This is a genomic window from Streptomyces sp. SUK 48 (assembly GCF_009650765.1).
In the GTDB taxonomy this organism is placed as follows: Bacteria; Actinomycetota; Actinomycetes; order Streptomycetales; family Streptomycetaceae; genus Streptomyces.
Genome location: NZ_CP045740.1, coordinates 342,175 through 454,794, shown reverse-complemented (window position 1 = coordinate 454,794; position 112,620 = coordinate 342,175). Strand labels below are relative to the sequence as shown.

Sequence of the window (112,620 nt, the reverse complement as noted above, 5' to 3'; positions counted from 1 at the left end):
CCCTTCGCGGCGAGCACTGAGCACACGGCACCCCCGCGGCTGTGGAGAGCGCACCGGCCCGGCCCCTCGCGCAGGCGAGGAACCGGGCCGCCGCGCTGTCCGGACCCGGCCGGGCGCCGCCTGCTCCGGGGCTCAGCCGTGCGTCTTGGCCAGCAGCTCCAGGACTTCCGCCGCGGTGCCGGTCTCGCCCAGCCGCGGGAAGATCTTCTCGACGCTGTGCGCGTGCGTCGCGGCGTCCCGGTCGGCCATCGCGTCGGTGGCCAGGGTGACGTGGTAGCCCATGGCGTAGGCGTCCCGCGCGGTGGACTCGACGCCGATGCTGGTGGCGATGCCGGTCAGCACGATCTGGGTGACCCCGCGGCGGCGCAGCTGCACGTCCAGGTCGGTGCCGAACAGGGCGCTCCAGTTGTGCTTGGTGACCTGGATGTCGCCCGGGTGGCCGGTCAGTTCGTCGACGATGACGTCCCAGCCCTCCGAGAACGCCGCGCCGCCGCCCTGCTGCTCGGTGCGGCCGGGCATCACGTCGGCGAAGTCGGCGGCGAAGGAGACCCGGACCAGGACGACGGGCAGGTTCCGGGCGCGGAACGCCTCGGCCAGCTCCACCGAGCGGGACAGCACGTCGGCGCCCGGGTGCGGCTGGCAGGGGGAGCCCACGATGCCGCGCTGGAGGTCGATCACGACGAGGGCGGTACGGGGGTCGAGCGTGGTGAGCGACATGAGTCGGTCGGCCTTTCGAGGGGGTTGTTTCAGGGGTCGTTCAGGGTTTTTCAGGGGGCGTGCGCAGGCGTGCGTGCGTCCGGTGGCTGCGCGTCCTTCCGGTGGCTACGGCCGCGACAGCCGCTGCATCAGCTCCAGCGCCGTCAGGATCGTCTGCCGCTCCGCGTCGCTGTACCGGTCCTGGAAGGCGCGCGCCAGCCACTCCTCGCGCACCTGCCGGTTGCCCTCGACGCGGGCCCGGCCGGCGTCGGTCAGGGTGACCAGCTGGCGGCGGCCGTCGTCCGGGTCGGGGGCGCGGCGGATCAGGGCGTGCTGCTCCAGCCCGGCCAGCGTGGTGGCCATGGACTGCGGGCGCACCCCCTCGGCGGCCGCCAGCGCGCTCGCGGTGGCCGCGCCGTGCTTGCCGACCAGGGTCAGCGCCGACTCCTGCGACGGAGTCAGGTCCGCGTCCTGGGCGACCTCGCGGATACGGCGCCGCAGCCGGCTGAACGCCACCCGCAGATCGCGCGCCGCCCGGACCGCCGCGTCGGAGATGTCTTCCATGCCGTCACCCTAGGTCCGTCAGGCAAGACTGTCCAGCTGGAACTGTTCAGCTTTACCTGAACAATTGGCCGGCTTTGCCCGAAGGACTCCCGGGCACGCGCCGGACGGCGCCCGCCTAAGCTGAAGCCGTGCGACTCCTGCTCATGTCCGACACGCATCTGCCCCGGCGCGCCAAGCGGCTCCCCGAGCTGCTGCTGGACGAACTCCCGCGCGCGGACGTCGTGTTCCACGCCGGGGACTGGGTGGACACCGCCACGCTCGATCTGCTGGAGAGCCGCAGCCGCCGGCTGATCGGGGTCTACGGCAACAACGACGGACCCGGGCTGCGCGCCCGGCTGCCCGAGGTGGCGTACGCCGAACTCGGCGGCCTGCGCTTCGGGGCGGTGCACGAGACCGGGGCCGCGCCCGGCCGCGAGGCCCGTTGCGCCGCGCGCTTCCCCGACCTCGACGTGCTGGTGTTCGGGCACAGCCACATCCCCTGGGACAGCACCGCCCCCGGCGGGCTCCGGCTGCTCAACCCCGGGTCGCCGACCGACCGCCGCCGCCAGCCGTACTGCACCTATATGACGGCCGAGATCAAGGACGGGGCGCTTGCCGAGATCACCCTGTGCAGGCTGCCCCCGCGGTAGTACGGCGTGCGATCATCGCCGGATGATCTCCGGCGCAGGCATACCCGACGTCGTACCCGCGGGCCGCATGGCCGACGGCGGGCAGCCCGTGCTCGGCCTCGCGCAGGGCGTGGAGCTGCGGCCCTGGAGCCCGGACGACGCCGACGCGCTGCTGACCGCCGCGCGGGATCCGGCGATCTCGCGGTGGAACCTGTTCACCGTGGCCGACCACGCCGACGCCCGGCGCCGGATCGAGCGGATGCGGGAGCGGTGGCGGGACGAGACCGGCGCCGTCTGGGCCATCGCCAGGTCGGGCGGCCCCGCGATCGGACTGATCGGGCTCAACGACATCGACCTCGCGGGCGGTGCCGCGGAACTCGTCTACTGGCTGCTGCCCGGGGCCCGCGGCGCCGGCCTCGCCGTCGGCGCGACCCGGCGCCTCGCCCGCTGGTCCCTCGACGACCTGGGCCTGCACCGCCTGCGGCTGTGCCACTCCACCGCCAACCCCGCCTCCTGCCGGGTCGCCGAGAAGGCCGGGTTCGCCTTCGAGGGCACGATGCGCGACGCCCTGCTGCACGCCGACGGCTGGCACGACCAGCATCTGCACGCCCGGGTGGCGGGCGACCCGGAGTAGGACCGGACGACCGCTCCGCGCCCGGCCCGGCTCCCTCACCGGCACCCCGGCATCAGGGGACCGGGAACCCACGCCCGCCCCCGGCCCGCGCACCGCACCGCCCTCCGCACCCCGACCGGTCCCCGCCCCGCGCACCACCGCCGCGAGCCGTTCCAGCGCCGCCAGGCTGTGCCCCTCCACGAACGCGTCCACGCTCGGCAGCGCCGCCGCCATCCCCGCGGCCGTGGGCGCGTAACCCGGCCGCGCCTTACGGGGGTTGGCCCAGACCACCCGGTGCGCCAGCATGTGCAGCCGGCGCATCTGGGCGCCGAGCAGCGCGGGATCGTCGCGCTCCCAGCCGTCGGAGAGCAGCACGACGACCGCGCCGCGCGCCATGCCCCGCTGCCCCCAGCGGTTCAGGAACGCGCGCAGCAGCTCGCCCAGCCGGGTGCCGCCCCGCCAGTCGGGCACCGCCGCCGCGACCGCCGCCATCGCCAGGTCCGGGTCGCGAGGGGACAGTTCACGCGTCACCCGGGTCAGGCGCGTGCCGATCGTGAAGACCTCCGTACGGCCGTCCCGCGCGGCCGCGTGGGCGAAGCGCAGCAGCGCGTCCGCGTACGGCGCCATCGAGCCGCTCACGTCCACCAGCAGCACCACCCGGCGCGGCCGCTCGACGCGCGCGTGCCGGCGCAGCCGGGCCGGTTCGCCGCCGCGCCGCAGCAGTTCGCGCACGGTACGGCGCGGGTCCACCGCCCCACGCCGCGCGGGCCGCCGCCGCGCGGCACGCCGGGTCTCGCCGCGCAACGCGAACGCGGCCAGCAACCGGTGGAGTCGGGCGCGCTCGGCGGCGTCGAGCGCGGCGATGTCCCGATGCCGCAGCACCTCCGTGGCGCTGGCGAGCGCCGCCGTGGGCGGCCCCAGCGGATCGCGTTCGCCGGGGCCCCGGCTGCCGCCCGCCGCGTCCCGCGCGCGCAGCCGGGGCCGGGGCGGGGGAGGGGTGCGAACGGTCGGCAGGGCGGCAGGGCCGTCGGTGGTGCCGAAGTAGGCGGCGAACACCCGCTCGTAGCGCTCCAGATCGTCCGGTCCGCCGCACAGCGTCGCCCGCCCCGCCGCGTACACATCCGCCCGCATCCCGGGCCGCAGCACGGACACCGCCCGCAGGAAGGCGTACATCCGCTCGGCGCTCGCGTCGACCCCCGCCGCGCGCAACGCCCGTACGAATCCCAGCAGTACGGCATCCGCCCCGGCGGGCCCCCGAGCCGGCGCCCCGGCCGACCGCGACTCCTTCCGCCCGCCGACGGCCATGGCGCTCACCCTCCCCGCGCCGCCAGCACCGCGGCCAGGTCGAGCCCCCGGGCCCGGTCCGTGTCCTCCCGGTACTTCAGGACCGAACCCAGCGTGGCGACGGCGAGTTCCGCGTCCACCTCCGTGGCGCCCAGCGCGTCCAGCGCCTCGGCCCAGTCGATGGTCTCCGCGACCCCCGGGGCTTCACCAGGTCCGCCCCGCGCAACGCCTGCACGAGCGCCGTGACCTGCTCGGCCAGCCGCGCCGACACCTCGGGCAACCGGCGGCGCACGATGGCCAGTTCACGGGCGAAGCCGGGATGGTCGAACCAGTGGTAGAGGCACCGCCGCTTGAGCGCGTCGTGCACCTCCCGGGTCCGGTTGGAGGTGAGGACGACCACCGGCGGCACCTCGGCCCGCAGCGTGCCCAGTTCCGGGATCGTCACCGCGTACTCGGACAGCAGCTCCAGCAGGAACGCCTCGAACTCGTCGTCGGCCCGGTCGATCTCGTCCACCAGCAGCACCGACGGCTGTGTCCGGAGGGCCTGGAGCAGCGGCCGGGCGACCAGGAACCGCCGGTCGTACAGCTCGCTCTCCAGCTGGTCCGCGTCCTTGACCCCGGCCGCCTCCGCCGCTCGCAACCGCAGCAGCTGACGCGGGAAGTCCCAGTCGTACAGGGCCTGCGAGGCGTCGATGCCCTCATGGCACTGCAACCGGATCAGCGGCGCGTGCAGCGCCTCGGCGAGGGCGGCGGCGAGTGCGGTCTTGCCGACGCCCGCGTCGCCCTCGCAGAACAGCGGCCGGTGCAGCCGCAGCGCCAGGTAGCAGGTGACGGCCAGTCCCTCGTCCACGAGGTACCCGGTCTCCGCCAGGCGGGCCCGCACCTGTTCCGGGTCGTCCATCCGGCTGATCGGCGCTCACCCCATCCCGGCGGCGGTCAGCACCGCCCGCTTGGTCAGCACCTCGGCCAGATGCGCCCGGTAGTCGGGCGAGGCCGACGCGTCCTGCCCCGGCCGCGTCCCCTCGGCCGCCGACCGCGCGGCACGCGCCACCGCGTCCGGCCCGTCGGCACCGGCCAGCGCCGTCTCCGCGGCGGCGGCGCGCAGCGGGGTCGCGCCCATGTTGGTCAGGCCGACCCGGGCCTCGGCGATGTGCCCGTTCTCCCGTCGTACGAGCGCGGCGACCCCGACGATCGCCCAGGACTGCGCCACCCGCTGGAACTTCTCGTAGTGGAAGCCCCAGCCGTCCGCCTTCGGCAGCCGCACCTCCACCAGCAACTCGTCCGGGCAGAGGGCGGATTGGAGGTAGTCGACGAAGAACTCCCGGGCCGGGACGGCGCGTCGGCCGCCGGGGCCCACGGCGACGAGTTCGCCGTCCAGCGCCAGGAGGGTCGCGGGCAGGTCGCCCGCCGGGTCGGCGTGCGCCAGCGAGCCGCCGAGCGTGCCCCGGTGCCGTACCGCGGGATCGGCGACGGTCGCCGTCGCCTGCGCCAGCAGTCCGGCGTGGCGGCGCACCAGCGGGTCGCGGATCACGTCGTGGTGGGTGGTGAGGGCGCCGATGACCAGCGTGTCCCCGTCCTCGCGCACCCCGCGCAGACCGGGGATCCGGCCCACGTCCACGACGAGTTCGGGAAAGGCGAGCCGCAACCGCAGCAGCGGCAGCAGGCTCTGCCCGCCGGCCAGCACCTTCGCCTCGTCACCCGCCTCGCCGAGCAGCCGTACGGCCTCCTCGAGGGTCCCGGGGCGGGCGTACTCGAACGCCGGGGGAATCATGCCGTCGCCTCCCTCACCGCGCGCCACACCCGTTCCGGGGTGCAGGGCATCCGTACGTCGGTCACGCCCAGCGGCCGCAGCGCGTCCACGACGGCGTTGACCACGGCGGGTGTCGAGGCGATCGTCCCGGCCTCGCCGACCCCCTTCACGCCGAGCGCGTTGGACGACGCGGGGGTCTCGGTCCGGTCGGTCACGAACTCCGGCAGGTCGGGGGCGGAGGGCACGAGGTAGTCGGCCATGCTGCCGGAGACCAGGTTGCCCTCGTCGTCGTACACGGCCTCCTCGTACAGCGCCTGCGCGATGCCCTGCGCGAGCCCGCCGTGCACCTGCCCCTCGACGATCATCGGGTTCACCACATGGCCGACGTCGTCCACGCAGACATACGACCTGATCCGGGTCCGCCCGGTCTCGGTGTCGACCTCGACCGCGCACAGGTGGGTGCCGTGCGGGAAGGAGAAGTTCTCCGGGTCGACCACGTGCTCGGCGTTGATGGAGGGTTCCACCCCGTCGGGCAGATCGTGGCTGGTGAACGCCTCGAAGGCGATCTCCTGGATGGACTTGCGGGCCTCCGGGGAGCCCTTCACGGAGAAGACGCCGTCCCGGAACTCCAGATCCTGCTCGCTCGCCTCCAGCAGATGCGCGGCCACCTTGCGGGCCTTGTCGACCACCGTGGCCGCCGCCCGGTGCACGGCCTCGCCGCCGACGGCCAGCGAGCGCGAACCGTAGGTGTCCATGCCCTGCGGGGACGACCTGGTGTCGCCGTGCAGCACCTCGACGTCCTCGAACGGCACCCCGAGGACGTCCGCCGCGATCTGGCTCCAGCAGGTCACGTGGCCCTGCCCGTGCGGGCTGGTCCCGGTGACCACCTCGACCTTGCCGGTGGGCAGCATCCGGACGCTCGCCGCCTCCCAGCCGCCCGCGCCGTACCTGAGGTCGCGCAGCACCCGGCTCGGCGCCAGGCCGCACATCTCCGTGAACGTGGACACGCCGATGCCGAGGCGCACCGGGTCGCCGCGCTCGGCGCGCTCCCGCTGCTCGGCGCGCAGCGCGTCGTAGCCGAACAGGGCGAGGGCCTTCGCGGTGGCCGCCTCGTAGTCGCCGCTGTCGTAGGTCAGCCCGGCGATCGTGGTGTACGGGAACTCCTCGTGCCGGATCCAGTTGCGGCGCCGCAACTCCACCGGGTCCAGGCCCAGTTCGGCCGCCAGTTCGTCCATGATCCGCTCGATGGCGAACGTGGCCTCCGGGCGGCCGGCGCCCCGGTAGGCGTCGGTGGGAGTGCGGGTGGTGAAGACGCCGGTGCACCGGAACTCGTAGGAGTCCATCTTGTAGATCGCCGGGTACATGAACGCGCCCAGGATCGGGATGCCCGGTGTGACCAGCATCAGATAGGCGCCCATGTCCGCGAGCAGATCCACCTTCAGGCCGAGCAGCCGGCCCTCCCGGGTGGCCGCGACCTCGATGTCCTGGATCATGCCGCGCCCGTGGTGGGTGGCGAGATAGCCCTCGGAGCGGGACTCGGTCCACTTCACCGGCCGCCCCAGCTGGCGGGCGACCGCGAGGGCCAGCACCTCCTCGCCGTACACCTGGAGCTTGGAGCCGAAGCCGCCGCCCACGTCCGGGGCGATCACCCGCAGCTTGTGCTCCGGGACGCCGGTGACCGTGGCGAGCATGATCCGCAGGATGTGCGGGATCTGGGTGGCCGAGTACACCGTGTACTCGCCGGAGGCGGCGAGCGGGGTGACCACGACCGCGCGCGGCTCCATGGCGTTGGGGATGAGCCGCTGCTGGTGGAAGCGCCGCCGGACCGTGACCTCGGCGCGCTCGCGGACCGCCGCGAAGCTCTCGCCGGTGGCCAGCGGCCAGGTGTAGCAGCGGTTGGTGCCCTGGTCGGAGTGGACCAGCGGGGCGCCCTCGGCGAGCGCGTCCTCCAGGTCGAGGACCGGGGGCAGCGGGTCGTAGTCGACCTCGACCGCCTCCAGCGCGTCGGCCGCCGCGTACCGGTCGCGGGCCACGACGACGGCCACCGGGTCGCCCGCGTAGCGGACCTCGTCCACCGCGATCGGCGGATGGCCGGGCAGCACGATGTCCTCGGTCACCGGCCACGCGCAGGGCAGCGAGCCGAGCCCCTCCGCGAGGTCCGCGCCGCTGAACGCGGCGAGGACACCGGGGCGTTCGAGCGCGGGGGCGACATTGACGCGGGTGACGCGGGCGTGCGCCATCGGGCTGCGCAGGATGGCCAGGTGCAGCAGCCCGGCGACCTGGATGTTGTCGGTCCAGGTGGTCTGGCCCGTGATCAGCCGGGCGTCCTCCTTGCGCAGCCGGGACCGGCCGACCTCCCGCCCGGCCTCGCCCGCCACGGCCTGCCCGGTCATGCCCGCACCTCCTCGGTGGCCTGCGCCCCGGGCGCGTCCCCCGCGCGGGAGCCGGGCTCGGGGCCGTCCTGCCCACCGGCGGCGGCGAGCACCGCGCGGACGATGTTCTGGTAGCCGGTGCAGCGGCAGAGGTTCCCCTCCAGGGCGTCGCGCACCTCCTCGGCGGTGGGGCGCGGGTTCTCCCGCAGCAGATCGCGCGCCGCCATGATCATGCCGGGGGTGCAGTAGCCGCACTGGAGCGCGTGCTGCTCGTGGAACGCGCGCTGGAGCGGCGTCCACCCGCCGTCCGCCGCCAGGCCCTGCACGGTCGTCACCGCGCAGCCGTCCGCCTGGACGGCCAGCACCGAGCAGCTCTTGGCGGTCGCGCCGTCCAGGTCGACCGTGCACGCGCCGCAGCTGGAGGTGTCGCAGCCGATCGGGGTGCCGGTCAGACCGAGGCGGTCCCGCAGATAGTGGGCGAGGAGCAGCCGCGGCTCCACGTCGTCCTCGTAGACCGTGCCGTCCACCGTCACCTTGATGTGCGTCATGTGCCCTCCAGACCGTGCGGGCAGGAGTCGATATCAGCCGGTCCGGCATGATGTAGGTCACTCTATGGCCGGGCCGTGGACCCGGCGAGCGCTGCGCCGTCCGATCCGTTGAGCGTTCATCCATTGCCATTGCCATTGCCATTGCCATTGCCGGTGCCGGTGCCGGTGCCGGTGCCGGGGTCCGGTCCGCCGCCGGCTCGATGTCCGGCGGGAGCCGTTCGGCGCGCGCGATCGCGCCGGAACTGGTCTGCTGGTCGAGGGGCGGGCCGTCGTACCGCCCCGCCGGGCCGAGCGGCGGCCGTCACCCATCGACCGGCCGCCCCGCCCACGCTCGTACCCCCTTCTCGGGAGAGATCCATGAGCAGTTATCGAGTCGCCCAGGTGACCGCCGCGAACGGCACGTTCGAGGTGGTCGAGCGCGAGGTGCCGCGGCCGGGGCCCGGCCAGGTGCGGATCGCCGTCGAGGCGTGCGGCGTCTGCCACAGCGACGCGCTGTTCGTGAGCGCGGCGGTGCCCGGCATCACCTTCCCCGAGGTGCCCGGGCACGAGATCGCCGGGCGGATCGCGGAACTGGGCGAGGGGGCGGGCGAGCGCGGGTGGCAGGTCGGCGACCGGGTGGCCGTGGGCTGGTTCGGCGGCAGCTGCGGCCACTGCCGGGCCTGCCGCGAGGGCGACTTCATCGTGTGCGAGACCCTCAAGGTGCCGGGCTGGGCCTACGACGGCGGCTTCGGCGAGCAGGTGATCGCGCCCGTCGACGCCCTGGCCCGGATCCCGGACGCGCTCGCCGCGAGCGACGCGGGGCCGCTGGCCTGCGCCGGGGTGACCACGTTCAACGGGCTGCGGCGCAGCGCGGGACGTCCCGGCGACCTGGTCGCGGTGCTGGGCCTCGGCGGCCTCGGGCACCTCGGCGTGCAGTACGCGGTCGCGATGGGCTTCGAGACGGTGGCGATCGCCCGCGGCCCCCAGAAGGCGGAATTCGCCAAGCAGCTCGGCGCCCACCACTACGTCGACAGCACCGCCGCCACCCCGGTCGCCGAGGCGCTCCAGTCCCTCGGCGGCGCCAAGGTCGTCCTCGCCACCGCCGGCAACTCCGACGCCATCTCCGCCACGGTGGACGGCCTGACCCACCGCGGCGAACTGGTCGTCATCGGCGCGGACACCGCCCCCTCGGCATCAACCCCAACCAGCTCCTCATGGCCGCCCGCGTGGTCCGGGGCCACCCCTCCGGGACCTCGCGGGACATCGAGGACACCATGGCCTTCAGCGTCCTGAACGGCATCCGCCCGATGACGGAGAAGGTCCCGCTGACGGAGGCGGACGCGGCGTACCGGAAGATGATGTCGGGCGGCGCGAGGTTCAGGATGGTACTGACGGACGGGTGAGCCGGGGCGGTAACACCGGCCCCTCGCCCCCTTCCGCCGTCAGGCCGCCCCGGCCCCTCCGGCCGCGGCCTCCGCCGCCGTCACCGTCTGCTCCAGCAGCGTGGCGATCGTCATCGGGCCGACACCGCCCGGCACCGGGGTGATCAGGGAGGCCCGTTCGACGGCCGAGTCGAAGTCGACGTCGCCCACGTTCCCGGCGTTGTAACCGGCGTCGATCACGACCGCGCCGGGCTTGATGTCCTGGCCCCGCAGCAGCCGCGGCCGGCCGACCGCGGCGACGACGATGTCCGCCTCGCGGACCGCCGCCGACAGATCCCGGGTGCGCGAATGGCAGTACGTCACCGTCGCGTCCCTGGCCAGCAGCAGCATGCCCACCGGCTTGCCGAGGATCGCGCTGCGGCCCACCACCACGGCCCGCTTCCCGGCCGGGTCGACGCCGTACTCGTCCAGCAGCCGCAGGATGCCGCCCGGCGTGCAGGACACGAAGCCCGGCAGACCGAAGCTCATCGCGGCGAACGAGGCGAAGGTGACCCCGTCGACGTCCTTGCCGGGCGCGATCGCCTCGAACGCGGCCCGCTCGTCCACGTGGTCGCCCACCGGGTGCTGGAGCAGAATTCCGTGCACGGCCGGATCGGCGGACAACTCCCGCAGCGTGCCCACCAGTTCGGCGGTGGACGTGCTCGCGGGCAGCGCCACGTGCCGGGAGGTGATGCCGGCCTTGCGGCAGCGGTTCTGCTTCATCCGGACGTACGTCACGGACGCCGGGTCCTCGCCCACCAGCACGGTCGCGAGACAGGGCACCACGCCGGTGCGCGCGGTGAGTTCCGCCGCCCTGCGCGCGGTGTCCTCGACGATGCGACGGGCGAGGGCGGTTCCGTCCATGAGACGGGCCTGGGTCATGCGGCACACTCCTGAGCTGGATCGATGTCATTCGCCCAGGCGCGCGGCAACCCTACGGACCGCTCCCCGGTGGTACTCCACCCAAGCGCCAGTCACGGCCCGGGTACAGCGTAGCCGAGGCGGGTACGAGGCCGAGGAGCGGGCGTGACGACGCCTGGGAGGCTCACCGCGTCCGGCCGCGCCGGAGCCGCGCCACCCGTGCCGTACGCGGCACCACGGCCGGCGGGCGTCCGCGCACCGCTCTCAGGACCGACCGCAGCACCGCCCTCGTCACCGGCACACCCGCCGCGCAGACCGGTGCCTGCCGCCGGGGCCGCGCCCGGCCCGCCACCGCGCGGGCCGAGAAAGTCCAGGTCAGCCGGGAGCTGACCTGGACCCGCGCGAACCTCCCGCCTACTCGTCCCATGCCTGGATCAGAATCTGCTCGGCGATCTTCCCGTCCCGCAGGGTGATCATCGACTCGGCGAGGACACGGGTGCCGTCCCCGTACTGGCAGGACTCGGTGAACGCGACGTGGTCGCCCTGCACCACGCACCGGTCCAGCTTGTGGATCATGTCGCGGCGGTAGACGTCGTCGAGCATCTCGGCGATCTCGCCGCGGCCGTGCAGGATCCTGGGGTGGCTGGGCTGGGTGTCGCGGTCGACGATACGGATCTCCGCGTCGTCCGCGTACAGGGACAGCAGGGTGTTCCCGGTGTTCCCCTCGATGCCCCGGCGCAGTGTCTCGGTGTCGAAGGCGGAGCCTGTCGCGGTGCCCATGGTGACCTCCTTCAGGCGCTCGCGGCCCGGCGGCGGACCGTACGGGCCCCGTCTTCGAGCGTCCCCCGGCCCGGCGGCCTCGGCAAGCGCACGGGGCGTGCTCCGCCTCACGAGTGAGCGCGGGCCGCCGCCCGTGTCCGGCCGGGGGTCCCGGCCGTTGCTGAGGGCATGATCTCAACACGCCGTATCGTCGCCGTCCTCGGTCTCGCCGCCGGGGTCACGGGCCTGGCCGCGCCCCTCGCAACCGCGGCCGACGCGAGCGCCTCGCACACCGGGCAGATCAACCCGATGACCGTGCTCGACTCGCTCACCACCGGCAACATCCCCGCGGAGCAGCGGGCCCAGATGCCCACGGCCTCCCAGCAGCTCAAGTCCCTGAACCAGGTCAGCCGGCTGGACCAGCTCAGCGAACTCCACCAGGTCACCGACATCGTGGCGCCGGTGACCGGCCTGCTGCCGTTGTAGGGGTCCGAGCCGCGACGGGTGCCTGACGCGCCGTCTCATGCCGGGGCGCCGCGCGGCCTCGTACCGCCGCCGTTCAGCACCGCCCAGTCCCGGGCCACGGCGTACGCCGCGCCGGGGGCCGGCGCGGTGCCCGGCGGCAGGTCCTCGGTCAGCGCCCGGGTCAGGGTGTCCGCCGGTCCCAGCTCCAGCCAGGTCCGCACCCCGTCCCGGTGCAGCAGGCCGGCCACGTCGGCGAACCGCCGGGTCCCCGGACCCGGCAGCCAGAACCCCGGATCGGCGGTCTCGGCGCCGACCGGGCGGTCGGTGACGTCGGAGACGAGGGGGAGCCGGGGCGGGCGGGGATGGAGGGTGGCCAGCGTACGGCCGTAGGCGGTGAGCAGCGCCTTCGGGGCCGCCTCGCCCGGGGCGGCGTCCAGCAGCCGGGCCAGCGTGCCGACCGCGTGGCAGCCGGCCGACGGGGAGAAGACCCCGGCGGCGCACGCGGCGGCCATCCGCCCGGCTCCATGTCCGAACAGCACATCAGGGCGGGCGCCCCAGCTCCGCAGCAGCCGGTACTGCGCCACCTGGAGCGCGAAGAGCGCCGGCCCCGCGTACGACGCCCGGCCCAGCAGCGCCGCCGTCCGGCTGCCGGGCTCCGCGAACATCACGCTTTTCAAAGGCAGTTCGAGATAGGGGTCCAGACGCGCGCACAGCTCGTCCAGCGTCTTCGCGAACAGCGGGAAAGCCGCCGCGAGTTCACGTTCCGTCCCGGGGCGCGGCGAGGCACCGGCCGAGAACAGGAAGGCGGTACGTCCCTTACGGCCATCAGCGAGCATGCCGCCAGGAAGACATGTCCGGGTAAGCGCCCGGACCAGCCGAGTTCCCGCACCTCGCAAAGGAATCGCCATCAGCGGACGTCGTCCTTCCCTCCGGTTCTTGCGCGATTCATAAGCGCGGTTCATCAGCGCTTCCCCGCTCCGGTCGGCCCGGCCAAGCCACCCCCCGGGGGAAAGATCCACGGTCACCGCCGTGGCCCGTCCCGGTGCCCATCGCACGCGCGTAGGGTCTGCACCGTAAGCACTCGATGGAAGGAACCAGACCATGGCGCAGGAAGTACGCGGCGTGATCGCACCGGGCAAGAACGAGCCCGTACGAGTCGAGACGATCGTGGTGCCCGATCCCGGGCCCGGCGAGGCCGTCGTACGCGTCCAAGCCTGCGGTGTCTGCCACACCGATCTGCACTACAAGCAGGGCGGCATCTCCGACGACTTCCCCTTCCTCCTCGGCCATGAGGCCGCCGGTGTGGTGGAGTCGGTCGGCGACGGTGTCACCGAGGTGGCCCCCGGTGACTTCGTCATCCTCAACTGGCGCGCGGTGTGCGGCCATTGCCGGGCCTGTCTGCGCGGCCGCCCCTGGTACTGCTTCAACACCCACAACGCGAAGCAGAAGATGACCCTCGCCGCCACCGGCCAGGAACTCTCCCCGGCTCTCGGCATCGGCGCGTTCGCCGAGAAGACCCTCGTCGCCGCAGGCCAGTGCACCAAGGTCGACCCGGCCGTCTCCCCGGCCGTCGCGGGCCTCCTCGGCTGCGGTGTGATGGCCGGCATCGGCGCCGCCATCAACACGGGCAACGTCGGCCGGGGCGACTCGGTCGCCGTCATCGGCTGCGGCGGCGTCGGCGACGCGGCCGTCGCCGGTGCGAGCCTCGCCGGCGCGGCGAAGATCATCGCCGTGGACATCGACGACCGCAAGCTGGAGAAGGCCCGCGCCCTCGGCGCCACGCACACCGTCAACTCCCGGCAGAACGACCCGGTCGAGGCCGTCCGCGAGCTGACCGGCGGCTTCGGCGCCGACGTCGTCATCGAGGCGGTCGGCCGCCCGGAGACGTACCAGCAGGCGTTCTACGCCCGCGACCTCGCCGGCACCGTCGTCCTCGTCGGCGTCCCCACCCCGGAGATGAAGCTCGAACTGCCCCTGCTGGACGTCTTCGGCCGCGGCGGCGCCCTCAAGTCCAGCTGGTACGGCGACTGCCTGCCCTCCCGCGACTTCCCGATGCTCATCGACCTGCACCTGCAAGGCAGGCTCCCGCTCGACGCGTTCGTCACCGAGACCATCCAACTGGACGAGGTGGAGAAGGCGTTCGACCGGATGCACCAGGGCGACGTGCTGCGCTCGGTGGTGGTGCTCTGATGGCCGCGCGCATCGAACGGCTCGTCACCTCGGGGCAGTTCAGCCTCGACGGCGGCACCTGGGACGTCGACAACAACGTCTGGATCGTGGGCGACGACCACGAGGCGATCGTCATCGACGCCGCCCATGACGCCGACGCCATCGCCCGCGCCGTCGGCGACCGCAGGCTCACCGCCATCGTGTGCACCCACGCCCACAACGATCACATCGACGCGGCGCCCGCGCTGGCCGACCGCACCGGCGCGGTCATCTGGCTGCACCCCGACGACCTGCCGCTGTGGCGGATGACCCACCCCGACCGCGACCCCGACCGGCTCCTCGTGGACGACCAGGTCATCGAGGCGGCCGGCGCCGACCTCACCGTGCTGCACACCCCCGGGCACGCGCCCGGCGCGGTCTGCCTGCACGATCCCGGGCTGGGCGTCGTCTTCACCGGCGACACCCTCTTCCAGGGCGGCCCCGGCGCCACCGGCCGCTCCTTCTCCCACTTCCCGACGATCGTCGACTCCATCCGCGACAAGCTGCTCACCCTCCCGCCCGAGACCAGGGTCCTCACCGGGCACGGCGACTCCACCACCATCGGCGCCGAGGCCCCCCACCTGGAGGAATGGATTAAACGCGGGCACTGAACCGCACCGTGCGCATAGGGTCACGATCATGACCACGAACACGCTCGTGACCCTGCACGACAGCCGCGTCCTGCGCTGCGCCCCCGACGGCCCGCCCCTGGACGGCGAGCGCGCGGCACTGGACCTCATAGGCGACGCCTTCGGGCAGGACGCCCAGCTGGTCGAGGTGCCCGTGGCCCGGATCGCACCGGAGTTCTTCCAGCTGCGGTCCGGCGTCGCGGGCGCCGTCGTCCAGAAGTTCGTGAACTACCGGGTGCGGCTCGCCGTCGTCGGCGACATCTCGGCCCAGGTCGGGGCGAGCGACGCCCTGCGCGACTTCGTGTACGAGTCCAACGAGGGCGACCAGCTGTGGTTCGTGCCGGACACCGACGCCGTCGCCGAGCGGCTCGCGCGGTAGCACGGAGCCGGGCGGGAACCCCGGTACAAGACGGTGAAGGACCGGGGGTACGGCCGTACCGTCGCCCCATGAGCGATCACACCCGTTTCGCGGGACACGGAGTCCTCGTCACCGGAGCGGCCCGCGGCATCGGCGCCGCCGTCGCCCGGCGGCTCGCCGAGGAGGGCGGCCGGGTCCTGGTGACCGACCGGGACCCGGCCGAGGCCGAGCGGACCGCCGCCGAGCTGCGCCGAGGGGGCCTGAGCGCCGAGGCGTTCGCCTGCGACGTGGCCGAGCGCACCGCCGTGGAAGCGGCCGTGGCCCGCGCCGTCGACGCCTTCGGCTCCCTGGACGTCCTGGTCAACTGCGCCGCCCACTGCACCCCGGACACCCCCCGTTTCGAGGACGGCACGGACGGGACATGGGCCCGCGACCTCGACATCACCCTGACCGGCGTCCACCGCTGCTGCCGCGCCGCCCTGCCCCACCTGGCCGCCTCCGGTCGCGGGGCGATCGTGAGCATCGGCTCGGTCAACGGCCTCCAGGACTTCGGCAACCACGCCTACAGCGCCGCCAAGGCCGGCCTCGGCTCCCTGACCCGCACCCTCGCCGGGCACGCCGCCGCCCGGGGCGTCCGGGTCAACCTCGTGGCGCCGGGCACGGTGCGCACCTCGGCGTGGGAGGGCCGCGACGACGAACTCGACGCCGTCCGCGCCCTGTACCCGCTGGGCAGGATCGGCGAACCCGAGGACATCGCCGCCGCCGTCGCCTTCCTCGCCTCCCGCGACGCCGCCTGGATCACCGGCACCACCCTCGTCGTCGACGGCGGCCTCACCTCGGTCCACACCGGCTTCCACGCCGCCCTGCACGACCGGCACGACTGATCCTCGTACCACCCCACCGGTGCCGCGATTCAGCCAATGTTCTCCAGGAGTTGTCGCCCGCGCCCCCGCGTGGCGGCGTCCGGGGACCTGCTGCTCGTCGCCTCTGGCCGGACGCGTACCGGCGGCCTGCTGCGGGGTGAGGAAGCTCACCGTTTCGTCATGACGTGACCAGAAAGGCAACCCTGACTTGCCCGATCAGGTCTACTTGTCCGAGATCGTGGGAAACGCGCACGAAGACACCCCGGGGGAGGCCCTGGGAAACAACGGTGACAAGAAGGAGAAAAGCCCTCATGGGGGACATACGTAGACGAGGTGTGGTGGCACTCGGCCTCACGGGCCTGGTGGCGCCGCTCACACTCGCCCTCACCGCGGCACCGGCCCAGGCCGCGAGCGACTGCACCACCTCGACGGGCCCGTACCAGAAGCAGGCGGAGAAGTTCCTCGGCCGGCCGGTCGACGGCCGCCAGTCCGCCGCCGACTGCAAGGCGATCCGCTCCTTCCAGGCGAAGAACGCCATCACCCCCGCCATCGGCTACGCGGGGCCCGTCACCTGGGGTGTGATGGACCTCATCAACCAGCAGAAGGCCGTGGGGAAGAACCCGAACAAGAGTGGCAAGTGCCCGGTGAACAAGGGCCGGATCGCCTGTGTGGACCTCACGCGCCAGCTCAGCTGGATCCAGGACGGCAAGAAGCTCGTCTACGGCCCGGTGCCCGTGCGCACCGGCCGCAAGGGCTTCGTCACCCGCACCGGCCTGACGAAGGTCTACTGGCGTGACCTGCACCACGTCTCGACGCTGTACGACGTGTCGATGCCGTACAGCCAGTTCTTCAACGGCGGCGAGGCGTTCCACTCGGTCGGCCTGAGCATGTGGAACCCGCCCGGCTCGCACGGCTGCGTCAACATGACCCCGAAGGACGCCAAGAAGTACTGGTCGCTGCTGCGGACGGGCGACGACGTCTTCGTGTACGGCCACAAGCCCGGCACCTGAGCGACCGGACGCTGTGCCTTAGCTCACCCTCGTCCGGCGGTCCCGGTGCGGCCGCCGGGTGAGGGTCGGGTGTGAACTCCCGTACGACGCTTGACACATCGACGTGATGAGCAACACGGTCCGAAATGTCCGTATCGAGGGTACTTACTCACAGCGCCTTCACCCCGGTCGGCATATGCTTCACAGCATGTCCACCACTCTTGAAGCCGCCTCCGAGCGATCGGCCGCGGAGGTCAACGAGGAGATCCGGGCCCTGTGGCGCCGATCGGGCGGGACGCTGACCACCGAGCAGCGCAAGCAGTACCAGCGCCTCGTGATGGAGTGGGCCGCCGCGGCACCAGGGGCGTACCGGGCCCTGTGACCTCACGGCCGTAGCGGGTCCTGCGACCTCACGGCCTACCGGTTCTCCGACCTCACGACACGAACCCGCGACCCCGACCGGGAGTCGCGGGTTCCTCATATCCCCCTCAGCCCTTGCGGGCCACCCCGCCGAACATGGCGACCTCCTCCGGCTCGGCCCCGTTGTCGTGCTCCGGGCGCCAGCGCGAGCAGGAGACCACTCCCGGCTCCAGCAGCTGAAGACCCTCGAAGAACCGCGCCACGTCGTCGGGCGTGCGCTGGGTCAGCTTCGGCGTGCCGTGCTCGTTCCAGAACTTCACCGCCTCGTCCACGTCCGGCATCGAGGGGTGCGTGACCGTGTGCGACAGCACCAGATGGCTGCCCGCGGGCAGCCGGTCCATCAGCGCCCGCACCAGCCCGTACGCCTCGTCGTCCGCGCCGATGAAGATGACCACGCCGAGCAGGATCAGCGCGACCGGCTCGCTGAAGTCCAGCGTCTTCGAAGCGTGTTCGAGGATCGCGTCCACATTGCGCAGATCCTCGTCCAGATAGTCGGTACGACCCTCCGGCGTGCTCGTCAGCAGGGCCCGCGCGTGCGCCAGCACCAGCGGGTCGTTGTCCACGTACACGATCCGCGACTCCGGCGCGATGCGCTGGGCGACCTCGTGCGTGTTGTCGGCGGTGGGCAGCCCGGTGCCGACGTCCAGGAACTGGCGGATGCCCGCCTCCTCGACCAGATGCCGCACGGCCCGGCCCAGGAACAGCCGGTCCGCGCGCGCGTACTCCCCGATGCCCGGGTGCAGCCGGCGGATCTGGTCGCCGGCCGCCCGGTCGACCTCGTAGTTGTCCTTGCCGCCGAGCCAGTAGTTCCAGATCCGCGCCGTGTGCGGCTGGCTGGTGTTGATACGGGCGCGCAGCGACACCGCCACGTCGTTGGTGGCTGCGGGGTTGTCGGTCACGTGCGTCAGCTCCTGGGGGCCTGGAGGAGTGGTTCAAGAGTCATTCAACCTTCAAGGCGCAATCTAATCCCCCGAGTTGCCCCGCGCCGCCGGTCCCTCCGATTCCGGTACCGGTCCCGTCGGCGCCCGGTCGCCGAGGCACGGGCGCAGGGCACGCACTCCGCCGCCGCGTCCTCCGGCAGCGCCACGCCCGCCTCGTCCGCCCCGTTACAGCCCGCCGCGCGGCCGCCTATCTTGTGCCTCATGACCAGCTTCCCGCACGACACCGCCGGCGAACCGGATCCGCTGCGCGCCCTCGGCCTGGAGCGGCTGCGCCGTCGTACGAGCATGAAGTGGCGCACCTACCCCGAGGACGTCCTCCCGCTGTGGGTGGCCGAGATGGACGTGCCCCTCGCCCCGCCCGTCGTCCGCGCCGTCACCGACGCCCTCGCCCTGGGCGACACCGGATACCCGGCCGGCACCGCCTACGCCGAGGCCCTGGCCGCCTTCGCGGCCGCCCGCTGGCACTGGGACGGGATCGCGGCGGAGCGCACGGCGATCGTTCCGGACGTCATGCTCGGAGCGGTCGAAATGATCAGGCTGGTGACCGGGGCGGGCGATCCGGTGATCGTCAACCCGCCGGTGTACCCGCCGTTCTTCCTGTTCATCACCCACATGGACCGCCGCGTGGTGGAAGCCCCCCTCGGCGCGGATCTGCGCCTCGATCCGGCGGCCCTGGAGGACGCCTTCCGGCGCGCCACGGCGGGCGGCGGGCGCGCCGCCTACCTGCTGTGCAGCCCGCACAACCCCACCGGTACGGTGCACACCGCCGCCGAGCTGACGGCCGTCGCCGAACTGGCCGAGCGCCATGGCGTGCGGGTCGTCGCGGACGAGATCCATGCCCCGCTCACCGCCCCCGGCACCCCCTTCGTGCCATACCTCAGCCTGCCCGCCGCCGCCCGCGGTCTCTCGCTCATGTCGGCGTCCAAGGGCTGGAACCTCGCGGGCCTCAAAGCGGCCCTCGCCCTGGCCGGCCCCGAGGCCGCCGCCGATCTCGCCCGGATGCCCGAGGAGGTCGGGCACGGCGCCAGCCACGTCGCGATCCTCGCCCACACGGCCGCGCTGCGGGAGGCCACCGGCTGGCTCGACGCCCTGCGCACCGGCATCCGGGACAACCGGCTCCTGCTGGCCGACCTGCTCGCCGAGCACCTGCCCGCGGTCCGCGTCCACCCCGGGGAGGCCACCTACCTCGCCTGGCTCGACTGCCGCGCCCTCGGCCTCGGCGACGACCCCGCCCAGGTCTTCCTGGACCGCGGCCGCGTCGCCCTGTCCGCCGGTCTCCCGTTCGGCACCGGCGGCGCGGGCCACGCCCGCCTTAACCTCGCGACCTCACCGGAGATCCTCACCGAGGCCGTCCACCGCATGGCCGCCGCTCTGGGCTGAGCGAGCGCCTAGACTTCCCGTCATGGACCACGATTCGCGCCTGGCCCGGCTCGCCGCCGGGAAGTACCTGCTGGTCACCAGTTTCCGCAGGAACGGCACGCCGGTGGCCACCCCGGTGTGGGTGGTCCGGGACGGCGCGAGCCTCGGTGTCTGGACGGCCGCCGACAGCTTCAAGGTCAAACGCGTCCGCCAGCGCGCCGACATCCTGGCCGGCCCCTGCGACGTGCGCGGCAACCCCACCGGCGACCAGCTGCCCGCCACCGCCGAGATCACCGACGCGGCCACCACCGCCCGCTACCGCGCCTTGATCGCCCGTAAGTACGGCATCCTCGGCCGCCTCACTCTGCTGGGCAGCCGGCTGCGGCGCGGCACGGACGGCACGGTCGGCATCCGGGTGACCCTCGGCGACTGACGGCCGAGAGCCACCCGGAACGAACCACCGCTGGATCAGGACGCGTTCAGCACCGATCCCTCCAACAGCATCCCGTCCTTACGGGGTCGGCCCGTCCTGTCGTCGAGCTGCTGGAACCGGACCGACTCCTCCGGCTCGGCCACCTTGTCCTTGACCGTGGGCAGCGTGATGTCCGCGCTGGTCCGGTGCGCGGGGATGTCGACCCAGACGGTGAGACCGTTCACCTTGGACAACGGGCGCTCCGGGTCCGGGGATTCATCGGAGACGTCACGCAGCCACGCGGCGGTGACGTCCTTGGTGGACAGCTCCTTGCCGCCGGCCGGCGGGGTGACGCCGAACATCGCGCTCATGTCCACGTCGACCGGCCCCGACAGCGTGACGCGCCACTTGAGGGACTGGCCCTCGGTGACCCGGTTCGCGATCGGGGTGACGGTCATGGTGGGCGCGGGATCGTCGTCGTGCACGGTGACACCGCCCGCGTAGGACCCGACGACGGCGCCGTGCACCGCCTTGACCAGCACCTCGTGCGTCACGTCCGTGCCGTAGCGGGTGTTGCCCTTGACCTCGATCGGCACGTCGATGTCGGCGCCGCCGGGGTGCACCGTGACCAGCCGGCCGGTGGCGTGACCGGTGACCGGGTCGAGGACGTAGACACGGACCTGGCCGCTGCCATGGCCCGACACCCGGGCCGGGACACGGTAGGTACGCGTGCCCGAGTCGCCCTCGGCCACCGTCAGCCGGCCGAGGTCCACCCGCGCCAGCGCCGCGGCGCGCACCGCGGGCGTCCCGGGACGCCAGCCCCACGCGTCCACGACCCAGGCCCGCCCGGATGCCGAACGCGCCGTCAGCTCCATGGACTTGACCGAGCGCAGATCGACGCGGGCACGGCCGGCGGCCGTCAGCGGGACCCGGAACTCGCGGGCCCAGTAGGAGGCGGTCCGCTCACTGCCGGGCAGCCCGTCGGCATGGATCCGGCCCAGCGTCGCACGGTGGCCGCCGGTGTCGGTGAGGGTCACATCGAACTGCGTGCCACGGGAGTTGGGCGGCACGAACAGCCGGAGCGCCAGGTCCTTGGCGCCGGACAGGGACAGCGGCCGCTGCGCGGTCACCCGGGTCCGGGCACCGGTGTGGGTCCAGCGCAGCGCGATCGCGTGCCGGCCGGCCTCCTGATCGGCCCCCCACTGCGCGAAGTGCGGCGAAGAACCCTTCCCGTCGTCGCCGAGGCAGCGCTTCGCGGGGCTGGGGTCCACGACGGCGCACAGCCTGCCGCCGCTCACCGAGACCCCGCCGTCCGGCAGGAACCCGCCGTCGCGGCGCGCCCCCACCGCATGGCTGAGGACCCGCGCCGGGTCCGCCGACGGGGCACGCTTCCCTGAGCCGTCGAGCAGCGGGCGCACCCGGTCGTCGCCGGCCACGAACAGGCGTGCGGCCGCCGCGATGTACACCGAACCGGCGCGGTGCTGCCGGTCGGCGGAGAGCCGGGTCGCGGCGTGCTTGCCGCACACCGGGTCCGGCCGGTCCGGGTCGTCGTAGAAGTCGTCCTCGGCGGGTGCCGCCGACGTACCGGGCGTCCACTCGGAGTTGAAGAAGTTGTGGTCGGCGCCGACGACGTACACGGCGCTGTGCAGCGCGCTGCCGGTGCTGACCGCGCGGGTCCCGTCGACGTACACCTCGCCTTCCAGGTCGGAGACGTCACCGTCGCAGCCCGGCAGGACCGACACCGACGGCACGTCGGGCACGGGGTTCTGGCCGAAGACGGTGGGGCCGATCAGCACCATGCCGCGCACGGTCCAGCGCACCGCGCCGTGATAGCCGTCCTGGTCGGCGGGCGGCGGGTAGAGGCTGTCCAGGGCCGCCCGGTTGACGCCCTCGCCGCCCCGGGAGTGCCCGACGAGCAGCACCCGGGACAGATCGGCGGAGGGTGCGGAACGGACGATCGCGGGCGCGGACGCGGGGTTTCGCGCCCAGTCGGCCCAGTGGCCGAGGTGGAGCCGGATCAGGGAGGAGCGGGCCTGGGCGCCGCCGTCCTCGGCGTCGCCGTCCTGCCCGTTGATGCCGTTCGCCGCGATCGACACCGTCATGTACCCCTGCGAGGCAAGGAGTTGCTGGTCACGCAGATAGCCGCGGTAGCTCGGCACCGACCGGAAGCCGGTCTTGCAGGGCCAGTCGATGCTGATCTCGTCGCCGCGGTAGCAGGTGTAGTGGCGGCCGTGCAGGAACAGCGCGAGCGGCCGCTTGCCGGGGGCGCCGACGGGGGCGACGACCACCGCGCGCATCTCCACCGGCTTCGCGAAGCCCGGCAGCCGTACCGACTCCAGGCTGTACTCGCCGGTCTTGGTGCGGTAGGCGCCCGGCTTGCCCGGGTCGACACCGTTCGCCGGGAGCTGCGGCGGGAGAGCCGGCTTGCCGGGTGAGACGGGTGCCACGGGCGAGGCGGGTGCCTCGCCGCTCGTACGGCCGTCCAGCCGGCGGCCACCGGACCAGACCTGGAGCCCGTCGGGGCGGCCGAGTCCGGTGAGCCCGCTCGGCCCGCCCGCCTGCTTCCCGTCGAGCGGGAGACGGAACGTCCGTCCGTCCGCGTCCGGCTTCGGCACCCCCAACAGGCGCCCGCCGGAACGGAATTCGACGCGTGCGTCACCCATGGGCACCGGTCGGCCGGAGCGCCACTCCAGCCGGGGCGCCGACGTCCCGCCGGTCAGCCGCCAGCCGGGCGGCAGCGCGCCCTGGCCGTCCGATGAGGCGAACCGCGCCGCCGCTGACGGTGGTTGACCCTGGGCGACCGCCACCCCTGGAGACACTCCCGCCACCGCGCATAACGCGGCGGCGGTGACCCATATGTGCCGGGCACGGACCACTGTTCCTCCTCGACCCCCGACCCCGGGCGCCCCGGCCGTCCCGGAGCCCCTCGCTCCCGGAGGACGGGACACGGAGTCTGTGGGTTGCCTGTGGAGGCGAAGTGATGGTTCACAAGTACGGGGATCAGGCGTACGAAAGTGAGGCGTGCGGGGGCCGGGTGTGCGGGGACCCGGTGTGCGGGAAGGTCAGGTCCAGGCCCGGTACGGCTCGTCCATCAGCTGGAAGACCGGCTCGCCGCGTACCGGGTCCATGGTGGTCGACAGCCGCACCCGGTCACCGCTGTGCACGCCGACCGGCGGACCCATCACCCGGCCGCGGACGACGAAGCCCTCGGCCATCTCGATCAGCGAGACATTGCGCGCCGCCGGGGTGTTGCGGTGCACCACCGTGGAGTGGCGGACCGTGCCGATCCCCTCGCTGCGCTCGGTGCACAGCTCACTGCCCTGGCACACCGGACACAGCAGCCGGTGGTACATCGCCGTACCGCACCAGGCGCAGCGCTGGAAGTGGATGGCGTCCTTGGACTCCGCGGGCGCGGGATCGAGCAGACCCGTCGCGGCGCCGGCCGCCACCTGCGGGGCGCTCGCTGAGTGGTGGTACATCCTGGTCAACTCCCTGCACTCGGCCGGAATCCGCGTGCCGTCCCGTGCACGCGTGCGCCGGCGGCCTGGCCGCCGCGCATGACCGACAGGCTATGGCACTCAGTGTCACTCGTAAAGGTACTCGGTACCCCTAAATTCACGTCAGGAGCCACCCGCGCACCCGCCTCGCCGGACGCTCAGTCGCGGTGCAGCGCGGTCTCCAGCTCCCGCACCACCCGCCACAGCGGGGCGTCCCGGCGCGTGACGAGGACCAGGACGTCGTCCGGGCGCGGCGAGTCCCCGTGGTCCGGTGCCGGCCCGAGCCGGACGGGGGAGCGGCCGCCCGCCGCGGCCGCCGTCTCCTGCGGGCGCCCGAACTCCCGCTGCACATACCCCAGCGCGTGGTCCAGCGCCGCGACCGCGTCGCCCTGTCCGTCCGAACGCAGCCAGGAGCGCAGCGCGTTGTTGTGCGCGGCGACCACCGCGGCCGCGATCACATCGGCCCGCAGCGTCCCGTCGGACCGCCCGGCGAACCGGCCGCGCAGATATCCGGCCATCGCCCGCTCGTACCGCCACACCACCGACAGCTCGGACGCCCGCAGGCCCGGCACCTTGCGGGTGAGGCGGTAGCGCTGCACGGAGAACGCCGGGTTCTCCGCGTACATGTGCAGCACCATCCGGGCCGCGTCGCACACCCGCCGCACCGGGTCGCACCCCTCGCCGCCCGCCGCGAGGAAGGCCGTCATGTCGGTGAGGCAGCGCTCGTGGTCGGGGAAGACCACGTCCTCCTTGGCGGGGAAGTAGCGGAAGAAGGACCGCCGGCCGACCCCGGCCAGCGCCACGATGTCGTCCACCGTGGTCTGCTCGTAGCCGTGTTCCGAGAAGAGCCGGAAGGCCGCCGCGACCAGGGCGTCCCGCATCGGCGGCTTGGCGGCCGGCGCCGCGCTGCTGGAGCTCATGGACGGGAACGTAGCACCCGGACCGGCAACTCTGACACTCAGTGCAGCAACCGGGGCGTGGCGAGGGAACTGAGTGCTGCGCGAGTTGCCCGCGGCGCCCGCGGCGGCCGCCTCGTCATCGGCGGCGCCGGCTCCGTCGACACCGTGGAGTCCGTCGAGGCGGCACACCTCCTCGCGGGCGGCGCGCGGGTCGCCCCGCTCGCCGGCGTCCCCCGCATCGCCGTCGCCCCGCCCGAGCGCCCGGTCGGCCAGCTCGCCGTCGGCATCTTCCTGAGCCGCATCGCCGAACGCGTCGGCCGGCTCGCCCAGAGCCCCGCCGACCCCTCGACCCGCTCCCGGAGTCGCCCCTCCGCGCCTCCTGCGGCGCCAGGACTCCGGCCGCCGCCGCACGCCGGCCCGGCGGGCGCGCCGACCGCCCGGACGGCCCGGTCAGGAGTCCAGCCAGTCCGCGATCTCGCCGGTGTGCTCGCCGAGACGGGGCGGGCGGCGGTCGTAGCGGGGCGGGGTGCGGGACAGGGAGATCGGGTTGGCGACGAGGTCCAGGGCCGGCCCGTCCGCCCCGTCCAGCGTGGCCCGGGGCGCGAGACCCAGCCGGTCGGCGAGAGCGAATGCCTGGCCGATGTCGTTGACCGGACCGCACGGGACACCGAGCGGTGTGAGGTGCTCGAACCACTCGGCGGCGGTACGGGCCGCCAGCAACCCACCCAGTTCCCGCGCCAGTTCGTCGACCTGGGCCACCCGGTCGGCGTTGGTGAGGAAGCGCGCGTCGACGGCCAGATCCGGGGCGCCGACGCCCGCGCAGAGCGCCGCGAACTGGCGGTCGTTGCCGACGGCGATCACCAGCGGCTGGTCCTTGGCCCGGTACACCTCGTACGGCGCGATCGACGGATGCCGGTTGCCCATGATGCCCGGCACCCGCCCGGCCAGGGTGTAGCCGGCGGACTGGTTGACCAGGCTCGACAGCAGGGTCGTCAGCAGATCGACCTCGATGAGCTGCCCCTCGCCGGTCGCGTCCCGGTGCCGCAGCGCGGCCAGCACCCCGACCGCGGCGTGCAGCCCGGTGAGCACGTCCACCAGCGCCACCCCGGCCTTCACCGGCTCCCCGGGCGCGGACCCGGTGACACTCATCAGCCCGCCCACGGCCTGGATCAGCAGATCGTACCCGGGCAGCGCGGCCCCGGGTCCGGACCCGAAACCGGTGATGGAGCAGTACACGACGCCCGGGTTCCCGGCGCACACCTCCTCGTAGCCGAGCCCGTACTTGCGCAGCGTCCCCGGCCGGAAGTTCTCGAACAACACATCGGCGCGGCGCGCCAGTTCGACGGCACGGCGCCGGTCGGCCGCGTCCCGCAGATCGAGCGCGACGGAACGTTTGTTGCGGTTGACGGAGAGGAAGTAGGTGGCCTCGCCGTGCGCGTGCGGCGGGCCCCACGCGCGGGTGTCGTCACCGCCCGCCGGATGCTCGACCTTGATCACATCGGCGCCCAGGTCGGCGAGGAGCATCGTCGCGTACGGCGCCGCGAGCACCCGCCCGAAGTCGGCGACGAGAAGACCGCTCAGCGGCAGCGGCGCGCCGGACCCGCTCATGAGGCCGTACCCCCGAAGCCGTGCGGACACCCGGTGCCCCGGGGCCGCCGGACCGCTGCGGGACGCCCCTCCCCGCCGCCTGCGTTGGACCGCAAATCGCCACTCCTTTCGGCATGCCGCCGCCCACCGGGGAGCCCCGAGGCACGGCGGCCTGGCTGAGGCGGTCATTGTGGGGGAGGCGGGCGCGTCGACGCACTGGACGAAATGGCCTGCTCCCGGGGGCCGGGGTACGCCGATCCGTCGAGGGCGCCACGCTCCCGGTGCGGCTCCCGCCCCCCCCGTGCAGCCCCCCGCCCCCCTCGTGCTGCCTGCGGTCCCCGTGCGGCCCGCGCGCCCTCCACCCCGTCACCCCTGCGACGCCGACGACCCCGCACCGGCCGCCAGGTCGGCCGGTGCGCTCGCGTCGAGAGGGAACCCCGGGTGATCGAAAACGCGTGAACAGTCAGGCGTAACCTTTCTGCGCCCGGCCCACCCCGGCCCACCCCGGCCCACTCCGCCCCGCCCATCTCCGCCCCGCCCATCGACCCCAGCGCCGCCCAAGGAGAACCGCATGCCCGCCGCTCGCCCCCGCGTCCTCTACGTCACCGACCTGGCGTACCAGGCCCGCGGGCGCCGCTACTGCGACGAGGACATCTTCCTCACCTCCCGGCTGCGCGCCCGTTTCGACCTCGCCCTGTGCCATCCGCTGGACGCGGCGGCCCTGATGGACGGCCACGACGCCGTCGTCGTCCGCAACAGCGGTCCCGTCCTCGGCCACCAGCAGGCGTACGACGCCTTCCGCGCCCGCGCGCTGGAACGCGGCAGCCGCGTCTACAACCCGCTCACCGGCAAGGCGGACATGGCCGGCAAGCAGTACCTCCTCGACCTGACGGCCGCCGGGTACCCGGTGATACCGACCGTCGACAGCCTGGCCGACCTGCACCTGCTGCCGGCCGCGCACCGCTATGTGGTCAAGCCCCGGCTCGGCGCGGACTCCCTCGGCCTGCGCATCGTCCCCGCCACCCGCCTCGACGCGCGTGCCGGGGACGACGTCCTGATCCAGCCGCACATCGACTTCGCCTACGAGGTCTCCTTCTACTTCGTGGACGACGACTTCCAGTACGCCCTCTACGCCCCCGACCCGCGCCGCCGCTGGGAGCTGAAGCCGTACGCGGCGACCGCCGCGGACCTGGAGTTCGCCCGGCGCTTCATCGACTGGAACGACCTCGGGCACGGCATCCAGCGCGTGGACGCCTGCCGCGCCCCCGACGACGGACTCCTGCTGGTCGAGCTGGAGGACCTCAACCCCTATCTGTCGCTGGACGCCCTGCCGGAGGACGACAGGGACGCCTTCGTGGGCGCGTTCACGGCGTCCCTCGGCCGGTTCGTCCAGGGGGTGGGGGCGATCAGCGCAGGCTGACCGTGACCAGCTGGGTGACTCCGGCCGTGCCGGTGAGATCGCCGAAGGCCAGGGTGAGCGTTCTGCCCGTCCGGGCCGAAGCGAGCGTGGCCGGGGCCGAGACGACCGAGGCGACCGGGCGCCGCCAGGTCAGGGTCAGACCCGTGCGCATCAGCATCGGATCGCTCACGGCGATCACCGCGGTACCGTCCTCCTTCTCGCTGATCATCACGGAACACGGATCGCTCGCCGTGAGCGATCCGACCGTTCCGCCGAACCAGAAGTTCACCCCGGTGAAGCCGAGCGAACGGACCGAGACGCCCTGCTGATCGTTCGTGTTGGCCGATACGGTCAGCCAGTGCCGGTCCGCCGATCGCGCGCGCGTCCGCGCGGCGCTCGCGCCCGGCATGAGCAGATAGGCGTACGAGGCGTTCACCGGATCGGTGCCGTGATCGACGTACATCGTCAGGTACGTGCGGCTCAGCACGGCCGTCGATCCGCCCGTGTTGATCGAACTCCAGCTGCCCTCCCGCGCCTCGCGCAGCGCCCGCACCGTCGCGCCCCCGGGAAAGACGTAGCCGCCGTGCCCGCCGATGTGCGCCCAGCCGGTGCCGGGAAGCGTCTGCGACCACGGGTGACCGGCCGGTTCCGTCCTGCCGTCCACCGTGAACGCCGCGCCGCCGGCCGCGCCGAGGTTGCGGTTCTCGACCGTCGTCTGAACGGCCGTGCCGTCGGCGCAGGAGATGCCGGCGCCGAGACAGACCACCGTGTCGTCCAGGAAGAACCACGACTTCTTCGCGACCAGGGTCGACTGGAGGCCCTTGAGGTACTGCCCGACCGCGGCCCGGTGGCCGTCCGTGGCGCCGCCGACCCAGTTCACGTCCGGTCGGGCCGCGCCCCAGTCGCCGCCCGCGCCGTCGGCCAGCGCCTTCCGCGAGACGGTCGTACCGGGGAGCCGGTAGGGGTCGACGGTGGGCCAGAAGGCGTCGCTGTACTGGTCGTTGGCGAAGGTGTCGCCCCACCAGTACAGCATTCCGGAACCGGTGTGCCAGCCGCGCGGGTTCTCGCCGTTGCCGGACTCGTAGTACGCGATCCGCTGGTCCGCCATGCTCAGCGAGGCCGCCCAGCCGGGCCGGCGGTGCGTGGCCCGCGCCATGGCGGGGAACAGCCGGTGCCCGGCCGGCTCCGGGAGCGCCCGCACCGACGGGTCGTCCTCGACTCCCTTCAGCCGGGCCAGGTTCGGCAGGCTGAGCACCGGGTCCGCGAGCGGCGGACGGTACCGGTCGCGCCGCATCCAGCCCTTCACCAGGGCGCGCCAGCGCGCGTTCTCCGCCGGGCCCGCGCCCTGCCCGAGCAGCACGATGGAGGCCAGAATGGGGTGACCCCGCAGATGGTCGTCCTGCTGGACGCCCGACGGGTCGCCGGCGGACAGGCCCCGGCTGACCGCGCGGCCCGCGACACCGTCCATGACCAGGCCGTTGTACAGGAACGGCGCCCACGCCCTCTCGACCGCGTCGAACACGATGGTCCGGTGCTCGTCCGTCACCTCCCAGCTCGACCCCGCCAGCAGCGCGAACAGCATGCCGAGACCCCCGAGGAACACCGCACCGTACGAGCCCGTGTACGGCACCCAGGTGTGCTGGACGAACGAACCGTCGGCGTGCAGACCGTCACCGGAGGAGACGTAGGGGAAGACGGGGGACAGGGCGTCCCGGGCCAGCGCCACCTTCGCCGCGTCCGCCCCGACCACCCCGCGCAGCGTCAGCACCCGGCACAGGTCGACCCGGTTGGCGCCGGTGCTCGTACCGCTGTAGTCCGACACCGCCGAGTCGGGCACGAACCGGTCCACCGCGGCGAGATACCCGGCGAGTCGCTCGGCCGGCAGCACGTCGTACATCAGCACGCACGCGTCCAGCAGCGCCTGCGGGGCGCCGATCTGCCAGCTCCACCAGTTGCCGTACCGCGCCTGGCCGGCGTTGTACACGTCGTCGTGGAGATGGGCGAGACCGGTGAGGACGGCGTCGCGCAGGCTCGGATCACCGGTGAGGCCGGTGCCCGGCTGGGCGTACGCCTGCGCGAGGGTGCTCAGCCGGGTGTAACTGGTGCTCATGTTGCCCGAGTAGACGTACGACTCCGGGTCCGTGTCCGGATCGGGGTCGGCGTACGGGAGGTCCGGCCACAGCGCCCCGGTCACCGGGGACATCGCGGCGAGGTACTGCCGTGCGGTGGCGCCCAGGCCGGCCAGGCGGGAGGCGAAGGGTTCGGCCGAGGGCTCGAAGCCCTCGCCGAGGATCAGGGTGCGCCACGTGGCGCGCAGGGCGGCGAACTCGTCCGGTGCGGCGGAGGCGGGGGAGGAGGTGCCCAGTCCCAGGGCGGCGGCGGTGCCCGAACAGACGGCCAGGAATCCACGACGTGACCAAGGAGTCGTCATGACGGCGCTTTCTAGCACGCGCTTGCTCATACCCTCAATGGCCGCGTCGCAGGTGGCCGGTTGAGCGTTTGAACGACTGCTCGACGCGGCACTCGCACGCGACGGTCACGGCGGTGGACGGAGCGGTATGGCGCGGGCGGAGGACGGTTTCCTGGGGCGGCTCGACCCCGACATGTGCGTGGTCACGGCCGCGGCCGGGGGCGAGCGGGCGGGCTGCCTGGTCGGCTTCGCCTCCCAGTGCTCCATCCGGCCGCCCCGGTTCACGGTGTGGCTGTCCACGGCCAACCACACCTGTCGTGTCGCCCGCGCCGCGCACTGCCTCGCCGTCCACCTGCTCACCCGCGACCAACACGCCCTCGCGGAACGCTTCGGCGGCGAGACCGGGGACGACACCGACAAGTTCGCCGGCCTCGACAAGACCCCGGGACCCGGCGGCGCGGTCGTCCTCGCGGACGCGGCGGCCTGGTTCGTCGGCACCATCCTGCACCGCGTCGACGGCGGCGACCACGTCGGCTTCGTCCTCGACCCCCTGGAGTGGGGCGGAGGGCGGGCGGGCCCCCTGCTGCGACTGTCCGACGCGATGGACATCGAGGCCGGCCACCCCGTGGACCGGCCGGGCGGGCCGAGCTGACCGCCGTCAGCCGCGGCGGTGGCCGGGACACTCATGTACCCGTGGCGGCCGGCGTCCTGGACCTCCCGGTCGGGGCTCGGGGAGGGCGGGCAGCGGCGAACGCCCGTCAGCCGCCCCCGTGCTCCCCGGTCCCCGCCGCGTCGGTCTCCACGCCGACCGGCGCCGCCCCCCGCCCCGGCATCCGGATGTCCACCACGCAGACGTCGTCCCGCCATTCGTCCACCAGCATGGCCGCGAGCAGGGCCTCCAGGGAGCCGGGCTCTCCCTCACCGTGGGCGCGTACCGCCCGGGCGAGGCGGTCGAGGCCCGCGTCCAGGCCCTCGCCGGGGCGTTCGACGAGGCCGTCGGTGTAGAGCAGGAGCCGGTCGCCGGGTTCCAGCCGCAACTCAGCCGATTCGTAGGAGGGGTCGGCGCTCGCGCCGAGCAACAGGCCGCCGGGGCGGTCGAGATAGCGCACCTCGTCGCCGCGCACCAGCAGCGGGGGCGGATGCCCGGCCTGGGCCCAGGCGAGGAGGCGGTGGCCGGGGTCGTAGCGGGCCATGATCATGGTGGCCGTCATCCGGCTGTCCCGGGAGTGCAGCAGCAGGTGGTTCAGCCGTGCCAGGGCGACGGTGAGCGAGGTGCCGGTGCTGACCATTCCCTTCGCGGTGAAGCGGAGCTGGGCCATGGTGGCCACCGCGTCGATGCCGTGTCCGGCCACGTCGCCGACGACGAACAGCGCGTCGTAGTCGGCCAGTTCGACGGCGCTGAACCAGTCGCCGCCGACATGGATACCGGCCTGCGCCGGCAGATAGGCGACCTCGACGCGCAGCCCGGCCAGCTGTACCGGCTTGCTGGGCAGGGGCAGCAGGGCCTGCTGGAGACGGGCGGCGAGGGCGCGTTCGGCCTGGAGGACACCCCGTTGCAGCGTCATGGTGCGCTCGCTCTTGACCAGGGCGAGTTCCGCGGTGCGCTGCGCGGTGAGGTCCTGCACGAAGCCGTGCACCTCGGCCGGGGTGCCGTCCGGCTCGCTGACGGCCTCGGCGACCATCCGCAGATGCCGTACGCCCTCGGGGGTCTCGACCCGGAACGGCACGTCGAACGGCCGCCCCCGGTGGATCAGCCCGGCGATCGCGGCGGTCAGCGGATCCGCGTCCTGCGCCAGGGCCAGCCGCGGCAGCTTCTCCAGCTCCAGCGGCCCCTGCCCGGGGTCGCGGCCCAGGACCGCGTACGCCTGCGCGGACCAGGAGATCTCCTGGGTCAGCAGATTCCAGTTCGCCCAGCCGAGGTTGCCGAGCCGCTGCACGTCGGCCAGCCGCTGCTCCTGCCGGTCCAGCGGGTCGTGCCGCAGCCAGGACACCAGCAGGCCGCCGCCCAGCACAGCGGCCCGCACCGAGAAGGTGCCGGTCAGGGCCACCCCGCCGACCGTCTCCTGATAGGCGAACGGCTCGCTCTCGAACGGCACCCCGGACTCCAGGGTCTCCAGATACCCCCGCCACAGCGGCTCGCCCGCCACGGACGGGTAGCTCTCCAGGACGAGCCGGCCGACCATGTCCCGGCCCGTCCGGCCGGACACGTCGACCGCCTGCGGGGTGGCCGCGTCGATCCGGTAGTCCGTCACCTCACCGGCGGCCGTACGCAACGGCGTGAGCAGGACCGCGGCCCCCGGCAGCGCGTCGAACACCGCCTGCGCGATCTCCGCGACCCCCGGATCCCCCGGCGCCTCCCGCGCGGTGTCGAAGACGCGCAGCCGCCCCGCGCACAGCCGGGCCGCGGCGACGAGCAGCCGGCGCTCGCGTGGCTCGAACGGGCCCTCGCAGCGCCGCAGCACCCCCAGGGCGAACCGGGCGGTTCCCCCGGCGGGTACCGGCAGCCACACCCGGCTCGGCCACCGCTCCGGCGCGCCCCCGACCAGGGCGTGGCGGACCCGGTCGGCGGCCAGGTCCTCCAGCCACAGCGGCTCACCCGCCGCCAGGGCCTCGAACGCGGGCACCCCGGCCAGCGGGGGCACATACCGCCACCCGGCGGCGAACCGCGCGTCGATCCCGGCGTGCCCGGCCAGTTCCAGACCCCCCTCGGCCCGCCGCTCGTAGAGCAGCACGGCATCGGCCCGCACCTGCGGCGCCAGGTGGTCCAGCAGGCGCCCGGCCAGCTCCTTTGCGGAACGGACCCGGACCAGCTCCCGCCCCATCTCGCCGAGCACCTCCGCCATGGCGGCCGTCTCGGCCATCGCCGCCGTTCCCGCCATCTGCGAGGCACCGGCGGGGGAGGGCGCGGGCGCCGTACGGGGAACGGCGGCCTTACGGGGGACGGGGGCCGTACCGGGCGGCGCGGGGGCCGGCGGTTCCTGGGGCGGCGGGAGGGTGTCCAGCGTGAGCCGGCACTGTTCGAGAAGGGTGCGCCCGTGGTCCCCGGCGCGCCTGCGCAGTTTCTGGTCGGCGGCGTCCGGGGCGCAGCCGGTGACCGCCATCAGGGCGCCCTTGGCCCGTTCGAGGACCGCCGCCGTCGCGGCGAGGTCGCGCAGCCGCTCCAGCTCGGCACGCTGCCGGGCCACGACCTCGGCCAGCGCGGCGCTGTCGGCGCCGGTTCCGGGGTCGTCCATCGGGGCACGGACTCGCTCGTCACGCGACGAGCATCGCACATTCGGCCACGTTCGATCACTCGTCCGCTGGGGGTGAGGTGCTACGGCCTTCCACCCGCCCCTCGCGGCCGTCCGGGCGGTCCGACATGGGCCGGGGCGATTTTGGCCGGGGCGCGGGGTGGGGTGCGGGCCGGGGCGGGGCTCAGCGGCGGCCCAGGGCCGTGCTGACCGCGCGCACGCTGCGGGCGATGTGCTGGAGTTGCAGCACCTCCGCGGCGTACATCTTGATCGTGTGCTCGATGACCGCCTCGGGCAGCCCGAGCATCGGCAGCTCGGCCCGCGCCGTCTGGAGCGCGGTGCGGGCCACCCGGATCTCCTGCTCGACCTGGATCTGCGCGTGCCGGGCGAGCAGCACGGGGTGCCGGATCAGGGCCGGATAGCTGGCATAGCGCGCCGGGATCAGCTCGCGCAGCCACTTGGCGGCCGAACGCTCCCAGTCGTACGAACCGGGGGTCTTGACCTGGCAGGGCCAGTCGGGGCTGATGCGCGTGCTGGTCAGGGGCATGGTCACGGGCATGGTCACTTCCGGTCTGCGGCGTCGTGAGGGTGGTCCGACGAGATGCGGGCGGCCCCGGCCTAGGGGATGACCGGGGCCGCCCCCGGTGCGGCACAGGGGCGCCGCACCACCGGACATCCCGGGTGCCGTCTGGGTAGGTGACGGCGGTCCGGGATGCCCGAGCGGGCGATCCGCCAGCAGAGTATTTATATATACCGAGCAGTTTGCAAGACGTATGAAAACATTCATGCGCGATATGAGGTGAAAGATCCCCCTAAGGGTGATCGGCGACCGCGAGATCTTCACGGGTGTGAGGGCCGCACCGCAGGACCGACGGCGCGCGGGCACACGGATTCCCTACGGGACGTACGGGGACGTACGGAGGCGTACGGGGAGAATCAGTCCCGCACGAAGAACTGGTGCTGGTCGGAGACCTGCTCGTACTTCTCCAGCCGCGCCTGTGTCCGCTCCGGGTCGGCGTCGGTCATCGCCTGGAGCAGCGCCGCGGCCATCATGTTGGGCGCGGCGTAGGAGTCGAAGACCAGCCGGGAGCCGGTGCCGGTGGCGAAGGTGACGTCGGCCTCGTCGGCCAGCGGACCGAGCGCGAGGTCGGTGATCAGGGCGACCTTGAGACCGGCGCGGTGCGCGACCCGGACCGCCTGGAGGGTCTCGTGCGAGTGCCGGGGCATGGCGAACGCCAGCACCCAGCTGCCGCCGGCCTCGCGGGACTGGAGCAGCGCGTCGTAGGCCACGCTGCCGCCCCGGGTGACCAGCCGTACATCGGGGTGGATACGGCGTGCCGCGTATCCGAAGTACTCCGCGAGCGACTCCGAGATGCGCAGGCCCAGCACGGTCAGCGGGGTGGAGCGGGACAGCTCCCGGCCGATGTGGATCACCCGGTCCGGGTCGGCGAAGTCGCGGCGCAGGTTCTCCAGGTTCGCGATCTCGGCGTCCACGGCCGCCTGGAGCTCATTGGCGCGGTCCGGCTCCGCGGGCCCGCCGGCCAGGGCCTTCAGCGCGATCGACTGGAGCCGTTCCCGCAGGGCGGGGTAGCCGCTGAAGCCGACGGCACCGGCGAAGCGGGTCACGGACGGCTGGCTGACCCCGACCCGGTCCGCCAGCTCGGTGATCGACAGGAACGCGGCCTCGGTGATGTGTTCGATGAGGTACTGGGCGATCCGCCGCTGCCCCGGTGACAGACGGGGGCCGTCGAACAGCTCCCTGAGCTGGGAGGTCGGGGCGGCCTCGACCTCGGGCGCGGTCTTGCCCGAGGTGATCGCTGATGCCTGTGCGCGGGCCTGCTGCGGCGAGGGCACCGGTCCGTCTCCTTTGTCTCCCACGAGCATTCAACATAGCTCACCCAGGGCCGTGACCAGCGGGTTGACCAGCAATCGAAGGAAGCGGCCCAGCACCCGGCGCGGCCAGGGGAATCGGCCCCGCCGACCGGAGCCGCCCGGGGAGCAGCTGGAGCCGGCCGGCCCGGCTGACCAGCAGTCAACCGGCGCGGCGGCAGGCCCGGTCTCGCACGGGTGGCGGCAGCGCACCCGCCGGGACCACCAGATCCGCCCGCTCCCGCGTCGCCGCCACCAGCTCGGCGTTGCGCTGGTCCGTGCCCAGCACCCACGCGCGCGCCGCCGCCGATTCCTTGCCGAACTCCACATGCCGGGCCACCAGTCGGCGGATCCGCTCCTCCTCGGGGATCTCGCAGTACCAGACCTCGTCCAGGCACGGCCGCACCCGTGCCCACGAACCCTCCGCCAGGAGAAGGTAGTTGCCCTCGGTCACCACGAGCCGGACGTCCGGCGGCACCGGGATCGCACCGGCCAGCGGCTGCTCCAGGACCCGCTCGAACCCGGGCGCGTACACGACCTCCTCCGTCTCCTCCCGCAGCCGCCGCAGCAGCGCCGCGTACCCGGCCGCGTCGAAGGTGTCCGGCGCGCCCTTGCGGTCCCGGCGCCCCAGCCGGTCGAGTTCGGCGTCGGCCAGATGGAAGCCGTCCATGGGGACGTGGGCGGCCCAGCGGGGTCCGTCGGCGTTCAGGGCGCGCACCAGACACGCGGCCAGCGTGGACTTGCCCGCGCCGGGGCCGCCCGCGACGCCGAGCAGGGCGCGCCGGCCGCCTCGGGGGAGTGCGCGGGCGCGCGCGAGGAGGTCGTCGAAGGTCGGGGGCACACGGTCGGAGGTCAACGGCACACCCACGAGTGTGTCACCCCCTGAACCGGCGAAATTGTGGCGCGGGACACTCGCTGGAGCGCCACTCATGGGGAACAGTCCTCGGTATGAACCAGCTCGGTCTGCCCGACGACATCCAGGCGTGCCTCTTCGACCTCGACGGGGTCGTCACCAAGACGGCCGTGGTGCACGCGGCCGCCTGGAAGGAGACGTTCGACGCCTTCCTGCGCTCCCACGAGGGCCCGGAGGCACGGCCGTTCGACGCGGTCGCCGACTACGACGAGTACGTCGACGGCCGCCCCCGCGCCGACGGGGTGCGCGCCTTCCTGGAGTCGCGCGGCATCCAGCTGCCGGAGGGCACGGCGGACGACCCACCGGACGCCCTGACCGTGAACGGCCTCGGCAACCGGAAGAACGAACTGCTCCTGGAGCGGATCCGCACCGGCGGCGTCGAGGCGTACGAGGGCACCCTGCGCTACCTGGAGGCGGTCCGCGCCGAGGGGCTGCGCACCGCGATCGTCTCCTCCAGCGCCAACTGCCGTGACGTGCTGCGGGCCGTGGACGCCGAGCACTTCTTCGACGTCCGCGTCGACGGCGTGGTGGCCGCCGAGCGCAAGCTGCCGGGCAAGCCGCACCCCGACACCTTCCTCGCCGCCGCCCACGACCTCGGCGTCGAGCCGTCCCGGGCGGCCGTCTTCGAGGACGCGCAGGCGGGCATGGACGCGGGCCGCGCGGGCGGCTTCGGCTACGTCGTCGGCCTCGACCGGGTCGGCCAGCGCGACGCGCTGTACGCGCACGGTGCGAGCATCGTCGTGGAGGACCTCGCCGAGCTGGGAGGCAAGCGGTGATCACCCAGGGTTCGTACGCCGTCGAGCCGTGGGCGGTCCGCGAGACCACCCTCGACCTCGACGTGCTCGCCCAGAGCGAGTCCGTGTTCGCGCTGTCCAACGGCCATGTCGGCTGGCGCGGCAACCTCGACGAGGGGGAACCGCACGGACTGCCCGGCAGCTACCTCAACGGCGTGCACGAGGTGCACCCGCTGCCGTACGCGGAGGCCGGGTACGGCTATCCGGAGTCGGGCCAGACCGTCATCAACGTCACCAACGGCAAGGTCCTGCGGCTGCTCGTGGACGACGAGCCGTTCGATCTGCGCTACGGCCGCCTCACCTCCCACGAGCGGGTCCTGGACCTGCGCCGCGGGGTGCTGGAGCGGACCTGCGAGTGGACCTCCCCGGCCGGTTCCACCGTCCGGGTGCGCTCGACCCGGCTGGTCTCGCTCACCCAGCGCGCGGTGGCCGCCGTGGCGTACGAGGTGGAGGCCGTCGACTCCCGCAGCCGGGTGGTGATCCAGTCCGAGCTGGTCGCCAACGAGAGCCTGCCCGGCTCCGACGGCGACCCGCGCGCCGCGGTCGCGCTGAAGTCTCCCCTGGAGCAGGAGGACGATTTCGCCACCGGCGACCGGCTGCGCCTGGTGCACCGGACCCGGCACAGCGGCCTGCGGGTCGCGGTCGCCGCCGACCATGTCGTCAGCGGGCCCGAGCGCACCACCACCCGCAGCGAGAGCGGCACCGACCTGGCCCGGCTGACCGTCACCTCGGTCCTGGAGCCCGGCCAGAGCCTGCGGGTGGAGAAGCTGGTCGCCCACGGCTGGTCCGCGACCCGCTCGCTGCCCGCGATGGCCGACCAGGTCGACGCCGCGCTCGCGGCCGCCGCCCACGACGGCTGGCCCGGACTGCTCGCCGACCAGCGGGCCGCCCTGGACGACTTCTGGGCCCGCGCCGACGTCGAGGTCGGCGGCGACGAGGAGATCCAGCAGGCCGTACGGTTCGCGCTGTTCCACGTCTTCCAGGCCGGGGCCCGCGCGGAGCGGCGCGCGATACCCGCGAAGGGCCTCACCGGCTCCGGTTACGACGGGCACGCGTTCTGGGACACCGAGATGTTCGTGCTGCCGCTGCTCACCCACACCGCGCCCGCCTCCGTCGCGGAGGCGCTGCGCTGGCGGTACAGCACCCTGGACGAGGCCCGCGAGCGCGCGGCCCAACTGGGGCTCGCCGGGGCCGCGTTCCCCTGGCGGACCATCGCGGGTCCGGAGGGGTCGGCGTACTGGCCGGCCGGCACCGCCGCCTTCCATGTGAACGCCGGCATCGCCGACGCCGTCGTCCGCTACGTCGACGCGACCGGCGACACCGCCTTCGAACGCGAGGCCGGGGTCGAACTCCTGGTGGAGACCGCCCGGTTGTGGCGCTCGCTCGGCCACCACGACGCGCACGGCGTCTACCATCTCGACGGCGTCACCGGACCCGACGAGTACAGCGCGGTCGCCGACGACAACGCGTACACCAACCTGATGGCGCGTCAGAACATGCTGGCCGCCGCCGATGCCGTCGAACGCCATCCGCGCGAGGCCGCCCGGCTCGGGGTGGACGAGGAGGAGAGCGCGGCCTGGCGCGACGCGGCCGGGGCGATGCACGTGCCGTACAACGCCGAACTCGGCGTCCACGAACAGCACTCCGGCTTCACCCGCTACCAGCGCTGGGACTTCGACGGCACCCGCTCCGACCAGTACCCGCTGCTGCTGCACTTCCCGTACTTCGACCTCTACCGCAAACAGGTCGTGAAGCAGGCGGACCTGGTACTGGCCCTGTACACCTGCGACAGCTGGTTCGCCGAGCGGTACGACGAGGAGCAGATCGCCCGGAACTTCGCCTACTACGAGCCGCTGACCGTCCGCGACTCCTCCCTGTCCGCCTGCTGCCAGGCCGTCGTCGCCGCCCGGACCGGCCATCTCGACCTCGCCTACGACTACACGGCCGAGGCGGCCCTGATGGACCTGCACGACCTGGAGCACAACACCCGCGACGGACTGCACATCGCCTCGCTCGCCGGCACCTGGATGGCGCTGGTCGCGGGCTTCGGCGGGATGCGCCGCGACGGTGAACGGCTGCGCTTCGCCCCCCGGTTGCCCGAACGCCTCTCCCGGCTCGCCTTCCATGTGCAGTTCCGGGGCCGCAGGCTGCGGGTGGAGATCGACGCGGACAAGACGACGTACGAGCTGCTCGACGGGCCGCCGCTGGACCTGCGGCACCACGGTGACGCCGTCACGGTGACCACGAGCGAGCCGGCCGTCCGCGCCGTACCGCCGATCGCCCGCAGGGCGGTGCCGGAGCAGCCGAGGCACCGGGTACCGAACCAGACCGCCTGAGGCCCGGATCTCCCGGGGTCCGGATCTCCCGGGGTCCGGACCTCCCGGTCTCGTGAGGCCCGGCAGGCGGGGGAGAGGCCCGGTCCGGTCAGAGCGGCGCGCCCGTCAGCAGCCGGAAGAGATCACCCGTGGCGTCCGCCGCCAGCAGCGGGGGCAGGGTGCTCAGGGCGAGCACCGCCAGCGCGGCGGACCCCAGGCTGGGCTGCGGGGCGCTCTGGAGGGCGGCGATCCGGCGCGTGACGGCGCGGTCGGCGAAGTGCAGCGCGCACACCGCGCCGCCCCGCTGCGCCGTGAGCGCGGCCCGCGCCAGCGCGTGGGCGGTGGTGCGGCGGTCGCCGACCGCGGCCGCCGCCCGCTCGTCGGCCCACCGCTCCACCAGGTAGCCGACGGTCGAACGCACCGGAGACAGCAGCGGGTCGGCCGCCGCCGCGAGCGCGGCCGCCGTCACCAGGACGTCGTGCCGGTGGGCGAGATGGGCCCGTTCGTGCGCGAGGAGCGCCCGCCGCTCCTCGGGCCCGAGCGCGCCCAGCATCGCCGAGGTGACCAGGATCCGCCCCGGCCGCCCCGGAACCGCGCACGCCCGCGGCACCGCCGAGGCGGCCACGATCAGCTCGGTGTCCGCAGGCTGCCCCGCGCACAGCCGGCGCAGCGCCCGGCGGGTGCGCCGCTCGGCCCGTACGGCCCGGAACAGCCGCACGCCGACGGCCGCCAGGGCCGGCCACGCGGCCACCCCGATCACCACCGGTACCGGATCGGCCGCAGCCTGCCCGCCCGCCCCGGCCGCGCGCGTCACCGCCGGCACGTCCCCGAGCAGCGCCACGCCGAGCAGCACCAGCGACCAGGTGGTGGCGCAGGCGGTCACCACGGCGGCCCCGGCCAGCACCCGCGCGGCCACCGCGGGCGCGACGTACCGGCCGGTCAGCGGGGCCGCCAGGGCGAGCAGCAGCGACAGCACCAGCGGGCTGTACACATCGAATCTCATGCGCGAGACCTCATGTCGTGGACGTCGTGCGCGGAACCGCGTGTGCCGGACCTTGTGCGGAGCCGCCGTACCCGGGCGTCGTACGGCGGGATCGGTACGGGGCCGGTGCGCCGGATCGGTGCGGGGACCCGGTGCGGGAACCCGTCCGCTCAGGCGTCGCCCTCGGCGAGCAGTTCGCGCAGCGCCCGCTCCTCCTCGCGGCTCAGACCGGTCACGAACTGCTGGAGCGCGGCGATCGGGTCCGGGCCCCGGTCCAGCGCCTGGTGCATGGCCTCGGCGGTCAGCTCGGCCGCGTTCTTCGCCGGACGGTACGCGCCGCGCCGCCCGTCCGCGTCCCGCAGCACCAGCCCCTTGTCATACAGGCGTTTGAGGATGGTGTGCACCGTGTTGTACGCGAGGCCGCCGCCGATCTCCGTCTGGATCTCCGCCGGGGTGAGCGGCCGGTCGGTGGCCCAGAGGGCGGCCAGCACCTCGCTCTCCAGCTCCCCGGCGCTGCGCCGTTCCGCCCTGCCCCGGGACCCTGTGCCAGCCATGGTCCCACCTTACAGCGCGTAGTGGCGGCGCCCGAGGGCCGTACCGCCGTGCCGGACACCGGGGGCGAGCGGCGGGTCCGCCCGGGATCCGGGGCCGGTCCGTGATGGGGTGGTCCTTTCCGGTTCCGCCCCGCCCGGGGCGCAGGGGAGGATGATGACCGGCACCGCCGACGCCGTACCCACCGGGACGCGGTCCGCCCGCGCCCGGCCCCCGTCCGACGCCGCCCGCAACCCCCGGGCCGCCCTCCCGCTCGCGGCCGTCGCCGCCGCCTTCACCCTCGCCCAACTGCTCCTGGTCCGGCCCGGGATGGGACTCGGCTGGGACGAGGCGGTGTACGTCAGCCAGGTCGGCGCCCACGCCCCCGCCGCCTTCTTCAGCGCGCCCCGGGCCCGCGGCATCTCCCTGCTCGTCGCGCCGGTCGCCGCGTGGTCGTCCTCGACTGTCCTGCTGCGCTGCTACCTCGCCGTCCTCTCCGGCCTCGCCCTGTACCTGGCGCTGCGGACCTGGCGCGGCCTCTTCCCACCCCGCGTCCTCGCCCTCGCCGCCGCCCTCCTCGCCTCCCTGTGGGTGACCCTCTTCTACGGCCTCCAGGCCATGCCCAACTACTGGGTCGCCACCGGGGCGCTGATCACGGTCGGCTCCTACCTGCGCGCGGGCGCGCCCCCGTCCCGCCGGGCCGCGCTCGGGGGCCTCGCCGCAGGCGCCGCGCTGATGGGCGGGATGCGCCCCATGGACGCGGTGTGGGTCGTGCTGCCGCTGCTCGCCCTCGGCCTGTGGCACCGGCACTGGCGGCGGCTGACCGCGCTGCTCGCCGGGCTCGCGGCCGGGGCCGCCGAGTGGGTGACCGAGGCGTATCTGCGCTACGGCGGCCTGCTCCACCGGCTGGCCGAGGGCTCGGCGATCCAGGGCGGCCTCGGCTGGCACCTCGCCGTCACCGATCAGTTGCGCAGCCTCGGCGGACGCACCCTGTGCCGCCCCTGCGCCGGCGCGCTGCCCGGCCCGCTCGTCACCTTCTGGTGGTGCGCGCTGCCCCTCCTCGCCGCGCTCGCCCTGTTCTTCGCGGTCCGCGCCGGACGTACGGCGGCCACGGCGCTGCCGCTCGCCTGCGCGGCGTCGGCCGCTTTCCCCTACCTGTTCCTGATCGGCTACGCGGCCCCCCGCTTCCTGCTGCCCGCCTACGCGCTGCTCGCCCCGCCCCTCGCCGCCGCGCTGCTCCGCCTGGCGAGCGCCCCGCCCCGGCCCTGGCGCCCGGTGGCCGCGGGCGCGCTCTGCCTGGTGTTCACCGTGCACCTCGGCGCCCAACTGACCGTCCTGGTACGCACCGCGGACGTCGCCACCGCCGGCCACCGCTCCTGGTCGCGCACCGCCGTCACCCTGCACCGCCTCGGCGTGCGCGCCCCCTGCCTGGTCACCGGCGCGGACGCGCTGCCCGTCGCCTTCTACGCCGGCTGCGCCTCGGCGGCGACCGCCGGCCCCAACGCCGACACGACGGCGGCCGCGATCGCGCGCACGGCCGAGCAGGTCCCGACGGCCACTCTCGTACCGGCCGGGGCGAAACCGCCCCCGTACGCCCGCGGTTGGCCGTGGGTCGCGGCCGAAAGCCGACGGGTGTACTACACGCCGGGGCGCGGGGAGGGGTTTCCCATTCGGCCGCGTCAGGTAGGAGACGGGTGATACCGCGTGTCTATGGAGGGGAAGCAGATGACGGGGAACGACACCGCCGGGCTCATGGACGAGGCGTTCTTCACGCCGGGAAGCTCGTCCTTCGCCGAGTTCCTGGCCGCCCACCGGCCCCGGCTGCTGCCCACTGCGTCCCCGCTGCCACCCGGCACGAGCGCGGCCCCGGACAGCTTCCCGCACGGCACCACGGTGCTCGCGCTCACCTACGGCGACGGCGTGCTGCTCGCCGGGGACCGCCGGGCCACCATGGGCAACCTGATCGCCCAGCGCGACCTGGAGAAGGTCCACCCCGCCGACGACCACACGGCCGTCGCCTTCGCCGGCACCGTCGGACTCGCCCTCGACATGGTGCGGCTCTACCAGGTCGAACTCGCCCACTTCGAGAAGATCGAGGGCATTCCGATGACGCTGGGCGCGAAGGCGACCCGCCTCGCGGCCATGATCCGGCAGAACCTCGCCCAGGCCATGCAGGGCCTCGTCGTCGTCCCCCTGCTCGCCGGGTACGACCTCGGCGCGCCCACCGGCGAGGGCGGCCGCATCTTCGCCTACGACGCGGCGGGCGGACTGTACGAGAAGCGGGAGTTCCACGCCGAGGGCTCCGGTTCGCCGTACGCCCGCGGCGCGCTCAAGAAGCTCTACCGGCCCGGCCTGACCCGCCGCGAGGCCGCCCTCGCCGCGCTGCACGCGCTGTACGACGCCGCCGACGACGACTCGGCCACCGGCGGGCCCGACCTCAACCGCCGTATCTTCCCGATCCTCTCGTTCATCACCGAGGACGGCTACGAACGGCTGCCGGAGGCCGAGACCGAGGAGCTGAGCCGGGAGATGGTGCGCCAGCGCGACGGCCGCCCGGACGGCCCGCACGTGGCGCCCTGAACCCCGACGGGACGTCATTCGCACGGCAGCGGACCACGCCCCTGGCGGGCCGGGAAGGTCAGCGCTCGTAGACGCCGGTCAGACGGCCGCGGGCGAGGACCGGGGCGGTGACGGCGGGCAGGAGGGCGCGGGGGCGGGCCCGGTCCGGCCGCGGCAGGCCCACGGGGGTGGCCAGGGCGAACAGCTGGAAGGTGTAGCGGTGGGGACCGTGCCCCTTGATCGGGGCCGGACCGTGGTAGCCGCGGCCGATCGTGGAGCGCAACAGCCGTACGCCGGGGGCTGGTCGCCGTGATCCGAGGGCGCCCGGGGCGAGGTGCTCGGCCGCCGGGTCGATCAGGGCGAGGCAGTGCACGGCGGGCTTCGCCATCGGGACGTCGATGTCCTCGACCACCAGCAGGAGCTGGGCGGTCCCGGCCGGCGGGGCCGTCCAGGCCAGGTGGGGCGAGAGGTCGGCGCCGCCGACGGCCTTCGCGCACTGCTGGAGCGGCATGACCTCACCGTCGCCGAAGTCCCGGCTGGTGAGGGTCAGTTGCCCGGGACCCTGGAGGTTGTGCAGGTGCCACGCGGCATGGGTCTCGCCCGCCCTGCGGTTCCGCAGAAGCCGGCCCAGGAGGCTCATCGCGTCGCCCCCAGCATGGTGACGACCTCGGCGGTGGTGGCGGTCTCGCCGAGCTTGGGGAAGACGCGCCGGACGCTGTGCCGGTGGGCCTCGGCGTCCGGGTCGGCCATGGCGTCGGTGGCCAGGACCACGTGGTAGCCGTGGTCGCAGGCCGAGCGGGCCGTCGACTCCACGCCCGAACTGGTCGAGATGCCGGTGAGCACGACCTGGGTGACGCCCAGGTCCCGCAGCAGGGTGTCGAGCCCGGTGTCGTGGAACGCGCTGCGCCGCCGCTTGGTGATCAGATGATCGCCCGGCCGGACGTCCAGTTCGTCCACGAGCTCGGCCCAGTCCGACGGCCGCTCGGCCCCGCCCCCGGACCGGCCGGCGTCCCGGGACCTTACGGCGTCCGTACGGCCCGGCGCGCGTCCGGTGACGTTGACGAGGACCACCGGCAGGCCGTGCCGCCGGAACTCGCCGGCCAGTTGGGCCGAACGCTCTACGGCCGCGGTCACCGAGGCGTCGGCGTGGGCGGAGACGATGCCTTTCTGGAGATCGATGACGACGACGGCGCACGCCGGGTCGATCGTGGTCAGTGCCATGGTGGTTCCTTGTCCTGTGGATGTCCGTGGTGCGGGTCCTGGCCCGGTGCGAAGGGGCCCGGGCCGGGCGGTGTCCCAGGCGCTGGTGCGCCGGTCCGGCCGCGCGGCCGTGTCACCGGCCTCGCGCGGTCCCGGGGTCCGCGCGGGGGTGCCGGCGCCGCGCAGCAGCGAGGCGGTCGCGGCGAGGAAGGCGAGGGCGGCGCCGAAGGCGAACACGATCACCGGACCGGAGTGGAAGGGCCCGGAGATCAGCTTCGGGAAGAACTCCCGCCCGGTCAGGGCATGTTGCCGCGCCGGGGTCAGCCGGGTCAGGGCGCCGCCGGGCGCCGGCAGATGCCGGACCGGATTGACGCCGAGCTGGGCGGCGAACAGCGAGGAGACCGGGGGCAGACCGCCGACCCGGGCGGCGACGGCGGCGGGCATGCCCTGCCGGTGCAGGCCCGCGGCGAGGGTGTGCGGCAGGCGCCGGGCCGAGCCGGCGATCATCAGGGAGAAGAACACGCCGATCGAGACGGCCGTGGCCCCGTAGCCGAAGTCGATCGGCAGGGCGATCAGGACGACTGAGCCCGTCCAGCGCGGACATGAAGACCGCGGCGGTCGTGTTCGTCAGCGCCGTCCGCTTGTACCGGTCACCGGGTGAGCGGTCGTACCGGTCACCCGGTGAGGAGCTCGGGGCATGCGTGAGGGGAGGGTCCGTCATCGGCCTGCTTCCTCGAAGGTCCGTCGGCGCGAGGGGGGCGTCGGCGTCAGATGCTCTGGGCCAGCCGCCGCAGCAGCGGCGCGGCCGCCGCGAGCCGCTCCAGCTCCGCCGGAGTGAACGCGCCGCCGGTCAGGGCGCCCGCGATGAGTTCGGCCCGCGCGTTGCGCTTGTCCCGCAGCGCCTGCCGTCCGGCGTCGGTCACCGTCAGCACCACGCGCCTGCCGTCGTCCGGATCGCGGCGCCGTTCGACCAGCCCCCGGGCCTGGAGCGCGCCGAGCGTCGCCCCCATGGACTGCGCGGTGATCTGCGCGTCCCGGGCCAGCGCCGAGGAGGTGGTGGGGCCCGAGCGGTCCAGCTGCGCCAGCGCGCCGCGCTCGGGGAGCGTCAGCCCGCCCTCGACCGGCACCTGACGTACGCGGCGCACCAGCACGCCGATGCTCCCGAGCAGGTCCGAGGCGACCGCCTCGGGGTCCAGATCATCACTCATATGATAAGGCTAGCTTATAAAGTTGCCTTAGTATCTTCGGTGTCGGTCCTGAGGTCGACGGGCAGCCACCGGGCCGCCGCCGTGAGCGCCGCCGCGAGCCAGCCCGCCGCGAACAGCCAGCCGCCCAGCACATCCGTGCACCAGTGCACCCCGAGGAAGATCCGGGTCAGCCCGACCCCCGCGCCCCAGCAGGCGGCCAGGAACATCAGCGCGCCCCGGCCGCGCGGGGCCCGCAGCCACAGCGCGGTGATCAGCAGCCCGGCCGTCAGCGCCGAGGTGGTGGTGTGCCCGGAGGGGTACGACCAGCCGGAGGCGAGCACCTCCCAGCCCCCGTAGGGGGGCCGGACCCGGCCGACCAGGCCCATCACGCCGTACCGCACCGCCTGACCCAGGGCGAGGCAGAGCAGGCCCAGGAGGACGGCGGTGTACCGCTGCCGGGACGTCCGGCCCGCGATCAGTCCGGCCGCGATCACCAGGGCGTACGGCACCGCCCCCGTGCCCGTGCCGGTGAGCCCGCGCGCCGCGGCGACCGCCACCGGTGACCGGTGCCCCAGGGACCAGGCGAGCAGGGCGCGGTCCGGGGGGAGCGGGGCGCCGTGCCGCGAGACCACGATCAGGGTCAGCGCCGCGAACGCGGACCAGGCGCAGACGCCGAGAGCGACGAGGGCCGCGGTCCCGCGGCGGCTCACGAGGCCGACGGCGGCCAGGCCCGGCACGCCCCCGCCGTCCGCGGTATCGGCCCGCACGCCGCCGGGCCCGTCACGGCGTCTCCTTCGCCGCCCTGCGCGAACGCAGCACCTCCGCGGCGAGCGGGATCAGCGAGACCAGGACGATCAGCGCGATCACCGGCAGCAGGTACTTGTCGACGTTCGGGATCGAGGACCCCAGCGCGTACCCGCCCAGCGTGAGACCGAGGCTCCAGACCAGGCCGCCGATCACCTGCCAGAGGGTGAAGGTGCGGGCCGGTACGCCCAGCGCGCCCGCCATCGGGTTCAGCACCGTACGCACCACGGGCACGAAGCGGGCCAGCACGATCGCCTTCGCGTGGCCGTACCGGTCCAGCAGCTCCTCCGCGCGCTCGGCGCCCTCGCGCAGTTTCACCGAACGGGTGCGGGCCAGCAGCGCGCCGCCCGCCTTGCGGCCGATCAGGAACCCGCACTGGGAGCCCGTCAGCGCGCCGAGCGCCGCCGCGACCAGCAGCGGGCCGAGCGAGAGATGCAGCCCGCGGTCGGCCGAGCCCGTGCACAGCAGGCCCGCCGTGAACAGCAGCGAGTCCCCGGGCAGGAAGAACCCGATCAGCAGGCCCGTCTCCGCGAAGAGCACCACGCCGACGCCGGCCACGCCGAAGGCGGCCAGCAGCGAGTGGGCGTCGAGCACATTGACCGCGAGCTGCGACGCCAGTTGTGGGGGAGTGGCCACGGCCGCACACCCTTTCCTTCGACTTGCTTCGACAACATGTGACTACACATTTGTAGACGTTCGCCGGGCGACCGGCGGACATGGACAGGGGAACGTTCCCGGACTTTGCCCGTGTATTACCGGATCGTGACCGGTTGCCTACGTAGGTGTGGTCATCATGGTCCGCGAAGGTGAGGCATGCCTTCGCTTAGTTTTCCGGGAGGGCCGCAGGGCATGTGGGACGACGCGTTTCCGAGTTTCCTGATCGGGTTGAGAGAGGGACTGGAAGCCGGACTCATCGTCTCCATCCTGGTCGCCACCCTGGTGCGTGCCGAAGCCCGCTCGCGGCTGCCGCAGGTGTGGACCGGTGTGCTGGCCGCGATCGCCGTCGCGATGAGCTTCGGCGCGGTCCTCACCTTCACCGCCGCGTCCATGCCGCAGACCGCCCAGGAGGCATTCGGCGGCGTCCTCAGCGTGATCGCCGTCGCGTTCGTCACCGCCATGGTGTTCTGGATGCGCCGCTCGGCCCGCAATCTCTCCAGCGAGCTGAAGCAGAAGGTCACCGGCGCCCTCGCCATGGGCTCCGGCATGCTGATCCTCACCTCCTTCCTGGCGGTCGGCCGCGAGGGCCTGGAGACCGCCCTGTTCCTGTGGACCACCGCCCAGGCGGCCGGTGAGTCCGCGGGCCCGCTGACCGGCGCGGCCATCGGCCTGGTGCTCGCGGCGGGGCTGTGCTGGGGCCTGTACCGCAGGGTCCTGAAGATCAACCTGACGAAGTTCTTCACCGCCACCGGCGTCGTCCTGATCGTCATCGCCGCGGGCGTCCTCGGCTACGGCCTGCGCGACCTCCAGGAGGGCGGCGTGCTGCCCGGCAAAACGGCCTACGCCGTCGACCTCGCCGGCAGCATCGACGCCGGCTCCTGGTACAGCACTCTGGTCCAGGGCGTCTTCAACCTGACGCCCACCATGACCTGGCTCCAGGTGACCGCCTACGCCGTCTACCTCGCCGTGGTGATGACCCTGTTCGTGCGCGGCATGCGCGGCACCACGCCCAGGGCCAGGCCGGAGCCCGCTCCCGTGCCGGCCGCCCAGGGGTCCGCCGACGGGTCCGGTGAAGACGGGTCCGGTGGAGACGAGTCCGGTGTCGACGGGCCCGGTGAAGGAGCCGCCGCGCCGAAGGCCGCCGCCCGGCGCCGCCCGGCCTGGGTGATCCCGGCCGCCGTGGTCGCCGTACCCGCCCTCGTCGCCGGACTCTTCGTCGCCCTCGGCCGCCCCAAGCCCGCCGGTGACCAGACCGTCGCGGTCTCCGAGACCGACTGCGGCAAGGGCTTCACCGCGCCCGAGCCCGGCCGGCAGACCTTCCAGATGCACAACACCGGCCGCCAGGCGTCCGAGGTCTACCTGGTCGACCCGTCCACCGACGCGGTCTACGGCGAGATCGAGGGCCTCGCCCCCGGCACCACCCGCGACCTCGTCGCCACCGTCGCCGGCGGCACCTACGCCTGGCGCTGCGTCCCCGCGAGCGGCAAGGCCGTCACCTCCAAGGCGGTCACCGTCACCGGCGGCGGCACCGCCAAGCCGGTCGCCCCCGTCTCCGAGCAGGACCTCGCCGCGCCCCTGAAGGCGTACAAGGCGTACGTCGGCAAGGGTCTGGACACCCTCGTCGGGCAGACGGGCACCCTCCAGCACGACATCGAGGGCGGCCACCTCGGCAAGGCCCGCACCGACTGGCTCACGGCCCACCGCACCTACGCCTCCCTCGGCGCCGCCTACGGCACCTTCGAGGACTTCGACAAGAAGATCGACGGCCGCGCCGACGGCCTGCCCGGCGGCACGCGGGACAAGGGCTTCAGCGGCTTCCTGCGCCTGGAGTACGGGCTGTGGCACGGCCGGTCGGCCGAGCAGCTGACCGGGCCCGCCCGGCAGCTCAGCACGGACGCGGCCGGGCTGCGGCGGGCGTTCCCGGACCAGGACTTCGACCCCGGCGACCTGCCGCTGCGCGCGCACGAGATCCTGGAGAACACCCTCCAGTTCGAGCTGACCGGCGACACCGACGAGGGCAGCGGCACCAACCTCGCCACCGCCGACGCCAACCTCGCCGGCACCCGCGAGCTGCTCACCGTGCTCAAGCCGCTGCTCACCGGCCGCGCCCCCGAGGTGCTGCCGACCGCCGACACCGGCATCGACCGGGTGCAGAAGCTGCTGGACGCGGCGCACGACGGCGGCCACTGGACCCCCGTCGAGAAGCTCCCGGCCGCCGACCGCCGGCGGCTGAACGGCGCCACGGGCCAGCTCCTGGAGGATCTCGCCCCGATCCCGGACCTGCTGGAGATCCGGAAGTCCGCCTGATGACCACCGCGCACCCGCACCCCGGAGGGAACCCGCCCATGTCCACCGCCGACACGCCGTCCTGCCCCGTCGGCCCCGCCCGCCGCTCCTTCGTGCGCGGCGCGCTGGGCGCCGGTGCCGCCGGCGCGGTCCTGGCCGGCGGCGGTTTCGCGCTCGCCGAGAGCGGTGGCACGGCCCAGGCCGGGCCGAGCGGTCCGGACGGCCGGGCGAAGGTGTCCTTCCAGGGTGCCCATCAGGCCGGGATCATCACCCCGCAGCCGGCCGCCGCCGCGTTCGTCTCCTTCGACGTCATAGCCGACGACCGCCGCGGCCTCGCCGACCTGCTGAAGACGATCACCGAGCGGGCCCGCATCCTCACCTCCGGCGGCACCCCCGACGACCTCGGCGTCGGCGCGCCGCCCGCCGACAACGGCATCCTCGGCCCTGAGGTCCCCTCGGACGGCCTCACCCTCACCCTCGGCGTCGGCACCTCCCTCTTCGACGACCGCTACGGCCTCGCCAAGGCCAGGCCCGCCCGGCTCGTCCCCATGCGGACCTTCCCGAACGACCATCTGAACCCGGCCGAGTGCCACGGCGACCTCTCCCTCCAGATCTGCGCGCAGAGCAGGGACACCGTGCTGCACGCCCTGCGCGACATCGCCCGGCACACCCGCGGCGCGATGCAGGTCAAGTGGCGCATCGACGGCTTCCAGAACGCGCCCCGGCCCACCGGAGCCCAGCGCAACCTGCTCGGCTTCAAGGACGGCATCGCCAACCCGGACGTGAACTCCGCCCGGGAGACGAACAAGCTGATCTGGGTCGGCGACGGGCAGGGCGAGCCCGCCTGGGCCACCGGCGGCAGCTACCAGGTCATCCGGATCATCCGGATGCTGGTCGAGTTCTGGGACCGGGTCTCGCTCACCGAGCAGGAGAAGATGTTCGGCCGCCGCAAGGACACCGGCGCCCCGCTGGACGGCGCGAACGAGACCGACATCCCCCAGTACGCCAAGGACCCGCACGGCAACGCGATCCCGACGGACGCCCACATCCGGCTCGCCAACCCGCGCACCGCGCAGTCGGACGGCTCCCGGATCCTGCGCCGCGGCTACAACTACGACCGGGGCGCGGACAGCGTCGGCAACCTCGACATGGGTCTCGTCTTCTGCTGCTACCAGCAGGACGTCAAGCGCCAGTTCGAGGCCGTGCAGACCCGGCTGATCGACGAACCCCTCGTGGACTACATCTCCCCGACCGGCGGCGGCTACTTCTTCGCCCTGCCCGGCGTCCGGGACTCCGGGGACTGGCTGGGCCGGGGCATGTTCTCCGCCTGACCGGACACCTGCGGGGCCCGACCGGACATGTCCCGGGCCCGCTCGGGCACCCACCGGGCCCGAAAGGGCAGCGGCCATGCCCGGACGGGCACCCGCTTCCCCTCGACGCACACCCGCCCCTTTACCGCTCCCCTCGCCCTGGTGAGCGGCCTTTTCCTGCTCATGGTCTTTTCCTGACCATGGGAAAGCCCTGCCGTCGCCTTTACTGCACATGATTTGCAGGTACGGGACGATGGCACAAGGCTGTGCTGTGCAGCCGTACCCGTACGACGTTAGGAATGACCCTCCCGATGACGGCCGCCCCTGGTTCCGCTCCGTCCCTCCCCGCACAGGCCGGCGTCAAGCCGTCGGCCTGGCAACGCGTCCGCCGCTCCATGACGCGCGAGGAGTGGATCAGGGTCGGCTCGATGGCCGCCTTCGTGCTGGCCCTGCACATCATCGGCTGGGGCACCCTGGTCGGCATCATCGCGCCGCAGCACTTCAGCGTCGGCACTGGTTCTGCCGGCGAACCGGCGGCCTTCGGCATCGGCATCGGCGTGACCGCCTACACCCTGGGCATGCGGCACGCCTTCGACGCCGACCACATCGCGGCCATCGACAACACCACCCGCAAGCTGATGGGCTCGGGCCAGCGCCCGCTGTCCGTCGGCTTCTGGTTCTCCCTCGGCCACTCCACCATCGTCTTCGGCCTCGCCCTGCTGCTCTCCCTCGGCATGAAGACCCTGGCCGGACCGGTCGAGAACGACAACTCGCACCTGCACGAGGTCACCGGCCTCATCGGTACGACCGTCTCCGGTGCCTTCCTCTACCTGATCGCCGTGATCAACCTCGTCATCCTGGCCGGCATCTGGAAGGTCTTCCGCAAGATGCGCACCGGCCACTTCGACGAGGCCGCCCTGGAGGCCCAGCTCAACAACCGGGGCTTCATGAACCGCCTGCTCGGCCGGGTCACCAACTCGATCACCAAGCCCTGGCAGATGTACCCGCTGGGCCTGCTGTTCGGCCTCGGCTTCGACACCGCCACCGAGATCGCCCTGCTGGTCCTCGCCGGCTCCGGCGCCGCCTCCGGACTGCCCTGGTACGCGATCCTCACCCTGCCGGTGCTGTTCGCGGCCGGAATGTCGCTGCTGGACACCATCGACGGCTCGTTCATGAACTTCGCCTACGGCTGGGCGTTCTCCAAGCCGGTCCGCAAGGTCTACTACAACCTCACCATCACCGGCCTGTCCGTCGCCGTCGCCCTGATCATCGGCTCCGTCGAACTCCTCGGCCTCCTCGCCGACCAGATGGACCTGCACGGCTTCTTCTGGGACTGGGTCGCCGGGCTCGACCTCAACACGGTCGGCTTCGTCATCGTCGGCCTGTTCTTCGTCACCTGGGCGCTCGCGCTGCTGGTGTGGAAGGCCGGCCGCATCGAGGAGAAGTGGACCTCGGGCCTGGCGGAGCAGTCCGCCGACTGACCCGGCCGCCCCCGCCGGATCGGCATTCGCGGGTGTGACGTCCCGGTTGCGGGTTACGCGGACCGGGACCGCCGCGCGAGCACCGAAGGAGGCGACGATGAGCGACGCGCAGACTCCCCTGGGGGACGATGCCTACCAGCCCACCGGGAGCAACGAGGAACAGGCGGACGCCGCCCCCGTGGATCCCGAGGACGCGGTCGGCGAACGTTCGTACGACGACATGCTCGACGAGGGCTACTCGCCGCCCGAACGCCCCCTCGGCGTGACCAAGTACGGCACCACCGCCGCCGAGCAGCGCGCCGGGGAGTCCCTGGACCAGCGGCTCCGGCAGGAGGTCCCCGACCCGGACGAGCCGGCCGGCGACGGCATCGGCGACCTGCCCGGCGGCGAGGGCGAACCCCTCGACCCCGAGGCGGGCGCCTCGCGCGCGGGCCGCCTGTCGGCCCGGGAGCCGGGCGTGGACACCTTCGCCGAGGACGTGGGCATCGACGGGGGCGCGGCGGGCGCGGAGGAGGCCGCGGTGCATGTCGTACCGGACTACCGGGACGAGCTGGATCAGCCGGAATGACGGGCGCGCTCCGGCCGCCGTCCCGCACATGACACACCTGACCGCGTACCGGTCGCGCACCTGACCGCGCACCGCCGCGCGCACGGACCGGGCCAGGGCGGGCGACGCCCATCCGCGCCGCCCGCCCTGGCCCCCCGTCTGCCCCCGTTCACTCCCGTCAGGGAAGAAGCTTCTCGATCGCCGACGGACCCTCCGTCTCCAGCTTGCGGCGCGCCCAGTCGAGCGTCTTCGGGGTGACGTCCCGCCCGGCCGCCATCACCAGGTCCTCCGGGGTGACGTCCTGCTGGGGAGCCGAGTGGAGCAGGGAGTCCGGGGTGCAGTGGTCGTCGGGCGACCGGGACCCTCCAGTTGCGGATGTCGACATGTGTTGCCTCCTCCTCGGTCCGGATGACCGCATCCGTGCCGGTGCCGCCGAACGGGGCACACTCTCACCATTGCCCGCCGCGGCGCACCCTGCATCCGGAAGGACACGCCGGTGACGGGTGACAGGCGCCTGCCCACTCCATCGCGCCCCACTCGCTCCTAAGCTGGAGACATCGCGGGACGAGTTCGCGCACCCGCACCGGGAGGCCGCCGATGAGCCAGACGCCGTTCGCCGCGGACACCTCCGCGAGCCCCCGCTACCTGCCCATCGCCGAGCACGGCCTGATCGGTGACCTGCGCAGCGTCGCCCTGGTCGGCAGCAACGGCACCATCGACTGGTACTGCTCGCCGTCCTTCGACTCGCCCAGCGTCTTCGCGGCCGTCCTGGACGCCGAGCGCGGCGGCTGCTTCGAGCTGGCCGCCGCCGTCCCGGCCCGCACCAAGCAGTTCTACTTTCCCGACACCAATGTGCTGATCACCCGCTTCTTCACCGAGGACGGCGTCGGCGAGGTGCAGGACTTCATGCCGGTCACCGCCGAAGCCGGGCAGCCCGGCGAGACGGTGCGGCACCGGCTGATCCGGCGGGTGGTGTGTGTGCGCGGCCAGGTGCCCTTCCGCGCCCTGATCGCCCCCCGCTTCGACTACGGCGCAGCTCCGCACACCGTCCGCGACATGGACGGCACCCTGCTGTTCGAGTCGCCGGACCTGGCGCTCGCGCTCACCGCGACCGTGGGCATGGAGTGCGACGGCCGCGACGCGTGCGCCGAGTTCAAGCTCGGCGAGGGCGAGACGGCGGTGTTCGCCCTCGACCAGGCCGATACCGCCATCGCCCCGCGCGGCTGCGCCCACGCCGAGGCCGAGCACGAGTTCAACGCGACCGTCGCCTACTGGCGGCACTGGCTCCAGCAGTCCCGCTACCGGGGCCGCTGGCGCGAGATGGTGCACCGCTCCGCCCTCACCCTCAAGCTGCTCACCTACGCCCCCACCGGCGCCATCGTGGCCGCCCCCACCACCAGCCTGCCCGAGCAGCTCGGCGGCGAGCGCAACTGGGACTACCGGTACGTCTGGGTGCGCGACGCGGCCTTCGCCGTGTACGCGCTGCTGCGGCTCGGCTTCAGCGGCGAGGCCGAGGCGTTCATGCGCTTCCTCACCACCCACATCAGCCCCGGCGACGGCGCCGCCTCCGGCCCGCTCCAGATCATGTACGGCATCGACGGCCGCACCGACCTGCCCGAACGCGAGCTGCCTCATCTGGAGGGACACCAGGGCTCGGCCCCGGTCCGGGTCGGCAACGCCGCCGCCGACCAGCTCCAGCTCGACATCTACGGCGCCCTGATCGACTCCGTCTACCTCTTCGACAAATGGGCCCAGCCCATCTCCAGCGCGCAGTGGGACGACGTGACCCAGTTGGTCGAATGGGTCTGCGAGCACTGGGACCAGCCCGACGAGGGCGTGTGGGAGACCCGGGGCGGGCGCAAGAACTTCCTGTACTCCCGGCTGATGTGCTGGGTCGCGGTGGAACGCGCCATCCGGCTCGCCAACCGGCGCGGGCTGCCCGCCGAACTGCTGCGCTGGCGGCAGACCCGGGACGCCATCTACCGGCGGATCATGGACCGGGGCTGGTCGGAGCGGCGGCGCGCCTTCGTGCAGCACGAGGACGGCGAGGTGCTGGACGCCTCCGTGCTGATGATGCCGCTCGCCAAGTTCATCGCCCCCACCGACCCCAAGTGGCTGTCCACCCTGGACGCCCTCACCGAGGAACTGGTCTCCGACTCGCTGGTCTACCGCTACGACCCGCTGGTCAGCCCCGACGGGCTGCGCGGCGACGAGGGCACCTTCTCCATCTGCTCGTTCTGGTTCGTCGAGGCGCTGGTGCGGGCCGGCCGGGTCGACGAGGCCCGCCTCGCCTTCGAGAAGATGCTCACCTACGCCAACCATCTCGGCCTGTATGCCGAGGAGATCGGCCGTACCGGCGAGCAACAGGGCAATTTCCCGCAGGCGTTCACCCATCTCTCCTTGATCAGCGCCGCCTTCAACCTCGACCGCGCCCTCGGCTGACCCGTCTCAGGAGGGGGCCGTATAGCCGCGGCTGCGGACCAGTTCATGGGTGAGGCGGGTGAAGGCGAGGGTCGCCGCGCTGCGATAGGCGTCGGCGCGGCCGAGGAGGGTGACCGTGCGGGTCGGCAGGGCGGGATCGAGCGGCACGGGGACCAGACGGGGGTGGTCGTGGGTGATCGCGTCCGGCAGGACGGTGGCCAGCCGGGTGCGCTGCACGACCTCGGTCAGGGCCTGGATGGAGTTGGCCTCCACCGCGATCCGCGGGCTGACGCCGTGCCCCTCCAGATACGCGTCGATATGACCGCGGGTGGCGAAGTCGCCGCTGAGCAGCGCGAGTTGGCGGTCGGCGAGCTCCCGTACCGGCAGCGCGCCCGAACGGCCCCCGATGGCACCGGAGTCGCCGGTGACCAGGGTGAGCGTCTCGGTGAACAGGGCGGTCGCGGTGATGCCCGGCAGATGGACGCCCCGGAATCCGATGCCGAGGTCGAACTCGTCGGCCAGCAGCCCCGTTTCGATCCGGTCCTGGGCGGTCTCCCGCACGGTCAGGGTGATGCCGGGATGCCGGCCGTGCAGCTCGGCGGTGAGCGGGCCGACGAGATAGGCCGTGAACGTGGGGGTGACCGCCAGCCGCAGCCGCCCGCGTGTCAGGTCCCGCACATCGTGGACGGCGCGCTCGGCGGCGGCCAGCTGGTGCAGCGCGCCCCGGGCGTGATGGGCGTACGCCTCGCCCGCGTCGGTGAGGCGCACGGTGCGCCCGGTGCGGTCGAGCAGCTGGGTGCCGAGGGTCCGTTCGAGCTGCTTGATCTGCTGGGACAGCGTGGGCTGGGAGATATGCAGATCCTCGGCGGCGCGGGTGAAGTTGCCGTGCTCGGCCACGGCGAGCAGATAGCGCAGATGACGCAGTTCCAGGGCCATGACCGCCACTATAGATGGCAGCAATAGCTTTGATGTCCAGCACGTCTTGGACGCTATAGCTCGAGGTCATGCATGGTGGATCTCGCCGGGCCCGACGGGCCGGGCCGCCACGAAAGGGAGTGACCCCATGCACGATCTCGCCCAGGGTGTCGCGCGCTTCCAGCAGGACGTCTTCCCCGCCAAGCGGGAGCTGTTCAGTCACCTGGCCGCGCACCACACGCCGCACACGCTGTTCATCGGCTGCTCCGACGCCCGCGTCGTGCCCGAGCTGATCACCGGCTGCGAGCCCGGCGAACTGTTCGTCATCCGCACCGCCGGCAACCTCGTCCCCGCCCGCACCCCGGGCGCCGACGGGGTCGCGGCGAGCATCGAGTACGCCGTCGGCACGCTCGGCGTGCGGGACATCGTCGTCTGCGGGCACTCCGCGTGCGGCGCGATGACCGCCCTGGCCCACGGCCACGACCTCAGCGGCGCCCCCGCGGTCGCCGACTGGCTGCGGCTCGCCGACGCCTCGGTGGCCCGCACCTCCGCCGCCGCGGACGTGCCCGCGCTGGTACGGCAGAACGTGCTGGCCCAGCTGGCGAACCTGGCCACCCACCCCTCCGTCGCCCGCGCCCTGGCGCGGGGGCGGGTCACGGTGCGCGGCTGGGTCTTCGACATCGCCACCGGCCGTGTCGAGGACCTCACGGCCGGCGCCCCGCTCGCCGCCTGACCACCCGACCCCCGGACCGGCCCCGCCGGGGCGGTCCGGTTCCCGACCCGATCACACAGTGAGGAAACGATCCCCATGATCCACGCCCAGTTCGACCCCACCGCCCGCCAGCTCCTGGCCGCCGCCGCCGTCGAGGCCAAGACGCGCAAGGACCTCTCCTGGCAGCAGATCGCCGACGCCTCCGGCCTGTCGGTCGCCTTCACCACCGCCGCCGTCCTCGGCCAGCACGCCCTGCCCGCGGACGCCGCCGAGGCCGTCGCCGCGCTGCTCGGCCTCGACGCGGACGCCGCGCTGCTGCTGACCACCGTCCCCACCCGCGGCTCGATCCCGAACACGGTCCCCACCGACCCGACGATCTACCGCTTCTACGAGATGCTCCAGGTCTACGGCACCACCCTCAAGGCCCTGGTCCACGAGGAGTTCGGCGACGGCATCATCTCCGCGATCAACTTCAAGCTCGACGTCAAGAAGGTCGCCGACCCCGAGGGCGGCGAGCGCGCCGTCATCACCCTGGACGGCAAGTACCTGCCGACCAAGCCCTTCTGACCCGTCCCATCACCGACCTCCGAGGAGGACCGCATGGACTTCGTCCAGCGCACCATCGACCTCGCCCGCGGCAATGTCGCCGAGGGCGGCCGCCCGTTCGCGACCGTCATCGTCAAGGACGGCGAGATCCTCGCCGAGAGCCCCAACCGGGTCGCCCAGACCAACGACCCCACCGCGCACGCGGAGATCCTCGCCATCCGCGAGGCATGCGTGAAGCTGGGCACCGAGCACCTGACCGGGACGACCATCTACGTCCTCGCCCACCCCTGCCCGATGTGCCTGGGCTCGCTGTACTACTGCTCGCCGGACGAGGTCGTCTTCCTCACCACCCGCGACGCCTACGAGCCGCACTACGTCGACGACCGCAAGTACTTCGAACTGGACACCTTCTACGAGGAGTTCGGCAAGAACTGGGACGAGCGCCGGCTGCCGATGCGGCACGAGCCGCGCGAGGACGCGGTGGAGGTCTACCGGATGTGGCAGCGCCACAACGGCGGTGAGCGCCGCGTCGCCGACGCCCCCACCACCGGCTGACCGCGCCGCGACCGCCGGCCGACCGGCGCGCCGAACGGCGGGATCCGGGCGGAGCGGCCCCTACGGCAGTGGCTGCTCCGCCCAGATGATCTTGCCGTTCGGCGTGTAACGGGTGCCCCAGCGGTCGGCGACCTGGGCCACCAGGAACAGGCCCCGGCCGCCCTCGTCGGTGCTCGCCGCGTAGCGCAGATGCGGGGAGGTCGTGCTGCGGTCGGAGACCTCGCAGATCAGGGTGCGGTCGCGCAGCAGCCGTACCCCGATCGGCGGCCGCCCGTAGCGGATGGCGTTGGTGACCAGCTCGCTGAGGATCAGCTCGGTCGTGAAGGCCAGCTCGTCCAGGCCCCACGCGTCCAGCGCCCGGGTGACCGCGGAGCGCACCTCGGAGACGGCCGCCGGATCGGACGGCACCTCCCACTCGGCCACCTGGTCCGGACCCAGCACCCGGGTCCGGGCCACGATCAGCGCCACGTCGTCGCTCGGCCGGCCCGGCATCCGCTCCAGCACCGTACGGCAGGTCGTCTCCGGGGAGCTGTCCGGCGCCCGGCGCAGGGCGTCGCCCAGCAGGTCGAGGCCGACGTCGATGTCCCGCTCCCGGTCCTCCACCAGACCGTCCGTGTACAGCACCAGCCTGCTGCCCTCGGCCAGCTCCAGATCGACCGTCTCGAACGGCAGCCCGCCCAGGCCCAGCGGCGGCCCGGCCGGCATCTCCGGGAACTCCACCCGCCCGTCGGGACGCACCAGCGCGGGCGGCGGATGGCCCGCACGGGCCATGGTGCAGCGCCGCGACACCGGGTCGTACACCGCGTACAGACAGGTCGCCCCGGTCACCGCGGCGCCCTCGTCCGGGTTCTCGTCCTGGTCGATCCGGCCCACCAGTTCGTCCAGCAGACCGAGCAGTTCGTCCGGGGGCAGGTCCAGCGCGGAGAAGTTGTGCACCGCCGTACGCAGCCGCCCCATGGTCGCCGCCGCGTGCAGCCCGTGCCCCACCACGTCGCCCACCACGAGCGCCACCCGGGCCCCGGACAGCGGCAGCACGTCGAACCAGTCGCCGCCCACCCCGGACTGCGCCGGCAGATACCGGTACGCGATCTCCAGCGCGCCCTGCTCGGGCAGCGTCCGCGGCAGCAGGCTGCGCTGGAGGGTGACCGCCATGCTGTGCTCGCGGGTGTACCGGCGGGCGTTGTCGATGGACACCGCCGCCCGCGCCACCAGTTCCTCGGCGAGCGCCAGTTCCTCGCTGTCGAAGGGCTGCGGCTTCTCCGAACGCCAGAAGTTCGCCACGCCCAGCACCAGGCTGCCCGCCCGCAGCGGCACGGTGATCAGCGAGTGGATGCCGTACTCCACCACCTTGTCCGTGCGCTCCGGCTCCTGCGCCCGCCAGCCCGGCGCGTCCCGCAGCCGGGGCTCCACCACCGACTGCCCGGTCGTCAGGCTGTGCGCCTGCGGCGAGGTCGCGACGAACCGGATCCGGTGGTCCACCGGATACAGCGGGGAGTCCTCGCGGATGCCCACACAGGCCACCCGGCGCAGATTGCTCCCGGGCCTGGGCTCCTCACCGTTCAGCACCGGTTCGAACAGATCTACGGTCGCGAAGTCCGCGAACCGGGGCACCGCCAGCTCCGCCAGTTCCCCGGCGGTACGGGTCACGTCGAGGCTGGTGCCGATGCCCACCCCGGCGTCGTACAGCATGTTCAGCCGCTCCCGGGCCACCTCGGCCCGCCCGGAGACCGCGCGCAGCTCGGTGGAGTCGCGCAGCGTGGTGACGCTGCCGGCCGGGCCGCCGTGCAGCTCGGTGGGCCGCTGGTTGATCGCCAGGAGGCGGTCCTTGACCAGGTGCACCTCGTCCGTGGCCACCCGCCCCGACGCCAGCAGCCGCGCCGTGTCGTCGTCCAGGCCCAGCTCCAGGACGTGCCGGCGCTCGGCGTTCCTCGGCAGGTCGAGCAGGCGCTGCGCCTCGTCGTTGGCGAGCAGCAGCCGGCCGTCGCGGCCGACGATCAGCACCCCCTCGCGGACCGCGTGCAGCACCGCGTCGTGGTGCTCGTACATCCGGGTCATCTCGTACGGCCCGAGGCCATGGGTCTGGCGCAGCAGCCGTCTGCTGACCAGCGCGGTGCCCGCGGTGGCCAGCGCGAGGGCCGCGGCGGCCGCGGCGAGCAGCAGGGGAAGCTGCTGGTCGGCGGCCCCGCCCACGTGCGCGGTGGTGATGCCGGCCGACACCAGCCCCACCACGTTCCCTCGCGCGTCCTTGACCGGGACCACGCTCTGCACCAGCGGGCCGAGGGTGCCGTTGACCTTCTCCACGACCGTGCCGCCGGCCACGGCCGGGCCGATGGTGCCGACGAACTTCTTGCCTATGCGGTCCGGATTGGGGTGCGTGTAGCGGATGCCCTGGGTGTTCATCACGACGATGAAGTCCACCCCGGTCGCCTTGCGGGCGGCCTCGGCCTTCGGCTGGAGGATCGCCGTCGGGTCCGGTGAGCGCAGCGCGGCGGCCGTGCCGGGCGCGTTGGCGAAGGTCTGCGCCACCGCGAGGGAGCGGTTGCGGGCCTCGGTGTCGCTGTCGTGGCGCACCTGGAGGACCTGGGCCACCACGGCCGAGACCACCAGCAGCAGCACGATCACGACCTGGAGCACGAACACCTGGCCGGCGACGCTGCGACCGGTCACCGCCGCCCACAGCATCCCCGGCCGGTCGGCGTTCGCACCGGGGCCGTCCGGCGGCGGGGCCAGTGGTGCGCGCGGGTGCCCGAAAGGTCGGGGCGGCCGGGACACGGGCCGGCCGGGCAGTCGCACCATGTGCCCATGTCTACACTGCCCGACGCCATCAGGCGAGAGCGTCACCCGGGGGAGTGAGTGCCGAGGGAGACGGATGAGGCGTGTCGCGCGGACCGGCCGGTTACCCATGGCGGAGCCTGCGGGCGAGGAGCAGGGCCACGTCGTCGGGGCGGGCGTCGGCGTGCCGGGCGGCGGCGGTGAGGCGGTCGGCGACCCCGGACAGGGTGAGCCCGTCGCGCCGGGCGGCGGCCGCGCCCGCCCGGTCCAGGCCCCGGCGCAGCTCGGCGATCCCGTCGTCGATGTCGGCGCCCGCCCGCTCCACCAGCCCGTCCGTGTACAGCGCGAGGATCGCGTCCGGTTCGAGGACCAGCTCGGTCACCGGATAGCGCGCCCCCGGATCCACCCCGAGGACCACCCCGCCGGGGATGTCGAGGCGCCGGGCCCGGTCGCCGGGGGAGAGCAGCAGCGGCGGCGGATGGCCCGCGCGGGCGATCCGGGTGCGCCCGGTGGCGGGGTCCAGGCGCAGACAGCAGCAGCTCGCGAACTGGCCCGGGTCGAGGCCGATCAGCAGATGGTTGGTGCCGCTGAGCACCTCGTCGGGCGGCCGGTCGCCCAGCGCGAACGCCCGTACCGCGCTGCGCAGCTGGCCCATGGTCGCCGCCGCCTGCACCCCGTGCCCCTGCACGTCCCCGATGACCAGCGCGAGTCCGTCCCCGGACTCCACCACGTCGTACCAGTCGCCGCCCACGTCCAGGCCCTCGGTGCCCGGCAGATAGCGGCCCGCCGTCTCCACCCGGGGATGCGCCGACAGCCGGCTCGGCAGCAGGGCCTGCTGGAGGCCCCGGGCGAGGGCCGCCTCGCTGTCGTAGCGCCGGGCCCGCTCCATCGCGTGCGCGATCAGCCCGGCGAGCGCGGTGAGGACCGTACGTTCCTCCGCGCTGAAGCCGCGCGGGCGGTCGAAGCCGAGGACGCAGGAGCCGACCGGCCGGCCGGACGCGATCAGCGGCAGGAACGCCCGGGACCCCTCCTCGGCGTCCAGCGGCAGCCCCGGGTACGTCCGCGCGATCTGCCGCATGGACTCGAAGAACAGCGGGCGGCCCGTCGCCAGGGTCTCCACGGCCGGGATCCGCGCGTCGAGCGCCACCCCGTCGAACGGCTCCAGGAAGCCCGGCGGGAAACCGGACTCCCACGCCAGGTGGAGGTGCCGTTCCTGGAGCAGGTAGATGGCCAGCCTGCGGCCCCCGAACGCGGGCAGCAGCTCCCGCATCACCACGGCCGACACCTGCTCGGCCGTCACCGCGTCGGTCAGCGCGATGGCGAGCGCGATCGGCCGGTAGGCCGCCGCCGTCGCGGGACCGGCCGCCACCCCGGGTCCCGGCGGCGGGGGCCCGCCCGGCGCCTCCATCCGACTGGCCGGGACGAGCGTGCAGGTCAGCAGGTCGTCGCCGGGATGCACCGACACCGCGAAGCCGTCGTATCCGCCAGATGCCCCGCCGGCGCCGCCCGGCCGCCGCACATGGAAGTGCACCGGCTCCGGGGACAGCAGGGCGCCGCGCAGATGATCGTCGTACGGCGGTCCGGTCAGCCACGGCAGCGCGTCCCACAGCGTCCGCCCGAGCAGCGCTTCCCGCGCCCGCCCGGTGAAGCACGCCGCGGCCGCGTTGGCGTACACGATCACCCCCAGCCGGTCCAGGCAGAGCACGCCCTGCGGCAACTGGTCGGCGGCGCCGTCGGCGAGGGCGGCCCGGCCGGGGTCGAACACCACCCCGCCGACCCGCGCCACCGCGCCGCCGTGCGCCTCGCACGGCAGCGCCCCGTCGTCCGCGGCGGCCCACAGGTCCAGCAGCCGGGGCGCGCCGTCGGCCGCCCGCAGGCTCAGCGGCGCGCCCGGCGGTCTCCCGGCGGCGGTGTCGCGCAGCGCGGCCAGCACCCGGTACGCCTCCGCCGGGGCCAGCGCCTGCGCGAGCGCGGTGCCGGTCCCCGCGAAGTCGCCCGTCGCGAGGCCGAGCAGCGTGTGCAGCCGGTCGTCCGCGCGGACCGCGTGGGTGCCGGGGTCCCAGGTGAAGCGTCCGACCGCGGCCTGCGGGGGCCGGACCGCGGGCGGCCGTACGCACTGCGGTTCGCCGTCCCAGACGAGCGCGTCCGGGTCCCCGCCGGCGAGCGCGCGCAGCTCGGTGCCCAGGCCCTCGGCGAGCCTGGCCAGCAGCTCCCGGTCGAGAGGCTCGTCGCCGTCGTCGCCGCTGACGGGGCGCAGCACCGCGAGCACCCCGAGCGGTTCGCCGCCGCCCGGCACCGGCATGTGCACCGAGGCGAAGGGGAACGGCAGGGCCGCCGCGAACTGCGGGTAACGGCGCACGGCCTCCGTCGCGTTCGCCAGTACGACGGGCTGCCCGAGCCGGTAGGCGTCGCAGACGGGTAAGGGGCGGTCCACGTGCACTCGCCACCAGGGGCGGAAGAGGGGCCCGGGGAGGCCGGAGAGCACGGCCAGGCGGAGGAAGCCGGGCGTGTCGGCGCGCAGATACACGCCCGCCACCCGGCCGTCCGCCGCGCGGAGCGCCGCGACGGAGGCGTTGGCCAGCAGCGCGGCCAGTCGGGCCCGTGTACGGACCGCCCGCTCCCCGCTGCCCGCCATCGGCCCTACCTCGTCCTGTCCGCCTCCGGATGGATCACACAGCAAGAATGCGCCAGGAGGAGCAGGGGGCGCACCCCGGCGGGGGCTGGGGCGGCGGGGGCTCACACCAGTGCCTCACCCGGGTGGCGGCGCGGGGGAGCGGCTCCTAGTAATGGACTGCGTACAGCGCGTGCCGCGGTCGGGGGAGTCAGATGCGGCCGCACTCCTGCACTGGAGCCGAGATGACCACCCGCTCTTCATCCACTCGTTCCGACGACTCCCTCATACGGCCGGCGCCGGTCACGACCGGTGTCCGCGCGCGGCCCGTCCGGGTCCTGACGCGGTCCGCGCCGCCGTCCGGGGCGCGGGCGGAGGGGCCGCCCGGGACCGCGTCCGGGACTTCGCGCGAGGCGATGCCCGCGTCCGCGTCCGATGTCGTACCCGATTCCGCGCCCGGGTCGGCGCCCGGGTCGGTGTACGGGTCCGTGCACGCGGCGGACGGCCGGTACGACGATCCGCTGCTCGGACTGGTCCGTACGGCCGTCACCACCCGCCCGCTGGAGGACGTCGTCCGCCTCATCGCCCTGCTGGAGAGCTCCCCCGGGCACACGCTGACCCTGGCCGAGGCGGTGCGCGCGGCGGGACTCGACCGCTCGGTCGCGGACGTCACCCGGCTGGCGGCCCTGCTCACCCGGCCCCCGCGGACCCCCGCCGGCGCCGACGCCGTCCTCCGCGTCGCCGCCGGGCAGCGGCCCCTGGACGAGGTCGGCCCGCTGCTGCGGCTGCTGCACCGCACCCCGCTGGAGCCGCACTGCCGGCAGACCGCCGTCGAGGCCGCGGCCACCGGGCGGACGGTCGGGGAACTGACCGAACTGATCGGCCGGCTGGCCACGGACGCGGCTGCGGACGTGGACGCGGACGTGGAGGCGGACGGCCGGGTACGGGAACTCCCGCACGCGGCACCGGAGACGGAAGCCTCCTTCGCCGAGGCCCCGCCGCGCCGGGCGCCACGGCTCAAGCTCCTCCGGCTCGACCCCGTCGCCCACGCTCCCCTCGCGCCCCTGCCGAAGACGGCCGTCCGGCACGCCCCGGCCGAACTCGTCGTCCGCGTCGCCGCCCTGCTGGTGTTCCTCTGCGGAGCCGCCCACGCGCCCCGCTACTGGGCCGGGCTGTCCCACGGGCTGCTGGGCGCCACGCTCGTCGCCTCCGCGCTGTGCATGCTCCTGGGCCTGGCCCTGCCCACGCGGGCGGCGCACGCCCGGCTCGGCGCGGCGGCCGCCGCCCTCGTGGTCACGGCGGGGCTCGGGGCCGGACAGGTCCTCGGCGGCCGCCTCGGACTGCCGGACCCGGCACGGCTGTGGGCGGCGACACTGGCCCCGCCCTGGCTCGCCGGCGCGGCCGCCGCGGTGGCCGCGCTCGCGGCGCTGGCAGTGGTACTGGCGGTGCTGCTCGGGGTCAACGCTCGCGGGCATCGAGAGAGTTGAGCCGGAGAGGGGCTGTTCGACCGCGCGCAGCTCCAGGCGGCCGTCCACCCGGACGGCCGCCATGGCGAACGGCACGCTGTCCGCCGCCAGGCACAGCTCCACGTCCTCGGGATGCACGCCCGTCCATCCCCGCCGTACCGCCTCCGCGAGTTCGGCCGCCGCGGCGGAGCGGCGGGCCCGCTCCAGATAGGGCCCGGGATCGGTGCCGGGGGCGCGCACCCGGGCGGCGATGTACTCGGCGCAGGCCAGATCCTCCTCGGCCCGCCCGTCGTCCCCGGTGACGACGAAGGTCACCGTGCGCGCCCCGGACCGGCGCAGCGTCTCGGCGGTCGCCCCGGCCACCAGGAAGCTCGCGCACAGCATGAGCCCGGCGTCCGCCACGGCCAGCGCCCCCGTCGTACCGGCGGTGGTCTTCTGCACGATCGTGCGCCCGCGCACATCGAGCGAGCGCAGCCGCGCGGGCGAGTTGGCGAGATCGAAGCCCGGCACCGGCGCCCCGTCCTGGAAGGCGAGCCAGTCCGGGTTGCGGGCCTTGAGCGCCAGCGCCTCCCGCCGCGTCCCGGCGAACACGATGCGCTCGGCACCACGCCGCAGCGCCGAGGCGGCCACGGTGAAGGCGCGCATCACATCGACGACGACGGCGGCCTCCGGGGCGGCCGGGGCGTCGGAGATCCCGGTGAACACGGTACGCATCGCACCATGATCCCGTACCCGCTGCCGGTTCGGGGCAGTCGGTTCAGGCAGCTCTGCTCAGGGCAGCCGGGGCCTCTCCGGGGTCTCCGGCTGGGCGGCGCGCAGGCTGCGCAGGGCGAGGAGCAGGACCCCGATGTCGTCCAGGTAGATGGGATCGGGCAGCAGATCGGTGGGGAGCAGCAGATAGGCCACCGCGCCCCAGAACACCCAGCGCGGCCCCGTGGGCAGCCCGGCCCGCAGCAGCGTACGCCGGGTGCGCACCAGGCGTACGAGCAGCGCGACGGCGCCGACGGCCAGGCCCGCGGCGACGACGGCGGCGATGACCAGCAGCAGGGTGGTGTTGTCCATCGGGGCTCCTTGTCCGGTACGAGGGGCTTACGACGGGAGGTCGGGGGACGGCAGGTCCGCGCCGTCGGCGGTGTCCTCGGGGGTTGCCTTCGCCCGGCCGGGAAGACCGGGAAGACCGGAGAGCCGCAGCCGCTCGAACGTCCGGGTGAGCTGCTGGAGCGGTGCGGGCGCCTTGGCCGCGGGCCGCTGCTGCGGCAGGGCGGGGGCCGGTACGTCACGGTAGGCGGCCAGCGCCTCCAGGGCCTGCTCGGCGGCCTGCTTGTACAGGTCCCGGGACTTCGTCATGGCCTCCAGGGCCTCGGCGTACATGGCGACCAGACTCCGTTCCCGGTCCAGCTCCTCCTGGTGGGTCATCAGGGTCCAGTTGTCCCTGAGGTCCGCCAGCGCCTCGGTCGCGTCCTGCGGCGCGGGGCGGGACAGGGCGACGAAGTGGCGCAGCGCGGCGAGGAGTTCCGGGGGCTCGGAGCCGTCCAGGAAGACGCTGCGCACCCGGTGCGGGTCGCCGTCGTAGTCCTCGGGGGCCGGGTCCGGCGGCAGGATCACGGCGCCGCCGCGCGGCACCTCGACGCCGAGGTCCTTCAGCGCCCAGTTGACGCCGCGCAGCTGGTGCGGGGCGGCGCGGTGCTCCACGACGCGGTGCCGCAGGGCGGGCGGCAGCAGCCGGGCGAGCGGCAGTTTGCCCTGCTCGTCGGGGGTCATGGCCTCGTGCACCACCAGGTTGACGCACCAAGCCTCACGCGCCGCGTCCCGCAGCCGGCGGCGCATCTCCTTGTCGTCCGCGGGCAGCGCGTTGACCTGACGGAAGCGCACGCCCGCGACCGTGGGGTGGTGGTCCCAGGAACCGTCGTCACCGGTGCCGCCCTCGGGCCAGAACAGCGTCGCGGGCGAGGGCCAGCCCTCGTCCCACGGCTGCTCGGCCTCCGCGACCAGCCGCCACTCGTGCCCCTGGAGCTTGTTCTGCCGGGGTACGAGGGTGAGCCGGGCCCGCACGGTCACCGTGCCGCCGGCCCGCCAGCGTGCCTCGAAGACCGTGGGGGTGTGTCGCTCTCGGGGGTGTCCTCGAGCACGGGGGGCTCGGCGAAGTCGTCGATGTCCCCGCTCTCCTTGTGCCGGCGCAGGGTGCGGCGGACGACGTCCTCGGGGCGGGGCCGGTGTGTCGGCCGCGGGCCGCCCAGACGGACTGCGGGACGGGGGCGCGGTCGGTGGCGGAGTTCGACATAAGCCAATCTGCTGATGGGGGCGGGTGCGCCTCCCAGTATCACGGTTCGCCCCGGGGAAACGTAGACCGCCCCGTGCCCGCGCGCGGCGCGTGTTCCTCGCCGGGGGTTGCGCGGGAGCGTCTTCGGACGGGGCGCGCAGGTCGCTTCCGCCGGGGCGCGCCGGTCGTTCACCCCGGGTTTCGCGCGCCGGTGTGCGCCCGCGCCCCGCACACGCGGGGTGTGGGGAGCGCGAGCGCCGGGCCTGCGGGGCGGCGTCTCCGCGAATGCTGTCGGGAGACGTCGGGCGATGCCGGAAGGCGTCGGCTTCCCGGCCGACGGCGGGGCGGTCCCCCACGGGCGCGGGGAATCGCGCGACCAGCCACGACGAGCCCGCACCCGCGCCCTGCTCGACGGCCACCCGCCCGCGGGCGGGGTTCAGCCGTGGCGCAGGGCCGGGTCCGGTCGCGGCGGACGGGGCCGAGCCCCCGGCCGAGGCTCAGCCCCGGCCGAGGTGGCGCCCGGCAAGGCTCACGCGCCGCTCTCGCGCAGCATGTCCTCGCGCTCGACGATCTTCACGCGCTCGCGGCCCTGCGGCTCGCCCAGGGCGCGCTCGGCGGCGTCCAGCCGGTGCCAGCCCTCCCACGTGGTGTAGCGGACGTTCCGCTCGGCGAGGAAGGCGTCCACGGCCTCCGGCGCGGGCGAGGCGGGGGTGTGCAGCCGGCCGTCCGCGTGGTCGGCGAGCAGGTGGGACACCGTCTCGTTGGCGTCGCCCTTGGTGTGGCCGATGAGGCCGACGGGGCCACGCCGGATCCAGCCGGTGACATAGGTGGACTGCAGGTGGGTGCCGCCCTCCTCGATGACCCGGCCGCCCTCGTCCGGGACGGTGCCCGAGCCGAGGTCCCAGGGCAACTTGGGCAGCTTCTCGGAGAGGTAGCCGACCGCGCGGTAGACGGCGGTGACGTCCCAGTCCTTGAACTCGCCGGTGCCCTTGACGTTGCCGGTGCCGTCGAGGGCGGTGCGCTCGGTGCGCAGGCCGACGACCCTGCCGTCCTCGCCGAGGATCTCCGCGGGGGACTCGAAGAAGTGCAGGAACAGTTTGTGCGGGCGATCGCCGACGTCCCGGATCGCCCAGTTCTCCAGGGTCTTGGCGACCATGTCGGCCTGCTTGTTGCCCCGCCGGGTCTCGATCGAGCCGGCGTCGTAGTCGATGTCCTCGGGGTCGACGATGACCTCGATGTTGGGGGAGTGGTCCAGCTCGCGCAGCTCCATCGGGCTGAACTTCGCCTGGGCGGGGCCCCGGCGGCCGAAGACGTGGATCTCCAGGGCCTTGTTGGCCTTCAGACCGTCGTAGACGTTCTGCGGGATCTCGGTCGGCAGCAGCTCGTCCGCGGTCTTGGCGAGGACGCGGGCCACGTCCAGGGCCACGTTGCCGACGCCGAGCACCGCGACCTTCTCGGCCTCCAGCGGCCAGGTGCGCGGCACGTCCGGGTGGCCGTCGTACCAGGAGACGAAGTCGGCGGCGCCGTAGGAGCCGTCCAGGTCGACGCCGGGTATGGACAGCGCGCGGTCGGCCATGGCGCCGGTGGAGAAGATCACCGCGTCGTAGAAGTCGCGCAGGTCGTCCAGGCTGATGTCCGTCGGGTAGTCGACGTTGCCGAACAGCCGGATCTGCGGCTTGTCCAGCACCTGGCGCAGGGCGGTGACGATGCCCTTGATACGCGGGTGGTCCGGCGCGACGCCGTAGCGGATCAGACCGAAGGGGGCGGGCATGCGCTCGAAGAGGTCGATGGACACGCCGGGGTCGGCGGCCACCTCGGACTTGAGCAGGGCGTCGGCGGCGTAGATCCCGGCGGGGCCGGCTCCGACGATGGCTACCCGCAGGGGGCGCGGCATGATCAGATTCCCTTCGAGTGAAAAAGTCGACTCGATCGGGAAGCCTAAGCTAAGGCAGACCTAAGTTGGTACGCGGGTCCCACCTATGACCTCATAAGTACATCTTATGGCATCCCTAGGGTCGCCTTATGGCCTTTGATCCCGGGCTGCCGGGCCACGTCTTCCCGCCCGCCCGCGAGCCCCCACGGGCGCCGTCCCCGGCATCCGCGCGTTCTATCTGCGGAGCGATCTCGGCTACCGCCCCCGGCCGCCGGAGCGGCCACGGTCCCCATGTTCGCGCTGTCCTCGCTGTGTGCGCGGGTGGCGGGCAGGCGGTCCGGCACCACCAGCCCCCGGACGATCGCGGCCCTGGGCTTCGCCCTGCTGACCGTGGGCACCGGCTCCCTCGCGTGGCTGCCCGCCCCGGGGGCCGGCCTCGGGGCGCCGATGCCGCCATGCTTCTGGTCGGCCTCGCGTGCTGCGCCGTCACCCGACCCGCCGAGTCCACGACCCGGCCCACCTGAGAAACCCTGAGGGGCCCTGAGGTGCCGGTTTCCGCTCTGCCGGCCGCTGGTCCACGGCTGCGGCCGGCAGACCGCGGGTGATCGTAGGCATGACCGCTCGCGGAGCTGGAAACCCGGCCCACTGACCACACCCGTCACAGCGAAGAAAGGGCCGCTCATGTCCCAGGTCGAAGAATCCATCGAGGTCCACGTCCCCGTCACCGCCGCCTACAACCAGTGGACGCAGTTCGAGGACTTCCCGCAGTTCATGGACGGTGTCGAGCGCATCGAGCAGCGCACCGACACCCTCACCCACTGGAAGACGAAGATCGGCGGGGTGGAGCGGGAGTTCGACGCGGAGATCACCGAGCAGATCCCGGACGAGCGGGTCGCTTGGACCTCCATCGGCGGCGAGGCCCACCAGGCCGGCGTCGTCACCTTCCACTACATCGACGACCACACCACCAAGGTCATGCTTCAGCTCGACTACGAGCCCGAAGGTCTGGCGGAGACCGTCGGGGACAAGCTCGGATTCGTCAAGCGGCAGGCCACGGGTGACCTGAAGCGCTTCAAGGGGTACATCGAGTCCCGTGGCGGTACCGAGACCGGCGCCTGGCGCGGCGAGGTCTGAACGAGGCACTCGCGTCCGTGTCCCCGGAGAGGCATCGACCGGCCGGGGACACCGTCGGCGCGTGCACGCCGACGATCATCGGACTCGGCCAGGGCTTCCCGCCCCCTCGGCGGCGACGCACACCCGCCCGGATCACTCCGGTTGGGTCAGCGCCTCCTTCTGGAGCTGCACCGCCGCCAGCAGGCTCAGCCCCGGCTCCGCCTGGCGCAGGGCCTTGACCGCCGCGACCGAGGACAGGTCGCCCGTGAAGCCGACGGCGGCCAGCCGGGCGCGGGTCCAGTCGGCGCGCAGCTTGCCCTCGGTGGCGCCCGCGGCCGACTCGACCAGCGCGACGGCACGTTCCAGGCCCGGGCGCTCCTCGGGCGACGCCTGCGCCAGCGCCTCGCGGAGCGCCGAGGCCACCACCTCCGCGTCCCGGATGACCAGCAGGTGGTCGTGCTTCCTGTTCAGACCCGCGATTCCCATCATGTTGATCATCCTCGCCGCCAAGAGCTCCGTGCGCCAAGCGGCTTGAGCAAGACCAGAGGCTCTTGAGGAAGACCAGGGGCTCCCAGTTAGGGCCCGGGGCCCTCGGGGAGGGCCGGAGGCTACCGCGCGGGCTTCCCGGGTCGCCGGCAGTGCAGGAACAGATGCGGCTCCGGTACGGCCTCGGGATGCGCCGGCGCGAACTCCGTACGCTCCTCGCCCAGTACGGCGAGCCCGGCCCGCCCCGCCACCTCCCTGAACGCGTCCGCGCCGAAGCTCGTCACCCGCACCGGCTGCCCCATGAAGAGACCCTCGGCGCCCTCGATGTCGACGGGCACGGTCGCCAGCACCACGAACCCGCCGGGCCGTACCGCCCGCGCGAGCCGGCCCACCACGGCCTCCTGCTCGGACCGGTCCATCTGGAGCAGCGAGAAGTAGGCGCAGGCCGCGTCGAACGAACCGTCCTCCAGAGGGAGTTCGCGGATGTCGGCGTGCCGGAACTCGGCCTCCGGCACCTGCCGTGCCGCCAGCTCCACCATCACCGGGGACACGTCGACCCCGAGCACCCGGTGCCCCGCGTCCGCCAGGGTCCGCGCGGTCGGCCGCCCCGTCCCGCAGCCCACGTCCAGCACCCGGCTGCCCGGCGCCAGCCGCTCCAGCAGCCACCCCAGGGACGCCCGGTGCGCGGCGGAGGAGGCGAACGCCTTCTCGTAGTCGAGGCCCAGCGCGTCGAACACCACGGCCGCCGGCACCCGGCGCTCGTCCTCGGCCACCACGGCTCCTCCCGTCGCGCGGCGCCGACCCCTACGGCACCGACCCGTACGGCACCCGTACGGCGCCGACGCCGGGCATCCTCGCACCCCGCCCGCGCGCCCACAACGGCACGGACCGGCGGCGCGTTTGCGTACCGCGCGCCGGACCCGGCAGGGTGCGGGGGTGCCCACCTTGCTGATCGTCCACCACACCCCGTCGCCCAACTGCCAGGCCCTGTTCGAGGCCGTCGTCTCCGGCGCCACCGCACCCGAGATCGAGGGCGTCCGGGTGGTGCGCCGCGCCGCCCTCGCGGCCACCGCCACCGACGTCCTCGAAGCCGACGGCTACCTCCTCGGCACCCCCGCGAACCTCGGCTACCTCTCCGGCGCCCTCAAACACTTCTTCGACCAGATCTACTACCCCTGCCTGGACGAGACCCGCGGCCGCCCCTTCGGCTCCTACGTCCACGGGGGCAACGACGTCACCGGCGCGGCGCGCGCCCTGGACACCATCACCACCGGCCTCGGCTGGCGCCGCGCGGCCGAGCCGGTCACCGTCACGGGTGAACCCGGCCGGGCCGACACGGAGGCATGCTGGGAACTCGGCGCCACCCTCGCCGCGAGCCTCTCCGCCTGAGCCGCCCACCCGCCCGCGCTGGGCCGCGCCGGCCTCACCGAGGCCGCCGCCGGCAGCGGGCACATGGTGCTCACCGCCCGTTCGGCCGAGCGGACCACGGCCACCGCCCCGGCGCACACGGCCGATTCGAGCCGCCCTGCCCCGTCGCCCGGTCCCGTCTCCCCGGTCGCCGCCGTCCCGGACGCCCCGCGCACGGCGCACGGCACCACCGCCACCACCGCGGCCCGGATGGGCGCGGCGGCTGGGCGTAGCACCCCGGTACCGCCCCTTCTGCTCCGTTCAGCCCCCAGTACCACGGGTTTGCTGGCTTTCGCGGCCTAGCGTTGCGGATGAGACGTCAGACGTGACGGACGCCGCCGCCCCGAGGGCGCGACGGACGCCGCGATCCGCGACAGAGGGAGCCCGCATGATCGAGGCACGAGGACTGACCAAGAGGTACGGCGAGAAGACGGCGGTCGACGGACTGGACTTCGTCGTCAAGCCCGGCACCGTCACCGGATTCCTGGGCCCGAACGGCGCCGGGAAGTCCACCACCATGCGCATGATCGTCGGTCTCGACGCCCCGACGAGCGGCTCCGTCACCGTCAACGGCCGCCGCTACGCCGGTCACCGCGCCCCGCTCCAGGAGGTCGGCGCCCTGCTGGAGGCCAAGTCCGTGCACCCCGGCCGCTCGGCCTACCAGCATCTGCGGGCGCTCGCGCTGACCCACGGCATCCCGCGCCGCCGCGTGGACGAGGTCGTCCGGCTCGCCGGGCTCGGCGACGTCGCCGGCCAGCGGGCCGGTTCCTTCTCGCTCGGCATGGGCCAGCGGCTCGGCATCGCCGCGGCCCTGCTCGGCGACCCCCGCACGGTGATGCTGGACGAGCCGGTCAACGGCCTCGACCCCGAGGGCGTCTTGTGGATCCGCAACCTGCTCACCTCGCTCGCCGCGGAGGGCCGCACGGTCTTCGTGTCCTCCCACCTGATGAGCGAGGTCGCGCAGGTCGCGGACCATCTGATCGTCGTGGGCCGGGGGCGGCTGCTCGCCGACACGACCGTACGGGACCTGGTGCGCGAGGCGGGCGGTGACACCGTCCGGGTCGCCACCGAGGACCCGGGACGGCTGCGGGAGGTGCTCGCCGGGCCGGGCGTGGAGATCACCGGCCGGGGCGGCGCGGAGGAACTCCAGGTCAGCGGGGTGAGCGCCCGGGAGATCGGGCTGAAGGCCGCCGAGCACGGCATCCCCCTGTTCGAACTGAGCACCAAGGCGGTGTCCCTGGAATCGGCCTTCATGGACCTGACCAGGGACTCCGTCGAGTACCACGGAGGCACGCACGGCGGCGACACCGCCGGCACCCGCACCGACCGCACCGGGAGCGCCGCATGAGCACCCTGACCGAGACCACCTCAGCCGCGGGGAACACCGAGGCCGCGCCCGGCCGCCCCGCCTACCGGGTCACCGGGCGCCGCGTGCTGGCCTCCGAATGGGCCAAACTCTGGTCCCTGCGCTCCACTTGGATCACCCTCGGCCTGGGACTGCTGTTCCTCGTCGTCTTCGGCGTCATCGCCTCCTACCGCTACCAGTCCATGATCGGCTCACCCCGCATGGACAAGGACTTCGCCCGCTCCACGGCCCTCAGCCTCTCCCTCTTCGGCGCCAACTTCGCCCAACTCGCCCTCGGCGTCCTCGGCGTCCTGGTCATGGCGGGGGAGTACTCCACCGGCATGATCCGCTCCACCATGGCGGCCGTACCGCGCCGGCTGCCCGTGCTCTGGTCCAAGGCGGCCGTGTACGGCCTGGTCGCCCTCGCCGTCGGCACGGCCGGCGCGTTCGTCGCCTTCCTCGTCGGCAGCCGCGTCGTCTCCGACACGTCCGCCGCCCTGACGCTCGGCCACGCGGGCGTCGTCCGGGGCCTGCTGGGCGCCGGACTCTACCTCGGCCTCGTCGGCGTCATCGGTACGGCCCTCGGCGCCCTGCTGCGCTCGGTGGCCGGCGGCATCTCGGTCCTGGTCGCCGGCTTCATGCTCGTCCCCGGCCTCGCCTCCCTGCTGCCCAGCTCCTGGCAGGACGACATCGCCCCCTACCTGCCGAGCAACGCGGGCCAGGCGATGTACGCCCTCACACACGACGCCACCTCGCTGTCCCCCGGCGCCGGGCTGCTGGTCTTCCTCGGCTGGACCGCGCTCGCGCTGGCGGGGGCGGCCTACCGGCTGCGGCGGGAGGACGTCTGACCGGGAACCGCGCCATGACCACCCTGCCTCCCGCCTCCGCGGCGGTCGCGGAGGAACTCGGCGCCATGGGGCCGCTGGTCGCCCGGCTCGGCCGGGCCGGCCGGCGGCTGCGGGGTGCCGACCTGGCCCGGCCCTGGGTGCTGGACACCGCCGTGGTGGCGGTCGTCTTCCTGCTGTTCTGCCTGCCGGACCTGCTGCACGGCGGCGTCGTCGACGCCGACGGGCCGCGCCGCTTCCGGCTCGCGTTCACCCGGCTGCCGGTCGCCGCCATGTTCGCCGCGCAGGCGGGCCTGGTGCTGCCGCTGCTGTGGCGCAGACGGCGCCCCGCGACGGCCTTCGCGGCCGTCGCCGCCGTGTTCGTCCTCCAGTGGGCCCTCGGCGCCGCCCTGCACGCGGACGTCGCCCTCTTCATCGCCCTGTACAGCCTCGCCCTGCACGGCAGACCGCGCCAACTGCCCTGGGCGTGCGCGGTGATGGGGGCCGCCCTCGTGCTGGTCGCGGTGCGGGTCTCGGTCGTCGTGTCCGTCACGGACACGCTGTTCTTCCTGCTGAGCACGGCGACCGCGGCCCTCGCGCTGGGCCTGGTGATCCGGATCCGCCGCGCCCAGCTCGCCGCGCTGCGGGACCGGGCGGCCCGCCTGGAGACGGAGCGCGACCAGCGCAGCAGGCTGGCCGCCGCCTCCGAACGGGCCCGGGTGGCACGGGAGATGCACGACATCGTCGGCCACCACCTGTCCGTGGTGATCACCCTGGCGGACGCGGGCGTGTGCGCCGCGGCCGGTGCGACCGCCGCCGGGTCCGGGCGCGGTACCGAGGCCCTCGGGCTCATCGGCGACACCGGCCGCCAGGCCCTCGCCGAACTCCGGCGCGTGCTCGGTGTGCTGCGGGACACCGACGCCCCGTCCGCCGGACCCGAACTCAGCCCGCAGCCCGGGCTCGCCGACCTCGACGCCCTCTGCCACGGGGTGCGAGCCGCCGGGCTCGACGTCGTCTACCGGAGCACCGGGAAGGCCGAAGCCCTGGACGGGGGCGTCCAGTTGACCGTCTACCGGATCGTGCAGGAGGCCATGACGAACACCCTGAAGCACGCGGGCGCCGGCACCCGGGTCGACCTCGCGATCGATGTCGGGGAGGACCGGCTCGGCATCCAGGTCCGTGACACCGGCACGACCGTCCGGGCAGGCCGACACGCCGACGGCCAGGGGCTGTCGGGCATGCGCGAGCGCGTCGCGCTGTACGGCGGCCACCTCAGCGCGGGCCCCGCCCCGGGCGGCGGCTGGACCGTGGCGGCCACCCTCGACCTCGGCTCGCGGGAGGGAGCGGCGTGACCACCGTGCTCATCGTGGACGACCAGCCGCTGCAACGGTACGGCTTCCGGATGCTGCTGGACTCCGTGCCCGGGACGGAGGTGCTGGGCGAGGCCGCCCATGGCGCGGAGGCCGTGCGCCGGACCGCCCAACTGCGCCCGGACGTCGTGCTGATGGACATCCGGATGCCCGGCATGGACGGCATCGAGGCGACCCGGCGCATCGTCGCCGCCGGGGCCCGCTCGCGCGTCCTCGTGCTGACCACCTTCGACCTGGACGAGTACGTGCACGCGGCCCTGCGCGCCGGGGCCAGCGGCTTTCTGCTGAAGGACGCCCGCCCCGACGAACTGCTGGCCGGTATCCGCGCCGTCGCGGGCGGCGACGCGGTGGTCGCCCCCGCCCTCACCCGCCGCCTCCTGGACGAGTTCGCGCGCTACGGCTCCGCCCCCACCGACGACCCCCGCGTCGACCGTCTCACCGAACGGGAACGCGAGATCCTGGTCGCCATCGGCAAGGGCTGGACCAACGGGGAGATCGCCACCCGCCTCGTCCTGTCCGAATCCACGGTGAAGACCCACGTCGGCCGCGTCCTGGCCAAGACGGGCGCCCGCGACCGGGTCCAGGCGGTGATCTTCGCCTACGACCTCGGCCTGGCGCGGCCGAGCGTGCGGTGAGACCGGCCTCGCCGTCCTGGTCAGAGGTCCGTCAGGTCCTCCGCGAACACCTGCGACAGGGGCTGCGGCCCCACGTACTGCTGGCAGTTGCACTGACCAGCCTCGTAACGCAGCGGCTTCTTGTTCTCGTCCCAGGCCACCGGCACCTCGACGCGCTCATGGCACTGGCCCTGCTTGTCGTGTTTGGCGAGATGGTGCGTGCATCCGCACACCGGCTCAGGAGACTTCTTCGCCGCTTCGACGGCCAAGCGGTCCTGTCGCGCCGCCTCCAGCAACTGCAGCTTGCGCTCGTGCCGATGACGCAGCGCGGTGCGGACGTTGTCAGCCGCCCACGCGAAGCCACCCGTCCAAAAGACGATGAGAACCCACCAGAACCAGTCCACCGCTCTGCCCTCCCCCTGTGATGCTGCGGACCAGCATAGATGGCTCATCGGCGGGGCTTCGCCGCAAGGCGACGGGGAACGTGGCGCGCATGGGTGAGGCGGCTGCCCCGGACCGGAGCAGCCGCCTCACCCAGGATGAAATCCGGCCGCTCAGCCGCGGACGATGTTCTGCGCCTGCGGGCCCTTCTGCCCCTGGCCGATGTCGAAGGTGACGTGCTCGCCCTCGGTCAGTTCGCGGTAGCCGCCGCCCTGGATCTCGGAATAGTGCGCGAAGACGTCCGGGCCCCCGCCGTCCTGCTGGATGAAGCCGAAGCCCTTTTCGGCGTTGAACCACTTCACGATGCCGCTGGCCATACTGGTCGATCCTTCACGTCATGCCCAGGAGCAGCCCTTCGACCGGGCGTGCTCCGGCTCGCGCAACTACACGAGCCAACAACTGTTCTACCCCGCAATCCCGTACTCATCCAGTGGGAACTCGGCCGTACGACCAGAGTCACATCCCGACACCCGGGCTGGTGGGCCGATCAGGGGCCCGGTCCCGGCCCGGTCGTCCCGGCGGCGATCCGCTCATGGCCCCGCACATGATCCGCCGGACAGCGCCCAGCCCCGACCGCCCATCCCCGGGCCAGACCGATTCCTCCCGGCCGCCCCACCCTTCGGCACCCCTGGGCCATTCGGGTGAGACGCGGCCGCCGGGAATATGCCACCGGCCCCGACGGCCCCGACCCGCCCCTGCTCCGCCGCACGGCCCGCCGCAGGGCGCTCGGCCGCACCCCCGCCGCCCGTTCCGGTCCCTTACGGAAGTGCGGGGCCGGTGGGGGTGGCACACGATGGACGCGGGTCGCGTCCCGCCGACGCGGCCGCAGCCGTCGTACGTCGTCGAACCGAGGGAGCGTCGGATGCGAGCGGACGGCACCGCACCCGGGCCGCCCCTGCCGGGCGGGCCGGACCCAGGGGACGTGCTGCGCGGCTGCGCGCGGGACGTGTTGGAGATCGCCGAGGGCATCCGCGCGGTGTCCGAACGCACCGCCACCACCCTGTCCGCCCCGGACCTGACCGCCGCCACCCGCCGCCACCCCCGCACCGGCCTCGCCGGATGCTGGGCCCTGCTGCGGGCCCTCGCCGCGCGACCGGGCCTCGCCGGTACCGGGCCACGCGGCGGCATCACCCGTGCCCGCGACCTCTTGGGCCGGGTGCGCGGCACGGACGACCTGGCCGCGCTGGTGGCCCTCACCGCGCTGCGGCTGCGCGTCACCGCCGTACTCGCCGACCACCCCGAACTGGCCCGCACCCCCGGCATGCGCCTGCTGACCCGGGCCCTCACCGCCGACCGCGACGAGGACGCCGTACGGGCCCTGCGCGCCCTGCTCCGGGACCGCACGGCCCAGCGCGCGCTGTCCGGGCTGGCACCCCTGATATCCGAACTCCTGTCGGTCCGGGCGCTGTTGGGCGGGCCGTCCGAGGGCAGCGGCACCTCCGAGGGCGGTGCCGAGGCCGTCGAACTCGCCGACCAGCGGCGCCGGATCATCGCCACCGAGGGCTCCCTCCTCGGCTTCCTGCGCAACATCGAGGCGCTGTCCACCGACGGACGGATCCTGGTCCAGAACGTGCGCGGCCCCGACGGCGTCGTCCGCTACGTCGTCCAGGCCCCCGGCACCGCCCCCGGCCGCCCCCGCGCCGACGCCCCGCAGGACCTCGTCGGCGCCTGGCGCGACCTGTGCGCGACGGACTCCCCGTACACCCGCTCCCTGGCGCACGCCCTGGCCGTCCACGGCATCCCGCGCGGCGCCGAACTCGCCCTGATCGGCCACAGCGAGGGTGGCAACGCGGTCCTCAACCTCGCCCAGGACGAGGACTTCTGCCGCACCTACCGGGTCACCCACGTCGTCGCCGTGGGCTCCCCGTCCGGCGACCGCAAACCCGCCGACCCCCGCACCTGGATCGCCACGGTCACCAACCGGTACGACCTGGTGGCCGCCCCCGACGGCCACCCCGGCGAACCGACACCCGGCGAGCCGACCTCCGGCGCATCGACGTCCAGCGCCCCGACGGCCGGCGAACCGGCGCCCCCCGAGGACCCGGCCGGCGCCACCCGCTACCGCGTCGAATACGCCGGCCCCACCCGCGAGTTCCCCCTCTGCCACCGCCTGCGCGAGTACATCGAGCACCTGCGGACCCTGCTCCCGGTGGCCCGCGCGGACCTGGACGAGGCGCTGGCCCCCTATCGCGGCCCCGTCGTACGCACCCAGGCGTACCGGCTCAAGGACCACGCCCACCCGCCCGCCGGCCACCCCTTCCTCACCCTCGCCACCGCCCCCGTGCGCACCACGGTGGGCCCGGTCGACGTGCCGGTGCGGTACTACGACTCCGCCGCCGCGCACCTCTGCTTCCCCGTCGACCCGGCCGCCGCCCGGAGCCTGCTGCCCGACGCGCCCTGGCTGACCCCGAGCCGGCTCGGCCCCCGGGCCCTCGCCGTGCTCTCCGTGCACGAGCACCGCTGCACCACCATCGGCCCGTACACCGAGATCGCCCTGTCCGTCCTGGTGGACGACCTGTGGCGGCCGCGTCCGTACGACGCCGTCACCGATCTGCTGCGCCGCGTCGACCTGCGCCGCACCGGCCGCTACGTCCTCTCGCTCGCCGTCACCACCGAGGCGGCCCGCGTGGTCGCGCAGGAGGTCTGGGGCCAGCCGGTGCTCAGGATGCGTGCCGAGGCCGACCTGACGGGGCGGGAGATCCGGGCCCGCTCGGCGGACCTCGGGCTCGTGGTCGAGGGCCGGCTCGGGCCGGGCGTCCGCTGCCTTGACGCCGACCGGGCCCTGTACGGCCGCCGGGGCACCGGCACGGTACGCACCCTGGTCCGGGCCCATGGCAGGCTCCGGCTGCACCCGGGCGCGGGCGTGCGGGTACGGCTCGACACCGCGGCCGCCGAACCCCTCGCCGGACAGCTGCGCCGGCTCGGCATCGATGTGGCCCGGCCCCTGTTCGTGCTGGCCTGCCCGCAGTTCATGGCGCACCGCGGCGGCGGCGCGGAACTGGCGCGCTGACGTCCCGTACGCACCCGCACGCACACAGCCCAGTTGGGAGTACCCATGGTGACCCAGTCCGCCCGGGCCGGCGCGGCGCAGGCCGACGAACTCCTCGCCCACATCGGCCGGTTGCGGGCCGACGCCGATCTGCTGGACGGCTGTGCCCGGCGCCTGCGCGCCACCGTCGTCACGCTCGGCGGCTGTCCGGCGGCACCCGAGTGGAGCCGTCCGGCCCTGGAACGGCAGGCGGCCGCCTGTGCCTCGGCGGCGGTCCGACTGCGCACCGCCGCCGAGGCGTTGCTCGCCCACGTGCGCGCCGGCCGGCCGGCCCGGGGCGCGATGCCGGGGTCGTAGAACCCCGGTGGAGGGACAACCCGTAGAGCCTTGTACGGGGGCAAAGGGAGTTTCGAAAAAGGGGAGTTGGCGGGGGTCAGTCGGGCTGTTCCTCGGAGCCGGGCTTCGGGCGGGCCCGGGTCCAGGAGGGGTCGACGACCGGGAGCGGCTGGGGGAGGGGAGCGGTGTGGTGCATGGGGATCCTTCGGACTGGTGGGGGTTGGTCCGGAACGGAGGTGCGAAGAGCGGCTGCGCTACCGGGAAGAGTGGGACAAGGCGGGTCAGACGGACCGCAGTTCCGCCCAGACGACACGGGCGGGCCGGCCGGACGGGAGGGCGACGCCCCAGCCGAGGCTCAGCGCCTCCACCAGGAGCAGCCCGCGCCCGTGCTGGTCCTCGGGCCCGGGACGGCGGGCCGCCGGGAGCGCGGTGCCCGCTGCCCCGGTGATCTCGTCCGTCACCTCGACCCGTATCCGCTCGGCCGCGCGGTGCAGCCGGCAGCCGATCCGGGTGCCGCCCGCGTGCACCAGCGCGTTGGTGATCAGCTCGGAGACCACCAGGAGCACATCGTCCCGAACCCCCTCCGGCACGTCCCATACGGTCAGCAGATCCCGTACGACCCGGCGGGCGGCGCCGACGGCGAGGGGGCGGGCCGGCAGGTCGAAGCAGGCGTCCGACGCCGGGAGGGGGACCTCGGCGACCGGCCGGCCGGCCTTCTCGAACAGCGCGCTTTGCCTCGGGCCCGGGCCGTCCGCGCGAGACGACCGGTCCCCTCTCGCGCCCGGGGGCGGGCGGTGGAGCGGTCGGGGGAGGAAGGGCGGAGCCATCGCCGTGCGCCTTTCGTCCGGCCTCGCGTGGGGAGCGTCCGGCCGTGCGTGGTGTGGGGGGTTCGGTCGGCCGGCCGCGCGCAGCAGACGGCACACCGCCCCGCACGAGGCCGTGCCGCGGCCCGGTCCCCCGACCGGCCACGCCGCCTGCTCCTCGGTCGGCCGGAGCAGTCGCTCCACTTTCCCACCTGCCAACAACGGGCCGCAACCTGCGAGTTGAAAATGGCGGTCGGCCGTGTGCCTGCTGCCCGCACGGGGCACACCCGCGCGTGGCGTGCCCGCGGCGACGGTGTACGAGGCGAGCCTGCCGCCTGCTCCCGGGGGTGCGGATGACCACGGAGACCGGCTGGAGCGGCGCCCCTCCCGTGCCGCGCCTCGCGGACGCCGGGAAGCTGCTCCAAGTCCTACTGCATGGCCGGCCCGCACGAGATCGACGCCTTCCCGCGCTCGGTGCGCGAGGCCGACCAGCGTGGTCGGGGGTTCGGGCGCGCGCGGATCGACCACCTGGTCGAGGCCGGCCGGCTGCCCCATGTCACCGTGCGGCTCAAGCCGTTCGCCCACGGCCCGCACCCCGCTGCTCGGGGCCGTCCACCCCGACAAGCCCGAACACGTCGAGCCGTACCGCGAGGCCCTGGACCGCCTCGCCGCCCGGGGGGTGCCCGCGGCGCGGACCGAGACCCTGCGCGGCGCGATCCGCAAGGAGCTGTAAGGGCCGCCGGTCCGGGTAGCGTGCGTCCCGTGTACGCCACCCGAGTCACCCGTCATGTGCGCGCGGACCCCGCGGCCGTCTACCGGGCCCTGACCGACCCGGCCGCGGTCGCGCTCTGGCGGGTCCCCGACGGGATGACCGCCCGGGTGCACACCTTCGAGGCACGGGAGGGCGGCGCCTTCCGGGTCTCGCTCACCTACGACGCGGGCGGCGGCACCGGCAAGTCGGGCGGGCGCACCGACACCTACCGCGGTCACTTCGCCCGGCTCCTCCCGGGCGCCCTGGTCGTGGAGGTGCTGGCGTTCGAGACGGACGACGACGCGCTCGGCACCACCATGACCCTGACGACGACGCTCACCCCGGCCGACGGCGGCACGGACGTCGAGCTCCTGCACGAGGGCGTTCCCGACGCGATTGCCCGCGCGGACAACGAGCGGGGCACCCGCATGGCCCTCGACCGGCTCGCCCGGCTGCTGGAGGAACGGTAGAACCGGATACATGACCGGATCGGCACGCCCCGAGGCCGGAAACCGACGCAACCTTTTCTGCCTTGCCGCATGCCCGGAATCATCCGGAAAGCACCGGAACCACCTTTGCCGAAACGTGGTCTTACCAGCCGTCAGCGGACGGGAGCAGCCCGTCCGTCACGAGACCGGGGAACGAGACACATGTCCGTCCGCAACCGTACGACCCTTTTCACCGCCCTCGCCCTCGCCGCCGGCCTCAGCCTGGCCGCGGTGACGCCCGCCCTGGCCCGGCCCTCCACCGCGCCCGGCACCGCCGTCGCCCAGGGCGACGCGCACAACGTCACCCAGCACGTCGCCGACTTCTACGGCGCCTACATCGACGCCGTCTGGGCCACCGACGACAAGGCCGCGGGCGCCGAGGCGAAGGCCCTGCGCGCCTTCTACCTCTCCGCGGCCGCCCAGAAGAAGGTCGCCGCCTACGAGACCAAGGAGCACGCCGACGGCATCCTCTTCGCCCAGAACGTGCCGATGCGCTGGCAGGTGGCCTACACCGGTTCGGGCGCAGGCCACGCCACCAGTCAGGTGACACTGACCTGGAGCGACGGCCCGCACGCCCAGGTCACCCGGATCGACGTCCAGTCCGACCTGCGCACCCTGAAGATCACCGACCTCAAGCCGGCCGGCTGACGCCGACGGCACGGTCGTACGGCCGCCCCGCCCGCCCCGTTCCGCTCCGGGCGGGGCTACGGCCGCTCGGCGCCCGCCGTGTCCTGCCGCGCGGCCGTCCGCCCGTGGCCGCGCCCATGGCCGTGGTGGCGATGCCGGTCGACGGGGGTGCGGTGCAGCGCGATCAGCGCGGCGTCGTCGCCCAGCCGGCCCCCGGCGTGCGCGAGCAGATCGCGGCGGATGTGGTGAAGCAGCGCCTCGGGGCTGTCGTCGGTCCACCGCGCCACCCGCTCCGCCAGCGGATAGAACCGGCCCCGGGCGTCCCGCGCCTCCACCACGCCGTCGGTGTAGAGCAGCAGCGTGTCACCGGGCTCGAAGGAGAAGACGTCCAGCGTGTGCTCCACGCTCGCCGGCAGCCCCTGCACACCGAGCGGCGGAGAGGGGTGCAGACTCGGCATCGTCACCACGTGCCCCGGGCTCAGCAGCAGCGGCGGAGGATGCCCGCAGCTGGTCATCCGGGTGATCTGGTCCCGGTCCGGGATCTCCACGAGCAGCGCGGTGGCGAACCGCTCGCCCGCCTCGTCCTCCGACTCCAGATCGGCCGTGTACCGGGTGACGCTCTGCTCCAGCGTGTCGACCAGGTCCTCCAGCGTGCGATGCCGGTGGGCGCTCTCCCGGAACGCGCTCAGCAGCAGCGCGGCCTCCCCGATGGCGGGCAGCCCCTTGCCGCGCACGTCCCCGATCAGGACCCGTACGGCGTTGTCGCACACGGTCGCCGCGTAGAGGTCGCCGCCGATCTGGGCCTCGTCCTCCGCGGCCAGGTACAGCGAGGCGATCCGCAGCGGGCCGATCTGCTCGGGCAGCGGCCACATCAGCACGTGCTGCGCGGCCTCGGCGACCGTGCGGACCTGGGCCAGCTGGGCCTGGCGCCGTTCGCGCAGGGCGCTGTAGAGGACCACCATCACCGAGAGCACCGCGAGGGTGATGATCTGCACGATGTGGTTCGAGGTGCCGATCCCGCCGTGGGCGATGCCTATGACGATCTGCGCGAGCGTGGCCAGCGCGCCGACGGCCGCGGTGGTCCGGGGGCCGGCGAAGGACGGCGTCAGCGCGGGCGCGATCACCAGGGCCGGGCCGAGGTGGATGCTCTCCGGCGCCTGTACGTCCACCACGGTGATCACCACGATCAGGGTGACCGGCAGCAGCAGCAACGCGTGCGACGACTGCCAGAATCGCCGCCCGCCCGCCGACCCGACCCTCGATCTCATGCCTACCAGCGTGCTACCGGGCGGGACGGGCGGCCACTTGCGCCTTCGGCACGGGCACGCCGCCGAGCCCCGCCCCGCCGCCGTGTCGCCACCGTCGCCCCGGGTACCCGGACGGCCCCGGGTCACCGATGACCGGGGCACGGGCCGGGAAGGGAGGCCGTGTCGCACCCCGGGGAGGAGACCGCGTCCGCACGGTGCCCGGACGTACCGGAGGTCACCGGGCCGCGCCGCACGGCGGACGGGACCCGGCCGGGAGCGGCCGGTGCGCCGAGAGCGGCGGGTGTACGGCCACACGCCCTGCCGGACTCCGGTCCGCAGCCGGGAGCCGTAGCCCCACCGGGGCATGAGGCGCGGCGACAGGCCCCACCGGACCCCGGGCCCGAGATCCATGAGCCCGTGGCCGATCCCTTCCGCGGCAGCCACCTCCTCGCGGAGGCCGTCGACACCGCGGGCGCCGACCTCGCCGTGCACGGCCACGCGCACGCCGGCACCGAGCACGGCATGACCACCGGAGGCATCCGCGTCCGCAAGGCCGCCCAGCCGGTGATCGGCCGGGATTTCCACGGGTACCGCCTGCCCGACCATCCGGGGTGAGGCGGCACCGGCGCCGCCCGCGGCCCGAAGGAGGCTGTCATGGCCGATGACCAGCACGGACGAACGCCCCGGCCGGGCCGCTGCGCCCGCCCCCGCACCCCCGCCGGCACCGAACCGGCCACCGCCCGCAGCGACCTGCGCCTGCGCCTGATCCTGTCCGCCCTCTTCCTCCCGGTCTTCACCGCCGCCACCGTGGGCTTCGCCCTCTGGTCCGCGCACCAGGGCCCCGGCGACAGCCCCGGCAGCGGCCCCCTCACCGTTCTCGCGGTGGTGTGCGGGGTCCTCGCGCTGGCCGCGGCCCTGGACCTGGTGCGGGTGACGGGCCGCCGACGACGCGAGCGCGACACCACCGACGACGTCATCGGCTGACCGGCGGGTCGCGGTCGGGCTCAAGGTCCTGCGGACCGGGGGCGCGCTTTGCGCGGCTTTGGCCGGAAGCAGGGCGTGAATATGCCATACGCACGCTACTGAATCCCGGATTCCGGGGGCAGTCTGCTCACGTACCGCCTGCCCCGCCGTGTTCACGAGGTCCGGAAGCCTCCCCGCACACGGCGGGGCAGGCGTTCGTACGGTCCGGAAATGCGTTGCGGCGCGCCCGGCGCACCCGGTGAGCTGGAGCCATGGACACCCCGGCGGACAGCATCGGGCGAGCGGACCGGGCCGGTACCCGGCGACCGTCCTCCTGGCGCGGCCCGGCCGTGCTCGGCGCCCTGATGCTGGCCGCCTTCACCTTCAACACGGCGGAGAGCCTCCCGGTCGGCCTGCTGAACGCGATCTCCCGCGGCCTGCGGGTGCCGCCGCCGACGGTCGGCCTGCTGGTCACCGGTTACGGCGCGACGGTCGCCCTCGCCTCCCTGCCGCTCGCCCACGCCACCCGGACGGTGCCCCGGCGCCATGTGCTCACCGGGCTGCTGGCCGCGCTCGTGCTCTCCAGCCTGCTCGCCGCGTCCGCCCGTTCCTACGGGCCCCTGCTCGCGGCCCGGCTGCTGACCGCGCTCGCGCAGGCATTGTTCTGGGCGGTGATGGGCCCGGTCGCGGTGGGCCTGTTCGCGCCCGAGAGGCGCGGTCGGGTGATCGGGGCGCTGTCCATCGGCGGTTCGCTCGCCCTCGTGCTCGGTGTGCCGGCCGGCACCTGGCTGGGCGGCCGCACCGACTGGCGGGTGCCGATGGGCGCGCTCGCCGCCCTGGGCCTCGTCCCGCTGCTCGTGATCGCGGTGCTGCTCCCCACCTCGCCCGCCGAGGCCGAGCCCGCCGCCCACGGCACCGCCCCCGACACCCGCCGCTTCGCGACCGTGCTCGCGGCCGGGGCCCTGTCCGCCACCGGGGCGTTCACGGGATACACGTACCTCGTGCCGTTCCTCGGCTCGGTGAGCGGGTTCTCGCCGGGCGCCGTCGACACCCTGCTCGTGGTGTTCGGCACCGCGTGCCTGGCCGGGGTGGGCGTCACCGGCGCGTTCCTGGACCGCTTCCCGCGCGCCGCGCTGATGACCGCCGTGGCCGTCCAGGCGGCCGGCCTGCTCGGCCTCCGCGCGGGCGGTACGCACCCGGTGGCCGCCGTGGTGTTCCTGGCCCTGACGGGCGGCGCGCTCGGACCGGTGTTCATGGCCACCCAGCACGAGATGCTGAGCTGCGCTCCCGGCCGCACGGACCTCGCCCTCGCGGCCAACTCCGGTGCCTACAACGCCGGTATCGCGGCGGGCGCCGCCCTCGGCGCGCTGATCCTGCCGCTCGCGGACGTCCGCGGCGCCTTTCTCGCCGGCGGCCTGCTGACCGCCGGCTCCTGCGCGGTCCTGCTCGCCGGACGGGCGCCCCGGCGGTGAGAGCATCCGAGTCGGATGACGTGGCCGAAGGGGGAGAGGTTGCCTTCCCTCCCCAGTTTTCCCTTCTATCCGCCTGTGGGGCTTCCCACCCGTTAAAGATCTTGACGGGCGTCGCGCGGGTCGCTGAACTGTCCCCCGGGCCGTGCGACCACACGACCCGGGGAAATCCGCCGACATCCGGTCGGCGATGCCTGAAACGAATGGGTATGGGGAAAAGCCTCGTACGGTCGATCACCGGACGCGGGCCGAAGGGGGGCGATGTGCATGACAGGTGCGTCGAAGACGAAGGTGACGGGCTGTCCCGTCCCATGACCGCGGAAAGACATCCCGACCGGTTCCGCCCGTCGGTGGCACGCCTCGCCCGGTTCGCCGGGCGCACCCTGCGCGGCGAGTGGCACGCCATCGTCGTCGACCCGATACGGCAACTCGCCCGGCGCGGGCTGTCCGGACTGCTGCTGGCCTTCGTCGCCGCGTTCGGCGTCATCTTCTTCCACGACATCGCCCAGCACCCCACCGGCGCGGTGTGGGTCACCCGGCTCGGCGGCGTCAAGGCCGACCTGCCGCTGTGGCTGTCCCTGCTGCGCACCCCGGTGTCGCTGTACGTCCCGGCGCTCGACCTGCCGGTCTGGGCCGGCATCACCCAGCTGTTCCTGGCCTTCGCGCTCGCCGAACTCACCCTCGGCCGCTCGCGCACCCTCGCGATCGCCTACGCCACCACGCTGGCCGGCACCCTGGTCGCGCGGCTGATGATCGCGGTCGGGCCCGGCTGGTCGGGCTTCGGACTGCCGGCCGCGTGCGGGCATGTCCTGGACACCGGGCCCTCGGCGGCGGTCGTCGGCCTGTTCACCTATCTCTCGGTCGTCAGACGCGCGCCGGTGGTCTTCACCCTCACCGGCGGCTCCATGGTGTGGGAGTCGATCGCCGTCCCCAACCTCGCCGGCCGCGAGCATCTGATCGCGGTGGGCTCGGCCGTCGTCCTCGGCCTCCTGCACGGCCGCCGGGCCCGGCTGCGCGCCCTCGCCCGCTCCTTCCTCCCCACCCGCGCTCCCGGATCATTCCCTACGGCCCCTACGGCCCCTACGGCCCCTACGGCCCCTACGGCCCCTACGGCCCCTACGGCCCCCAAGGTGTCCCCGGTCCTCCCCGTGACCGCTCCCGCTCCCGCCTCCGCCGTAGTCGCCGCCACCGTCCCCGCCCCCGCATCCCCCCATCCCACCGCCGCCCGCGCCGGCGGCACGGCGATGACCTCCCTCGAACGCTGACCTGGACACGTCCGCGCCCCCGGCCGGAAACTCCCCCCGAACCGCCGCGCACACCTGTGGCGCCGCCCACACCCCTGATGTGATGGTTTTCGCATACGGGCCCGCACGGGCAGCCCCTAGGGTTGCGCGGGATACGGCAGGGCAGGGCGTGTCTTACTCACCATGACGTTCGTCGCCGCCAGGCAGCTGAAGGGATTCCAGGATGTTCCGTAAGGTGCTGGTCGCCAATCGCGGAGAGATCGCGATCCGCGCGTTCCGGGCGGGCTACGAACTCGGCGCGCGCACCGTCGCCGTGTTCCCGCACGAGGACCGCAACTCGCTCCACCGGCTCAAGGCCGACGAGGCGTACGAGATCGGGGAACCGGGGCACCCGGTGCGCGCCTATCTCTCCGTCGAGGAGATCGTGTCCGCCGCCCGCCGGGCCGGAGCGGACGCCGTCTACCCCGGTTACGGCTTCCTGTCCGAGAACCCGGAGCTGGCCCGCGCCTGCGAGGAGGCGGGCATCACCTTCGTCGGCCCCGGCACGGCCACGCTGGAGCTGACCGGCAACAAGGCGCGCGCGGTGGCCGCCGCCCGCGCGGCCGGCGTACCGGTGCTCGGCTCCTCCCAGCCCTCCACCGACGTGGACGAACTGGTGCGGGCCGCCGACGAGATCGGCTTCCCCGTGTTCGTGAAGGCGGTCGCGGGCGGCGGCGGTCGTGGTATGCGCCGGGTCGAGGCCCCCGCCCAGTTGCGCGAGTCCATCGAGGCCGCCTCCCGCGAGGCGGCCTCCGCGTTCGGCGACCCGACCGTCTTCCTGGAGAAGGCCGTCGTCGACCCGCGCCACATCGAGGTGCAGATCCTCGCCGACGGCGAGGGCAATGTCGTCCACCTCTTCGAGCGCGACTGCTCGCTCCAGCGCCGCCACCAGAAGGTCATCGAGCTGGCGCCCGCCCCGAACCTCGACCCCGGGCTGCGGGACCGGATCTGCGCCGACGCCGTGCGCTTCGCCCGCGAGATCGGCTACCGCAACGCGGGCACCGTGGAGTTCCTGCTCGACCGGGACGGCAACCACGTCTTCATCGAGATGAACCCGCGTATCCAGGTCGAGCACACCGTCACCGAGGAGGTCACGGACGTCGACCTGGTCCAGGCGCAGCTGCGGATCGCCGCCGGCGAGACCCTCGCCGACCTCGGCCTCGCCCAGGAGACCATCACCCTGCACGGGGCCGCGCTCCAGTGCCGCATCACCACCGAGGACCCGGCCAACGGCTTCCGCCCGGACACCGGCACGATCAGCGCGTACCGCTCGCCGGGCGGCTCCGGCATCCGGCTGGACGGCGGAACCACCCACGCCGGTACGGAGATCAGCGCCCACTTCGACTCGATGCTGGTGAAACTCACCTGCCGGGGCCGGGACTTCAAGGCCGCCATCGGCCGCGCCCGGCGCGCCGTCGCCGAGTTCCGCATCCGCGGTGTGTCCACCAACATCCCGTTCCTCCAGGCCGTGCTGGACGACCCGGACTTCCAGGCCGGCCGGATCACCACCTCGTTCATCGAGGAGCGCCCGCATCTGCTCACGGCCCGCTCCTCCGCGGACCGCGGCACCAAGCTGCTGACCTTCCTCGCCGATGTCACGGTGAACAAGCCGCACGGCGAACGGCCCGACCTGTTCGACCCGTTGACCAAGCTGCCGGTGTCGGCCGCCGCCGAGCCGCCCGCCGGATCGCGCCAGCTCCTCGTGGAACTCGGTCCCGAGGGCTTCGCCCGCCGGCTGCGCGAGTCGCCCACGATCGGGGTCACCGACACCACCTTCCGCGACGCCCACCAGTCGCTGCTCGCCACCCGGGTACGCACCAAGGACCTGCTGGCCGTCGCCCCGGTCGTCGCCCGCACCCTGCCCGAGCTGCTCTCCCTGGAGTGCTGGGGCGGCGCCACCTACGACGTCGCCCTGCGCTTCCTCGCCGAGGACCCCTGGGAGCGGCTGGCCGCCCTGCGCGAGGCCGTGCCCAACATCTGCCTCCAGATGCTGCTGCGCGGCCGCAACACCGTCGGCTACACGCCGTACCCGACGGAGGTCACCGACGCCTTCGTGCAGGAGGCCGCCGCCACCGGCATCGACATCTTCCGCATCTTCGACGCCCTCAACGACGTCGGCCAGATGCGCCCCGCCATCGAGGCCGTGCGCGAGACCGGCACGGCGGTCGCCGAGGTCGCCCTCTGCTACACCGGCGATCTGAGCGACCCCGGCGAGCGGCTCTACACCCTCGACTACTACCTGCGGCTCGCCGAGCAGATCGTCGACGCGGGCGCCCATGTCCTCGCGATCAAGGACATGGCCGGACTGCTGCGCGCCCCGGCCGCCGCCACCCTGGTCTCGGCGCTGCGCCGCGAGTTCGACCTGCCCGTGCACCTGCACACCCACGACACCGCGGGCGGCCAGCTCGCCACCTACCTCGCCGCGATCCAGGCGGGCGCGGACGCGGTGGACGGCGCGGTCGCCTCCATGGCCGGGACGACCTCGCAGCCGTCGCTCTCCGCGATCGTGGCCGCCACCGACCACTCCGAGCGGCCCACCGGCCTCGACCTCAAGGCGGTCGGCGACCTGGAGCCGTACTGGGAGGGCGTGCGCCGGATCTACGCCCCCTTCGAGGCGGGTCTCGCCGCGCCGACCGGGCGCGTCTACGACCACGAGATCCCGGGCGGCCAGCTCTCCAACCTGCGCACCCAGGCCGTCGCGCTCGGCCTCGGCGACCGCTTCGAGGACATCGAGGCGATGTACGCCGCCGCCGACCGCATCCTCGGCCGGCTGGTCAAGGTCACCCCGTCCTCCAAGGTGGTCGGCGACCTCGCCCTGCACCTGGTGGGCGCCGGGGTCTCCCCGGCGGACTTCGAACAGACCCCCCACCGGTTCGACATCCCCGACTCGGTGATCGGCTTCCTGCGCGGGGAGCTGGGCACCCCGCCCGGCGGCTGGCCGGAGCCGTTCCGCACCAAGGCGTTGCAGGGCCGCGCCGCCGCCAAGCCGGTGCCCGAGCTGTCCGCCGAGGACCGCGAGGGCCTGGCCAAGGACCGCAGGGCGACCCTGAACCGGCTGCTGTTCCCGGCGCCCACCAGGGAGTTCGAGGGCCACCGGCAGTCGTACGGCGACACGAGCGTCCTGGACAGCAAGGCGTTCTTCTACGGTCTGCGCCCGGGCAAGGAGTACGCCGTCGACCTGGAGCCCGGCGTGCGGCTGCTGATCGAGCTTCAGGCGATCGGCGAGGCCGACGAGCGCGGTATGCGCACGGTGATGTCCACGCTCAACGGCCAGCTGCGGCCCATCCAGGTCCGCGACCGGGCGGCCGCCTCGGACGTGCCGGTGACGGAGAAGGCCGACCGTTCGAACCCGGACCACGTGGCCGCGCCGTTCGCCGGTGTGGTGACCCTCTCGGTGGCCGAGGGCGACGAGGTGGCGGCCGGGGTCACCGTCGCCACCATCGAGGCGATGAAGATGGAGGCCGCGATCACGGCCCCGAAGGCGGGCCGGGTGTCCCGGCTGGCCATCAACCGCATCCAGCAGGTGGAGGGCGGCGACCTGCTGGTCGAGATCGGCTGAGTCCGCGCGCAAACGGCCGGGTCCGGCAAGGACCCGGCCGCTTTCCGTACCGCGCTCGCCCGGGGTCCGTGAAGGGCCCCGGGCGATCCGTGCTGTCAGCCCTGCGGCGACGTGGGGCCGTCCCAGAGCGGGAACGACATCACGTGCTGGAAGCCCTGCGGCCGTGCGCCGCTGTAGGTCAGGGTCAGCTGGGTGAAGCGCTCGAAGGAGGGATGCTTCTTCCACTGCGTGCCGCCGCTGAGCCGGATGACCACCGGGTAGGGGTGGAAGGTGCCGGCCGCGCAGTACGGCTTGCAGTCGTTCACCCAGTTCGTGCCGGTGCCCGTGGCGCCGCCGTTGCTCCAGGCGGTCCAGTTGAGGCCCTTGAGCCGGCTGTTGCCGTCACCGCAGGCCAGGATGAAGTCCGTGGGGCGCACATTGCGGTGGGAGAAACAGTCCACCAGCACCCGGTCCCCGGCCCGCGCCGTCGGCGCCACGGACGCGGTCGGCGGACTGGCCGAAGCCGTCGTTCCCGCCGCCAGCACCGCCGCTGCCGCCAGGGTCACCGCCGTTCCCACCACTGATCCGCGCATGGCCGCTCCCACCGTTCGTCCCGTGTCCGAGCAGGTCACATCGACGCTACGGCCACTTGGCGTATTCCACCAGTCGCGCAGGTCGCACCGTGTGTCATGCGGACGGACCGGTTCCGGGACAGGCCGGTGGCCGGGGACGCGCCCGGCCAAGTGACCACCGCGCGCGTCCCCGGCCACCGGGCGGGCAACGCGTCAGCAGGCGCCCTCGTCCTGCCAGGGACCCCAGGTGGAGGCGCCGGGCACCTCGTTCTGGGTCCACCACTTGGCCTTCCAGTTGTGCTGGCCGTACGACACCTCGGTGCCGCCCGTGTAGGCGGTGGACGAGTTCCACGCGGGCTTGCACGAGGTCGGGGTCGGCGTCGGGGTGGGGGTCGGGGTGCCGGTCGGCGGGGTGACCCCGGCGAACTTCACCGAGTACTTGGCGAAGTCCCAGGGGCTCTGCGCCACGCTCGAACAAGTCCCGGACGTACGGCCCCCGTTGTCGGGCGGGCTGCACTGGCGGTCGCGGTTGATCGACCAGAACGTGAAGCGGTCCATGTGGTGGCTGGTCGCGTAGTCCAGCACGGTCTGGAAGTCGCTCTGGCCGAAGATCTCGCCGGTGTCGCTGCGGCCGTTCATGCCGGAGAAGCCCTCGTGGGCGTAGGCGGTGGCCGCGTCCCAGCCGAAGGTGGACTGGAGGATCGAGTTGAAGTTGGTCAGCGCGCTGGTCTGGCTCGCCGCGCCGTTGAAGCCGCCGTCGAACGGCATGATGGAGAAGTTGTTCGGGGTGAACCCCTGCGACTTCGCCTCCAGCAGCATCTGCTTGCCGAACCAGCCGGTGCCGTCCGCCGTGCCGGCCGTCGTCACGGAGACGTACAGACCCGGGTTGTTCTGCTGGAGGATCTTGGCCGCGCCGATCTCGTTCTTGATGGCCGCGGTGTTCTCGTACTCCGGCTCCTCCAGGTCGAAGTCGATGGCGTGCAGGCCGTACTTGGTGATCACCTGCTGGTACGCCGCCGCCGTGGACGCCGGGTCCGCGCACGCCTGGCCGAGCTTGGTGCCGCCGTAGCCGCCGATGGAGACGGACACGTCGCCGCCCTTGGCGCGGATGGCGGAGATCATCGACTGCACGGCGGTGTCCGCGGAGACCGGTGCCGTACCGCCCCAAGTGGGGGAGCAGCCACCCCCGTTGGGGGCGAGCACGAAGGCCAGCTGGAACGCCTTGAGACCGGTGGCGTCCATGATGGCGGCCGGGTCGGGCGGGTCGTTGTCCAGCGGCATCAGATAGGGGGCGGCCGCGTACCAGCGGTTGCTCAGGGCGTCCTGGGGAGTGGCGCCCGAGGCGTTGGCCGCGACCAGGGCGGTGGTGCCCGCGGCGGCGAGCACGACGGCGGCCGCCGCGCTCAGACAGGCGTGAAGACGTCTCACTGCGTGCCTCCAGAGGGTGGGGAGAGACCCGGGTGGGGGAGGAGCCCCCACCCTCCGGGAGCTGTTGCGGTCACGTCAATGAGTTGGCCTAGACCAACCTGCTCTTTGGACTAGACCATACGACCCCTTTACCTTTTGTCGACCAATCGCAGACCGAAGCCCCGGTCCAGCGGCAGGCTCGCCGTGGTGACCGTCGTGACCCGGGTGGCCGGATCGAACGACCAGGCGGAGCGGGGCAGTTGGCGCCCGTCCACCAGCACCCGCGCGGGCGCGGAGCCGCCGTGCACGGTGAACCGGTAGGTCCGGGCGGCGACCTTGCCGTGGTAGGCGCCCTCGCTCGCGCCGACCGACACGGTCGTGCCGTGCGCGTCCCGGTGCAGCGAGACTCGCTGGGTGGCGGCCGCGCCCTTGGCGAAGTCACGCGTCACGCCGTCGTCCTCGTACAGCGTGTAGTGGCTGGTGCCGTGGGCCGACGGGTACAGGTCCCAGTCCAGCTCGTGCCGGTCCCGGGTCTGCCAACTGGTGGTGTCCTTCGGCCACATGGGCACGATCGCGCCCTCGCGCACGAACAGCGGGAGGGTGTCCAGCGGGGCGTGGTAGCCGTCGACCGTGGTCGGGCCGTGGTAGGTGCGCCCGGTCCAGTAGTCGGTCCAGGTGCCCTTGGGCAGATAGATGCCGTCGCGGGTGTCGGAGTCCTGGTAGACCGGCGCGACCAGGAAGTCGGACCCGGACAGGAACTCGTACTTCGCGTTCGCGCCCAGGGTGCCCGGGTCGTCCGGGTACTCCAGCCACAGCGGACGCACCGCGCCCACCCCGCTCTTCGCCGCGTCGGCGGAGAGGGTGTACATGTACGGCAGCAGCCGCTCCTTCAGCTGGAGGTACTTGCGGTTGATGGAGGTGTACGGCTCGCCGTCCAGCCACGGCTGCTGGTCGGCGGGCTTCTTGGTGGTCAGGTCGGTGGCCCAGCCGTCCATGGTCATGATGGCCGGCAGGAACGCCTTCCACTGGAGGTCGCGGGCGTACATCTTGGCGTCGTGGAGGTAGATGCTGCCCACGTCGCCCGTGTCGTAGGCGATGCCGGACATCGTCGCCCCGGCGTACGTCGGGATCTGCCAGCGGATGTAGTCCCAGGACAGCTGCTGGTCGCCGCTCCACAGCACCCCGCAGCGCTGGGCGCCCGCCCAGGAGACGGGCAGCCAGACGAAGCCGCGGGCGTCGCTGTTGTCCTCGATGCCCTTCTTCGCCGCGTCGCAGGCGTCCAGGGCGAACCGGTAGCCGTTGCCGACCCAGGCCACGTCCAGCTTGGCCACCCGCTGGCCCGCCTTGACCTGTTCGGCCAGCTTGTCGATGCCGTCCTGGGTCCACAGGCCGAGCTGGGCGTTGTGGTCCTGGAGACCCTTGGCGGTCTGCTGGAGGTCCTCGTAGCCGCAGCCGTAGCCGTCGTTGACCAGCATCCAGCCCAGCGGCATCTGGTGCTGGGTGTAGCCGTCGGCGACCTTCAGCGCGTCCAGGGTGTGCCGCTCGCCCCGGTTGGCGTTGTGCAGATAGCAGTCGGAGTCGCCGGGCTCCAGGCCGTAGACCGGCGGCATGAACGGCTTGCCCACCAACTTCGTGTATGCGCCGATGACGTGCTTGGCGTCACCGAGGAAGTAATAGGCGTCCAGGCGCCGTTCCTGCTGCCCCGTGGTCACCGGCGAGTCGAAGGTGTACACGCCCGGCGCGAAGGTGTTGCGGAAGACGCCGTAGCCCGCGCTGGAGAGGTAGAAGGGCTGGGAGTTGTTGTAGCCGCCCTCGTCCCAGTCGAAGCTGTTGGAGACGTACATCGTCTGCCCGCGGTGCGAGAAGCTGCCGTTCTGCTCGCCGCCGCCGAAGAACTGCTCGTCCGCGCCGCGGTCGAGGCTCTGCCGCATCCCGTCGGTGGACCAGCGCAGCGGCTTGTCCTCCTGCCAGATCCGGGTGCGGTTGTCCGCCTTGTACAGCCCGAACCGCAGCGGCTTCTTGTACACGCGCAGTACGGCCTCCGATGCGCGGATGCCGTAGTAGGCGCCCGCGTCGAAGGACGAGGTGTGCCGGTCCGCGGCGGGCTCCGTGCGCACGATCTCGGTGCCGGCCGGGTCGCTCAGCGAGCCCGACGGGTCGGCCTGGAGTCGCAGTCGGCCGCCGCTCAGGAAGTCGGCGCGGGCCAGGAGCTGCCCGGCGCGGATCGTGTAGCTGCCGTGCCCGCCCGAGAAGGACGTCAGACCGCCGGCGTCCTCGGTCGCGGGCAGGTACGCCGTGCCGGTGAAGGAGTTGTCGTGCACGTCGTACGGCACGACCACCACGTGGTACGTCCCCGACGCCCGCGGGATCAGCGTGGCCTCGGGGTCGGCGGTGCCCGCGCTGGAGGCCACCTGGGTGCCGTGGTCGTCGTACACGTACAGGTCGAAGTCGTCGGTGGGGTGCTCCCACTTGACGGCCAGCGGGACGCCGCCCTCGGGGTTGTCGTTCCAGTAGCCGGCCGGCACCGAGACGGACAGGTCGAAGCGGTCGCAGACCTGGTTGCCGGGGTCGGCGCCGGGAGTGGGGCAGTCCTTCGGGTCGCCGACGGTGCCCTTGGCGTAGACGGGACTCTGCCAGCTGACACTGCTGTGGGCGGGGTCCAGTACGGCGCCGGTGGCGGCGGCCGCGGCGGGCGCCGGGACGACCAGCGCGGTGCCGGCCAGGGCGGTCACCAGCCCCAGCGGCACCCAGGCCGGCCACGGCACCCGATGTCGGAGTCTTCGCACGGCGGAACAGCTCCCCTCGCGTCGGTGCGGAGTATGTGAGCGTGCGCGGAAGTGCTTGAAGATGCGCATATTCAAGCAACTTCACGCACGAAGACTCGAAGGAAGCACAGGTTCATGTCAATAGCGCGGGCGGATCCGGGACGCCCGGGACGTCTTCCGGAGTAGCGCGGGCGCGCACGACGAAGGGGCCGGACCCCGCCCCTCGGCGTGGTCCGGCCCCTTCGGCCGTACCCCTTCGGCCGTGTGTCTCAGCCGACCCGCTCGCGCAGCACGATCTGCGTCTGCGTGGTCTGCCCGACCAGCCGGTCCCGGTCGTCGCGCAGCTCCGTCTGCACCACGATCAGCGTGCCGCCGAGGTGCAGCGGCCGGGCCGTGGCATGGACGTGACCCGAGGTGAGGGCCCGCAGGAAGTTGGTCTTGGACTCGACCGTGGAGGTACCGGCCGCCCCCTCGGGCAGATTGAGGTAGGCGCACACCGCGCCCACGCTGTCCGCCAGCGCCATCAGCGCCCCGCCGTGCAGCGCGCCCCCGGCCGTGCACATCCCGGGCGACCAGGCGAGCGAGCCCACCGTGCGCTCGGCGGTGGCCTCCCGCAGCTCGATGCCGAGACCGGCCGCGAACGGCATGGTGGCCAGCAGCTCGGCGGGCTCGGAGTGGGACGTCATGGCGTACCGCCTTTCATGAGGGCCAGGATGATCAGGAAGTCTGCCAGCCGGCCCCTTCCCCCGGGGCGGAACGGGGAGTTCGCGCGGGAGCGGCAGCCCACGCGTCGCCTGCGCGCCCTTGACAAGGTCCGCCTGTTTGGCCAGTTTTGAGCAGCGGCGCACGGCGGGGGACCGGGCGCCCCGGTACGGCGGAAAGGCGGGGGAGCCGAGTGGAGATCACCGTCCACGGGTCCGGCGAGCTGACGCCGGGGCAACTCCGGGCCTGGCACGAGGCGATGGACGAGTCGCCCGCCTTCGCCAACCCCTTCCTCGCCCCCGAGTTCGCCCGCGCCGTCGGCCGGCACCGGGGCGGCGCCCGGGTCGCCGTGCTGCGCGAGGACGGCCGGGACGTCGGCTTCCTGCCGTACGAGCGGGGGCCGTTCGGCATCGGCCGGGCGATCGGACTCGGACTGTCCGACTGCCAGGCCCTGGTGCACCGGCCCGGAACCACCTGGGACATGGGGGAGTTGTTGCGGGCCTGCGAGCTCAGCAGCTTCGAGTTCGACCATCTCGTGGGCGGACAGCGGCCGTTCGAGCCGCATGTCACCGGCACCTTCGCCTCGCCCGTCATCGAGCTGCGCCCCGGCGACGGCGACTACGCCGCCTGGCTGCGCGGCACCTACCCCGGACAGGCGAAGACGACCCTGAAGAAGGAGCGCCGCCTCGGCCGGGACGCCGGTGAGGTGCGCTTCGTGTTCGACGAACGCGACCCCGAAATGCTGCGCACCCTCATGCGCTGGAAGTCCGCGCAGTACCGCAGGACCGGCCGCATGGACCGGTTCGCCAGGCCCTGGATCGTCGCCCTGGTCGAGGAGCTGTTCGGCCTCCGGGAGCCCCACTGCACCGGTGTGCTGTCCGTGCTCTACGCCGGGGACCGCCCGGTCGCCGCCCACTTCGGCCCCCGGTCGCACACGGTACTGGCGGCCTGGTTCACCGCGTACGACCCCGGACTGCACCGCTACTCACCGGGGCTGATGATGCATCTGCGCACCGCCGAGGCCGCCGCCCGGCACGGGGTGGAGACGGTGGACCTCGGCCGCGGCGACAAGGAGTACAAGGACTGGCTGAAGACCCGCGAACTCCGGGTCGGGGAGGGCTTCGTGACCCGCCTGCACCCCGTGGCGCTCGCCCACCGCCTATGGCGGGGACCCGCGCGCGGCCTGCGCAACACCGTGCTGGCCCACCCCCGGCTGCGCGGACCCGCCGACCGCCTGCTGCGGACGGCGGGCGCCCTGCGCACCCGGGGCGAGGATTCCGCCGGCTCCTGAGGCCGGGTGCTACGCGGAGGGCTCCACGACGCTGCGCAGCGACACCGCCGAGGACGGCGCCCCGGTGAGACCCGCCCCCGCCGTCCGCGTCCACCAGTCGGCGCCGTCCTCGATGTAACGCAGCAGGATGCCCTCGCGGATCGCCCACGGGCACACCACCGCCCGGCGCAGCCCCATCAGCTTCAGCGCCGTGTGCCCGACGACGGCACCGGCCAGGCTCTGCGCCGCGCGCGGCGCGGAGATGCCGGGCGACTGGGCGCGCTCGGCGGCGGGCAGGGTGGCCAGCGCGCGCGCCGCCTCGCCCAGGTCCCGGCGCCGCAGCGCCCGCGGCTCGAACGGCCCGAACCGCCCCGGCGCGGCCCCGCACAGCCGGGCCAGCTGCTGGAACGTGCGGGAGCTGACCGCGGCGGTACGCGGCGACTCCCACCGTATCCGCGCCGCCACGTCCCGCAGCTCGTGCCGGATGCGGCGGCGCAGCTCCTTCAGCTCGGCCGCCCCGGGCGGGTCCTGGACGTCCAGGAACTCCCGGGTCAGCCGGGCCGCGCCCAGCGGCAGCGAGGCCGCGAAGTCGGGCAGCCGGCCCCGCCCGAACGCCACCTCCAGGGAGCCGCCGCCGATGTCGAGCACCGCGAGCGGACCCGCCTTCCAGCCGAGCCAGCGGCGGGCCGCCAGGAACGTCAGCTCGGCCTCGGTCTCACCGGGCAGCGTGCACATCCGGATGCCGGTCCCGGCCGCCACCCGCTCCAGCACCTGCGCCCGGTTCGGCGCGGCCCGCACCACGGTGGTGGCGAAGGCCAGCGGGCCCGCGGCCTTCCACCGCAGCGCCGTGTCGCCCGCCTCGGCCACCGCCGTCACCAGCCGCTCCACCGCCTCCTCGGCGATCGTGCCGTCCGCGCCGACCTGTTCGGACAGGCGCAGCTTCCACTTGACGGTGTGCACCGGCAGCGGAACGCCTCCCTCCACATCCGCGATCACCAGTCGTACCGTGTTCGATCCCGCGTCCACCAGACTCACCCGCATGGCCGGGTCGTACCCACTCCGGCCGCCGGAACGCCTGCGCGCGAGGGGCGGTCGTGCGCACACCACGCCCCGGCGGGCGGCGCCCGGGGCGCTCCCGGCACCCACCGGCGCACGCCGGCCGCCGTGCCCGCCCCTGTCCGGATTCGTGCCCCGCCCGGCGCTCCCGCTCCACCGCTGTAATTGGATGGTCGTCACCACTGTCGGGCCGAGGAGCGGCACATGACCGGTACGGAAGCCACCAGGGTCCTGGTGATCGGCGGCGGCGTCGCGGGCAGCGCCGCCGCGCTGGGCCTGCGCCGCGCGGGCTTCGACGTGCGCGTGTACGAGGCGCACTCCGGCGCCGACCAGGACATCGGCGCCTTCCTCACCCTCGCGAGCACCGGCATGCGCGCCCTGGCCCAGCTGGACGCCACCCGGGCCGTGACGGCCATCGGTTTTCCGCTGACTTCGCTGCGCCTGCTGGACGCGGAGGGCACCGAACTGGCCCACGTCCCGCTCGGCGAGGTCACCGAACCCGATCTGCGCTACCGCTGCCTGCGCCGCGGCGAGCTGAACTCCGCGCTCCAGCGGGAGGTTTCGGGGCGCGGCATCCCCCTCACCCACGGCGCCCGGCTGACCTCGGTGACCGACGGGCCGTACGGCGTCACCGCGCGTTTCGCCGACGGCACCACCGCCACCGGCGACCTGCTCATCGGCGCCGACGGCCTGAACTCCGCCGTCCGCCGCGCGCTCAGCCCCGAGGTCCGGCCCGGCTACGCGGGCCAACGCGTCTTCTACGGCCGCACCCCCGGCGCCCCGGGCACGGCGGGCAGCGGTGTCATCACCATGGTGCGGGGCAGCGAGAGCGCCTTCGGATACGCCGGGGCGCCGACGGGGGAGACGTACTGGTTCGCGCGCGTCGGCGGCGACCCGCTGCCCGAGCGGGGGCCGGGCGCGCGCAGTGCCGTACCGCGCGAGGAGCTGCTGCCCCTGCTGCGTAAGGACGCCACACCCGCCGCCGCGCTCGTCGCCGCCTGCCCGGGCCCCGTCATGGTCACCAACGCCACCGAGATGCCGCTCGGCGCCCGCTGGCACACCGGCAGGGTCCTCCTCGTCGGCGACGCGGCGCACGCGGCCTCCCCGGCGACCGGGCAGGGCGCCTCGACGGCGCTGGAGGACGCGGTCGTCCTCGCCAAGGCGCTGCGTGATCTCCCCGACCCCACAAGGGCGTTCGCGGCGTACGAGCGGCACCGGCGCCCGCGCGTGGAGCACAACATCACCGTCAGCGGCGGCATCTCGCGCGGCACCCACGCGCCGGCCCGCCCCGCCGACCCGGACCACCGGCCCGACCACCGGGACGACGAGCTGATGCGCCAACTGGCCTGGGACATCCCGCTGTCCGAGGAGGGCTGAGCGGCCGGCCCGGACGCGAAAGTGCAAGAGGCGGCGCACGGGAGTCCATTGCCGGGACACCGCCGGGGGCTGATCGTTCCGTGGGACCGGACGTCCGGCCTCACCTCCGGCAACCCTTCGGCAACGAGGAGCATCCGTGCGACTGTTGAGCAGAGCGGGCGGCGCCGTGGCCGCGGCCGTCGCCCTCGTCCTGGGCGGCGCCACCGCGTCCCCGGCGTCCGCCGCCCAAGCCCCCGCCTACACCGTCACCGTGGGCAGCCCGGTGCCGTTCCCGTACCCCACGGACACCCCCGCGAGCCCCTTCCTCGACCGCGACGGCACCTTCCACTACCAGCAGTCCGCCGCCCTGTACGGCGCGAACGACCCCCGCACCTGGGACTTCTACACCGGCGCCGACTTCGACTCCGCCGCCTTCGACACCGCGCTGAGCACCGCGGTGAACCCGGCCGACCCCGCCGACCGCAACGACGACACCACCGCACGCTGCGACAACAGCCCCACCGGCCGCGAGGCGAGCTACCCGCCGGCCGGATCGGGCTACGCGCAGAAGAACTACTGCGACCTGTCCGGCGTGTGGATCGACCCCGACACCGGCGACTGGTACGGCCTGGTCCACAACGAGTTCACCCCCCAGCCCTTCGGCGACGGGCTGCACTTCGACGCCATCGACTACGCCGTCTCCACCGACCGGGGCCGCACCTGGACCATCGAGGACCACGTCATCACGTCCCCGTTCAGCACCGTGCGCGGGGACACGGCCGCCTTCCCGAACCAGACGTACGACTACGGCGACGGCGACCAGCGCCTGTTCGTGGACACCGCCTCCGGCTACTTCTACGTCTACTACGGCTCCCGGATCGTGGACAAGAAGGGCGGCTGGAAGGCGTTCTACGAGCACGTCGCCCGCGCCCCCATCGCTGGCAAGATGGCCCCCGGCTCCTGGCGCAAGTGGTACGACGGCGCCTGGTCCCAGCCCGGCACCGGCGGCAAGGAGAGCAACATCGTCCCCGTCGACGCCGCCCACCCCACCGGACACACCCCCGCAGCCGACGAGTACGACCCGGCCGGCACCGGCACCACGGCCGAGCAGATCGCGGCGGGCAAGACGCCCCCGACCTCCCCGCTGTTCGTGATGAACATCGCCTACGACGCCTACCTCGGGCTGTACATCGGCGAACCGCAGGCCGTCGACCAGAGCGGGAACGCGCCGCAGCGCCTCTACGCCACCGACGACCTCACCACCCAGAAATGGCACCTGATCGGCGACACGGGCGGCTACACGAACGCCTCCTGGTACCGCTGGTTCCTCGACGGCGCGAACCGCACCAGCTCCTCGATCGTGGGCCGGACCATGCGCTCGTACTGCTCCTTCGGCTGCGCGCACGGCGCCGACGGCGAGTACGTCGACCTCACCCTCGACTCCACCGCGCCCGCGGCCCCGCCCGTGGCCGCCGGGCACCGCTACCGGATCGCCGCGGGCACCGGCCGCGTCCTCGCCCAGAACCCCGGCGCCTCCTCCACCGCGGCGGCCCGGTCCGCCGACTCGGCCCGCGCCTCCTGGACGTTCCGGCCCACCGGCGACGGCGCCTACACCGTGGCCAACTCGGCGACCGGCGACCTGCTCGGCGTCGACTCCGGCAGGACCGGGAACCGTGCCTGGGGCACCCGGCCGACCGCCGCCCCGCAGCGCGGGAAGAGCCCGGCCGTCGGACAGCAGTGGTTCCTGATCCCGGACGCCTCCCCGGCCGGCACCTTCCACCTCGTCAACCGCTACAGCGGGCTCGTCCTCGCCCTGTCCGCCGATCCCGGCCGCGGCGCGGAGACCGTCCCGGTGCGCACCTGGACCGACACCACCCACAGCGCCGTCGGCCGCGGCCGCACCGCCGCCGAGCAGACCCTCGGGCTCACCCCGGTACGCGGCTGAACTGCTCTTATCGTCCTGTGAGGTGCGCATAGGCTGCGCCCATGACGATCACTCACGGGGAATCCGACGCCCGCCTGGCCGTGACCGCGGCCCGGGCGGGCGCCGCCGTCGTCCGCGACCTGTACGGCGGCCGGCTCGCCCGCTACGAGAAGGGTGCCGGAGACTTCGCCACCGAGGCGGACCTCGCCGCCGAGCGGGCCGTCCTGGGCGTGCTGCGCACCGCCCGCCCGGACGACGCCGTCACCGGCGAGGAGAGCGGTCCCGGCGGGGTCGCCGGGGCGCGGCGGCGCTGGCTGGTCGACCCCCTGTGCGGCACCCTCAACTACGCCGTGCGGACCATGCTCGTCGGCGTCAACGTCGCTCTGCGGGTGGACGGCGAGACCACCGCCGCGGCCACCGCCGACCCGTTCACCGGCGAGGTCTTCTGGACCGACGGCATCCGGGCGCGACTCAGCACCGGCGACGACGGCGACATGGAGGCCGGCGAGGAGCTGACCCCGTCCGCCGCCTCCGCGCTGGTGGACGTCAACCTCGACCCGCCCTTCCCCAACGCCCCCGCCTTCCGGGCCACTTCGCTGCTCGCCGACCCCGGCTTCACCGAACGGTTCCGGCCCCGGGTGATCTCCAGCACCCTCGCCGTCGCCTGGGTCGCCGCCGGGCGCCGCGCCGCCTATGTCACCGACGGCCACCTCGCCGACAGCGTGCACTTCGCCGCCGGGATCGCCCTGTGCCAGGCCGCCGGCTGCACGGTCACCGGCCTGTACGGCGAGCCCCCGTACACCGGCCGGGGCGGCCTGATCGCCGCCGCCGACCCCGCCACCCACGCCGCACTGCTCGCGATGGCCGAACGGCAGGCGCGAAAGGGCCGTGACGCGATGCACTGAACGGCACGCGCCGAAACGTTCGGCTTCCGAAGGCTTGTGCGGCATCCATCTCGCCACTTAAATCAAAACGTGAACTAAGTAGTGAGCGATCGAGGTTCACCCCTCAGTCTCCAGGGAGCCGCATATGAGATTCCGATCCGCGGGTGTCGCGCTGGCCGCCATGGCCGCGCTGATCACCCTGCCCCTCGGCCACGGCCGCGCCGCCGCGGCCGAGGCGCCGCTGTCCCAGGGGAGGACGGCCACCGCCTCCTCCGAGGAGAACTACGGCACCACCGCGGCCGACGCCGTCGACGGCGACACGGGGACCCGCTGGTCCTCCGCCGCGACCGACGGCCAGTGGCTCCAGGTCGACCTCGGCGCCACCGCCTCCGTCTCGCGCGTCGTCCTCGACTGGGAGGCCGCGTACGCCAAGGACTACAAGGTCCAGATATCGACGGACGCCGTCAACTGGACCGACCTGAAGGCCGTCACCGGCTCGGACGGCGGCAACGACACCCTCGACGTCTCCGGCCAGGGCCGCTACGTCCGGATGCTCGGCGTGCACCGCGCCACCCCATGGGGCTACTCCCTCTGGGAGTTCCAGGTCTACGGCAGCACCGACACCGCACAGCCCAGCTGCGGCACGGCGAACGCGGCCCAGGGCAGGCCCGCCACCGCCTCCTCCACCGAGAACGCCGGCACCCCCGCCTCCGCCGCCTTCGACGGCAACACCGGCACCCGCTGGTCCAGCCAGGCGTCCGACCCGCAGTGGGTCCAGGTCGACCTCGGCTCCGTACAGGACCTGTGCGAGGTGGACCTGAACTGGGAGACCGCCTACGGCAAGAACTTCCAGCTCCAGACCTCCGCCGACGGCCAGAACTGGAGCACCCTCAAGAGCGTCACCGGCGCCACCGGCGGCACCGCGTCCTACGACGTCAGCGGTTCCGGCCGGTACGTGCGCGTCTACGGCACCGCCCGCGGCACCGGCTACGGCTACTCCCTGTGGGAGGTCGCCGTGCACACCGGCACCACCGGCACCCCGCCCGTGCAGGGCGGCGGCGACCTCGGGCCGAACGTCATCGTCGTCGACCCCTCCACGCCGAACCTCCAGCAGAAGTTCGACACCGTCTTCGCCCAGCAGGAATCCGCTCAGTTCGGCACCGGCCGCTACCAGTTCCTGCTCAAGCCCGGCACCTACAACAACATCAACGCCCAGATCGGCTTCTACACCTCGATCTCCGGGCTCGGTCTCAACCCCGACGACACCCAGATCAACGGTGATGTCACCGTGGACGCGGGCTGGTTCAACGGCAACGCCACCCAGAACTTCTGGCGTTCGGCCGAGAACCTCGCCATCAGGCCGTCGAACGGGGACGACCGCTGGGCCGTCGCCCAGGCCGCGCCCTTCCGCCGCATCCACGTCGAGGGCGGTCTCAACCTCGCCCCGAACGGCTACGGCTGGGCCTCCGGCGGCTACATCGCCGACTCGAAGATCGACGGCACCGTCGGCCCCTACTCCCAGCAGCAGTGGTACAACCGCGACAGCTCGGTCGGCGGCTGGACCAACGGCGTGTGGAACATGACCTTCTCCGGCGTCCAGGGCGCGCCCGCCACCAACTTCGACAGCGGCCCGTACACCACGCTGGACAACACGCCCGTCTCCCGCGAGAAGCCGTTCCTCTACCTGGACGGCTCCACGTACAAGGTGTTCGTCCCGGCCAAGCGCACCAACGCCCGCGGTGTCTCCTGGCCGAACACGCCGGGCACCTCCATCCCGCTCGACCAGTTCTACGTCGTCAAGCCGGGCGCGACCGCGGCCACCATCAACGCGGCCCTCGCCCAGGGCCTCAACCTCCTGTTCACCCCGGGCGTCTACCACCTCGACCGGACGATCAACGTGACCCGCGCGAACACCGTGGTCCTCGGCCTCGGGCTCGCCACCCTGGTCCCGGACAACGGCGTCGACGCCATGCACGTCTCCGACGTCGACGGCGTCAAGCTGGCCGGTCTGCTGATCGACGCCGGATCGGTCAACTCCGACACCCTCCTGCGCATCGGCGACCCCGGCGCGAGCGCCGACCACTCCGCGAACCCGACCACCGTGCAGGACGTGTTCTTCCGCATCGGCGGCGCGGGCCCCGGCCTCGCCACCAACTCGCTGGTGGTCAACAGCGACGACACGATCATCGACCACACCTGGATCTGGCGCGCCGACCACGGCAGCGGCGTCGGCTGGACCACCAACCGCGCGGACTACGGCCTGCGCGTCAATGGCGACGACGTCCTCGCCACCGGTCTGTTCGTCGAACACTTCAACAAGTACGACGTCTACTGGAGCGGAGAGCGCGGCCGGACCATCTTCTTCCAGAACGAGAAGGCGTACGACGCCCCGAACGCCGCCGCCATCACCCACGACGGCATCACCGGCTACGCGGCCTACAAGGTCGACGACTCGGTCACCACGCACGAGGCATGGGGCCTGGGCAGTTACTGCAACTACACCGCCGATCCCTCGATCGTGCAGGCCCACGGCTTCCAGGTGCCGACGGGATCCGGCATCAAGCTGCACGACCTTCTGGTGATCTCCCTCGGCGGCAACGGCCAGTACGCCCACGTCGTGAACAACACCGGAGCGGCCACCTCGGGAACCAGCACCGTCCCCTCCAAGGTGACGTCCTTCCCGTGACCACGCCACACCCCGGGACCGGACCCCACCGGTCCGGTCCCGGGCACGCCTGACCGGCCCTCCCGAACTGCGCCGGCCCCGGGCAGCCCCTAGGGTGTCGTCAGCGGGCGGCCGCGTGCTGCCCTGCCCGGGTCGAGCCGCGGGCTTTGACGAAGGCGCCCTCGGCGAGGGGGACTTGACCCTGCCCGAGCGGTCTCCGGGACCGGACCAGCGCGTCCGGCGGGCCAGCCGCCCCGGAACTCTACGGGAGACGGCCCGACTTCACCCCGGCCGGGAGATCCCCGATCCCCGGTTCCGGACGCCCCGGCCCGGGGACCTCGGCACCCGCACCGCCCGGCCCCGGTGCGCCGAGACCGGACCACCCCCGCCCCCTCCACTCCGCCCCCGAGAGGGGGTGTTTCGCGGCCGTCGCACGAGCGGGATCGGGCCGTCACGGGGTGGTTCCCTCCGAAGGCGGCCACCCCGTCGGCGTATCCGGAGAGGCGAGCGCCCCGGGAGCCGGGTGTGATGGTCCTGTCCCTACCGTTCGACCAGTAAGGCAGATTCATGCGTATCCGCAGCATCGCCACAACGGCCGTACTCGCAGGCGTCTTTGCGCTGGGCGGCACCGCCAGCGCCTTCGCGGCCGACCCCGACCCGACGACCGGCACGGCCGTGGGCAGCCCGGGCCTGCTGTCCGGGGACGTCATCCAGGTCCCGATCCACATCCCGGTCAACGTCTGCGGCGACAGCATCGACATCATCGGGCTGCTGAACCCCGCCGCCGGCAACATCTGCGTCAACCAGTGACGGCACACCCGTGCGCCGGTTCCCCGTCCCGGGAACCGGTGCACGGGTGCGTCAGCCGGCGGTGCGGCACAGCAACAGACAGATGTCGTCGTCGTGTTCGGAGTCCCGCAGCATCGGCACGAGGAGTGCGTCGGCCGCCGCGTCCAGCCGCTCCAGCTGCGCCGCGCCGAGCGTGCCCAGGGACCGGGCCAGCCGGTCTATGCCCGCGTCGATCCCGGCGGAGCGGCGCTCCACCAGGCCGTCCGTGTAGAGCGCGAGTGTGGCACCGGCCGGCAACTCCTCGTGGTGGTCCTCGTACTCGTAGGGCACCGGAACCCCGAGCATGATCCCCGGCTTGGCGTCCAGCACCCGCACCTCGCCCCCGGGGCCGCGCACCAGCGCGGGCGGATGCCCGGCCGCCGCCCACACCACGCCGGGCTCACCCGGCGTGAACCGGGCGATGGCACAGGTCGCGTACAGCTCGGGCTGCTGATGGCGCAGCATCCGGTGCAGCAGGGTGAGGGTGCGGGCGGGGCCGTTGCCCTCGACCGCGTAGGCGCGCAGCGCAGTGCGCAACTGGCCCATCATCACGGCGGCCCGCAGCCCGTGCCCGGTGACGTCCCCGATCACCGCCAGCACACTGCCGTCGGGCCCCGGGAACGCGTCGTACCAGTCGCCGCCGATGTTCAGGCCGTGCGTGGCCGGCAGATAGCGGGCCGCCAGCGCGAGCCCCGGAGTGTCCGGCAACTCGGTGAGCTGGGCGCGCTGGAGGGCCTCGGCGACGTCCCGGTGCTGCTCGTACTGGCGGGCGTTGTCCAGCGCGATGCCCGCCCGCCGGGCCAGCTCCATCAGCATCACGGCGGTGTCCGGCGCGAACCGCTCGCCGGGCGCGGACAGGGTCAGCACGCCCTGCGCGGTGCGCGCGCCGAGCGGCAGGCACAGCAGCGGCCGGTCCGGGCAGAGCGCGGAGGCCGGCAGATCGTCCACCCCGGGGAGCCCGCCGGGCCGCGGCCCCGCGTGCTGGGGGCGCCCGGTGCGGGCCGCCATCACCGCGGCCGCGGCCCGTTCGGCCGGCGGGGTCCGCTCGTCGTCCGCCAGCCATACGTCCACGTGCCGGGCGTACTCCGGCACCAGCAGCTTGGGCAGCCGGCGCAGGATGTCCTCGTGGTCGAGGGAGGCGTTGAGGGAGGCGCTGGCGTCGGCGAGGAAGGTCAGCAGCCGGCGGGCGTTCTCCGCCTCCGCGCGTGCCGCCCGCTCGGCGTCCAGCAGCTCCCGCTGGGCCAGCGCGGCCGCCTCCAGCTCGGCGTGCAGTGCGAGCACGCCCTGGTTGGTCTGGTGCAGCTCCTCGCGGTGGAAGCGGACCAGCTCCTCCGCCTCGTCCATCCCCGCCAGCACGACGGCGGTGTCCTCGCCCGCGCCGAGCAGCGCCTCGGCGAGGTCCGCCTCGGACAGGTCGGCGGGCCGGGGCAGCGGCCGGGGCAGGGGCGAGGGGCAGGCCAGCGTGGACCGCCAGGGCTCGGCGCCGTCCAGGGCGAGGTGGAGATCCTCGTCGGCGGTCACGGTCAGCCGCTGCCGCCGCCCCTCCCGGCAGGGCCGCAGCAGGGCGGTCAGCTCGGCGAGGAAACGCGCGCGGTCCCGGGCGGGCACGCCGGCGTCCGCCGTGAGCCGCGCCAGCAGGGCACGGGCACGGGCCGCGTCGACGGGCCCGTCGAGGGTCCAGGTGTCGGAGGTCGTGGTCATGGGCGCCGGTCCGGGGCCAGTACGGCGACGCTGGTGTCGTCGCGCGGGGGTCGGGCGGAACTGCCCGCGTCCCGCAGAACGGTCGTGGCCAGCACCGAGGGGTCGTGGGCGAGCAGCCGGGGGTCCTCGGGCGGGGTCCACCGGCTGGGCAGCCCGTCACTGTGCAGCACGAGCAGACTGTCGCGGTCCCACGGTGCCCGGCGCAAGGGGACGCTGGCCGGGAAGTACGCCCCGACGATCCCCGGGTGCGACACCAGTGACGTCCACCCGCGCGAGGTGCGCAGCCGGGCCCCTATGTTGCCGACCCCCGCGAAGGTGAGTTCCCCCTTCGCGGTGTCCAGCTGGGCCACGGCGATCGCGGCTCCCCGGGTGGGGCGCAGGGCGGTGTGCAGCCGCCGCAGGAGTTCCTGGGGCGGCGCCTGCGCGGCCCGCCGCAGCTCGGTGACGGCCGCGCCGGAGGCGTGCCCGGCCTTGGGCCCGTGTCCGAGCCCGTCCGCGAGCAGCAGGGTCACCAGCCCCTCGTGGTGCACGCACTCCCAGGCGTCGCCGCAGGACTCGGCCCGGTCGAGGGACACGACGACGCCGCCGGCCGAGGGGCCCTCGGGCGCCTCGTGGTCCCGCGCGCGCTCCGGGTCGATCCGCGCCGTCGCCACCGTGCCCCGGCCCGGGGGGCCGTACAGGTGGAAGGCGTCGGCGTTGCGCAGACAGCTGCCGAGGCCCGCGCCGAGGGAGGGGCCGGCGGTGGTGCAGCCGTCGCGCAGGGCCGCGGTGACATCGGCGATGCCCGGCCCGTCGTCGAGCGCGAACAGCCGTACCGAGGTCCCCGTACCGGACGGCGGTGTCACCAGGTTGACGAGCAGGGTGCCGCCGCCCGCGTGCCGGAGCAGATTGGTGGCCAGCTCGGTGGCCACCAGCTCCCCGGCCGCCGTACGGTCCGGCCCCAGGCCCGCCAGCTCGCACGCCTCGCGGACCGCCGTACCGGCGTCGCGCACGCGGGTGGAGTCGTGCACCGGTACCTCCCAGACGCGGCTCATCCCAGCCCCGATCGTGAGGAGGGCACCTGGGTCACCCAGGCGACGGCCGTGACGGTCGTGCCCCGGCCCGGCTCCGTGTCCACGCTGAACTCCTGCACCAGCCGTCTGGCACCGCTGAGTCCGAGCCCGAGGCCGCCGCCGGAGGTGTAGCCGTCGGTCATGGCCAGCTCCAGATCGCGGATGCCGGGGCCGCTGTCGACGAAGCTCATCCGCAGGCCGCGGGCGCGGCCGTCGTCCAGCGGGGTGATCTCCGCGTGCCCGCCGCCGCCGTGCACCAGGGTGTTGCGGGCCAGCTCGCTCGCCGCCGTGACCAGCTTCGTCTGCTGTACCAGGCCGAATCCGAGGGTCGCCGCGCACTGCCGCACCTGCTGCCGCACCCAGGACAGATCCGCGTCCGAACCGATGGGCACGCGGGTCGCGGACGCCTGGCCGGACGGCTGCATCATGTCCCCCTCCGGGACAGGATCTCCATGGCCCGCTCGACGTCCAGCGCGGTGGTCAGACCGGGCAGCGCCAGCCCCAGTTCGACCAGGGTGATCGCGACGGCGGGCCGCATTCCGGCGAGGATGGTGCGGGCGGCGAGCAGCCGGGCGGTGGACGCGATCTCCGCGAGCACCCGGCCGAGGAAGGAGTCGACGATGTCCACTCCGGAGATGTCGATGACCACCCCGGCCACGCCGGTGGTGGCGATGCGGTGGCTGAGGTCCTGCTGCAACTGCTCGGCGAGGCCGTCGTGCAGTTCGCCCTGGAGCGAGACGAGCAGTATGTCGCCCAGGGCGAGTACCGGCACGGGGGCCGGATGGACGGGGGCGGGTTCGTTCACCGGGCGTTCGCACCCGTCTGCGCGCGGGAGACCTCGATGCCCTGCCGGCTCAGCGCGTAGGCCAGGGCGTCGGCGAGCGAGGACCGGGTGAGCACCGAGCCCAGGTCGATGCCGAGCTGCACGATCGTCTGCGCGATGGCCGGCCGGATGCCGGAGACGATGCAGTCGGCGCCCATCAGGCGCGCCGCGGCCACCGTCTTCATCAGGTGCTGCGCCACCAGCGAGTCCACGGTGGGCACCCCGGTGATGTCCAGGATGGCGTACCGGGCGCGCTGGTCGACGATGGCCTCCAGCAGCGACTCCATCACGATCTGGCTGCGGGCGCTGTCCAGGGTCCCGATCAGCGGGACGGCGACGGTGCCCTCCCACAGCTTGATCACGGGGGTGGTCACCTCGAGCAGCTGCTGGCGCTGCCGCTCGATCAGCTCGGCGCCCGCGTCCAGGGCGGTCTCCATCACGACCAGGCGCAGGGTGCCCAGCAGCAGGGTCAGCGCCAGCACGCTCTCCTGGGCCCGCGGGGCGGCCGGGTCGGCGAACTCCTCGCGCAGCAGATCGACGGCGGGGGCGCGCAGCGCGGCCACCTCGTCGGCGATCCCGGACGGTGTGGCGCCGCCGCGGGCCCGGCTCTGGGTCATCCGGCCCAGCTGCTCGCGCACCGGTTCGTAGCCGGGGGCGGTGGTGTCTTCCAGGCGCCCGCTGACGGCCACCTCGGACAGTGCGTCCACGACCGCCCTGCTGGCCTCGACCGCCTCGTCCCGGGAGACCGTGAACACCGACCTGAACAGGGGAGCGTCCGCCCAGCGCTGGGCGATCTGCTCCCGGCGTCGCTCCAGGAAGGAGCCCACCCATCGTGGCGCCGACGCGGCCGCGTCCTGGTCCTCCGGCACTGTCACACTCTCCTCTCGCCCACCCGGGGGCCGCCGGTCGGCAGCCGATCTTCACCGTTCCGGCACCCTAGCCCCCACCGCCGGGGCGGACCAACCCGGGCAGGCCGCTGACGTGCCAACTCTCCGTATTTCACGGCGAGTTCACCTCAACAGCCGACCCGGTCGGGACCGTTCCGGCGGCGGCCCGCGCCCGTTCGACGTGGCTGCCGGGGGGCCGTCTACCCCGGATCGCGCCGGAGTCCCCCGACTGTTGCGAATGTCACCCCTGCGGGTGCACATCCGCCACGCCCCCGGCCGGCCGGCGGAACAGGGCCGTCCACAGGAACGGCTCCCCGAAAAGCGCGGAGTCCGGTGGCTGGGGCCGCATGGCGCGCAGCTCGATCTCCTCCAGCCCGGAGAAGACATGGCGCAGCGCCCCGGGGCTGTACGCGAGGCCACCGCCCAGGCCGCCCGCGCGGTAGAGGTCCGCGTCCGAGAGCTCCGATCCCCTCCGCCCGGCGGCGAAGCAGACGAGCGAGAAGCACCCGTCCGGTTCCACCGCACAGAAGGGGACATCGAGACCCGCCGCCCGCGCCCGCTCCGCGGCAGAGCCGAGCGGGGCGGGGGAGAGGTCGACGGCGTCCACCTCGAAGCGGCGCTCGGCGAGCAGCAGCGCGTTGCGGCCCAGCCCGCAGCCGAGGTCCAGGGCCCGCCCGACGCCCGTCACCGCCCTCGGTTCCCCCCCGGTGACCTGGTGCCGGGCCTCGTACGTCCCTAGGTTCTCCGCATCGGAGGGAGGGCCGGATGGACCGGAGCACGCGCACGGTGGAGGACGTACTACGACTCCTGGACGGACTGTTCGCGCCGGGGCACGACCGCTGGACCGGCGGGGCGGCCGACTGGTCGGACGATTTCTACGCGGACCTGGGCAGACCGGTGCCGTTCTTCGTGGCGAAGCCGGACGAGAGCCTGGTGTCCCGCCTGGACCGCGGCCTGGTCCCGGCCGGGGGAGGCGCCGGAGGACGGCGCGGGGCTCTCTCCGGGCCCCCGCCCCTCGCTCTCGACGCCCCCGCTCACACCCCTCAGAAGGCCCGCTGAGCGCCGACCGGGGGCCACTTTCTCGACTGTTTCCGCGTGGCCCCTCTGTTTCCCGCGTGCCGCTCTGTCTCTCCGCCCGCTCTCCTCAGTCCGACGCGACCGCGGGGGCCTCGCGTCGGGCCGGTACGGAGTCGGGCTGCGGCTGTTTCTTCACGGTGGACCGCCGACGGCGCAGCAGCAGCCGCCTGGCCGGGCACTCGACCGCCTCGTACAGCACCCAGGAGAGCCCGAGCGAGACGGTGAACGCGGTGGCGGTGACGGCGAGCCCCGCGAGGGCGCCGAAGTGGGGCTTGGTGCCCAGGAGATTGCTGCTGGCTCGCAGCACCAGCAGATGGATCATGTAGAAGGCGAACGACAGTTCCCCGAGCCGCACCAGGCGCCGGTGCCGCCACAGGGACGGCAGCCCGTTCAGGTCGGCGACGGCCGCCGCCGGGATGAGCAGCGCGAACCCGGTGAGGGTGCACACCGTGGCGGAGTAGCCGGGGGCGACCTGGGGTACGAGGAAGTAGCCGATGATCGCCAGCGCGAGGGACGCCTCAAGGCCAGGACCGCGCCACCGGCCGAGCAGCACCAGCCGGGCGGTGACCGCGCCGAGCACGAACTCGGGCAGCCGGGCGGCGGGGAACGAATAGAGCGTGTACGTCCACCAGTGGTGCGCGTCCGACCAGGCCAGCACCAGCACCGAGGCCGCCGCCAGGGCACCGAGCGCGGCCGACGCGCGGGCGCCGAGGCGGCGCAGCAGCACGATCAGCAGCGGGAAGGAGGCGTAGAAGAACGCCTCGCAGGCGAGCGACCAGCTGACCGGGTTGAGCGTCTGCCACCAGGGATGCCACCAGGAGTGCAGCAGCAGGACGTTGGCGAACGCCGGCTCGGGCGTGGGGTTGCCCT

96 protein-coding genes, 8 pseudogenes and 1 riboswitch (1 of these 105 only partly in view) are annotated in these 112,620 nt (G+C 73.7%); of the genes and pseudogenes, 50 read left to right on the top strand and 54 right to left on the bottom strand.

Annotated features, from left to right (window positions below; genetic code table 11):
- Positions 1–132 precede the first annotated feature (132 nt).
- On the bottom strand, positions 133–717 hold the full coding sequence (locus tag GHR20_RS02035; protein ID WP_153811979.1) for an isochorismatase family protein: 585 nt from the start codon (positions 715–717) through the stop codon (positions 133–135).
- Between the two features lie 105 nt (positions 718–822).
- Positions 823–1,260: a MarR family transcriptional regulator gene (locus GHR20_RS02030; RefSeq protein WP_153811978.1), complete on the bottom strand. Its 438-nt coding sequence runs from the start codon at positions 1,258–1,260 to the stop codon at positions 823–825.
- A 128-nt stretch (positions 1,261–1,388) separates the two neighbouring features.
- Here GHR20_RS02030 and GHR20_RS02025 point away from each other — a divergent pair, with 128 nt between their 5' ends.
- Together GHR20_RS02025 and GHR20_RS02020 are read left to right on the top strand one after the other, a co-directional pair.
- Complete coding sequence (locus GHR20_RS02025) at positions 1,389–1,889, top strand: metallophosphoesterase (RefSeq protein ID WP_153811977.1); 501 nt, start codon at positions 1,389–1,391, stop codon at positions 1,887–1,889.
- 22 nt (positions 1,890–1,911) lie between these two features.
- Positions 1,912–2,502: a GNAT family N-acetyltransferase gene (locus GHR20_RS02020; RefSeq protein WP_153815791.1), complete on the top strand. Its 591-nt coding sequence runs from the start codon at positions 1,912–1,914 to the stop codon at positions 2,500–2,502.
- Between the two features lie 123 nt (positions 2,503–2,625).
- On the opposite strand, the pseudogene GHR20_RS02015 reads toward GHR20_RS02020, so the two are convergent.
- The 5 genes and pseudogenes from GHR20_RS02015 to GHR20_RS01995 all read right to left on the bottom strand — a co-directional run.
- Positions 2,626–3,711 (bottom strand): annotated as a pseudogene (locus tag GHR20_RS02015) (VWA domain-containing protein); the annotation flags it as partial.
- Positions 3,712–3,791: 80 nt separating this feature from the next.
- Positions 3,792–4,666 (bottom strand): annotated as a pseudogene (locus GHR20_RS02010) (MoxR family ATPase).
- 15 nt (positions 4,667–4,681) lie between these two features.
- A complete protein-coding gene (locus tag GHR20_RS02005) occupies positions 4,682–5,536 on the bottom strand; it encodes a xanthine dehydrogenase family protein subunit M (RefSeq protein WP_153811976.1) in 855 nt (284 codons plus the stop codon).
- A complete protein-coding gene (locus tag GHR20_RS02000) occupies positions 5,533–7,908 on the bottom strand; it encodes a xanthine dehydrogenase family protein molybdopterin-binding subunit (protein ID WP_153811975.1) in 2,376 nt (791 codons plus the stop codon). The genes GHR20_RS02005 and GHR20_RS02000 overlap by 4 nt, the downstream gene beginning before the upstream one ends.
- Positions 7,905–8,435, bottom strand: a complete 531-nt coding sequence (locus tag GHR20_RS01995; protein ID WP_153811974.1) for a (2Fe-2S)-binding protein — start codon at positions 8,433–8,435, stop codon at positions 7,905–7,907. Before GHR20_RS01995 ends, GHR20_RS02000 begins: the two co-directional genes overlap by 4 nt.
- A gap of 357 nt (positions 8,436–8,792) precedes the next feature.
- On the opposite strand from GHR20_RS01995, the pseudogene GHR20_RS01990 reads away from it, so the two are divergent.
- Positions 8,793–9,817, top strand: a pseudogene (locus tag GHR20_RS01990) (alcohol dehydrogenase catalytic domain-containing protein).
- Positions 9,818–9,856: 39 nt separating this feature from the next.
- Here the strand turns inward: GHR20_RS01990 and GHR20_RS01985 are convergent.
- The 3 genes from GHR20_RS01985 to GHR20_RS01975 form a co-directional block, all read right to left on the bottom strand.
- Positions 9,857–10,717, bottom strand: coding sequence for a bifunctional 5,10-methylenetetrahydrofolate dehydrogenase/5,10-methenyltetrahydrofolate cyclohydrolase (locus GHR20_RS01985; protein ID WP_153811973.1), 861 nt, complete (start codon positions 10,715–10,717; stop codon positions 9,857–9,859).
- Positions 10,718–10,743: 26 nt separating this feature from the next.
- Positions 10,744–10,823, bottom strand: a riboswitch (ZMP/ZTP riboswitch).
- Between the two features lie 57 nt (positions 10,824–10,880).
- Entirely contained in the window at positions 10,881–11,123 is a 243-nt protein-coding gene (locus GHR20_RS01980; protein WP_153811972.1) for a hypothetical protein, read from the bottom strand.
- Positions 11,111–11,476 carry a nuclear transport factor 2 family protein gene (locus GHR20_RS01975; protein ID WP_111581694.1) on the bottom strand — a complete coding sequence of 122 codons (366 nt, stop codon included), beginning with the start codon at positions 11,474–11,476 and terminating at the stop codon, positions 11,111–11,113. The genes GHR20_RS01980 and GHR20_RS01975 overlap by 13 nt, the downstream gene beginning before the upstream one ends.
- A gap of 168 nt (positions 11,477–11,644) precedes the next feature.
- On the opposite strand from GHR20_RS01975, the gene GHR20_RS01970 reads away from it, so the two are divergent.
- Positions 11,645–11,941, top strand: a complete 297-nt coding sequence (locus GHR20_RS01970) for a hypothetical protein (protein ID WP_111581693.1) — start codon at positions 11,645–11,647, stop codon at positions 11,939–11,941.
- A 35-nt stretch (positions 11,942–11,976) separates the two neighbouring features.
- Here the strand turns inward: GHR20_RS01970 and GHR20_RS01965 are convergent, their stop codons facing one another.
- The gene (locus GHR20_RS01965; protein ID WP_243877867.1) at positions 11,977–12,756 is read right to left on the bottom strand and encodes an acyltransferase domain-containing protein; all 780 of its coding nucleotides are present in this window, start codon (positions 12,754–12,756) and stop codon (positions 11,977–11,979) included.
- A gap of 265 nt (positions 12,757–13,021) precedes the next feature.
- Between GHR20_RS01965 and GHR20_RS01960 the strand changes: the two genes are divergently transcribed.
- The 6 genes from GHR20_RS01960 (at position 13,022) to GHR20_RS01935 (ending at position 17,349) form a co-directional block, all read left to right on the top strand.
- Entirely contained in the window at positions 13,022–14,110 is a 1,089-nt protein-coding gene (locus GHR20_RS01960; RefSeq protein ID WP_153811971.1) for an S-(hydroxymethyl)mycothiol dehydrogenase, read from the top strand.
- Positions 14,110–14,739 carry an MBL fold metallo-hydrolase gene (locus GHR20_RS01955; protein ID WP_153811970.1) on the top strand — a complete coding sequence of 210 codons (630 nt, stop codon included), beginning with the start codon at positions 14,110–14,112 and terminating at the stop codon, positions 14,737–14,739. The genes GHR20_RS01960 and GHR20_RS01955 overlap by 1 nt, the downstream gene beginning before the upstream one ends.
- Positions 14,740–14,767: 28 nt before the next feature.
- Positions 14,768–15,136 (top strand): DUF4180 domain-containing protein, encoded by a 369-nt coding sequence (locus GHR20_RS01950; RefSeq protein ID WP_153811969.1) that lies wholly within the window; start codon positions 14,768–14,770, stop codon positions 15,134–15,136.
- A 68-nt stretch (positions 15,137–15,204) separates the two neighbouring features.
- Complete coding sequence (locus tag GHR20_RS01945) at positions 15,205–15,999, top strand: SDR family NAD(P)-dependent oxidoreductase (RefSeq protein WP_153811968.1); 795 nt, start codon at positions 15,205–15,207, stop codon at positions 15,997–15,999.
- Between the two features lie 290 nt (positions 16,000–16,289).
- Positions 16,290–16,988, top strand: coding sequence for a L,D-transpeptidase (locus GHR20_RS01940; protein WP_153811967.1), 699 nt, complete (start codon positions 16,290–16,292; stop codon positions 16,986–16,988).
- A gap of 175 nt (positions 16,989–17,163) precedes the next feature.
- On the top strand, positions 17,164–17,349 hold the full coding sequence (locus tag GHR20_RS01935) for a hypothetical protein (RefSeq protein WP_148024721.1): 186 nt from the start codon (positions 17,164–17,166) through the stop codon (positions 17,347–17,349).
- Between the two features lie 106 nt (positions 17,350–17,455).
- Here the strand turns inward: GHR20_RS01935 and GHR20_RS01930 are convergent, their stop codons facing one another.
- The gene (locus GHR20_RS01930; RefSeq protein WP_153811966.1) at positions 17,456–18,286 is read right to left on the bottom strand and encodes an SAM-dependent methyltransferase; all 831 of its coding nucleotides are present in this window, start codon (positions 18,284–18,286) and stop codon (positions 17,456–17,458) included.
- A 243-nt stretch (positions 18,287–18,529) separates the two neighbouring features.
- Between GHR20_RS01930 and GHR20_RS01925 the strand changes: the two genes are divergently transcribed.
- Both GHR20_RS01925 and GHR20_RS01920 read left to right on the top strand, forming a co-directional pair.
- The gene (locus tag GHR20_RS01925; RefSeq protein ID WP_153811965.1) at positions 18,530–19,708 is read left to right on the top strand and encodes an aminotransferase class I/II-fold pyridoxal phosphate-dependent enzyme; all 1,179 of its coding nucleotides are present in this window, start codon (positions 18,530–18,532) and stop codon (positions 19,706–19,708) included.
- A 22-nt stretch (positions 19,709–19,730) separates the two neighbouring features.
- Positions 19,731–20,120 (top strand): PPOX class F420-dependent oxidoreductase, encoded by a 390-nt coding sequence (locus GHR20_RS01920; RefSeq protein ID WP_153811964.1) that lies wholly within the window; start codon positions 19,731–19,733, stop codon positions 20,118–20,120.
- A gap of 35 nt (positions 20,121–20,155) precedes the next feature.
- Here GHR20_RS01920 and GHR20_RS01915 read toward each other — a convergent pair whose 3' ends face one another.
- The 4 genes from GHR20_RS01915 to GHR20_RS01900 all read right to left on the bottom strand — a co-directional run bounded on the left by GHR20_RS01915 (position 20,156) and on the right by GHR20_RS01900 (position 26,103).
- Positions 20,156–22,975 carry a hypothetical protein gene (locus GHR20_RS01915; RefSeq protein WP_194858774.1) on the bottom strand — a complete coding sequence of 940 codons (2,820 nt, stop codon included), beginning with the start codon at positions 22,973–22,975 and terminating at the stop codon, positions 20,156–20,158.
- Positions 22,976–23,161: 186 nt separating this feature from the next.
- Complete coding sequence (locus GHR20_RS01910) at positions 23,162–23,578, bottom strand: hypothetical protein (RefSeq protein ID WP_111581682.1); 417 nt, start codon at positions 23,576–23,578, stop codon at positions 23,162–23,164.
- A 176-nt stretch (positions 23,579–23,754) separates the two neighbouring features.
- Positions 23,755–24,516 carry a TetR family transcriptional regulator gene (locus GHR20_RS01905; RefSeq protein ID WP_153811963.1) on the bottom strand — a complete coding sequence of 254 codons (762 nt, stop codon included), beginning with the start codon at positions 24,514–24,516 and terminating at the stop codon, positions 23,755–23,757.
- A 429-nt stretch (positions 24,517–24,945) separates the two neighbouring features.
- Positions 24,946–26,103, bottom strand: a complete 1,158-nt coding sequence (locus GHR20_RS01900) for a CoA transferase (protein ID WP_153811962.1) — start codon at positions 26,101–26,103, stop codon at positions 24,946–24,948.
- Positions 26,104–26,653: 550 nt separating this feature from the next.
- Here GHR20_RS01900 and GHR20_RS01895 point away from each other — a divergent pair.
- Entirely contained in the window at positions 26,654–27,502 is an 849-nt protein-coding gene (locus GHR20_RS01895) for a hypothetical protein (protein ID WP_153811961.1), read from the top strand.
- Here the strand turns inward: GHR20_RS01895 and GHR20_RS01890 are convergent.
- Positions 27,489–29,912, bottom strand: a complete 2,424-nt coding sequence (locus GHR20_RS01890) for a polysaccharide lyase 8 family protein (RefSeq protein ID WP_153811960.1) — start codon at positions 29,910–29,912, stop codon at positions 27,489–27,491. The two genes, GHR20_RS01895 and GHR20_RS01890, sit on opposite strands and share 14 nt — an antisense overlap.
- Before the next feature lie 127 nt (positions 29,913–30,039).
- Here GHR20_RS01890 and GHR20_RS01885 point away from each other — a divergent pair, with 127 nt between their 5' ends.
- Positions 30,040–30,543: a flavin reductase family protein gene (locus GHR20_RS01885; protein ID WP_153811959.1), complete on the top strand. Its 504-nt coding sequence runs from the start codon at positions 30,040–30,042 to the stop codon at positions 30,541–30,543.
- A gap of 106 nt (positions 30,544–30,649) precedes the next feature.
- On the opposite strand, the gene GHR20_RS01880 is transcribed toward GHR20_RS01885, so the two are convergent.
- From GHR20_RS01880 to GHR20_RS01865, 4 genes are all read right to left on the bottom strand, one after another.
- Positions 30,650–33,124 carry a SpoIIE family protein phosphatase gene (locus GHR20_RS01880; protein ID WP_153811958.1) on the bottom strand — a complete coding sequence of 825 codons (2,475 nt, stop codon included), beginning with the start codon at positions 33,122–33,124 and terminating at the stop codon, positions 30,650–30,652.
- A gap of 181 nt (positions 33,125–33,305) precedes the next feature.
- Positions 33,306–33,674: a hypothetical protein gene (locus GHR20_RS01875; RefSeq protein WP_161214733.1), complete on the bottom strand. Its 369-nt coding sequence runs from the start codon at positions 33,672–33,674 to the stop codon at positions 33,306–33,308.
- 383 nt (positions 33,675–34,057) lie between these two features.
- Positions 34,058–34,975, bottom strand: a complete 918-nt coding sequence (locus tag GHR20_RS01870; protein ID WP_194858773.1) for a MurR/RpiR family transcriptional regulator — start codon at positions 34,973–34,975, stop codon at positions 34,058–34,060.
- Between the two features lie 178 nt (positions 34,976–35,153).
- On the bottom strand, positions 35,154–35,831 hold the full coding sequence (locus GHR20_RS01865) for a nucleoside/nucleotide kinase family protein (RefSeq protein WP_153815789.1): 678 nt from the start codon (positions 35,829–35,831) through the stop codon (positions 35,154–35,156).
- A 107-nt stretch (positions 35,832–35,938) separates the two neighbouring features.
- Between GHR20_RS01865 and GHR20_RS01860 the strand changes: the two genes are divergently transcribed.
- Together GHR20_RS01860 and GHR20_RS01855 are read left to right on the top strand one after the other, a co-directional pair.
- Positions 35,939–36,679, top strand: coding sequence for a beta-phosphoglucomutase family hydrolase (locus tag GHR20_RS01860; RefSeq protein ID WP_153811956.1), 741 nt, complete (start codon positions 35,939–35,941; stop codon positions 36,677–36,679).
- On the top strand, positions 36,676–39,033 hold the full coding sequence (locus tag GHR20_RS01855) for a glycosyl hydrolase family 65 protein (RefSeq protein ID WP_111581675.1): 2,358 nt from the start codon (positions 36,676–36,678) through the stop codon (positions 39,031–39,033). The genes GHR20_RS01860 and GHR20_RS01855 overlap by 4 nt, the downstream gene beginning before the upstream one ends.
- 88 nt (positions 39,034–39,121) lie before the next feature.
- Here GHR20_RS01855 and GHR20_RS01850 read toward each other — a convergent pair whose 3' ends face one another.
- Positions 39,122–40,015, bottom strand: a complete 894-nt coding sequence (locus GHR20_RS01850) for a M56 family metallopeptidase (RefSeq protein WP_153811955.1) — start codon at positions 40,013–40,015, stop codon at positions 39,122–39,124.
- A 149-nt stretch (positions 40,016–40,164) separates the two neighbouring features.
- Positions 40,165–40,548: a BlaI/MecI/CopY family transcriptional regulator gene (locus GHR20_RS01845; RefSeq protein WP_111581673.1), complete on the bottom strand. Its 384-nt coding sequence runs from the start codon at positions 40,546–40,548 to the stop codon at positions 40,165–40,167.
- Between the two features lie 154 nt (positions 40,549–40,702).
- Here GHR20_RS01845 and GHR20_RS01840 point away from each other — a divergent pair, with 154 nt between their 5' ends.
- Together GHR20_RS01840 and prcB are read left to right on the top strand one after the other, a co-directional pair.
- A complete protein-coding gene (locus tag GHR20_RS01840; protein ID WP_243877865.1) occupies positions 40,703–42,223 on the top strand; it encodes a hypothetical protein in 1,521 nt (506 codons plus the stop codon).
- A 27-nt stretch (positions 42,224–42,250) separates the two neighbouring features.
- A complete protein-coding gene (prcB, locus tag GHR20_RS01835) occupies positions 42,251–43,105 on the top strand; it encodes a proteasome subunit beta (protein ID WP_153811954.1) in 855 nt (284 codons plus the stop codon).
- A gap of 58 nt (positions 43,106–43,163) precedes the next feature.
- On the opposite strand, the gene GHR20_RS01830 is transcribed toward prcB, so the two are convergent.
- The 5 genes from GHR20_RS01830 to GHR20_RS01805 form a co-directional block, all read right to left on the bottom strand.
- The gene (locus GHR20_RS01830) at positions 43,164–43,724 is read right to left on the bottom strand and encodes a YbhB/YbcL family Raf kinase inhibitor-like protein (RefSeq protein WP_153811953.1); all 561 of its coding nucleotides are present in this window, start codon (positions 43,722–43,724) and stop codon (positions 43,164–43,166) included.
- Entirely contained in the window at positions 43,721–44,305 is a 585-nt protein-coding gene (locus GHR20_RS01825) for an isochorismatase family cysteine hydrolase (protein ID WP_153815788.1), read from the bottom strand. The genes GHR20_RS01830 and GHR20_RS01825 overlap by 4 nt, the downstream gene beginning before the upstream one ends.
- Before the next feature lie 746 nt (positions 44,306–45,051).
- Complete coding sequence (locus tag GHR20_RS01815) at positions 45,052–45,492, bottom strand: MarR family winged helix-turn-helix transcriptional regulator (RefSeq protein WP_153811952.1); 441 nt, start codon at positions 45,490–45,492, stop codon at positions 45,052–45,054.
- A 14-nt stretch (positions 45,493–45,506) separates the two neighbouring features.
- Positions 45,507–46,238 carry a phosphatase PAP2 family protein gene (locus tag GHR20_RS01810; RefSeq protein WP_243877863.1) on the bottom strand — a complete coding sequence of 244 codons (732 nt, stop codon included), beginning with the start codon at positions 46,236–46,238 and terminating at the stop codon, positions 45,507–45,509.
- Between the two features lie 13 nt (positions 46,239–46,251).
- A complete protein-coding gene (locus tag GHR20_RS01805; RefSeq protein ID WP_153811951.1) occupies positions 46,252–46,911 on the bottom strand; it encodes a DedA family protein in 660 nt (219 codons plus the stop codon).
- A gap of 213 nt (positions 46,912–47,124) precedes the next feature.
- On the opposite strand from GHR20_RS01805, the gene efeU reads away from it, so the two are divergent.
- The 4 genes from efeU (at position 47,125) to GHR20_RS01785 (ending at position 52,577) form a co-directional block, all read left to right on the top strand.
- Positions 47,125–49,239 carry an iron uptake transporter permease EfeU gene (gene efeU / locus GHR20_RS01800; protein ID WP_153811950.1) on the top strand — a complete coding sequence of 705 codons (2,115 nt, stop codon included), beginning with the start codon at positions 47,125–47,127 and terminating at the stop codon, positions 49,237–49,239.
- Between the two features lie 38 nt (positions 49,240–49,277).
- On the top strand, positions 49,278–50,549 hold the full coding sequence (efeB, locus tag GHR20_RS01795) for an iron uptake transporter deferrochelatase/peroxidase subunit (RefSeq protein ID WP_153811949.1): 1,272 nt from the start codon (positions 49,278–49,280) through the stop codon (positions 50,547–50,549).
- Between the two features lie 290 nt (positions 50,550–50,839).
- A complete protein-coding gene (locus GHR20_RS01790) occupies positions 50,840–52,009 on the top strand; it encodes a HoxN/HupN/NixA family nickel/cobalt transporter (protein WP_194859094.1) in 1,170 nt (389 codons plus the stop codon).
- Between the two features lie 97 nt (positions 52,010–52,106).
- A complete protein-coding gene (locus GHR20_RS01785; RefSeq protein ID WP_153811948.1) occupies positions 52,107–52,577 on the top strand; it encodes a DUF5709 domain-containing protein in 471 nt (156 codons plus the stop codon).
- A gap of 157 nt (positions 52,578–52,734) precedes the next feature.
- Here the strand turns inward: GHR20_RS01785 and GHR20_RS01780 are convergent, their stop codons facing one another.
- Positions 52,735–52,941 (bottom strand): hypothetical protein, encoded by a 207-nt coding sequence (locus GHR20_RS01780; RefSeq protein WP_037652629.1) that lies wholly within the window; start codon positions 52,939–52,941, stop codon positions 52,735–52,737.
- Positions 52,942–53,153: 212 nt separating this feature from the next.
- Here GHR20_RS01780 and GHR20_RS01775 point away from each other — a divergent pair, with 212 nt between their 5' ends.
- Positions 53,154–54,998 carry a glycoside hydrolase family 15 protein gene (locus GHR20_RS01775; RefSeq protein WP_111581666.1) on the top strand — a complete coding sequence of 615 codons (1,845 nt, stop codon included), beginning with the start codon at positions 53,154–53,156 and terminating at the stop codon, positions 54,996–54,998.
- A gap of 6 nt (positions 54,999–55,004) precedes the next feature.
- Here the strand turns inward: GHR20_RS01775 and cynR are convergent, their stop codons facing one another.
- Positions 55,005–55,913, bottom strand: a complete 909-nt coding sequence (cynR, locus tag GHR20_RS01770; RefSeq protein ID WP_153811947.1) for a transcriptional regulator CynR — start codon at positions 55,911–55,913, stop codon at positions 55,005–55,007.
- Positions 55,914–56,040: 127 nt separating this feature from the next.
- On the opposite strand from cynR, the gene GHR20_RS01765 reads away from it, so the two are divergent.
- The 3 genes from GHR20_RS01765 to GHR20_RS01755 all read left to right on the top strand — a co-directional run bounded on the left by GHR20_RS01765 (position 56,041) and on the right by GHR20_RS01755 (position 57,705).
- Positions 56,041–56,625 carry a carbonic anhydrase gene (locus GHR20_RS01765; protein WP_111581664.1) on the top strand — a complete coding sequence of 195 codons (585 nt, stop codon included), beginning with the start codon at positions 56,041–56,043 and terminating at the stop codon, positions 56,623–56,625.
- Positions 56,626–56,700: 75 nt separating this feature from the next.
- Positions 56,701–57,171 (top strand): cyanase, encoded by a 471-nt coding sequence (cynS, locus tag GHR20_RS01760; RefSeq protein WP_153811946.1) that lies wholly within the window; start codon positions 56,701–56,703, stop codon positions 57,169–57,171.
- Positions 57,172–57,204: 33 nt separating this feature from the next.
- A complete protein-coding gene (locus GHR20_RS01755; protein WP_153811945.1) occupies positions 57,205–57,705 on the top strand; it encodes a nucleoside deaminase in 501 nt (166 codons plus the stop codon).
- A gap of 60 nt (positions 57,706–57,765) precedes the next feature.
- Here the strand turns inward: GHR20_RS01755 and GHR20_RS01750 are convergent, their stop codons facing one another.
- Positions 57,766–60,387, bottom strand: a complete 2,622-nt coding sequence (locus tag GHR20_RS01750) for a SpoIIE family protein phosphatase/ATP-binding protein (protein WP_153815785.1) — start codon at positions 60,385–60,387, stop codon at positions 57,766–57,768.
- Between the two features lie 214 nt (positions 60,388–60,601).
- Complete coding sequence (locus tag GHR20_RS01745) at positions 60,602–63,112, bottom strand: SpoIIE family protein phosphatase (protein ID WP_153811944.1); 2,511 nt, start codon at positions 63,110–63,112, stop codon at positions 60,602–60,604.
- 392 nt (positions 63,113–63,504) lie between these two features.
- Here GHR20_RS01745 and GHR20_RS01740 point away from each other — a divergent pair, with 392 nt between their 5' ends.
- Positions 63,505–64,575, top strand: coding sequence for a hypothetical protein (locus GHR20_RS01740; protein ID WP_243877862.1), 1,071 nt, complete (start codon positions 63,505–63,507; stop codon positions 64,573–64,575).
- 48 nt (positions 64,576–64,623) lie between these two features.
- Here the strand turns inward: GHR20_RS01740 and GHR20_RS01735 are convergent.
- From GHR20_RS01735 to GHR20_RS01720, 4 genes and pseudogenes are all read right to left on the bottom strand, one after another.
- Positions 64,624–65,268: pseudogene (locus tag GHR20_RS01735) on the bottom strand (2-phosphosulfolactate phosphatase); the annotation flags it as partial.
- 57 nt (positions 65,269–65,325) lie between these two features.
- A complete protein-coding gene (locus tag GHR20_RS01730) occupies positions 65,326–65,616 on the bottom strand; it encodes a DUF1232 domain-containing protein (protein WP_153811943.1) in 291 nt (96 codons plus the stop codon).
- A gap of 27 nt (positions 65,617–65,643) precedes the next feature.
- Positions 65,644–66,612, bottom strand: a complete 969-nt coding sequence (locus GHR20_RS01725) for a hypothetical protein (protein WP_343335984.1) — start codon at positions 66,610–66,612, stop codon at positions 65,644–65,646.
- A gap of 731 nt (positions 66,613–67,343) precedes the next feature.
- The gene (locus tag GHR20_RS01720; RefSeq protein WP_153811942.1) at positions 67,344–68,708 is read right to left on the bottom strand and encodes an FAD-dependent oxidoreductase; all 1,365 of its coding nucleotides are present in this window, start codon (positions 68,706–68,708) and stop codon (positions 67,344–67,346) included.
- Between the two features lie 660 nt (positions 68,709–69,368).
- Between GHR20_RS01720 and GHR20_RS01715 the strand changes: the two genes are divergently transcribed.
- Entirely contained in the window at positions 69,369–69,821 is a 453-nt protein-coding gene (locus tag GHR20_RS01715) for an SRPBCC family protein (protein WP_111581656.1), read from the top strand.
- A gap of 132 nt (positions 69,822–69,953) precedes the next feature.
- On the opposite strand, the gene GHR20_RS01710 is transcribed toward GHR20_RS01715, so the two are convergent.
- The gene (locus tag GHR20_RS01710) at positions 69,954–70,289 is read right to left on the bottom strand and encodes a hypothetical protein (protein ID WP_153811941.1); all 336 of its coding nucleotides are present in this window, start codon (positions 70,287–70,289) and stop codon (positions 69,954–69,956) included.
- A gap of 119 nt (positions 70,290–70,408) precedes the next feature.
- Positions 70,409–71,059, bottom strand: coding sequence for a class I SAM-dependent methyltransferase (locus GHR20_RS01705; RefSeq protein WP_243877860.1), 651 nt, complete (start codon positions 71,057–71,059; stop codon positions 70,409–70,411).
- Positions 71,060–71,222: 163 nt separating this feature from the next.
- On the opposite strand from GHR20_RS01705, the gene GHR20_RS01700 reads away from it, so the two are divergent.
- The 5 genes from GHR20_RS01700 to GHR20_RS01680 all read left to right on the top strand — a co-directional run bounded on the left by GHR20_RS01700 (position 71,223) and on the right by GHR20_RS01680 (position 75,867).
- Positions 71,223–71,675, top strand: a complete 453-nt coding sequence (locus GHR20_RS01700) for a flavodoxin family protein (RefSeq protein WP_153811940.1) — start codon at positions 71,223–71,225, stop codon at positions 71,673–71,675.
- Between the two features lie 406 nt (positions 71,676–72,081).
- Positions 72,082–73,041, top strand: a complete 960-nt coding sequence (locus tag GHR20_RS01695; protein ID WP_153811939.1) for an ATP-binding cassette domain-containing protein — start codon at positions 72,082–72,084, stop codon at positions 73,039–73,041.
- Positions 73,038–73,886: an ABC transporter permease gene (locus GHR20_RS01690; RefSeq protein ID WP_153811938.1), complete on the top strand. Its 849-nt coding sequence runs from the start codon at positions 73,038–73,040 to the stop codon at positions 73,884–73,886. Before GHR20_RS01695 ends, GHR20_RS01690 begins: the two co-directional genes overlap by 4 nt.
- Positions 73,887–73,900: 14 nt before the next feature.
- A complete protein-coding gene (locus tag GHR20_RS01685; protein ID WP_153811937.1) occupies positions 73,901–75,214 on the top strand; it encodes a histidine kinase in 1,314 nt (437 codons plus the stop codon).
- The gene (locus GHR20_RS01680) at positions 75,211–75,867 is read left to right on the top strand and encodes a response regulator transcription factor (protein ID WP_153811936.1); all 657 of its coding nucleotides are present in this window, start codon (positions 75,211–75,213) and stop codon (positions 75,865–75,867) included. The genes GHR20_RS01685 and GHR20_RS01680 overlap by 4 nt, the downstream gene beginning before the upstream one ends.
- A 20-nt stretch (positions 75,868–75,887) precedes the next feature.
- On the opposite strand, the gene GHR20_RS01675 is transcribed toward GHR20_RS01680, so the two are convergent.
- Positions 75,888–76,250 carry a hypothetical protein gene (locus GHR20_RS01675; RefSeq protein ID WP_153811935.1) on the bottom strand — a complete coding sequence of 121 codons (363 nt, stop codon included), beginning with the start codon at positions 76,248–76,250 and terminating at the stop codon, positions 75,888–75,890.
- 150 nt (positions 76,251–76,400) lie between these two features.
- The gene (locus GHR20_RS01670; RefSeq protein ID WP_111581649.1) at positions 76,401–76,604 is read right to left on the bottom strand and encodes a cold-shock protein; all 204 of its coding nucleotides are present in this window, start codon (positions 76,602–76,604) and stop codon (positions 76,401–76,403) included.
- Positions 76,605–77,149: 545 nt separating this feature from the next.
- Here GHR20_RS01670 and GHR20_RS38075 point away from each other — a divergent pair.
- Both GHR20_RS38075 and GHR20_RS01660 read left to right on the top strand, forming a co-directional pair.
- On the top strand, positions 77,150–79,297 hold the full coding sequence (locus GHR20_RS38075) for an acetoacetate decarboxylase family protein (protein WP_153811934.1): 2,148 nt from the start codon (positions 77,150–77,152) through the stop codon (positions 79,295–79,297).
- Between the two features lie 45 nt (positions 79,298–79,342).
- A complete protein-coding gene (locus GHR20_RS01660) occupies positions 79,343–79,633 on the top strand; it encodes a hypothetical protein (RefSeq protein ID WP_153811933.1) in 291 nt (96 codons plus the stop codon).
- 260 nt (positions 79,634–79,893) lie between these two features.
- Here GHR20_RS01660 and GHR20_RS36650 read toward each other — a convergent pair whose 3' ends face one another.
- Positions 79,894–80,439: an ATP-binding protein gene (locus GHR20_RS36650; protein WP_194858771.1), complete on the bottom strand. Its 546-nt coding sequence runs from the start codon at positions 80,437–80,439 to the stop codon at positions 79,894–79,896.
- Positions 80,440–80,911: 472 nt separating this feature from the next.
- Here GHR20_RS36650 and GHR20_RS01650 point away from each other — a divergent pair.
- From GHR20_RS01650 to GHR20_RS01640, 3 genes and pseudogenes are all read left to right on the top strand, one after another.
- A pseudogene (locus GHR20_RS01650) lies at positions 80,912–81,148 on the top strand (transcriptional regulator); the annotation flags it as partial.
- 29 nt (positions 81,149–81,177) lie between these two features.
- Entirely contained in the window at positions 81,178–81,636 is a 459-nt protein-coding gene (locus GHR20_RS01645; RefSeq protein WP_153811930.1) for an SRPBCC domain-containing protein, read from the top strand.
- A 180-nt stretch (positions 81,637–81,816) separates the two neighbouring features.
- A complete protein-coding gene (locus GHR20_RS01640) occupies positions 81,817–82,302 on the top strand; it encodes a hypothetical protein (protein WP_153811929.1) in 486 nt (161 codons plus the stop codon).
- Positions 82,303–82,358: 56 nt separating this feature from the next.
- On the opposite strand, the gene GHR20_RS01635 is transcribed toward GHR20_RS01640, so the two are convergent.
- Entirely contained in the window at positions 82,359–83,549 is a 1,191-nt protein-coding gene (locus GHR20_RS01635; RefSeq protein WP_153811928.1) for a PP2C family protein-serine/threonine phosphatase, read from the bottom strand.
- Between the two features lie 405 nt (positions 83,550–83,954).
- Between GHR20_RS01635 and GHR20_RS01630 the strand changes: the two are divergent.
- From GHR20_RS01630 to GHR20_RS01610, 5 genes and pseudogenes are all read left to right on the top strand, one after another.
- Positions 83,955–84,143: pseudogene (locus GHR20_RS01630) on the top strand (metallophosphoesterase); the annotation flags it as partial.
- Positions 84,144–84,182: 39 nt separating this feature from the next.
- Positions 84,183–84,512: a DUF6343 family protein gene (locus GHR20_RS01625; protein ID WP_153811927.1), complete on the top strand. Its 330-nt coding sequence runs from the start codon at positions 84,183–84,185 to the stop codon at positions 84,510–84,512.
- A 344-nt stretch (positions 84,513–84,856) separates the two neighbouring features.
- A complete protein-coding gene (locus tag GHR20_RS01620; protein WP_194859093.1) occupies positions 84,857–85,963 on the top strand; it encodes an MFS transporter in 1,107 nt (368 codons plus the stop codon).
- Between the two features lie 308 nt (positions 85,964–86,271).
- Positions 86,272–87,225, top strand: coding sequence for a hypothetical protein (locus GHR20_RS38070; RefSeq protein WP_275549583.1), 954 nt, complete (start codon positions 86,272–86,274; stop codon positions 87,223–87,225).
- 202 nt (positions 87,226–87,427) lie between these two features.
- Positions 87,428–90,802: a pyruvate carboxylase gene (locus tag GHR20_RS01610; protein WP_153811926.1), complete on the top strand. Its 3,375-nt coding sequence runs from the start codon at positions 87,428–87,430 to the stop codon at positions 90,800–90,802.
- Positions 90,803–90,897: 95 nt separating this feature from the next.
- On the opposite strand, the gene GHR20_RS01605 is transcribed toward GHR20_RS01610, so the two are convergent.
- The 4 genes from GHR20_RS01605 to GHR20_RS01590 form a co-directional block, all read right to left on the bottom strand.
- Positions 90,898–91,374: a hypothetical protein gene (locus GHR20_RS01605; protein ID WP_111581640.1), complete on the bottom strand. Its 477-nt coding sequence runs from the start codon at positions 91,372–91,374 to the stop codon at positions 90,898–90,900.
- 192 nt (positions 91,375–91,566) lie between these two features.
- Complete coding sequence (locus tag GHR20_RS01600; protein ID WP_153811925.1) at positions 91,567–92,781, bottom strand: chitinase; 1,215 nt, start codon at positions 92,779–92,781, stop codon at positions 91,567–91,569.
- Between the two features lie 128 nt (positions 92,782–92,909).
- Positions 92,910–95,546: a TIM-barrel domain-containing protein gene (locus GHR20_RS01595; RefSeq protein ID WP_343335983.1), complete on the bottom strand. Its 2,637-nt coding sequence runs from the start codon at positions 95,544–95,546 to the stop codon at positions 92,910–92,912.
- Positions 95,547–95,794: 248 nt separating this feature from the next.
- Positions 95,795–96,211 (bottom strand): PaaI family thioesterase, encoded by a 417-nt coding sequence (locus GHR20_RS01590; protein ID WP_153811923.1) that lies wholly within the window; start codon positions 96,209–96,211, stop codon positions 95,795–95,797.
- Positions 96,212–96,420: 209 nt separating this feature from the next.
- Here GHR20_RS01590 and GHR20_RS01585 point away from each other — a divergent pair, with 209 nt between their 5' ends.
- A complete protein-coding gene (locus tag GHR20_RS01585; RefSeq protein ID WP_153811922.1) occupies positions 96,421–97,518 on the top strand; it encodes a GNAT family N-acetyltransferase in 1,098 nt (365 codons plus the stop codon).
- Positions 97,519–97,527: 9 nt separating this feature from the next.
- Here GHR20_RS01585 and GHR20_RS01580 read toward each other — a convergent pair whose 3' ends face one another.
- Positions 97,528–98,538 (bottom strand): Ppx/GppA family phosphatase, encoded by a 1,011-nt coding sequence (locus tag GHR20_RS01580; RefSeq protein WP_194858770.1) that lies wholly within the window; start codon positions 98,536–98,538, stop codon positions 97,528–97,530.
- A 219-nt stretch (positions 98,539–98,757) separates the two neighbouring features.
- On the opposite strand from GHR20_RS01580, the gene GHR20_RS01575 reads away from it, so the two are divergent.
- The 5 genes from GHR20_RS01575 (at position 98,758) to GHR20_RS01555 (ending at position 106,192) form a co-directional block, all read left to right on the top strand.
- Entirely contained in the window at positions 98,758–99,930 is a 1,173-nt protein-coding gene (locus GHR20_RS01575) for an FAD-dependent monooxygenase (RefSeq protein WP_153811921.1), read from the top strand.
- Positions 99,931–100,066: 136 nt separating this feature from the next.
- A complete protein-coding gene (locus tag GHR20_RS01570) occupies positions 100,067–101,854 on the top strand; it encodes an RICIN domain-containing protein (RefSeq protein ID WP_153811920.1) in 1,788 nt (595 codons plus the stop codon).
- A 41-nt stretch (positions 101,855–101,895) separates the two neighbouring features.
- A complete protein-coding gene (locus GHR20_RS01565) occupies positions 101,896–102,738 on the top strand; it encodes an inositol monophosphatase family protein (RefSeq protein ID WP_153811919.1) in 843 nt (280 codons plus the stop codon).
- Between the two features lie 124 nt (positions 102,739–102,862).
- Complete coding sequence (locus GHR20_RS01560; protein WP_153811918.1) at positions 102,863–105,403, top strand: discoidin domain-containing protein; 2,541 nt, start codon at positions 102,863–102,865, stop codon at positions 105,401–105,403.
- Between the two features lie 546 nt (positions 105,404–105,949).
- Positions 105,950–106,192 (top strand): chaplin, encoded by a 243-nt coding sequence (locus tag GHR20_RS01555; RefSeq protein WP_111581632.1) that lies wholly within the window; start codon positions 105,950–105,952, stop codon positions 106,190–106,192.
- A 51-nt stretch (positions 106,193–106,243) separates the two neighbouring features.
- On the opposite strand, the gene GHR20_RS01550 is transcribed toward GHR20_RS01555, so the two are convergent.
- The 6 genes and pseudogenes from GHR20_RS01550 to GHR20_RS01525 all read right to left on the bottom strand — a co-directional run.
- Positions 106,244–107,911 (bottom strand): PP2C family protein-serine/threonine phosphatase, encoded by a 1,668-nt coding sequence (locus tag GHR20_RS01550; protein ID WP_153811917.1) that lies wholly within the window; start codon positions 107,909–107,911, stop codon positions 106,244–106,246.
- Positions 107,908–108,945: a SpoIIE family protein phosphatase gene (locus GHR20_RS01545; protein ID WP_153811916.1), complete on the bottom strand. Its 1,038-nt coding sequence runs from the start codon at positions 108,943–108,945 to the stop codon at positions 107,908–107,910. The genes GHR20_RS01550 and GHR20_RS01545 overlap by 4 nt, the downstream gene beginning before the upstream one ends.
- Positions 108,942–109,388: an anti-sigma regulatory factor gene (locus GHR20_RS01540; RefSeq protein ID WP_153815780.1), complete on the bottom strand. Its 447-nt coding sequence runs from the start codon at positions 109,386–109,388 to the stop codon at positions 108,942–108,944. The genes GHR20_RS01545 and GHR20_RS01540 overlap by 4 nt, the downstream gene beginning before the upstream one ends.
- On the bottom strand, positions 109,388–109,768 hold the full coding sequence (locus tag GHR20_RS01535) for an STAS domain-containing protein (RefSeq protein WP_153811915.1): 381 nt from the start codon (positions 109,766–109,768) through the stop codon (positions 109,388–109,390). Before GHR20_RS01535 ends, GHR20_RS01540 begins: the two co-directional genes overlap by 1 nt.
- The gene (locus GHR20_RS01530; protein ID WP_153815779.1) at positions 109,765–110,655 is read right to left on the bottom strand and encodes an STAS domain-containing protein; all 891 of its coding nucleotides are present in this window, start codon (positions 110,653–110,655) and stop codon (positions 109,765–109,767) included. Before GHR20_RS01530 ends, GHR20_RS01535 begins: the two co-directional genes overlap by 4 nt.
- Before the next feature lie 259 nt (positions 110,656–110,914).
- Positions 110,915–111,349, bottom strand: a pseudogene (locus GHR20_RS01525) (class I SAM-dependent methyltransferase); the annotation flags it as partial.
- Between the two features lie 89 nt (positions 111,350–111,438).
- Here GHR20_RS01525 and GHR20_RS01520 point away from each other — a divergent pair.
- Positions 111,439–111,633, top strand: a pseudogene (locus tag GHR20_RS01520) (SAM-dependent methyltransferase); the annotation flags it as partial.
- Positions 111,634–111,817: 184 nt separating this feature from the next.
- Here the strand turns inward: GHR20_RS01520 and GHR20_RS01515 are convergent.
- Positions 111,818–112,620, bottom strand: the 3' portion of a protein-coding gene (locus tag GHR20_RS01515; protein ID WP_153811913.1) for an acyltransferase. The gene runs 385 nt beyond the window's last position; 803 of the gene's 1,188 nt are visible here — the last part of the coding sequence; the start codon falls outside the window, past its right edge — the gene reads right to left on this strand; it ends in the stop codon at positions 111,818–111,820.

Bases quoted from the DNA above. Each gene is read 5' to 3' on its own strand.
- GHR20_RS38075 (WP_153811934.1), top strand. From the start codon at position 77,150: ATGCGAGCGGACGGCACCGCACCCGGGCCGCCCCTGCCGGGCGGGCCG.
- cynS (WP_153811946.1), top strand. From the start codon at position 56,701: ATGATCCACGCCCAGTTCGACCCCACCGCCCGCCAGCTCCTGGCCGCC.
- GHR20_RS01975 (WP_111581694.1), bottom strand. From the start codon at position 11,476: ATGGGCACCGCGACAGGCTCCGCCTTCGACACCGAGACACTGCGCCGG.
- GHR20_RS01625 (WP_153811927.1), top strand. From the start codon at position 84,183: ATGGCCGATGACCAGCACGGACGAACGCCCCGGCCGGGCCGCTGCGCC.
- GHR20_RS01660 (WP_153811933.1), top strand. From the start codon at position 79,343: ATGGTGACCCAGTCCGCCCGGGCCGGCGCGGCGCAGGCCGACGAACTC.
- GHR20_RS01935 (WP_148024721.1), top strand. From the start codon at position 17,164: ATGCTTCACAGCATGTCCACCACTCTTGAAGCCGCCTCCGAGCGATCG.
- GHR20_RS01720 (WP_153811942.1), bottom strand. From the start codon at position 68,708: ATGCCGCGCCCCCTGCGGGTAGCCATCGTCGGAGCCGGCCCCGCCGGG.
- GHR20_RS36650 (WP_194858771.1), bottom strand. From the start codon at position 80,439: ATGGCTCCGCCCTTCCTCCCCCGACCGCTCCACCGCCCGCCCCCGGGC.
- GHR20_RS01885 (WP_153811959.1), top strand. From the start codon at position 30,040: ATGGCGCGGGCGGAGGACGGTTTCCTGGGGCGGCTCGACCCCGACATG.
- GHR20_RS01575 (WP_153811921.1), top strand. From the start codon at position 98,758: ATGACCGGTACGGAAGCCACCAGGGTCCTGGTGATCGGCGGCGGCGTC.
- GHR20_RS02030 (WP_153811978.1), bottom strand. From the start codon at position 1,260: ATGGAAGACATCTCCGACGCGGCGGTCCGGGCGGCGCGCGATCTGCGG.
- GHR20_RS01685 (WP_153811937.1), top strand. From the start codon at position 73,901: ATGACCACCCTGCCTCCCGCCTCCGCGGCGGTCGCGGAGGAACTCGGC.
- GHR20_RS01995 (WP_153811974.1), bottom strand. From the start codon at position 8,435: ATGACGCACATCAAGGTGACGGTGGACGGCACGGTCTACGAGGACGAC.
- GHR20_RS01610 (WP_153811926.1), top strand. From the start codon at position 87,428: ATGTTCCGTAAGGTGCTGGTCGCCAATCGCGGAGAGATCGCGATCCGC.
- GHR20_RS01740 (WP_243877862.1), top strand. From the start codon at position 63,505: ATGCCCGCGTCCGCGTCCGATGTCGTACCCGATTCCGCGCCCGGGTCG.
- GHR20_RS01965 (WP_243877867.1), bottom strand. From the start codon at position 12,756: ATGCTCGCTGATGGCCGTAAGGGACGTACCGCCTTCCTGTTCTCGGCC.
- GHR20_RS01785 (WP_153811948.1), top strand. From the start codon at position 52,107: ATGAGCGACGCGCAGACTCCCCTGGGGGACGATGCCTACCAGCCCACC.
- GHR20_RS01695 (WP_153811939.1), top strand. From the start codon at position 72,082: ATGATCGAGGCACGAGGACTGACCAAGAGGTACGGCGAGAAGACGGCG.
- GHR20_RS01925 (WP_153811965.1), top strand. From the start codon at position 18,530: ATGACCAGCTTCCCGCACGACACCGCCGGCGAACCGGATCCGCTGCGC.
- prcB (WP_153811954.1), top strand. From the start codon at position 42,251: ATGACGGGGAACGACACCGCCGGGCTCATGGACGAGGCGTTCTTCACG.
- GHR20_RS01745 (WP_153811944.1), bottom strand. From the start codon at position 63,112: ATGGCGGGCAGCGGGGAGCGGGCGGTCCGTACACGGGCCCGACTGGCC.
- GHR20_RS01715 (WP_111581656.1), top strand. From the start codon at position 69,369: ATGTCCCAGGTCGAAGAATCCATCGAGGTCCACGTCCCCGTCACCGCC.
- GHR20_RS01640 (WP_153811929.1), top strand. From the start codon at position 81,817: ATGTCCGTCCGCAACCGTACGACCCTTTTCACCGCCCTCGCCCTCGCC.
- GHR20_RS01545 (WP_153811916.1), bottom strand. From the start codon at position 108,945: ATGAGCCGCGTCTGGGAGGTACCGGTGCACGACTCCACCCGCGTGCGC.
- GHR20_RS01895 (WP_153811961.1), top strand. From the start codon at position 26,654: ATGCCCGCCGCTCGCCCCCGCGTCCTCTACGTCACCGACCTGGCGTAC.
- GHR20_RS01845 (WP_111581673.1), bottom strand. From the start codon at position 40,548: ATGGCTGGCACAGGGTCCCGGGGCAGGGCGGAACGGCGCAGCGCCGGG.
- GHR20_RS01550 (WP_153811917.1), bottom strand. From the start codon at position 107,911: ATGACCACGACCTCCGACACCTGGACCCTCGACGGGCCCGTCGACGCG.
- GHR20_RS38070 (WP_275549583.1), top strand. From the start codon at position 86,272: ATGACCGCGGAAAGACATCCCGACCGGTTCCGCCCGTCGGTGGCACGC.
- GHR20_RS01590 (WP_153811923.1), bottom strand. From the start codon at position 96,211: ATGACGTCCCACTCCGAGCCCGCCGAGCTGCTGGCCACCATGCCGTTC.
- GHR20_RS01945 (WP_153811968.1), top strand. From the start codon at position 15,205: ATGAGCGATCACACCCGTTTCGCGGGACACGGAGTCCTCGTCACCGGA.
- GHR20_RS01980 (WP_153811972.1), bottom strand. From the start codon at position 11,123: ATGGGACGAGTAGGCGGGAGGTTCGCGCGGGTCCAGGTCAGCTCCCGG.
- GHR20_RS01905 (WP_153811963.1), bottom strand. From the start codon at position 24,516: ATGAGCTCCAGCAGCGCGGCGCCGGCCGCCAAGCCGCCGATGCGGGAC.
- GHR20_RS01840 (WP_243877865.1), top strand. From the start codon at position 40,703: ATGACCGGCACCGCCGACGCCGTACCCACCGGGACGCGGTCCGCCCGC.
- GHR20_RS02005 (WP_153811976.1), bottom strand. From the start codon at position 5,536: ATGATTCCCCCGGCGTTCGAGTACGCCCGCCCCGGGACCCTCGAGGAG.
- GHR20_RS01815 (WP_153811952.1), bottom strand. From the start codon at position 45,492: ATGAGTGATGATCTGGACCCCGAGGCGGTCGCCTCGGACCTGCTCGGG.
- cynR (WP_153811947.1), bottom strand. From the start codon at position 55,913: ATGGCCCTGGAACTGCGTCATCTGCGCTATCTGCTCGCCGTGGCCGAG.
- GHR20_RS01540 (WP_153815780.1), bottom strand. From the start codon at position 109,388: ATGCAGCCGTCCGGCCAGGCGTCCGCGACCCGCGTGCCCATCGGTTCG.
- GHR20_RS01900 (WP_153811962.1), bottom strand. From the start codon at position 26,103: ATGAGCGGGTCCGGCGCGCCGCTGCCGCTGAGCGGTCTTCTCGTCGCC.
- GHR20_RS01780 (WP_037652629.1), bottom strand. From the start codon at position 52,941: ATGTCGACATCCGCAACTGGAGGGTCCCGGTCGCCCGACGACCACTGC.
- GHR20_RS01850 (WP_153811955.1), bottom strand. From the start codon at position 40,015: ATGAGATTCGATGTGTACAGCCCGCTGGTGCTGTCGCTGCTGCTCGCC.
- GHR20_RS01960 (WP_153811971.1), top strand. From the start codon at position 13,022: ATGGCGCAGGAAGTACGCGGCGTGATCGCACCGGGCAAGAACGAGCCC.
- GHR20_RS01790 (WP_194859094.1), top strand. From the start codon at position 50,840: ATGACGGCCGCCCCTGGTTCCGCTCCGTCCCTCCCCGCACAGGCCGGC.
- GHR20_RS01985 (WP_153811973.1), bottom strand. From the start codon at position 10,717: ATGACCCAGGCCCGTCTCATGGACGGAACCGCCCTCGCCCGTCGCATC.
- GHR20_RS01565 (WP_153811919.1), top strand. From the start codon at position 101,896: ATGACGATCACTCACGGGGAATCCGACGCCCGCCTGGCCGTGACCGCG.
- GHR20_RS01620 (WP_194859093.1), top strand. From the start codon at position 84,857: ATGCTGGCCGCCTTCACCTTCAACACGGCGGAGAGCCTCCCGGTCGGC.
- GHR20_RS01710 (WP_153811941.1), bottom strand. From the start codon at position 70,289: ATGATGGGAATCGCGGGTCTGAACAGGAAGCACGACCACCTGCTGGTC.
- GHR20_RS01775 (WP_111581666.1), top strand. From the start codon at position 53,154: ATGAGCCAGACGCCGTTCGCCGCGGACACCTCCGCGAGCCCCCGCTAC.
- GHR20_RS01765 (WP_111581664.1), top strand. From the start codon at position 56,041: ATGCACGATCTCGCCCAGGGTGTCGCGCGCTTCCAGCAGGACGTCTTC.
- GHR20_RS01580 (WP_194858770.1), bottom strand. From the start codon at position 98,538: ATGCGGGTGAGTCTGGTGGACGCGGGATCGAACACGGTACGACTGGTG.
- GHR20_RS01860 (WP_153811956.1), top strand. From the start codon at position 35,939: ATGAACCAGCTCGGTCTGCCCGACGACATCCAGGCGTGCCTCTTCGAC.
- GHR20_RS01890 (WP_153811960.1), bottom strand. From the start codon at position 29,912: ATGACGACTCCTTGGTCACGTCGTGGATTCCTGGCCGTCTGTTCGGGC.
- GHR20_RS01940 (WP_153811967.1), top strand. From the start codon at position 16,290: ATGGGGGACATACGTAGACGAGGTGTGGTGGCACTCGGCCTCACGGGC.
- GHR20_RS01825 (WP_153815788.1), bottom strand. From the start codon at position 44,305: ATGGCACTGACCACGATCGACCCGGCGTGCGCCGTCGTCGTCATCGAT.
- GHR20_RS01635 (WP_153811928.1), bottom strand. From the start codon at position 83,549: ATGAGATCGAGGGTCGGGTCGGCGGGCGGGCGGCGATTCTGGCAGTCG.
- GHR20_RS01605 (WP_111581640.1), bottom strand. From the start codon at position 91,374: ATGCGCGGATCAGTGGTGGGAACGGCGGTGACCCTGGCGGCAGCGGCG.
- GHR20_RS01755 (WP_153811945.1), top strand. From the start codon at position 57,205: ATGGACTTCGTCCAGCGCACCATCGACCTCGCCCGCGGCAATGTCGCC.
- GHR20_RS01690 (WP_153811938.1), top strand. From the start codon at position 73,038: ATGAGCACCCTGACCGAGACCACCTCAGCCGCGGGGAACACCGAGGCC.
- GHR20_RS01955 (WP_153811970.1), top strand. From the start codon at position 14,110: ATGGCCGCGCGCATCGAACGGCTCGTCACCTCGGGGCAGTTCAGCCTC.
- GHR20_RS01830 (WP_153811953.1), bottom strand. From the start codon at position 43,724: ATGAGCCTCCTGGGCCGGCTTCTGCGGAACCGCAGGGCGGGCGAGACC.
- GHR20_RS01950 (WP_153811969.1), top strand. From the start codon at position 14,768: ATGACCACGAACACGCTCGTGACCCTGCACGACAGCCGCGTCCTGCGC.
- GHR20_RS02000 (WP_153811975.1), bottom strand. From the start codon at position 7,908: ATGACCGGGCAGGCCGTGGCGGGCGAGGCCGGGCGGGAGGTCGGCCGG.
- efeU (WP_153811950.1), top strand. From the start codon at position 47,125: ATGTGGGACGACGCGTTTCCGAGTTTCCTGATCGGGTTGAGAGAGGGA.
- GHR20_RS02035 (WP_153811979.1), bottom strand. From the start codon at position 717: ATGTCGCTCACCACGCTCGACCCCCGTACCGCCCTCGTCGTGATCGAC.
- GHR20_RS01910 (WP_111581682.1), bottom strand. From the start codon at position 23,578: ATGTACCACCACTCAGCGAGCGCCCCGCAGGTGGCGGCCGGCGCCGCG.
- GHR20_RS01920 (WP_153811964.1), top strand. From the start codon at position 19,731: ATGGACCACGATTCGCGCCTGGCCCGGCTCGCCGCCGGGAAGTACCTG.
- GHR20_RS01560 (WP_153811918.1), top strand. From the start codon at position 102,863: ATGAGATTCCGATCCGCGGGTGTCGCGCTGGCCGCCATGGCCGCGCTG.
- GHR20_RS01750 (WP_153815785.1), bottom strand. From the start codon at position 60,387: ATGCTGTGGGCGGCGGTGACCGGTCGCAGCGTCGCCGGCCAGGTGTTC.
- efeB (WP_153811949.1), top strand. From the start codon at position 49,278: ATGTCCACCGCCGACACGCCGTCCTGCCCCGTCGGCCCCGCCCGCCGC.
- GHR20_RS01880 (WP_153811958.1), bottom strand. From the start codon at position 33,124: ATGGACGACCCCGGAACCGGCGCCGACAGCGCCGCGCTGGCCGAGGTC.
- GHR20_RS01970 (WP_111581693.1), top strand. From the start codon at position 11,645: ATGATCTCAACACGCCGTATCGTCGCCGTCCTCGGTCTCGCCGCCGGG.
- GHR20_RS01670 (WP_111581649.1), bottom strand. From the start codon at position 76,604: ATGGCCAGCGGCATCGTGAAGTGGTTCAACGCCGAAAAGGGCTTCGGC.
- GHR20_RS01730 (WP_153811943.1), bottom strand. From the start codon at position 65,616: ATGGACAACACCACCCTGCTGCTGGTCATCGCCGCCGTCGTCGCCGCG.
- GHR20_RS01555 (WP_111581632.1), top strand. From the start codon at position 105,950: ATGCGTATCCGCAGCATCGCCACAACGGCCGTACTCGCAGGCGTCTTT.
- GHR20_RS02020 (WP_153815791.1), top strand. From the start codon at position 1,912: ATGATCTCCGGCGCAGGCATACCCGACGTCGTACCCGCGGGCCGCATG.